Below are 115343 nucleotides of genomic sequence, written 5' to 3'. Positions count from 1 at the left end.
AACATCCAGCGGATAGCCTACACGGACAAAATCCTCCGCCGCTTTGATAGCCGGCCTGTCCATCATCTCCATTCCACCGGGAATGATGCCTGCACCGATAATATCAGCCACACACTGACCAGCCTGCTCGCTGGATGGAAAGCCAACCATGACAGCGCGCGCCGTTTCCGGCTTTTGCAGGATACGGACCGTAATTTCTGTCACGACGCCGAGCAGCCCTTCCGATCCGGTCATCAGACCGAGAAGATCATAACCCTCACTATCGAGATGCTTGCCGCCAAGCCGGAGCACCTCACCGGTAATCAGCACCATTTCAATGCCGAGTACATTATTCGCTGTCAGACCGTATTTGAGGCAGTGCACACCGCCTGCGTTTTCTGCGACATTACCGCCAATGGAGCAGGCGATCTGCGACGACGGATCGGGTGCGTAATAAAAGCCCTCATGTTCAACAGCCTTGGTGATGCCAAGATTGGTAACGCCCGGCTGCACCACCGCGACACGATTTGGATAATCGATTTCGAGAATGCGATTGAAGCGCGACATGCCAAGCAGAACTGCATCCTGCAATGGCATTGAGCCACCGGACAACGATGTACCCGCGCCGCGCGGCACCACGCGAATATTATTATCGTGACAATAGCGCAGAACCTGCGAAACCTGTTCTACCGTTTCTGGCAGCACAACGACCAGCGGCAACGAACGGTGCGCGGTCAGGCCATCGCTCTCAAACACGCGCATTGCATTGATAGCATCGACAACGCCCTCGCCCGGCACGATTCCGCGCAGATCGGCGACAATCTGCTCGCGTCGCTGCATGACGGACGCGTCTGGTTCCGGCATGATAAGTCCGCTCATATTCTCCTCCACCACGTATGTGGTCAAAGTGCACTCCGTACCATTTTCGTCAAGTGGTAAATCATTTTTACCACTTTAGTCAGCAGCTAAACAGTTTCCACGCTGCGGCATAATTGCTTGCCTAGTTTCCTAGCGCTCGGCTAGATGCTTTAAACCCAACGCTTGAGCAAAAGCACGGCAGGGAGTGGGATAACAGAACATGATGAGCAGTCTGGCGGATATGGAAATTTTTGCCCGCGTCGTGGCAACGGGCAGCATGTCAGCAGCCGCACGCGATCTGAGTCTCTCACCAGCAGTCGTATCGAAGCGCCTGGGACGGTTGGAAGAACGTCTCGGAACCCGGCTGCTTCAACGCACAACCCGCCAGATCGCGCTGACTGAGGCGGGTCAAGGCTATCATGAACGGGTTCTCGCCATTCTCTCTAACATCGAGGAAGCGGAAGCCTTTGTTGCTCGCCGTTCGGCCGATGCGCGCGGAACACTGAAAATTTCGGCACCGACGACTTTCGGTCGCATGCACATTGCGCCTTATCTCGTACCATTCATGCGCGCTAATGCCGATCTTACCGTCAATATGCAGCTTACCGATGAGATGGTCGACATCGTGGGCGATGGATATGATCTGGCCATTCGGATCGCGGAGCTTTCCGATTCAACCCTCGTCGCGCGCCGTCTTGCCCCAGTGCGTCGTATTCTCGTCGCCTCACCCGGTTATATTGCGGAACGCGGTACACCACAGACGATTGAGGACCTGCAGGAGCATATCTGCCTGGCACCCCACAACAACGACCCCTGGCGACTGGAAGGGCCGAAGGGTCCAATTGTCATACGCCCGGTGGGTCCACTGCAAACCAATTCCAGCGAAATGGTACGCGAGGCAGTCCTGGCAGGCCTTGGCATAGCGCAACGCTCAACCTGGGATATCGGCCCGGAACTTGCAGCGGGCAAGTTGGTGCAAGTGCTGCCCGACTATGCTGCTTCTCGCAACGTTGCAATTCATGCCGTCTATCCGTCGAAACAGTTCCTCCCGGCTAAGGTCAGACTGTTCATCGACTATCTGACAGATCTTTATGGCCCTGTCCCTTACTGGGAGAGCGGCGCATCTCCGCACGAAGTAGCAAAGAAATAGACTGGCTTTCATTCGTCGGTTAATAAGTCGCGCGCGCTATATTAGCGTGCCAGCATATACAGCTGACTAAGCTTTTGATTCTAAAAGGCTTAGATATCCCGTAATCCGTTATTCAAGCGAATCGGATGATTTCCTCCCGTTGTCCTGATTTTCTGGGAAAAATGATGAACACACCTGTACGTTTTATTCTAGCAATCATCGTCGCCGTTATCGTCGGCTGTGGTTTCATGTTCTATGACAAATCGCGCGGCGCTGAATGGGTCGTTTCACCACAGCAGATCGAACAAGCCAAAGCTGACGGCAAATCCGGCGTCGAAAGCCGCCCCGGTACAGTAACTGTACTTCCCATCCGTAGCGAAACAGCCGACGCACTTCCGTTCAAATGGGCCATGTATGGCCTTGTCGCAGGACTTTTCGTACTCGTCGCGACACGCAAGCGCAAAAAAGCCTGATCATTTTTCGACCATAACTCCTGAGAGCCCGATTCCATTATCGACCGGGCTCTCATTTTCAATATATTCCGTTGCCGGACATCAGCCTAAAGGCTACTTTGCCGCCGTTATGGAGAGGGCTTCAGACGGCATGGCCGAAACGATTTTTTCACGCATACAGGCAAGCCGCACGGCAGACGACGTCGTGCACCAGATTGAAACGCTTATTCTCGAAGGCGTTCTGCGTGGTGGCGATCGGCTTCCCGGCGAGCGTGAGCTGGCGCGCCAGTTCGACATTTCCCGCCCGATACTTCGCGACGCGCTCAAGAGACTTGAGACCGCCGAACTCCTGATCTCCCGCCATGGCGGAGGCACATTCGTTGCAGACGTGATCGGACAAGTGTTCAGCGCCCCTGTGGTCAAACTTTTTGCCGATCACCGCAAGGCAACTGCAGACTACCTTGAATATCGGCGAGAGATTGAAAGCATCGCGGCAGAATACGCGGCACTTCGAGCCACACCAGCCGACAAGGCACTTCTGACTGAAATCATGGAAGCCATGGAAAAAGCTCATGGCGTCAGTGACTTTGACACGGAAGCACGCCTCGACGTGGAATTGCACAATGCTATTGGCGAAGCAGCACACAACATCGTTCTGCTGCATACCCTTCGGTCTTGCTATCAACTGCTGAAGGATGGTGTTTTTTACAATCGCAGCCTTATTTACAGCTATCCTGGCGTCGCTGACATGTTCCTGTCGCAACATCGCGCCATTTACGATGCCGTCATGGCCGGCAATCCGCAGGCGGCTCGCGAAGCGGTTCAAAAGCACATTCGCTTCGTGGAACAGGCAACCCATGATCGCGAACTGCACGAAGAACGTGAACGCGTCTCACGTCTGCGCTACCGACAGCGGGCGGGCGTGAAGGCGAGCAAAGACATTAAGGAAGATGACGGTCAATGAGCGTGGTTTTCAAGGATGCGAAAGGGCCGGACGGTATCCGCCTCTATGCCATTGGGGACGTGCATGGCCGTCTCGACTTGTTACAGGACATGCACGGGCTCATCCGTGCCGACCTTGACCAACGTCCTGCTCACGACTGGCGTATCATTCACCTTGGCGATTACATAGATCGCGGCCCGAGCTCAAAGGAAGTGCTGGATTTTCTGATTGAACTGTCGCGTCGGGATAAGCGCATCATTTCGCTACTAGGCAATCACGACGACGGCTTCCTTACCTATCTGGCAACGGGAGACGTCGCAGGGATATTTGCATTGCACGGCGGCGTCGATACCGCCCGCTCCTACGGTGTGGAAGTTGACTTTACTGATACAGATTCAGCCCGACGAGGTCATGCAGCGCTCGTTAAAGCTGTTCCACAAGATCATATCGACTTCATCCGCGCTATGCCGCGCTCAGTCGCTTTTGGCGAATGCTTCTTCTGTCATGCGGGTATAAACCCCGTTGTTCCGTTAGATGCACAAGATCCGGAAGAATTGATCTGGATTCGCACGGCTTTCCTCAAATGGACTGCCCCCTTCGAAAAGCTCATCATCCACGGGCATACACCGCAAAGTGCTATCGATATTCAGCCCAACAGGGTCAATCTCGATACATATGCCTGGAAAAGCGGACAGCTTTCAACCATCGTAATAGATGGTTCGGAAAAGCGTTTTATCGAAGCGAAATAGTGCGCCTAGTGCGCGCTGGAAATGCCGTAGCCGTCGGTGGACATCGCATTGTTGCCGGCATCGACGGTGAATATGCCGACCGCCATGAATACAATCGCGGAAACCATCAGTACGGTGAGAAGAGCGGCATGTTTGGCGGTCATATTCGGAAACTCTTTCGACTGGGGCCGGACGAAATTCGTTAGACGAGCCGCCACTTGGGAGCCTGGCAATCAGCCCTGCTCGTTCGGTTGCTGCCCGGGGAGACGGTGTCCAGTTACACTCGAAAAAAGTTACCTGCAACTGAACGGTTCCAGCCAAACCATCGCTTTTCTCTTGAAAAACCGAATTGGTTGAACGCTGTGGCAAAGCCGCAACGCGATACTTCGACTTAAGGTTAAGGCGCAGTTACGAAGCCTCTAGATTTGGTTTACCCACGCCTTGGCTAATGCAGCACCTGCAGCATCCGCCTGTATTCCGAACTTATTTGCCAGCACTGGGTGCTGTACTGCCCAATCCGGTGCGAAACCCGCAATCATCTCACTTAGCTGATCGTTCCATTCAGCGACAAGCTGTGTGTTCGCCTCGAAATGAAACTGCGTGCCATAAACTGCGCGCCCGATGCGATAAGCCTGATGAGGCGTCATATCACTCGTCGCCATATGCAATGCGTCCTTCGGAAGTGAAAACGTATCGCGGTGCCAGTGAAAGATTGGGAAGGCGTCTCCTGCGGCAGACAATACCGGGTCGCCTTTGCCTTCCTCGGTAAGCCGAACTTCTTGCCAGCCGAACTCAATGGGCCGGTCCAGAATATTTGCGCCGCCATAAGCACGCGCGATGAGCTGACTGCCCAGACAAATGCCAAGAACGGCCTTATCGCTGTCACCAAACTGACGAATGAGCTCAAGCAAATGCGGGAAATACGGACATTTAGCGTCGGCCAGCGCATTCTGCTCGCCCCCAAGCACAATCAAGGCTTGATATCCATCGTCGTCACCGGGCAATGCATCCCCGCTGTATGGATGACGCAGATCAATCGAATAGCCAGCATCTGCCAGAACGGGTTCAATTTGTCCCAATCCAGAGCCTTCATAGTTCTGAACGACCAGTACACCCATGAGAAATCCCCGACCTCTTTTTATCTTTGCTAACATGGAAAAGGCCCGGACGACAGCCGGGCCTTTATATCAGTTCACCACCGAAACGCTGACCGTTCGACCGGCAACGAGGTGGACACTGTCGGGCACATCTTCAAGTTTCACACGCACCGGCACACGTTGCGCTAGGCGCACCCAGTTGAAGGTCGGTGAAACATTTGCCAGCAGGCTAGAAGAATCGCTACGCTCACGATCTTCAATCCCTCCTGCAATACCCTCGACCTTTCCTTTGAGTTGCACTTTGCTGCCCATGATATCGACCACCACCGGATCACCAATCTGGATACGCTCGAGCTTGTTCTCTTCAAAGTAGCCGGAAACGTAGAACGAGTCAGTATCAACGAGAGCCGTCACTGCCGATCCGGCAGAAACATAATCACCCGGTTGAAGTGAGAAGTTTGTAATCACTCCGTTGACGGGCGCCTTTACTGAAGATCGGTCCAGATTGAGAGTCGCCAGATCGCGATCCAGTTGCGCCTGACGGTAGGAAGCTTCTGCTTGCTGGGCCGTCGTTTCGATCTGCTCCAGTTTCTGACGTGTCACGGTCGTGTCGTTGAGTTGGCGATAGCGGACCAGATCGCGGTTTGCCATATCAAGCGCTGCTTTGCTGCTATCAACCTTTGCTTCCGCTGTCTGCAGGGCGAGTTTGTAGCGTGCCTGATCGATACGGAAGATAACGTCACCCTGATGAACGCTTTCATTATCGTGGACGAGCACTTCTCCGACCAGACCTGAGACATCAGGCGCAACGCGCACGACATCGGCACGAATTTTGCCGTCGCGGGTCCACGGCGCATTCATGTAATAGTCCCACAAATGCCAGCCAAGAAGCCCCGCCATAGTGACCATAACCACGGTTACAAAGACACGGCCTGAATGTGCAAAGAGCTTTTTCATAGCGGTATTCCATTGAGAAAGACGGCCGTAGCGCCGAGAATACAAAAATACATCGCGGCATCGAACAAAGGCCGGTGCCATACGAAACGATAGAAGCGTGCGCGCGCCAGAAGGCGCTGCATGACCGTGTTTGCGAAATAGGCACCGAGCGCCAGCACGCCGAGGGTCGGAATATAAATTCCGTAGATGTCGAGTTCAGGTTGCATCACAAGTCACATTGTTTTTCTAGGCTGCTTGGGGAAGTTCCATCAGCGGACGTGGCGGCAACACGAATGGTGGGGCCTTCGGAAAAAGATTGAAGCGAAGAGCGACCAGCGCCATTCGGGTACGTTTGGCTATCGCAGGCGATCCGCTCTCGATAATGGTGGTGATTGCTGTATCGATGGAGGTGAGCAGATTTCGGTCGATTTCACTTGCCTCCTTTGGCTTGTTGGCCAAGGCTCGATAATGCGCACCAACGCCATCCAGCACTTCATCGACAGCTGGCCGACAGTTTTCAGGCAGTTTGGAGCGATATTGCTGGAGATCGATCGTGTTCATGCCGTTTCGCAGATCGCGCAACAGATCGACCTTCGCCACGTCTGCTGCCGGAACCAGCGCCAGACGTGGGGTCATCATGCCGATACGGTCGATCATCCGGAGCAGAAGGCGGTTCATACGCTGGCGGCGATGACGTCCGGGACGCCGTTCGGCAGCAAGCGCAATATCGTTCCAGCCCGCCTTGATCAGGCGACGCACGCTCCATTCAGCACCGACAGACCGGACAATTGAAGTCACTACGGCGGCGATTACGATCCCCACAACGGTGGCCAGATTCGCATTGGCAAAACTGACAAAATCGTGGGTCAGGTGGCCCTGCAGCATGAGCATGTTCGGCAAGTTCACGCAGAGCACCATGCCGAGCAAAAATTGCGAAGGAATAGCAAGCAGCAAACCTGCTGGAATGAGGAACAGTCCCAGCACAAGAACCAGCGGAAAGAACCCGTCCACCAGCGGCAGCAACGCAAACTCAAAAATAAAGGCGGCAACAATGACAATCAAAAGCAGCCAGTTGAACTTGCGCATGACCGGCACCGGGTCATCCATGGTTGCAAAGATGCAGCAGAAAATACCAGCCATCATGGCTGCGGCACTCCCTTGAGACCAGCCGCTCGCAATCCAGAAAGCGGTTGCCACACAAGTTGCCAGAAAGGCAGAAAAGCCAGACAGAAAGGCCATGCCATAATCACGATGCATGGGGCGGGCTTTCAGATGTGCGTCGTAGCGACGCCACCGCAACGAATGCCGGGAACCGGAAACAATGTCCTGGCGCAGCGTGATGCAGTCGCTCCATATCTGAACGAGATCGCGAACACGTGCAGCTACGTTGAAAGGTAGCAACTCGCTCCAGCTTGTCGCGTTCTTCCCATGCCGGTCAATTTCCTCGATCAACTGCAACAGGACGGCACGGCGTTCCTCCGTTAGATTTTCGCCACTCTCGATCCAGTCGCAGGCCTCGTCCAATAGTTTCTGCACCGCCGGATGCCAGGACTTTTCGTTATCGCCAGGCTTCATCGCCAGCACATCGTGCAGACTTGATATGATCGGAAGAACAGCCACCATGCGTTGCTGCAGGACGTGAAGCTGCGTTCCGACATTTCTGATCGATGAGGTGTCATAGGCAACATGCGTCGTCAGATTGCGCAGTTCAAGTGCATCGGCTGCGAGACGCTGCCGATCCCGAAGGAATTCGGGCGTAGCGCCTTCACCTCGCATGCTTGCCAACGCAAGCTTTGAACCGTCACGCAGCCAATTGTCGATACGACTGACGAGCACCGGGCCGCTGTGACGTGGAAAAACAAGTCGATTGACGACAGCGGCGCAAATAATGCCGATTGCGATCTCTTCCACACGGCCCACGGCATAGTCGAACGTCGTTTCCGGCACGGAAACAACAGCAAAACTCGCGATTGCCACCGTGTAGCCAGCCAGCATGAACAAATAGCTGCGCGGCGTACCGTCGAGCAGGCTGATCGCAAGACAGAGGCCCATCCAAAGACCGATCGCCAGCGTCAGTAATTCAGGTGAATTGACCAGATGTGGCACGAAAAGAATGGTCATTGCCCCGCCGATGATCGTACCGACCAAACGGTAAAAACCCTTTGACGTGGTCGCACCTGACAACGGATGCGCGACAATATAGACAGCAGCAATGGACCAGTATGGATTGGGCAAGTTGGCCATCAGGCCGATCCACAGCGCAAGCATGGCCGCAGCGAAAGTCTTCAGCGAAAAGACTACGTCCCAAAACTTCGGAGTTGTTTCGGCTGATTTCATCATGGCTTGCGGGGGCACCGGTTGAACACATTGCGTCTTTCCGGTCAGACGGCTGATCAGAAAGACTATGTTTGAAATTTCTCATTCAACTTGCGCAATATCTCCATGGCTACATCGACCGCATCGGAATCGAAATCGCCTAGGAAAAGAGCGCGAAGGCGGGCGGCCGACTTTTCCACCTTGGCGGCAAGAGCGCGACCGTCCTCTGTCAGTTGGATAAGCTTGACGCGACGATCGGCATCGTCGGCAACACGCTGGATCAGACCGTCCTTTTCCAGCTCATCGACAACCCGGACAATCGTCGCTCCCTCAATACCGACCCGTTCGGCCAGTACCCCTTGAGGAACACGATCTCCGTGCCGCAATAGGGTCATCAGCGGTATGGCTTTCGCGTCGGAAAGACCATGTTCCGCCATCGCTGCATCGAAAGCTTTCCGCCATCCTCTGGCGGTGCTAGCAAGAAGCGGTGCGAATTCGACCCACGCTTGTTTCATCACATCAATTCCATTCAAATAGATAGCTTCATACCTATATGGATACAATCTAATTAAATGCAACTGACATGATATTTCCCATCAATTGTTTGTGTAGGAATGCTAATTAATTCTCTCTTGATGCATTACCAAAGCGCTTGACCGCCGCCCCTGCCCTCTGCCATCGATGCTGACATGCGCGCAAACTACAAAATGCAGAGATTATACGTTGAAAACGGCCTCGAAAGCGGCGACCAGATAGAGGTCGCCCTGCAGGCCGCACATTATCTCACCCATGTCTTGCGATTGAAGGACGGCGATGAAATTCTTGCCTTCAATGGACGCGACGGCGAATGGAAATCGCGGTTGAAGCCGGAGGGTAAAAAGCGGCTGTTCCTCGTACCTTTCGAACAAACGCGTCAGCAACCTTTACCGAGCGATCTGGTCTATTGCTTCGCCCCACTGAAGCAGGGACGGCTGGACTATATGGTGCAGAAGGCTGTGGAGATGGGCGCAGGCGTTTTGCAGCCGGTTATCACACAGCACACTCAGGTATCAAAGCTCGGAACTGATCGCATTAACGCCAATGCGATAGAAGCTGCCGAACAATGCGGTGTGCTTTCCATACCTGAATGTCGCGGGGCCATCCGCTTTGACCACTTTATCGAACAATGGGACGAAGCCCGACATCTGATTTTCTGCGATGAAGGGCACGAATCGGACGATCCATTGACCATCTTGCGGAAAATGACGCCAGGCCCGACCGCTCTATTGATCGGCCCTGAAGGAGGTTTCTCAGAGGATGAACGTCAAACGCTCCGAAAACTACCATTCGTAACATCTATTCCGCTCGGCCCTCGAATCCTCCGTGCCGATACAGCTGCCGTCGCTGCGATGGCTTTGGTACAATCTGTGCTCGGGGACTGGAGAAATGAAGGATGACGTTCTCGAAATCTGATGTTCAATGGAATTGACTTGCGTGATTTGACAAATTTGTCCAATCACGCTGAAAAGCGAAAAATCGACTAGGGATAGACTGTATGGCGCGCGATACGACTGACGAAACGGCACTGACGGGCGTTGAACAACTGGCAGGCTATCTGGCTGGCGGATGCAAGCCCAAAGATGCCTGGCGCATCGGCACCGAGCACGAAAAATTTCCATTCTACACGGTCGATAACAGTCCCGTTCCCTATGAGGGACCACGCGGCATCAAAGCCATCCTTGAAGGTATGCAGGCAACGCTTGGCTGGGAACCTATTATCGATGAAGGCAATATCATCGGTCTGGTGGAGCCAACCGGACAGGGTGCTATTTCGCTGGAGCCCGGCGGCCAGTTTGAGCTTTCCGGGGCACCGCTTTCAACCATTCATCAGACATGTCGCGAAGTGAACGCTCACCTGTCTCAAGTCCGCGAAATAGCGGAACCTTTGGGTATTCGCTTTCTAGGTGTTGGCGGCAGCCCGAAATGGACCTTGGCCGAAACACCCGTCATGCCGAAGTCACGCTATAAGATCATGACGAACTACATGCCAAAAGTCGGGCGTGAAGGTTTGGACATGATGTATCGCACTTCGACCATTCAGGTGAATCTGGACTTCAGCTCGGAACAAGACATGCGCCGCAAAATGCAGGTTTCGATGAAGCTGCAATCCGTAGCAACAGCACTTTTCGCCAGTTCGCCGTTCACCGAAGGCAAACCGAACCGCCTTTTGTCATGGCGTTCGAATATCTGGCGCGACACCGATAACCAGCGTTCGGGCGTACTGCCTTTCGTTTTCTCGGAAAACTTCGGGTTTGCGGATTATGTCGAATGGGCGCTTGATATACCTATGTATTTCATTCTGCGCGACGGTCATTATCACGACTGTACGCATGTCACCTTCCGCCAGTTCATGAATGGGGCGCTGAAAGGTGAAGTGAGCGACCCGGTCCCCAATATGGGTGACTGGACCAATCACCTTTCGACACTGTTCCCTGAAGTGCGCCTCAAGCGTTTCCTGGAAATGCGAGGAGCTGATGGAGGTCCGTGGCGCCGTATCTGTGCACTTCCAGCCTACTGGGTCGGACTGCTCTATGACGAAGAAGCTCTGACCGCTGCCGAACTTCTCACCAAAGATTGGACCTACGAAGAGGTGCTTGCACTTCGCAACGAAGTTCCTGCCAAGGCGTTGAACACGACCTTCCGGGGCAAACCGCTGGAACAGATCGCTCGCGAGACTTTGAAAATCTCCCGGCTCGGCCTCTTAAACCGCAACAAGCTCAACAGTGAAGGTCATGACGAAACGCATTTCCTCGCACCGCTTGAGGAAATCGTTGCGGCTGGTGTTACGGATGCCGAGCGCATGCTGAAGGCCTATAACAGCGTATGGGCAGGGTCAGTTGATCCAATCTTTCTGGAATATGCCTATTAAGCATTGAGTTGCAAAACACATCCAACAAAAAGGGCGCGTTATCCGCGCCCTTTTTATCTTAGTCAGCTTGTGACCTGCTGGCCCTTCGTCGGATCGGGGATCACGACAATTGTGCTACCATCGCGCACATTGTTGTAGAGATCGATCACATCTTGATTGAGCATGCGGATACATCCCGACGACACGGCCTTGCCGATACTCCAAGCCTCCGGGGATCCGTGAATGCGATAGAGCGTATCGCGCCCGTCCTTATGAATGTACATCGCTCGCGCGCCAAGTGGGTTCTTGATACCCGGGGGCATCCCGCCATTGGCGATGCTGTAAGGCTCCAGCGCGGGTTGACGTGCGACCATCTCATCGGGTGGCGTCCAGCGGGGCCATTGGCGCTTATAAGCAATCTTCGCGCGTCCCGCCCAAGCAAAACCGTCACGTCCGACACCGATGCCATAGCGCATGGCCCGGCCATTGCCGAGTACATGATAGAGATACTTGTTCGGCGTATCGACGATAACAGTACCTCTGACTTCGTCAGTCGGATAATCGACCTCCTGTCGCCAGAACTTTGGATCAATCTTGCTCGTATCGACGGCAGGAATCGGGAATTGTTCGTCTGGCAAGGCCTGATACATCAACGGCACGGGCCGTGACGATGCAGGTTCAGGCATTTTTTTCACCGGCTGAGGTGGCTGTTCCGCCGTCGAAACACAGCCAGACAACGCAACCGCGCTTACACCTATGAGAAAGCCGCGGCGGCTGAAAGCAGCCCTCGCAAAGCCATTTGTGAGGTCGTCCTGGGATTTGTTACGCGACATCCTGAATCTCTAACAATGACAGATGCACGAGAAAAAGACGGCCAAGCTTAAGCCAGCCTTAAGGCCAGGCAATCTCAGCAGAAAGCGAACAACACCGAGACGGACTGTTGCTAAAATAACGATCCCTGATTGCCGGGGCCGGGAGACCGAACCTTTTTTGTTTGTACAAGCTTTGCGGACTCACTCCCGTCTTCCTCACTCGCAACGACTGCAACGTCTCCATCGCGAAACCGAATGGACAATGCATCGCCAGCCGATACGGATGCAGCCTGCTTCACCGGCTTCCCTTCTGCATCGAAGACAACCGCAAAGCCACGCTCGAGAACGCTTTCATAGGAAAGCGTGCGCATGAGACGCTCCAGTTCCTGCCCGCGCCGTTTGGCTCTTTCAATGAGAAGCCGCACAGCTTGGTCGCGACGACGATCCAGCTGTTCTGTTGCAACATTTGTAAGCTTTGTTCGCCGCAGTATCGGCTCCGCCGAAAGTCGACTTGCTCGATGAATGAAAGCCGTTCGACGTTCGCGCAGGAATGCCTCAAGCGCGCGAGGCAATCTCTGCCCAAGAACGGAAACCCCGCGTTCCAGTTCCGTAAACCGGCGCCGAAGGAGGCGCGGCGATAATTGTCGCGCATGACCTTCAAAGTGAACTCGTTTCTTTTGCGTATTGACGAACAGCGCCCGCGTGAGGCGCGAAGCCGCTTCGTCGAAACGGCGTCGAGGCAAAGCCAGCAACTGGTCAGCCGACGGAAGAGCACGCGCTGCCGAACGATATGCTTGTTGTTTCAGATCGATAAAGCGGGACATGGCTGATGACAGCCGAGCGGACTGACCCGCCAGCGCTGCCTGCAGGTCCGCCTTTACAGGCACCGCCATTTCCGCCGCGCCCGTCGGCGTCGGAGCACGAATGTCGGCTGCAAGATCGATCAAGGTCCAATCTGTTTCGTGACCGACCGCAGAAATTACCGGAATATGCGACGCAGCAACGGCACGAACAACGATCTCGTCGTTGAAACCCCACAGGTCTTCCAGACTGCCACCGCCGCGCGCCACGATCACCACATCCGGCCTCGGAATAGGTCCATCTTCGAGCAAAGCATTGAAGCCATCAACTGCGGCGGCCACCTCAGGTCCGCTCGTCTCGCCCTGTACACGCACAGGCCAGACAATAACATGCAGCGGATAGCGGTCTGCTATCCGGTGAATGATGTCCCGGATAACCGCCCCGGTCGGAGAGGTCACCACCCCGATCACACGAGGCATAAAGGGTAGAAGCTGCTTTACCGCAGGATCAAACAACCCTTCAGTAGCAAGCCGTCGCTTGCGTTCTTCCAAAAGCGCCATCAAGGCACCAGCCCCGGCAGGCTCCATCTGTTCGATAACAATCTGATATTTCGATGAGCCCGGATAGGTCGTGAGCTTGCCGGTAGCAATCACTTCCATCCCCTCTTCAGGACGGAAACGCAGACGGCTCATCGAGCCTCGCCAGATCACAGCCTCGAGACGAGCACGATCATCTTTCAACGCGAAATAGGCGTGCCCCGACGAATGTGGACCTCGATAGCCGGAAATTTCGCCGCGCACGCGCACATGTCCGAACGTGTCCTCGACCGTGCGCTTCAAAGCGCCGGAAATCTCGGAAACGCTATACTCGGCAACATTGGACGATGTGCCGGTAAAACTCGAATCGGAACCCATGCTCATCCCATCATAGGCAACCAGGTGGCATGGCTGGTCAAGAAGCCATGCGGCGATTTACTGTCTCATCACCAGCCTGGCAGCAATTCGTTGGCTCGCACCCTCCTCGTGCGAACCGCCGGAAACGGCGAAATTTCCGCCGAAGCCATCGCGCCGGGCTGCGGTGATGATATATTGTCTAGACTTTCGATAATGTGCTGCGCAAGTGCATCGACGATGGCATTCTGTTTTGTATGGCCGCGCATGATGCCAATGCCGAATTCCGGCAGCGTTCCAAACCCATCAACTTCACCAAGGACCCGCATACCGGGACGGAGTGCGCATTCTGGAAGAACAGAGACCGCAAGGCCGGAGAGAACTGCCGCCGCAAGAACAGTCGCTGACCAGCTGGTGATGATGATACGGTAATCGCGTCTGGCCGCTTCCAGCACATCAATAGCTGCATGACGCCAGATACAGGTCGGGCGCCCGACTGCAAGCGGCAGAACAGCCTCTTCATGCACCGCATGATTGGCAGAAGTCACCCACAGCAATGGCTCGGTTCGAACAACTTCCGAGCGACGTTTGTCATCGCACTGGGTGACCAGAGCGATATCCAGTGTTCCGCGGCGGATCATCTCGTCCAGATTGACTGTCGGTTCGCAGACGACCGACAATTCAACGCGCGGGTTTGATCGCGCAAAACGTGCCATGATTTCCGGCAGAAACCGATCGGCATAATCGTCCGGTGTGCCGATGCGTACGTGACCTTCCAGTTGCGTGTCATCAAACGCAGCGATAGTCTCACCATTGAGCTGCATCATGCGACGTGCATATAGCAAAAGCCGCTCGCCCTCTTCGGTAAGACGATTGGTCCGTCCATCACGTTCAAATAACGGCTTGCCAATACGCTCTTCAAGACGGCGCATCTGCATGGAAACGGCCGATTGCGTCTTGAAAACAGCGTCCGCTGCCCGCGTGAAACTGCCCATATCCGCTATGGCGATGAAAGTCTGTAACTGATCGAGATCCAGAGGCGTGCTCATCGGCGTCATCCATCATTATTATTGAAGAATGACATTAAAAACATTCGTTGGAACAATCAATTCGATTGTTAGATAAAGCAGCCATCGTAAAGGAAAAGGAGCCGCGAAAGCGAATGACCCTGACGATAAGGATCACTTAGCCCCGCTAAATCAAAGGAGAGCGGACATGACAGCGACAAGCAAGATAACGACACCGCACTTACCAGCAACGAGCGTACAGACCTCCACGCCCGTGCAAATGGTGAAGGCCGTATTTACGTCGATCATGCGTCGCTGGACGTTTTCCAATGGTCGACGGCAAGTGCTAAACCTGAGCAGCTTTGACGACCACATGCTGCGCGATATCGGACTTCGCCGTGAGGATATTTACACAGCAGCTCATTATCGCGGCGCAGCCGACCCCACACAGGTTCTGGGTGAACTGGCAGACGCTCGGCTACGGATCAAGGCTACAGGCCTGATCTGCTGAACCAACATCGCTTCGGGACTCGGTAAGGCACTGCCTTTTTCGAACCCGCAGACTCATAATCTGGCAGGCGCCACCTTCACATACCGGGTCCCCTCCCGGTCAGCCTGCCCCTTGCCCGGCCGCTCCTCCGCTGGCCGGGCTTTTTTATGCACCTGCTTCTGGAAAGCATTCCTCTACACATCAATTTGCAGCGCCTCACCGCATGAAATCAGCAATTGCTGGATAACTTAAATCGCTTTGAATTTTTTCGAAGAAAAGTGTTGCGTTCGGTGTTTGAGTTCGCTAGATGGAGGCCGTCGCGAACGAACTAACGCTTCCATCGCGCTTGCAGGCCTCCAGATCGAAGGCATTTGCAAATTCCTGCTGGGGAATAGTTTAAGGGTAGAACAGCGGACTCTGACTCCGCTAGTCTTGGTTCGAATCCAGGTTCCCCAGCCAAATTTTCTTCAAGAAAATCAATGTTATAGATAGTCAGCCGGGGCACTTCTCGGCTTTTCTCAGGTCGCGTTTAGCGGCAACCAGCTTCCAGTACCCAGCTTAGATATCGTAACCTGCATTAAGAGTTTTCAAAACGGGACACGTACCGGATCGAACATTACAAAAAATTCAGGTTCTACTCTTGAACTTGGCAGAACCATACACATTTGAAGAAATGCAGCGCCGGGCCCCTCTGGTCATGGCTACCGCTATGGCGATGTCGGGGCTGCTCCACTTGTTCAAATGGAGATGGTCCGGCGATGGATTCGCTTATTGTAGCCCTTTCGGGCGATTTTCTCGGCACACCTGTATATTTCTGGGCGGCATTTATCATTGTCGTCGTCGGCTTGCTTGTTTTCGACCTCGGTATTTTGCATCGCGACGAGCACGAGATTGAAGCCAAGGAAAGCCTCCTGCTTTATGGCTTTTATGTCCTGATCGCGCTGGCCTTTGGTGGCTGGGTGTGGTGGCAGCGCGGTGCAGAGTCCGGTCTGGAGTTTTATACCGGTTATCTCATTGAGCAGAGCCTGGCGATGGACAACATGTTTGTTATCGCAACGATCTTCGGCTTTCTTGGCATTCCTCGTCTTTACCAGCATCGTGTTTTGTTCTGGGGTATTCTCGGCGTTATCGCCTTCCGGGCAATCCTGATCGGACTTGGTGCAGCCCTTGTGCACGAGTTCAACTGGATCCTGTTCCTCTTTGGCGCGTTTCTCGTTTTCACCGGCTTCAAGATGTTCGGCCATCAGGATGAGACACCCGATATCGAGCAGAACGCTGTCTTCAAGTTCCTTCGCCGCCGGTTCAATATCACCCGCGAATTGCATGGTCGCAACTTCACGGTCAAACAGCCACATCCCAAAACCGACAAGATGGTCACCTGGCTGACCCCTCTGGCGGTTGCGCTCATCATGGTGGAAACTGTCGATCTGATCTTTGCAGTCGACTCTGTCCCCGCCGTCTTCGCAGTCACTCAGGACACGTTTATCGTCTACACTTCGAACATCTTTGCCGTTCTGGGCTTGCGCGCGCTCTATTTTGCGCTGGCTGCGGCGATGAACCGGTTCCGCTATCTACAGGTTTCGCTTGCTATCATTCTCGTGCTGATCGGCATCAAGATTTTCCTTGTACCGCTGGGCGTTCACATCAACACGCTGCTGTCACTTGTCGTAACGCTGGCTATCCTCGCAAGCGGTGTACTTTACTCGCTGTATAAAACCCGGAATGAACCGGACATGAGCGTCGAGGATCTCGCCAAGCAGCAACATACAGAGAGTTGATTGAAAGCAGTTTCAACGCCAGAAAGGTCGGCCATATTGTGCCGACCTTTTTTCTGTGATGGCAGTGTAATTCATTGCATACATACCGGGTCGCGCCGAGCCTAAGCCATCCTTTTGGTGAAGCTGCATCTCAACTCACAGATGATATACTGAGTTTCAAAAGGCAATCATTCGGAAACAATTCGCGGAAGGCGAAGTTGAACTCCTTATTGCTTGGCGCATTGGTATTCTTCATCCTGATATTGGCGACCATGCTTGGCATGTTCGCTCGAACGCGTTTGCCCGAGCATCATCTAAACTCTGAGTCCAAGGATGTCATCCGCCTTGCCACCGCTGTTGTCGGAACACTTTCCGCTCTTGCTCTGGGGCTTCTGATTGCTTCGGCAAAATCCGATTATGACGATGCACAAGCCGAGATGAAAACATCGGCGGCTCGCATTGTCTTGCTGGATCGGATCATGGCGCGCTACGGCCCTGAAACGGAGCATCCACGTGCCGTACTCAAGCAAATCATCCAGAAACGTCTTGATCAAGCGTGGAATGCCAAGCGAGCCGACGAGCTTTCCGACGGAGCTTTGCCGGAGTTCAAGGATATCGAGGATATTCAGGCCAGTCTGCGTGCTTTGAATCCGACGGACGCCGCGCAGAGCTCCCTCCAAGCACGCGCGCTGGAAGTCAGCGGAATGATTGCCGAAGGTCACTGGCAATTGGTGGAAACAACAGATGAGGGGCTGCCTGTTCCATTTCTCATCGTATTGATTTCATGGTTGGCGCTTTTATTCGCAACTTTTGGGCTACAGGCCCCGTTAAACAACACTGTCATATTGATAATAATCGTATGCTCATTGTCCGTCGCTGGCGCGATTTTCGTGATTTCGGATATGGCGAGTCCCTATGCCGGACTAATCCACATTTCTGAAGCTCCACTTCGCACTGCACTGGATCGTCTTGGTGCTCCATGACGAATTGCGTGCGCTACAACGCCACGAAATGCTGAGGCGATACCTCGCGATATTCGCGTAAAGGCACCACGAAATCCGCCGGACGGATGGGACTCTTGAGTTCCCCCGTTTCGCTTGAAAGCTTAGCCCTGCGTCGATCAGGGTCAGGAACCGGCACAGCCGCCATCAGCTTGCGTGTATAGTCGTGCTGAGGGTTCTCAAACACCGACGACCTCGGCCCGATTTCTACGATCTCGCCCAGATACATCACCGCTACCCGATGGCTTACACGCTCAACGACGGCCATATCGTGCGAGATGAACAGGAACGCCAGATCGAGGCTCTGCTGGAGATCCAGCATGAGGTTGATGACCTGTGCCTTGATCGAGACATCGAGCGCCGACACACTTTCATCTGCCACGATGACTTTAGGTTTCAAGGCCAGCGCCCGGGCTATACAGATACGCTGCCTTTGCCCGCCGGAGAATTCATGCGGGTAGCGCTTTGCCATATCCGGCGTCAGGCCAACCTTTTCCAGCATGTCTGCAACAACATCCTTCGCGTCCCGTGCGTTTCCCAGCCGGTGTTCAATGTAAGGCTCCGCAATAGCGGCTCCCACCGTCATGCGCGGGTTCAACGATGCATAGGGATCCTGAAAGATCATCTGAACCGTTCTCCGCATCTCGCGCATGGCCTGCTTGTCGAGGGCCAGAATATTTTGGCCCTCAACCAAAACCTCACCGGAATCCGGTTCGGTCAGTCGCATGATGGCGCGTCCAGTCGTCGATTTCCCGCACCCGCTCTCGCCAACCAGCGAAAGGGTTTCACCCTTGCGGAGATCGAAGGACACATTTTCCACGGCATGGACACGCCCGCTCAGGCGAGACATGAAACCTGAGTAAATCTCGAAGCGCTTGGTAAGGCCTTTCACTTCCAACACGGGTACATCGACCTTGTCGACCGTATCCGCCACCTCGACCGGCTTTTCCGAAAGGCCGGTCGCATTGTCTACTATCGGAAACCGCAGAGGGCGTTGATAGCCCTGCATTGAACCCAGTACAGGAACTGCCGACAAAAGTGCACGCGTGTAAGGATGTTTGCTCTGCCGGAAGATATCGACTGTCTGCCCTGTCTCAACCTGCTTTCCACGAAACATGACAACTGTACGATCCGATATTTCGGCCACCACGCCCATGTCATGCGTGATGAAAAGAACGGACGTGCCCTCCTCTTCCTGCAACGTCTTGATAAGATCGAGTATCTGGCCCTGAATGGTTACATCCAAAGCCGTCGTCGGTTCGTCGGCGATCAGCAGTTTGGGTCTGGATGCCAGAGCCATCGCGATCATGACACGCTGGCGCATACCGCCTGAAAAGCGATGCGGATATTCATCGAAGCGGGATACTGCGGACGGGATGCGGACCTTTTCAAGCAAGCGGATCGTTTCAGCACGCGCATCTGCCTTTGACATTTGCGAATGGCAGAGCAATGCTTCCGAAATCTGGTCCCCTATTGTGAAGAGCGGATTGAGACTCGTCATCGGCTCCTGAAAGATCATAGCGATTTCGTTGCCGCGTATCCGGCGCATTTTCTCTTCTGGAAGCGTCAGAAGCTCCCTATCTCCCAACCTGATACTGCCTTCGATGCGGCTCGTATCCTTCTGCAAAAGACGCATGATCGACAGTGAGGTGACACTCTTGCCTGAGCCGGATTCCCCGACGATTGCGACGGTTTCTCCGGGATGGACATCGAAGGAAACGTCATCCACAACCGGTTTCCAGGCACCATCGACCAGAAAAGAGGTGCTCAGCCCTTGAACGGATAGAACAGGTTCGTGTTTTCCAACCGTCGCAATTTTCTCAGACGTCATGATGTTCCTCCGCTTTACTCAGGCTCCGCCAATCAATCCGGCCAACGCAGCAAGCTGTCGAAGCGATGCCTGCTTCGATCCTCAAAGGGAGTCGCGATAATCTCGTTCGATGCCCGGGCTTTGTCGAGTTCTTCGCCCAGACGTTGAGCAACAATGGTCTCCTGCCCTGGATGGAGATTGCAGGGATCGAGATAGAAATAATTGTGTTCCACCTCGTGATCTCGGGTGATGATCGGTGGGTTCCCTCGGGCAAGAGCGGTCACCAGATCCCAGGCCGTGATGTGGGCGTCAGTGGCCGATACGATCACTCGCAGGCGGTCGAGCGGGTTGTTGGTCGGATCTGGTTCGATCAGAGCCGTGATGCCGGGACGGCCATCCAGCGTCTTCTTCCACAGTTCCAGATATGTAGTCTCCCTCTCGCGAATTCCGGCATGGTCGCGCTTTTCCCACGCTTCCAGCGCCGCCATAACGCCATAAATGCTCTCTTTACCAACTTTCATGCCGCGCCCGATGCCGAGATTTTGCAGGAACGCATTGCGGACAAGCTCCTTCTTACCTGCAACGATGCCGGAGGTCGGACCGCCCAGAAACTTGTGTCCCGAATAGATTGCGACGTCTGCGCCCTTTTCCAGAAATAGCTTCAAGTCGTATTCAGATGCGGCATCCACGATCACTGGCACGCCCTTGGCATGCGCGATCTCGACAAACTCACTGAGATGCAAAAGGCCATAGTCGACGACGTGGTGCGATACGACATAAACCGCCGCAGCCGTCTTTTCGGTAATCGCATTTTCCATGTGATAGCGATGCGTCGATGTTGCCTGTCCGATCAGAACGACCTTGCCACCCGCAAGCCTGATTGCCTGATCGACCGGTGCGCCGTAGCTGACCACGTGACCGGTCTGCACCAGAACTTCGTTCTTTTCCGGTGTAGTGTCCGGTAGCTTTTCAATTGCGAGAAGGTTGTTGCCTGTCATAGCTCCGGCAACAGCAAGCGTAATGCCTGCCGAGCAGGACGCAGCGACGAAACCAGCTTCGCCGCCTGTCAATCGCGCAATCACTTCACTTGCCTTACGCTGGAGATCATTGACCTCGACGAATTGCGGCAGGATGACCGCCATCGCCTCTACCGCCTCGGGCACAACGATGGATGCACCAAGCGATGTCATCGTACCGGAAACATTGATGACCGGTCGAAGCCCGATCTTGCGGCGGATATCATCGGTCATTTCAATTCTCCCATTTCTTTCGCTGCCTCAGGCATAGACGGATATGCCATAATAATGTAATAACTTCTCGAATTCACATGGAGCACATGAGTGAGCGCATCATCATCCGCCGTCCCCGCTGAAACGGCTCCTGCAGACGACACCGAAGTCAAGTCGACACGTCGCTCTCGTGTGAGCGGCATAGATCGTGCGTTGCAGGTGATTGATTATCTTTATGAAACCGGTGCTCCGGCTGGTCCCTATGCGATTGCAAAGGCGATCAAGGCACCTTTGTCGACGGTCTATGTAACCATCGATGATCTCGTTGAAAAGAATATGCTCGCCCGCAACGCGGATGGCGCAATCTGGCTCGGTGCGCGGCTCTATCACTACGGTCTTGCTTATGCGCGCTCGCTTGATTTCATGAGCGTCGCCACGCACGAGATGCATGATCTTTGCCGCGAAGCGAACGAAGCGGTGCAGCTGTGTGGACGGGACGGAGATCATATGCTCGTTCTGGCCATGGCGGATGGACCAAGCCCGTTCCAGGTTGCCTCGCGTGTCGGCACAAGAGTGCCCTTGAACTGGACCGCGTCCGGACGTCTGCTGGTCGGTCATTTGGCTGCAAATGAACGGATCGAGCTTTTCAAGCGCTGCGCCCGAACTTCTCCAACCGGTCGAGCCGAAATCGACGCCGCAAGTCTTTCGGAGGCTGCGGCGAAAGCCTTCGATGAACGGCTCTCGATCCAGATTGCGGAATCCGATTATGCGGTTGCCTGTATTGCTTCCCCGATCTGCGACCGCGATGGACAATGCGTTGCGACGATCTCCATCGTGCTCCCGGAGCAGAAAGTGCTTTCCGACGAAGGTCGCTACACCAGTCAGGTACGCGCTTCGGCAGCGAAGATCGAAAAGCTGATGGGTTGGCGCAATCATTAACGCTGTCCTAGTCGTTCAGGGCTACGATCGCTTCGATTTCAACCGTGATATTGCCCGGCAAGGAACCGAAGCCGACGGCTGAACGTGCATGTTGTCCGGCAGCACCAAATACTTCGATGAAAAGATCGGAGCAGCCATTGATGACATTGGGATGCAGTTCAAAATCCGGCACGGCATTGACCATCCCCAATAGTTTCACGACACGTTTCACACGGGAAAGATCGCCAAGAGCCTCGTGCATGACGGCCAGCAGATTGATACCCGTCAGGCGGGCATCCTGATAGGCTTGATCCACGCCAATATCGCCACCGACTTTACCCGCGCGCAAATATCCGCTCTCCTCCCGGGGGCCCTGCCCGGAAAGATAGAGGATATTGCCTTCCCGAACATGCGTGACAAAGTTCGCGATAGGTGGGGGTGGGGGCGGTAAAGTTATGCCAAGCGAAGCCAAGCGATCATAAGGGGAATGCTGTATTTCGGTCGTTTGGGGAGAATGAGACACGAATTTTCCTCATCATTTCGTCACGGGGCGTTCCCGCAAATTCAATGCTGCGCCAATTGTTTCAGCGCCACGAATAACCGTGGCTATGACGAACGAGTTTGCGCGCACGCGGTATATAGCGGCTGGCCGTAATGGCCTCGGCGCCGATGACTGCGTAGCGAGGTTCAAAAAGCCTGTTCAGGCGAGACACATCGCCATTGGAATCCGTCGCTTCCAGGTCGGCGTCGAGCAGATCAAAGATCGTGAAATCTGCGCGCTGTCCTACCGAAAGCCGGTTTTCCATCGAGAGCTTGATCACCGACGCCGGATTGTGCGTGACAGCTTCGATGACATTTTCGAACGGCATGTTGACCGACAGCAGCTTGGACATGGTTGTCGCCAGATCCCAGACAGGGAAATTCATCGAGTGGCCATGCAGGTCCGTCGAGATTGAGAATGGAAGGAGACCACGTTCAATTGCCGCTTCAGCAACCTTGAACGAAAAGGACGCTCCGCCATGGCCGATATCAAGCCGGATACCTTCGCCAGCGCAGCGTCCCGCGAGGTTGAACAGGTCTTCGTCTTCCATAATGCTGGAACCGGATTTGCCGTTGAAGCAATGCGTGACCACATCGCCAGGGCCAAGAATTTCAAGAACCTCGTCATAGAGCGCGGGCGGCTCGCCTACATGCACCATCATAGGCACTTTGAGTATCTTGGCGATCTTCTTACCAAGCTTGACCGGCGTAACGCCCCATGACCCGGTTATGACATGGCTGGCCCGGACCTTGATCCCTACAATATGCTCACTGTTGGCTGCATAGCATTCGAGAATACGATCAAGATCGATGTCCTTGATGTCTCGTAGTTCCGGAACCCGGTTGCAAGCGACAAGGCCGATTGAACCGAGATTGAGGAAGGCTTTGATCCGTTCCTTGGACGGTTCGATGATATATTCTCGGAAACCATGAAAATTGGCTTCTCCCGCCGAACCGGCATCAACGAGCGTTGTCACCCCTCGCTCAGCACCGCACTCCGAAGGGCGTATCGAAATATCCGTGCCGCCGTGCCAGATATGGACATGCAGATCGACCCAACCCGGCGAAATCCAGGCTCCCTTGCCATCGACACGCTCCACCTCTGCCGGTGCGTTCAACGACTTGCCGATGGCGCTGATATTGCCGTCTTTCCCGACCAGAATATCGGTCGTCATATCGAAATGTTCTGCACCGAAAGCTACCGGTTTGACATTGGTGATTAGAAGCGGCTTCGATTGTTCACCGGAAATCATATTACAAATCCCTTCGCAGTCTTGGATCGAGCATGTCGCGTAGTCCGTCGCCAACCATCTGGAGCGAGAGGACAGAAAGAATGATGGCGAAGCCGGGGAAGTAGGTCATCCAGTCGGCTTGTCCGATATATTGGCGTCCTGCGGCAATCATGGTTCCCCAGGTTGGAATCTCGGGGCTTACGCCGAGACCAAGGAAGGAGAGCCCCGCTTCGGCGAGCATTGCGCTCGCAAAGAGGAAAGTGCACTGCACGATGATGGGCGAGATCAGATTTCTCAGCACGTGCCGCGTCATGATGTGGAATGTCGAAATTCCAAGCGATTGAGCCGCTTCGACATAAGGCAATTCACGGATCACCAGCGTTGAGGCGCGCACGATGCGCGCCAGCCTCGGTGCGTAGACGACAGACAACGCAACGATGACCGTCGCCAGCGATGGGCCAAGCGCAGCGACCAGGGCAATGGCCAACAGAATATCGGGGAACGCCATCATCGCGTCGATCAGGCGAGCGATGGGCGTATCCAGACGCTGGAAGAAGCCTGCGAGCAATCCGAGTGTCACCCCTATGATCGCCGACAGGACGACAACAGCCGCGCCCACCATAAGTGACAGCCGTCCAGCATAGATCGTACGAGAAAAGACGTCACGCCCGAACTCATCCGTACCGAACCAAAACATCTCGCTCGGCGGCTTTAGACGGTTGACGATGGATAGCTTCGACGGTGAATAAGGTGCGATCCAGGGCGCCAGCAGCGCGAGGATAGCAAAGACTGCAAGCACAATAATGCCGGCCGCTACCGTCTTGCGTTTGAACAGCCGACGGATGAACAAAGCCCGTTCCGAAAGGGCTTTTTGCGTGGTCGTAACAAGATCGGCCATCAGTAGCGAACCCTCGGATCTACGAACAGATAGAGCATATCGATGATGAAATTAATCAAGACATAGAGCCCTGCTATGACGAGCAGCGCGCCCTGAATTACCGGATAATCCCGTCGCAGGACTGCAGACACGACAAGATTGCCAACCCCCGGCAGGCCGAACACCGTTTCCGTTACCACGGCTCCGGAGATCAGGACGGCTGCAGTAAGACCGACAACCGTCAGGATCGGGATCAGCGCGTTCTTCAATGCGTGCTTCATGATTACACGCCGCTCAATCAAACCCTTTGCACGCGCCGTGCGGATGTAGTCGTCACCAAGAACATCAAGCATTGAGGCACGGGTGAAACGCAGGATCAGAGCAGAGGAAACCAACCCCAGCGCAAAGGCTGGCAGGATCAGATGATACATTCGATCCATAAAGCTCGAACCCGGACCGCCATAGCCGGACACAGGAAACAGGTTCAGCCGGACCGCAAAAAACTGCATGAGGATAAGGCCGAGCCAGAAGCTCGGTATGCTCGCTGCAAGCATGGCAACCGTCGTTGCAGCCTGATCGACAAAGGAACCACGCCGATAAGCTGCATAAACTCCAACCGGCAGAGCAATGATGCAGGCAATCAGAAGCGAAAGAACGGTCAGGAAGAATGTTGGTTCGGCCCGGTCAAGCAATGCCGCACCGACCGGCATGTTGAGAAAGATCGACTGACCGAGATCGCCCTTCAGTAGCTGACCGATGTAGTAAAAGTATTGAATGACCAGCGACTGATCGAGGCCAAGTCGGGCGCGCAGATCGGCAATGTCCTGCGCCGATGCATCCGGTCCAAGCATGACAGCGGCAGGATCACCTGGCGTCACCCGGACAATCACGAATACGATCGTCACGACCAGAAACATGACGACAGCCATGCCGACAAACCGCTGAAGGATGTAGCGCACCATGCGATCAGATTCTCCAGATTGAACACTTCAGCAAATGCCGACCGGACGGACGGCATTTGCATTGCCCGGAAGTTACTTCTTCAGCGAAGCATTCCAGAAGTAAGGCCACGGCGCGGGCTCAACGCCCTCCAGCTTGGTGGACATTGCCGCGACAGCATTGAAGTCGCCGATCTTGATCAGGGGCAGTTCGTCATAAATGGTCTTCTGAACGTCTGCCCACAGCGCAATGCGCTTTTCCGGATTGGATTCAGACGTGAATGCATCGACTACGGTTTTACGCGCCGGCGTGTCCCACCAACCCGGCGAGCTGGTCGACAGAGAACCCATCAAAGCAGGCTCGGGCAGGAAAGGGCTGTGCGTTATGTAGATATCCCAGAGCTTGGGATCAGCGCGGCGCTGCGTCAGTGTCGCCCAATCGACAACCTGCAAATCCACGTTGAAACCGGCAAGCTTCAGATATTCTGCAGCCACCTGCGCCATCTTGTAGTGGAACTCATACTGGCGGCTTGTCAAAATGCGTAACGGCTCGCCATTATAGCCAGCAGCCTTCAATTCTTCGGCTGCAGCTTCCGGCTGGGCCACATTATAATTGCCTTCAACGCCAGCGTCAGTATTCCAGACGAAATTGGACGGATAGAAGGCACCGTCCAATGCGTAGAATTCCGTACTGCCAAACGCAGCCGCAAGCATGTCTTCCATGCTCAATGCGTGGGTTACGGCCTTGCGCACAGGCAGTTTCGACGCCACGCCTTCCTTGGTGTTGAAAACAAAGACAGGGTAGCCGAAGGGCTTGAGAAGCAATGGCTGGGAAGCTGTCGAAGACTTGATCTTGTCAAATGACTCAACCGGAATGGAATCGACATAATCATACTGTCCGGAAACCGCTGCCTCGACGCGAGTGTTGGCGTCCGGGACCGATACGAAGCGGATTTCGTCGAGATATTGATGACGCGCACCGCCATAACCGTCGCTCTCGCCGTCGCGCGACTCGTAACCGTCGAAACGTACGAGCTGAATATACTGATCTGCCTTTCGCTCCTTGAGCATATAGGGACCGGTGCCGATAAACTCATTCATCGGCTCTGCCTGCTTTTCTGACGGTATGATGATCGCCGCAGAGTTGTTGAAGGCAAGCAGAGAGGTCAATGGCGCATAGGGCTGCTTGAGCGTTATCGTCACTGTGGCCGGATCAGTCGCCGCGATATTATCGATAAAGGCCGACGCCTGCTTTCCGCGCGAAGCGAGCTTCGTCCAGCGCTCCAGCGACGCAACCACGTCTTCCGACGTCATGTCGCTACCGTCATGGAACTTGATATCGGAACGCAGCTTGATCGTATAGGTTTTTCCATCCGCGCTGATTTCAGGCAGGCTTTCTGCCAGCAATGGCGTCGGCTTCCATTCCTTGTCGAACGTATAGAGCGTTTCGAAGATATGCTGCGTGACGATACCCACAAGATCGGCGGTGGACACCATCGGATCGAGCGTCGGCGGCTCGCCAATGGTCGCGACATTGATGACACCACCCTTGTCCTGAGCCAGCGAAACGCCGGGACTGAAGATCATGGCAGAAGCCAGAAGGAGTGCTAGTTTGATCCGCAAGGCAGAACCCCCATTTTTGAATTGTTCCACAATTATGTTATATAAGCTTTTATAAAAGAATAACTAAGATCATGAGGGTGTCAATCCATCAAAGCACATCGACTGGAAATCTTCCGCCGATAACGATGGAATGCTCATACAATGTGGGCATTTCAGATTTTATGGGTGGCAGCACCAATGCTGTGTCGATAAGAGTGCGCCATGACACGCAAAGGCCAGGGCTATCTCTTCACACTTCTCGCGGTTACCATTTTTGCAACGCAGGATGGTATCTCAAAGTATCTTGGCACCCATTATTCGCCGATCCTCATAACGATGATTCGCTATTGGGTCTTTGCAGCCTTCGTTCTCCTGCTTGCAATCCGCTCCGGAGGCATTGCCAAGGCCGCAGCAACGAAACGTCCTTTCTTGCAGGTTTTTCGCGGCATCCTGCTTGCTGCTGAAATCGTTACATTCATATTCGCTCTCAGTCGCGCGGGCATGGCAACGGCACAATCGATCTTTCAGGGCGCGCCGCTATTAGTGACCATGCTCTCCGTGCCCTTCCTTGGCGAAAAGGTTGGCTGGAGACGTTGGACTGCAATTATTGTCGGGTTGATCGGTGTTTTGCTGATTATCAATCCAGTGAACGCGACATTCGACGCAAGCCTGCTTCTGCCCGTGGCGGCGATGGTCATGTTCGCCGTTTATGCGGTTGCGACACGCGCCGTCAGCAAGAGCGACGATGCCATGACGAGTTTCTTCTACACTGGCATAGCAGGTGCCGTTGCCCTCACATTTGTCGGCAGTTTCTATCTCATGCCTATTGCCAGAAGCGACTGGTTCTGGATGGCAGCCCTTTGTGCCTGCGGTATCGCAAGCCATTATTTCCTTATCCGTGCCTACAACATTCTGGAGGCAGGAGAAGTACAGCCGCTTACTTATCTGCAGCTCGTTATCGGCACATGTATCGCAGTCACGGTGTTCCACGAGCAATTGACATGGAACATCATCGCCGGCGCAGTCATCGTCGTCGGCGCCGGGCTGTTCTCGGTCTTCCGCGAACGGCAACTTGGCAAAAGAACGCCGCCCGCGCTCGGATAGATTTCAATTCTCAATGCAGGATAAACTGGCAAGTCAAGCTCAACGGCATTGCTCGCTGGCGTGGCTCGGTCGCTTGACAAATTAAACTTGATAATTTAATTCATGTTTTGACCTCTACTGGTCGCGTAGACTTCCAGCCGGCGCTTGACCTACTGAGAGCGCCGGTCTTTTTATGTCTTGTGTGCAAAACAAGCGCGGTCGAGTGGAACAGTCATGACGCAGCCAGCCCCATCGGATATCAGCCATATCGAAACTGATTGCGTGATCGCAGGTGGTGGGCCAGCAGGGCTGATGCTGGGGCTTCTGCTGGCGCGCTCAGGTATCAACGTGACCGTTCTCGAAAAGCACCCGGATTTTCTGCGCGATTTTCGCGGCGACACAATTCACCCGTCCACCCTTCAGGTCATGTATGAACTCGACTTGCTGGATGGCCTTCTTGCCCTCCCCCATACCAAAGCGCATCGGCTACATGCAGAAATCGGCGGCAAGGACATCACAATAGCCGATTTTTCGAGAATTCCCGCTCAGTGTCGTTTCATCGCTTTCATGCCGCAATGGGAATTTTTGGATTATATTGCACGCGAAGCTGCGAAGTATTCGAACTTCAGACTCATTATGTCTGCGAGCGTGGTCGATCTCATCGAACGGAATGGGAAGGTCACCGGCCTCCTTGCAACAACATCCGATGAATCGATCAGGATTGATGCCAAACTCGTCGTAGGGGCAGACGGGCGAAACTCCACGGTTCGCACAAAGGCCGGTCTGGAGGTCGAAAGCTTTGGCTCGCCAAGCGAAATTCTCTGGATGAAGCTGTCACACGCTCCCAATGACCCACCCTATACGATGGGCCACGGCGGTCCTCGACAGGGTTTCGTCATGATCGATCGCGGCGATTACTGGCAATGCGGTTATGTGCTCCGCAAACAGACCTTTGCTGACGTCAAACAAGGAGGACTCGATGCACTCCGCAAAGCAGTTGCGGAAGTCTCCCCTTTGCCTGCCGACCGAATGGATGAAATACGCACCTGGGATGACGTTTATCTCCTGAGCGTCCGCATTGACCGACTTAAGACATGGTGGAAGCCGGGGCTTCTGTGTATCGGCGATGCCGCTCATGCCATGTCGCCAATCGGCGGCTTTGGGGTCAATCTCGCCATTCAGGACGCCGTTGCAGCTGCAAATATTCTGACCGCACCGCTTCAGGAAAACCAAACTTTAGAACCGCATCTCGCTGCAGTCGAAGCACGGCGTCGTTTTCCGACAAAGGCAACACAGAAGCTTCAATTGATGATGCGCAGCGATCGACGCAAGCGCGAAACAAATGACACTAGGCGCGATGGGCCACCCGCTTTTATGCGCCACATCGCACGCTGGCCCATTCTTGCACATCTGGCGGGCAGGTTAATAGGGGTCGGCTTCCGCCCGGAACACGTCCGAAACAACTAAGCGGAGAGCTTCAGTCCATATCGTCAAGTTCGTCGTGAATACCGGCGACGATCTCCAACCGCTGTTGCGCCGATTTGCCTGCATGCGAAGCATAGGTCAAAGCGAGAAGCCGAATGGCGCTGCTGACGGCGGTATATGATGCTCCCAATGCGAAGCTGTCTACATGACACGGCAGCACGACGCGCGCATAACGCTGGGCCTCCGAAACCGATCCCCGGTCCGTAATGGTCACAATATTCAACCGGCTCGTAGCCGCATAACCCAGAATTTGTTTCAACAATGCCCGATGTGGCGGCAGCGTGATCAACAACAACACATCTTTCGGACCAGTCATGGCAAGGTCTTCAGCCCACGAGCCCTGATTGATACCAAGGATCATCACGCTGTGACGCAACCTTGAGAACAAGAGCCGCGCATAACGCGCGAACCCTTCCTCGTCGCCTATCCCGACCACCCAGACACGCGGCGCTTCTGCGATAAGTTCGGCAGCTTCACGCATCTTGTCGGACCGAAGCGCCTCGAATGTTCGGGTTATATTGGCGATCTCCAGATTAAGATGCGCACTGATGGTACGCACCAGCGGCACTTCTTCGTCAACCGTGCTCGAATATTCAAAAGGTTCGGTGCGATTGCGCTCCTCACGCGCCTGAAGTTTGACTTCATTGAAATCCGCATAGCCCAGATGCTGAAAGAAACGAGCTGTGGTTGCCTTGGATACGCCAGCCATCTCCGCGATTTCAGTAGCGGAATGAATCAGGATGTCGTCCTCGCGCTCGAGAACGAGCTGCGCGATTTTCTGCTCGCCTGCGGTGAGCTTTGCGTAGCGCTCCTGTATGCGCAGTACCAGACGTGAAGCCATGTGCGTTTATTCCGAATCTCTCTGTGCACTAAAAAAGCTTATCATCGCCTCTTGCAATACTGAAACATTTGTTTCATTGATAATGAAACATTGAAATTCATGGAATCTCCATGGCGTATTCCCGCAGTATACGGCAGCGCATATGGGATCGGCTGAAAGACGTCGCCCGCCCTGATGCACGCTTCCACTTCAAGTTCTCGGAATTCATACCGGATTTTGAAGGTGTAGAGGCAGCGACGGATCGCTTGCTGGTGGTTGAAGGGATTGCGAAAGCCAAACTGGTTTTTGTGACGCCAGATAATTCCATGATCGAATTGCGCCGTCGCCTGATCATGTCGGGTACACCATTCATCATGCCGACCTACGGCATGCAGCGCGGCTTTCTCCTGCTGGAACCGGGATCCGTTCCCCCGGGGCTGGAGAAAGCCGCAGCCTGGCTTGACGGTATGGAACATTTCGGTCGATCGGTCAGTCTCGAAGACCTGACTCATATCGGCCGTTTTGATGTCATTGCGACTGGCGCATCCGCTGTTTCCATCGATGGAGTCCGCTTTGGCAAAGGCCATGCGTTCTTCGATCTGGAATGGGGCATGTTCACCGATCTGGGTCTTGCTGACGAGCAGTCTCTGATTGCAGCAGCCGTGCATGACGTACAAATCGTGGAAGAGCGCCTCAACGTATCGGAGAACGATATTGCTCTCGATTTCATTGCCACGCCCAGCCGCCTGATTGAGATAACACGTAACCGTCGCAGGCCGCGCGGTATTCGCTGGAACGACGTTTCAGCCGAAGAAATCCAGTCCATCCCGCCGCTGCGTGAGCTTGCGCGCATGCGCGGCATTGCCTGACAGTTCAGCACCAAAAGGAAAATTCAATGAATATTGCCCTGGATCGCCGCCGTTTTCTCGGACTTTTGGGCGCCGCAGCCACTCTGCCAGCTATGAGCCGTTTTGCCTCAGCGGATGCACCGTTCAACTTTCAGGCCTCCTGGATCAATGACGCAGAATTCAGCGGCTATTTCATTGCAGTCGACAAGGGCTTCTATCGCGAAGAAGGCCTCGACCTGAACTATATTTCCGGTGGGCCCGACGTCATCCCGGAAAGCACTATCATCGCGGGCAAGGCCGACCTGACCCTCACCACTCCCGACACGACGATCAAGGCAATCGTCGAACAGGGAGCGCCATTCAAGATTATCGGCGCCCAGTATCAGAAGAACCCTATCGGCATTATTTCGCTCGCCAAAAACCCGATCAGGGAGCCAAAGGACCTGATTGGCAAGACGCTGGCTGTGCCGCCGGTCAATGTCATCTCGGTCGAAGCCATGCTGAAGATTTCGGGCATCGAACCTTCTCAGGTCAACATCGTTCCTTATGCCTATGATCCAACGCCGCTCATCAAGGGTGAAATCGACGCTTCGCTCGACTTTACGACCAATGTTCCTTTCACCATCAAGCAGGCAGGCGAAGAGGCCGTGTCGTTCCTGCTCTATGATTTCGGCTTTACGATCTTCAACGATACGGTTGTCGTGACGGAAGAAACACTCAAAGCAAAGCGCAAGGATCTCGTTGCTTTCCTTCGCGCAAGCCGCAAGGGCTGGAATGAAAACCTCAAGGACCCGGCAGCCTACCCACCAAAATTTGCCGACAGCTGGTTCAAGGGTACGGGCAGGTCGATTGAAAATGAAATCTATTTCAACACCGCCCAGAAGCCGCTGATCGAGTCGCCGAACGGTGTATTCTCCATGAGCGAAGAAGCCATCGAGAACACGATCAAGGCGCTCGGTACGATTGGCATCGCCGCCAAGCGCGATCATTTCGACACTACGCTTCTTGAAGAGATTTGATGCCTGAGATGTCCGGGATCAAGCTTGAAAATGTGACGCGCTCTTTTTCGGGGCGCGGCACGGATGTAATTGCATTATCCGATGTCTCGCTCGCATGCCCGACCGGCTCGTTCACTGCACTTATCGGGCCGTCCGGCTGTGGCAAGTCGACTATGTTGCGGCTGGCACTCGGCCTCGACCAACCCGACGGCGGCTCGATTTCGGTCATGGGCAAAAGCCCTGCAGAAGCAGCAAAGGCCGGACTGACCGGTGTGGCTTTTCAGGATGCGGCGCTCATGCCCTGGCGCAGTGTCGAAGACAATATTGCATTGCCGCTGGATGTACTTGGCCAGTCTCGCTCCGCAAAGGCTGAGCGGATTGCCGAATTGATCGCCCTTGTTGGCCTCAAAGGCTTCGAGAAGGCACTTCCAGGTGAGCTTTCAGGTGGCATGCGCCAGCGTGTGGCAATTGCCCGCTCCCTGGTCACCGATCCGCGCGTTCTGTTTCTCGACGAGCCTTTCGGCGCGCTTGACCAGATATTGCGCCGCCAGATGAACATCGAGCTTCAACGCATTTGGCTTGAAAGCAAGGCGACCACCCTGCTCGTTACCCATGGCATAGACGAGGCGGTATTCCTCGCCGACCGGATTGTGGTGATGCACAGTCGCCCCGGACGCATCGCGCAGATCATCGATATTCCGCTGGAACGCCCACGCAGCCCCGAAATATTCAGCACATCGCAGTTCCATGCGCTGGAGGACGCTGTCGCGGAGGCTCTGCATGGCTGACATGAAGCCATCGAACCATTTCTCTACCTTGCGCAACTGGGTCATCCTCATTGCAGCCTGGGAGATATGCGGCCGCTTTTCCCTGATCGCAGGTGGCGCCTTGCCGGCACCTTCGGCAATTCTGGCCCGCCTGTGGATCGACCGAGCCGATTATCCAGCCCACATACTGGCCACGCTTCAGGGCGCAGGTTCTGGCTTTGTCATCGGCAACCTTGTTGCCGTTGCTGCAGGCATTCTGTTCGCTCTCTTTCCGGCTGCCGCGAAACTGGGACGTGGCGTCAACATCGCGATTTTTGCACTGCCTCCAATTGCCATTTCGCCCATTCTGGTGCTGACTTTCTCAGGAATGACGCCGCGTATCACACTGGCGGCACTCGGTTGTTATTTCATCACCATGGCTGCTACCGTGACCGGCATCAGCCAGACAGACCGCCGCATGGTGGATATTGTTCGTGCCTATGGCGGCAGCCGATGGAAAGTGCTGCGTCTGGCGCAATTGCGATCCGCCCTGCCGTCAATCCTTGCCGGTCTGCGAATTGCGGCTCCGAATGCAGTTCTGGGCTCCATTCTGGCCGAGTTTGGTGGCGGCGGACGCTTTGGTCTCGGCGCTTATCTGATCGGCTCTCTCGGGAGAGCTGAACCGACCCGGCTCTGGGGTATCGGTTTGTGTGCTACCTTGCTTGCAGGATTGGCCTATGCGCTCTTTTCCATCCTTGCAAAAATGTTGACCGGCAGCACCAAGGCCATCACCGTCCCAGCCAACGCTCCGAACGCTACCCCGCGCAGCTCGCGTGGTTTGAATTTTATTCTCGTCATTTGTTCGATCGCGCTTCCATTCGTCTTGTGGTGGCTACTGCTTGTGGCCATGGGAACACCGGCCATGATTGCCAAAACGCCGACCGGACTGTTCGACTATCTGTTCCTCGCTCCGTCGGCAGCTCCCGCGCAGGCAAAATTGCTGACGGCGCTTTCGCAGACTTTGCCGCTTACCTTTCTGGGCATGGCAGCAGGCATCCTCTTCGCCTTTGCACTCGCTATCGCCTCCGTCGCCAAACCTGCCATCGTGCGCGGCTTCATGCCTGTCGCTCTTGTCACGCAGACGATGCCGCTCGTCGCCCTGACGCCCCTGCTCGTTTTGTTGTTGGGACGCGGACCGTCTGTCATCCTCTGGATCACGGTGTCGGTCACATTCTTCCCTGCCTTCGTGACCATGGCGCAGGGTATGGCACTGGTTCCTCGTGCGGCGCTGGACGTGCCCCGCGCCTATGGTGCGAGCATCTGGACACAAATCCGTCTAGTATCCGTACCCGCCTCCCTGCCCTATCTCTTCGCTGCCATTCGCCTTGCCGTACCCCGCGCTTTGCTTGGAGTCATGATTGCCGAATGGCTGGCCACGGGTACGGGGCTCGGAAACCTTCTCAACCAGTCACGCGGATATCTCGACTACGGCATGATCTGGGCCGTTGCGGTTGTGTCCGTCATGCTATCCGTCTTTTTCTATCAAATCGTAGCCCTCTGCGAGCGCCAGGTACTCGCACGCCGCGGCATGAGCCCGGCAGACTAAAATGCAAGGAGTTCCCATGGAAATCACCGATCACAAAGCTTCCGTTCGCGAACGTGTGTGGAGCGAGTTGCGCAAGGTCGCTGTCCCGGATAGCCGTTTCCATTTCGACTTTGGCGAGTTCATCGCGGATTTCGAAGGTGGAGAGGATGCCGTAGCCCGTCTGACAAGCCATCGCTATTATCAGAACGCAGACTTCATCTTCATCACGCCAGATAATTGTCTCGACCGCCTGCGTCTTCAAGCTTTGAAAGACGGTAAGACCGTTCTGATAACCACATATTCGATCAAGCGCGGCTTCTGGGTTCTCGATCCGAAGTTGATTTCGCCGGACTATTATCTTTATGCCTCGACGCTCGACGGCATGGAGCGTGTAGGACAGCCGGTAACGCTGAAAGATATCTCGGCCATGCCGGTCGTCGACTACATGGTTACCGGCACCGGCGCGATCAATCTCGAAGGGGTCCGTTTTGGTAAAGGACATGGTTTCTTCGATGCCGAATGGGGCATGCTTTACCGTCTGGGCCGCATCACCGCCGCAACGCCAGCAGCGGCGGTCGTGCATGATTGTCAGGTACTGAGTGAAAAGCTGACGCCGGATGTCTACGATACAGTTGCGGACGTGATTTTCACCCCCACCCGCACAATCGAGGTGAAGGACCCGCACAAGCCAACCTGCGGCATCATCTGGGATCGTCTCGACCCTGTCATGTACGAAACGATCCCTCCGCTTCAGGAACTGAAGGCCATGGGGCTATAGACAACGTCCCTCCGAAACCTCAAAAAGCCGGATGCATTTATCGCGTCCGGCTTTTTCCTTACATGCCAATCACGAGCTTCAGCGCAATTGACCACATCGTTACGGCAATGATGCCTTCCAGAATACGCCACGAAGATGGGCGGGCAAAAATCGGGCGCAGCCAGCGGGCACCAAAGCCAAGCGAAAAGAAGAACACGAAAGACGCCGTGATCGCACCTGCGGCAAACGATGTTTCCAAACCCGGAAACTGCGTGGAGATCGTTCCGAGAAGGACGACAGTATCCAGATAGACATGCGGATTGAGCCATGTCAGCGCCAGACAGGTTGCAAGTGTCTTGGTGAGACTCACAGACGCCCCGTTCGCAGTGGCCAGAACAGCCGACGAGGTAAAAGCGGAATAGAGGCTGCGCGCACCATACCAGATCAGAAAAGCCGCACCGCCATATCGCATAATGGGATCAAGCGCAGGCATGATAGCAGCGATCTTCTGGAAGCTTGTGACACCGATCAGGATCAGGATGGCATCCGATACGGCACAAGCAAGGCTTACGGCAAACACATGCTCATCGCGCAGCCCTTGCCGCAGGACAAAGGCGTTCTGTGCACCGATGGCAACAATGAGAGTGAGGCCCATGGTAAGGCCGGTTACATAGACTGAAGGATTCATAAATGGTCGCCATCTGGGGTCAGTTGGCACTTGGATACTGGAAGTTAGAGAGTTAGAATAGTTAAACTTTATAACTTCAATTTAGGAATTCTAATGATCGACTATTCTGCCTTGAGAGCAGTGGCGATGGTAGTTCAGACAGGCAGTTTTGAGAAAGCCGCACGGGCATTGAACGTGACCCCGTCAGCTATCTCACAACGTGTCAAACATCTCGAGGAGCGGCTTGGTGCCGTGCTCATCGAGCGAGGTTCTCCTTGCATGGCCACAGAGAAAGGCGACTGGCTATGCCGGCATATCGAGCAGGTGGGCATGCTTGAACGCGAACTTCTGGCGGAATTGCCTGGATTGTCCGGCAGCGAGAATACGGCACAGCGCGTAACGCTTCATATAGCGACCAATGCCGATAGTCTCGGCACGTGGTTTCTGAAAGCGATTTCGCATTTCAGCACATCATCGGAGTATCTCGTCAACATTGCGGTAGACGATCAGGATCATACTGCCGAATGGCTGCGGCGCGGACGCGTCGTTGCTGCCGTAACCTCCCTGTCCAAACCGGTTCAGGGCTGCCGTCTGACGCCGCTTGGTATTCTCCAATATCGCGCCACGGCATCACCAGATTTCGTCGCTCGCCACTTTCCCGGTGGAATAACCCGCGATGCTATCGCCAGGGCCCCGGCTCTGACATTCAACCAGAAGGACAGATTGCAGGATCAGTGGGTGCGCGCTGCCCTCAGAGCCGACATAGCATGCCCGACACATTGGCTTCCCTCGACACAGGCTTTTGTCGATGCAAGCCTATCAGGCATGGGGTGGGGGATGAACCCGATGCAGTTGGTGGGTGACCATTTGCAATCAGGCAGGCTCATCGAATTGATCCCGGACACACCGTTGGATATTCCTTTATTCTGGCAGGTCAACCGCCTTGCGGCTGACAGGCTTGCAAGCCTGACACAGGCAGTTTTGACGACGGCACGGCAGGAGCTTGCACCCATCTCAAACAAATGAGGCAAGCCATCACTTCCAAAAATCACATTGGAACAATGGGATAGAGAAGGATTTTCTTCACTGATCCCGTCAATCACCATCTGTTTTCTTGAACGTGAACAGCGATTGAGCGATGCATGATGAATGAAGCTCCTGTTCCTCATCGCGGCGCTGGTCGCCCTTGTCTTCCTCGGCTGCTACTTGCAGATGTTTTTTGCCGTGCCATAAAAGCGGCACCCCTGATCTGCCTGCCTAAGCCGAGGAGCTCGGAGCACTCGATAAAGCTGAGCCTTACAAGAAAAAAGGCAGGATCAATGATCCTGCCCTGTTTGTGCAACGCCTGCTGCCTCTTCACAGACCCTGACATGCTCTGCCAGTGCCTCGAGTTGCAAGAAAGCGCTTATGGTACAGATATCCCGCTTCTGAAACTTTGGAAGTTCCTGAAGCTCCTTCAATCTGGTGAGAAGTGCACCGCGGTTCATGGTTTTTCCCTCCATCTTTTTCGGCTATCCGCAAATTTGGTACTAATCAGGCTGCCCGCACCTTCGCTTTCGTCTTCAACGGAAGTTCGATATCGACTTCGAGCGTCGACATCTGATCGCCCCGATCCATTTTCACGCTAACCTTGTCGCGATCAATCTGGATATGTTTGGCGATAACGGCGAGAATTTCCTCTCGCAATACCGCAACAAGATCAGAATGTTCGTGTGACGCCCTTTCATGGGCAAGCAGAACCTGCAACCGTTCGCGCGCTTGCGGCGCGGAAGCAGGCTTGCTGAAGAAACGAAACAGGCTCATGCCGCTCTCCTTCCGAAAAGTTTACCCAGAAGGCCGCGCTTTTCGGATGGAACAGTCATCGGCACTTCTTCACCGGCGAGGCGGCGGGCTGCGTCGAGATAAGCCAATGCAGGCGCACTGCGCTGATCGGCAAGCGTTACGGGCGAACCAATATTGGATGCCCGCAGAACATCCTGGCTTTCCGGAATAATACCCAGAAGCGGGATGGACAGAATTTCGAGAACGTCATCGACCTTCAGCATGTCACCGCGCTCGGCGCGCACCGGGTCATAGCGGGTCAGCAGGAGATGCTTTTCCACGCGTTCGCCACGCTCGGCCTTGAGTGTCTTGGCATCCAGCAAACCGATGATACGGTCGGAATCGCGCACGGACGACACTTCAGGATTCGTGACGACCACAGCCATATCCGCATGACGCATGGCGAGCGTGGCACCGCGTTCGATCCCGGCAGGGCTGTCGCAAATGATCCAGTCGAACTCTTTCTTGAGATCTTCCATGACGCGGTCGACGCCATCGGTGGTCAGGTTATCCTTATCGCGTGTCTGGGAGGCAGGCAGCAGATACAGTGTCTCAAGGCGCTTGTCGCGGATCAAAGCCTGTGGAAGCTTCGCATCACCCTGAATGACATTGACCAGATCGAACACGACGCGGCGTTCTGCGCCCATGACGAGGTCGAGGTTACGCAGACCGACATCGAAATCGATAACGACAGTCTTCTCGCCGCGTTGTGCCAGCGCAGCACCGATTGCAGCGGTTGATGTCGTTTTGCCAACGCCACCCTTACCGGAAGTTACAACAATCACTTTTGCCATATTTGTCTCCTGTATCTCCCGCGCGCCTCCAGAGCATTCGTTACCCGGGCTATGAAGTGCTCTGCTTTTCTTTTACGACACTCAAAAGTGCCTTAAATCCTATTGAAATCTGCTTCTCTCAAAGCTTCTCAGCTCTGAGGGCAATGCTAACTCAGCGTTTCTGCCATCATATAATCGCCGTCGAGCCAGAGCTGGACCGCCTGTCCACGCAACCGGCTCTCCATGTCTTCGGCCGTCTTGTAGAGGCCGTCGATGGCAACGAGTTCTGCTTCCATCTTGCGGCAGAAAATGCGCGCATCGGCATTTCCGGCTGTTCCAGCCATTGCACGGCCGCGCAACGCGCCATAGACGTGGATCGAACCACCTGCCACCACTTCAGCACCGGACGCTACAGAGCCAACAATCGTTACATCACCGTCCGGAAAATAGACCGATTGGCCAGACCGAACCGGCTCGGTGACGACCATCGACGGAACAGCCTTGACAAGTTGCACCGACGCGGAGGCAACCGGTGCACGCTCCTGCGGTTTCGGCTCTGTGATCTCCGGGTCGAAATCTGCTGCAGGCTGCCCACCACGCATTGCAGGCGGCATACCTGGGCCCAACAGAGAGGGCCGCGCATTTTCAAACCCCGTAATCCAGACGCCACGTTTAACCAGATCCTCAAGCAACTGAACCAATTGGGGACGCTCAATCGAAACATTCTCCAGATCGAGAACGATCGGGCGATTCAGAAAGAACCCCACTGAACGGGCTGCAAGATCGTCCAGCTTGTCGAGCCAGCCATCGAGCGGCAGTTCAGGCGAGAGTACCAGCGCAAGAAAGGACCTCCCTTTCAAGCGGATTGGACGAGACTGTGTTAGCACTTGATTCATCTTGGTTAAAAAACGGTTTATCCGGTCTATATGCGCAATGGTTAACAGATGGTTAATTTCTGAAGCCCAAATAGTTCCAACTGCGGGAGCAGCCGGTCCCTTTTTGACGATCAGAACATAACTATCAGCGGACATTAAAGTGCTGCGCGTCCTTATGGGCGCACGCAGGACACTCCAAGCTATTGAAACTACACATCACGCTTTCCGAAAAGCGATTCCGAGTTTCGGACTGATGCGGTAGCCATCGGACACGGAACGCAACATTGTGCCCGATTGAACAGCCAAAGGCACTTCCAGCTCGAAAGCGACTCAGCCTATTCTTAATTATAAACGGACAATCGGATTGATTATTGCGGTTTCTTAGCCCATCCACAGAAGACGTTGCAAAAATATAAAATTAAATTCCGATCAAATGTGACGCTGCGTAATGTATTATATTTTTATAATATATTTTTATTTAGCCCTAAATCGAGAATATCTTACACTGAGCGGAACTCGATAAAAATCTATCCGATTCTTTTTAAATCATATTTCTTCTAATTAGTAGACATTTGGAGATCAGCTGGATCATTTTCTGATATTGTCAGCGCTTCATCAAGAATTTCATGAACAATATGCGCCATGAAAAACCTTCAGGCGGCCCATCAGCCGACCCGGTCGATGCAACGAGTGAGTATAACTCAGCGAAGCAACAGCGATCTTTCTGATCGTTGTCTTTTCTCTACGAATGCCGTCCTCGTCAGTAGGAATGATCCCTGACTGACGCACGGAATATAGATTGTTTGGAAGGTTCCGCTCAAAGGAACCGCCTCGCGTTTGGGCGGGGGGCTTAGGGGCGCGAGGCGGGCGAGCTCTCAGGAGTGCACGCACAGGGAAAATGGAACGTTAGCTCCGATTCTGGAATTAACAATACGTTCCAACCTGAAAAATTACGTGAGCAGAGTATAGAAAAGCCCACAACGCCTGGGAGGAGAAGAGCGTTGTGGGCTTAATCTGTAAGCGCGATTGGGAGGAGGAGTATCGCGCTTGAGGTCCGGTTCTTGGGAGGAGGAGTGAACCGGACGCATTTTTAATAGCCTGCCCAGCAGGCCCGCTCAATCAACAAGCTTGCATTGCTGATATGCACTTTCAACAGACCCAAAATGAAAACCGCCTCGCAGCGAATGAACGCGCTGAGGCGGCATATCTCCCTCGAAAGCCCCCAATCGAAGAAGATGGAGGAACTTACTCATAGCTTTGACAAAAATAAATAGACAATCTGCACGCGCACTTGAAAATCTGGTGAACAATATCAGCCAATGGTTGAAGATTCTTGCTTCAACAAACTTTTCCGCGCCTCCAGCCGCTCGATTAAACACTGTTCAAGATCGGATATAGTTCAGTCGTGCAGTGTGATCAAAATGCTCTTAAACCGGTTAGAATCTGAATGAGTATCAATCAAATATCTTACACAAATTTCAGTATTTTCTGAAAATCCTAGAGTTCTATTAGGGGGTTGCTTTCTCCACGAGCGCGGTTATTGTTCCTCTCACTTGGAGGAGGGAGTACCGCCCCAGCGCGCTAGACCGCTGCGGGGCGGTTTCTTTTTTAGCTACCCAAAAATGCATATCTGCATTGCAGCGTTGCCCCTTGTATGCAGCGGCCCTTATTCCTATTTTGGGTTTGTTCGGTTTTACTCCTCCTCCCAAAAACCGAACCCAAAGCGCGATACTCCTCCTCCCAATCGCGCTTTATAGATCCGCCCACTGCACACTCCTCCTCCCAGTGCAGTGGGCGTTCTCTTTTCTGAAACTCGTCACACATATAAAAAATTGAACCCAATCGGACGACCCTGTGGCTATTTCAGTAGTTTTAAGGGTTTGCAGATAATTTCTGCACTGGATGCACCAGGGAGCGGGGTTCCATGTTCTTCAGCACGACCTTCAAATCGGCCAGACCATCGCTGCTATGCGTGCCTTTGATCTGGCTGGGTTTTGTTCTGGTTCTGCTGATCGCGCTTTTGTCATTCAGGCTCCGTGCCCCTATTGGGCCGATGTATTGGGACAGCTATATCTATTTCGATGCGGCCCAGCGCATAAGAATGGGCCAGATTCCAGGCGTTGATTTTTCCACACCTGTCGGGCCACTTGGCTATTATCTTTTTGCATGGGGGCACGCCCTGTTCCCGCAGGCGCAACCGCTTTTGCTCGTTCAGTGGTCAATATTAGCCGTTGCAGCCCCTCTGATGGCGTGGGTACTGGCAGAGATTCGCCCCTACAATCGAACAACCGGGTTTCTGATCCTTGTTCCATTTCTGGTTTTCGCAATCTTTCCAGCCAATACACAGAGCTTTTACCCCTATCCCGGGCTGGATGGGTTTGGCATTTATAACCGCCATACATCGCTTCTGCTCTACGTGCTGATGTGCGGACTGCTATTTATGCGCAACGGCACAAAGCTCGCGCTCTTTTGCGCGGCAGCGATGCTCACCCTGCTTTTGATGAAGGTGACTGGTTTCCTTGCAGGTGGGCTGTTCGGACTCACAGCACTTCTCGCTGGGCGAATCTCAACCCGCAACGTTCTGCTGGCCGCTGCCGCTACCGCAGCATTTCTGCTTGCCCTTGAACTGCACAATGGGATTATCAGCGGATATATTCGCGATATTGCTACATTGGTCACACTGAACGAAGAAGCCCTGCTCCCGCGTTTCCTGACCGTCATATCCTTGAAGCTGGACGTTATTCTACCGACAGTAATCCTTGTTCTGGCCCTTTTCTGGAATGAACAGCGCCAGTCCAGTGAACAAAATCGCTTCTTCGACCGGAGCTCTGTCTGGCTCGCCATTGGGCTTCTGGGCGGCATCATCCTTGAAACGCAGAACACCGGAAGTCAGGAATTCATATTCCTTTGGCCTATCCTGCTTCTGATCTTTCAGCGGATGAAAGCCGTCCCCGAGAAGCTCAAAATCGCCTTCGTCTTGCTCGCTGCCTTCTGTGTCATTCCGACGTTCACCAAGGTTGTGCACCGTACCCTGCGCGCCGTTGCCGTAGCCCCAACTTATGTAGAGCCGTCTTTGCCGGAACTGAAAAATCTCGGGCAGGTCCTAACCCGGCCCGATTTCCTGCAGCGGGCAGAGCTTTTCGAAACCCATTACCCGGAAAACAATACAGCCTATGACGCGCTGGCAGCACAAGGCCAGCTACCTAGCTGGCAGCTTTATTCGGAAATCGATTTCCAGGTGTACTGGCTCGTTTCTGCAAACCAGGTGGTAAAGGATCTGAAATCCTTCGAGACCCAGAAGAATCTTCACCTGCAAAGCATCATGTCGCTCGACTTCGTCAATCCATTTGCGTGGATATTGGATCGCGATGCGACACGGCATATCCAGATCGGCGCCGATCCCTTCCGCACAGTCCGGGCGTTATCCAAGGAAACGAAAGCTGCCGTAGAAGCAACCGACGGCATATTGCGCGCGAAATGTCCAACGACGACCAATCGCCTTGCCTTGCAGAAAATATATGCCGAAGCGCTACAGGATCGTACCGTCGTCGCTTTGAACCCCTGTTGGGATTTGTTGCTTCGCCCCGGTCTCATTCCTTAATTAGAAACGGCTCATTTGATCTGAGCCCTGACGAAATCCCGCACAATCCGGACAATGCCGCGTGAAAGTACCTCATCCAATGCTTGGATGAATGCGTCCACATGCTCGCGCCCGCAGATCAGCGGCGGCTCCAGACGGATGACGTTTCGATTATATTCGGTAAAGGCGACCAGAACTCCATGATCGCGCAGCAGATGGCTGCCGATAAAGCCAGGAAGCGAACCTTTCAGCTTTTCATCAAGCATCGCCAAGACAGGTCGCAGCACGACCGGCATGGTCTGTGAGAAATCATGGAACTCCAGCCCCACCATCATCCCCTTCCCGCGCACGTCTTTGACAAGCGCAGGATAGCGGCTCTGCAACTCATCCAGACGATCCAGAAGATATTCTCCAACATCGGCTGCGTTATCGATCAGATGCTCGTCATAGAGCACGTTCAATGCTTCAATCGACGTGATGCAGGCTTCACCAATCCCGCCAAAGGTCGCCATGGCATGTATCATTGCTGTCTTGGGCGTGCCGTAGGCCTTCATATAGATATCGCTGCGGGCAATCATTGCAGCCATGGCCGTCTTTCCACCACCCAGCGACTTCGCCAAGGCAGTGACGTCCGGTATCACGCCATAATGCTCGAAAGCATAGAATTTCCCGGTTCGTCCCAGCCCACACTGCACTTCATCGGCAACCCAGATCACACCATACTGGTCGCAAAGGCTCCGCAGCTTCTGCCAGAACTCAGCATCGGCCTGAATGATGCCGCCACCGCCTTGCACCGTCTCCAGCACAATTACCCCGATTTCGGGGTCGGAGCGAAATGCGTTCTCAATAGCCGCGATATCACCGAAGGGCACACGCAGGGTGTTATCGACAAGCTTGAATTCACCACGATAAAGCCCGCCATCCGTGATAGACAGGACGCCCTTGGTCTTGCCGTGGAACGAATTTTCCGCATAGACGATCTTGGGCTTTTTCGGACCCGCAGCGCGCTCTGCCACCTTGATTGCGGCCTCCATTGCCTCGGAACCGGAAGACCCCAGAAACACCATGTCGAGATCGCCCGGCGAGCAGGCCGCAATATCATAAGCGAGTGCGGTCGCATACTGCGACATGAAGGCGATTGCGATCTCGTGACGCATTTCTTCCTGGAATTGGCGCCGTGCTTCCAGAATACGCGGATGATTGTGACCGAAAGCCAGCGATCCAAAACCGCCGAAGAAGTCGAGAATTGAGCGCCCGTTCTGGTCGTAATAATACATGCCTTCGGCACGTTCGATCTTCACCTTGTGAAAACCGAGCAACTTCATGAAGTGAAGCTGACCCGGATTGAGGTGAGCGGTGAACAGCTCCGTCATCCGTGGCAGGTCGAGCGCTTTCGCCTCGCTGACGGTGAGCAGTTTCGGCTTTGGCGTTGTGTTGATCTTGTTCATTTCTGCCTCTACGCCGCTTCCGAAGCCCGCGCATCCAGCGATGCGGCTCCAATCTTCCTGCGATACTCGCTATAGGCCGCGATCAGCATGTCCTCGTCCCTGTATTGGGGAACCCAACCAAGCTCGCGCTCGCCTTTCGAAACATCGAGTACACACATTTCATCAGCTATAAGATATTGCTCCGGGTCCATGATGGGCTTGTTCATCCAGTCCAGCAGGTCCAGCGTGCGCTTCACCGCCCAGGCGGGCGTCGGCAACAGGACGGATTTTGATCCGGCATGCTTGATCAGATCACCGAGCAGTTTTCGAACCGGGGGCGGTTTGAGCGAACCGAGGTTGTAGACCTCGTTGGGGACACCGGCGCTGAAAGCGGCACGCGCCGCCGACGCACAATCGAACACCGAAATGAACTGGTAGGGATTTCTGCCCGAGCCGATCATTGGCACCGGTAGATTGTGATCAACCAGCTTGAACAGCTTTTCCAGAATGCCGAGACGGCCCGGTCCAATGATAAGACGCGGGCGAAACAGCGAAATATTCATGCCCCGCTCGCGCCATTCAATGGCGAGTTCTTCGGTTTTCAGTTTGGATAGCCCGTATTCCCCGAGTGGCTTGCACGGATGGTCCTCTTTCTGCGGCCAGACGTGAGTGTGCCCGTACACCATATCGGTGGTGAAATGGACGAGCTTGCTGGCACCAGCCGCATCCATCGCCTTGATGATGTTCTCCGTTCCGTGAAAATTGACAGGAAAGAAGAAATCGTGCCGCTTCGCCCGGACCTGAATTGGGGAAAGCATCTTGGCGGACAGGTTATAGACCATGTCGTCTGCGCTGATGCCAAGTCTGCGAATTGCGTCAGGATTGGTTACATCAGCCACAATGAAGGCGGCGTCAGCATAGTGCGGCAGATCGCTTCTTACGATATCTGCAACAATGACCTCATGACCATCGGCAAGGAGTTTTGGAGCGAGATAGCGTCCGACAAAACCGTCGCCACCGAAGATTATATGTCTCATTGCGTCCCCCGTTTAACGATGTGTCTGCTGGTTCATGTTCGTATCCGCCTGCGGCTCGGAGGGCTTGCCGCTTTGCGCGATCAGCACAGTTCCAATGCAGATGAACGCGATGCCTGCAATTTTGTATGCACCCAGCTCCTCCTTGAACAAAAGCCATGCGAACAGAGCGACTGCTACATAGGCGAGACTGAGGAACGGATAGGCAAACGAAAGATCCACTTTCGACAACACGTAAAGATGTGACGCCATGGAGATCACGAAGGTCAGCAAGCCGGCAAAAATCCAGGGATTGAAGACAATCTGGAACATGCGCTGGATCAATGTTTCGGCTGAAAAGCTGATCGGTCCGAGCGTTAGCATGCCATATTTCAGCATCAACTGCGCGGCAGCGTTGGTCATGACCGTAAACAGGATGAAGGGAATATATTTCATCGCATTTTCCTAACCTGCCGAACCGAGCGTCAACGCCGTTCGGCGCCAGAAATTCGAATTGAAAGCCTTATCGCGAAAAGGTTCAAAATCGCGCCAGTGCGGGTAGCTAGCGGCAAATATTTCCGCGCTCATCCGCTGATCCTTATATGGATTGACCCGGCCACCGGCCTCCACCGTCATCCGATCCAGATGGTCCAGCAATTTCAACGTCTCACGGCCACGATTGGGAAAATCCATGGTCAGCGTATACCCAGGCAGCGGGAATGACATGAGGCCAGGAGATGTCATTTTTCCGAAACGTTTGAGCACCGTCAGGAACGAAACCTGCCCGGAGTTTCGGCTCGCCTCAAGCATCGCCGGAATGACCGCTCTGGCTGCATCGAACGGCATGACACTTTGATGCTGGTAAAGCCCTGACGGGCCGTAAAGCCTGTTCCAGTTTCTGACGCCATCAAGTGGATAAAAGAACTTTTGATACGGCACTCTATGTGCTGCCGTCAGTAGTTTTTTGCGCTGAAAATAAGCTGCATTAAACAGTGACAGGCTTGCCTTGTTCAATACGGAGAACGGCAATTCAAAGGGCACGCCAAACCGCGCAACCGCCGACATATGAGAATTATGGGCCGTCGCAATATGATTGCCGACAATCAGCAGACCTCGGCCATCGGAGAGCTGGTCGACCCAGGCAACGGCATATTCATTCTCAAGATCTTCGGCCTGGGCCATATCGAAATATTCATCGAGATTGGCGAATGGCAGAACCTTCTCCTCCACATCGAGACCATCCACCCGCATAAGCCGGATGGTCGCGCGAAGGATCAAGCCCGTCAGGCCTAATCCGCCGATTGTGGCGCGGAACAGATCAATGTTCTCCTTATCGGAGCATTTGTAATGAACACCATCCGAACGAAGCAGATCCAGCCCTTCGACGTGACACCCGAAAGTCCCCTGCCGGTGGTGGTTTTTACCATGCACATCGTTGGCAATGGCGCCGCCGAGAGTCACGAACTGCGTGCCTGGTGTGACGGGAAGGAAATAACCATGCGGCGCGACATGGGCGATAACTTCATTCAAAAGCATACCGCTTTCAGCCGTCAGCAACCCCGTATCGGGATTGAAGTGCGCTATCCTCATTCGCGCCTGCATAGGCACAAGAAAGCCCGCATCGTTATGACAGCTATCCCCATAAGAACGACCATTTCCAAATGGCAACAAGCTAGCGCCTTTGGGCAGGAACTGCGCGAAATCAGCCTCCAGCCCATCCAGCGGACTGTACTGCCGCTTTCGCCGGTCAATGCGGCCAAAACTGTCGAAGGATCGTTCCATCAGTGCATACCAGCCACAAGAAGCAGCACTGCACCAAGCGCGATGACAACCTGGCTGCGCCAATCTCTGGCAATAAAGAGTACCGGGTCATCATCCATGTCGCCCCGATGCGCCAATATCCACACACGCACATTGATATAGAGTACGATCGGACCAAGCGGCCATATCAGCCAGGGATAGGTGTAGAGCGTCTTGACGGCATCGCTATTGATATAAAGCGCCAGAACCAGTGCAGCGGTAAATGCAGCCGCAACCCCACACTGCCCAACAATATCGCGATCTTCCGGACGGTAGCCTCGCCCCAAAATCCGGTCCTTTTCTGTCACTGTAGCGCCTTGCAACTCGACATAACGTTTCACCAGCGCCAGTGACAGAAAGAAGAACATGGCAAATGCCATCAGCCAGAACGACGGTGGAATATAGGAAGCCGCCGACCCTCCCAACAGCCGCAAACTGTAAAGCCCTGCGAGGCAAATTACATCTCCCAACAACATGCGTTTCAAGGCGAAGGTATAAGCGGTCGTGAAAACCAGATAGGTGACAATTGCGAGCGTAAAGACGGATGGGAGGAAGAAGCAGACAAAAGCCGTCAGAATCAACAACAGCGCCGCAACGCCTAGACCAAAAGGAATGGATATCTGTCCGCGTGCAAAAGGTCTCTGATTTTTTCGCGCGTGTCTTCGATCCACCGGAAGATCAACAATGTCATTGACGATATAGATCGCAGACGCCGTAGCAGAGAAGGCGATGAATGCCAGACAAGACGCAATCAGCACATCGGGTTTCAATATGTCATGCGCCAGAATGGCCGGCACAAAAACAAGCAGATTCTTCAGCCACTGATGAACACGCAGCATACGAACATAGGTTCTATTAGTCGGTTTCTCACCACTGAAAAGTTTGCAGCCAGTCCGTTGCTGGAAATGTGCCGCCGCGTGATCGGGCGCGACAACGATCGCCTGTCGGGCTGCATCGAAAACCGGCAGGTCATCATGATCGTTTCCGGCATAGTCGAACCCCTGTCGTCCATAGTGCTCGACAAGCAGATTGGCCTTGTGTTTCGCCGAAAGATTGGTCGTGCCGGACGTTGAATAGACAGCGCTGAAAATCTCAAGCTCGGACGCAACGGCCTTGGCCATCGATTCTGCCGCGGCTGTTGCCAGCACTAAAGTCCGCCCCGATGCATGTTCGCTGCGCAGAAATTCCAGAAATTCTGTTCGATAGGGAAGCCTCGACGCATCCAGCGCTACACGTTCTGCGACCTGTCGCTTGAGATATGCTTTGCCTGAGAATAACCAAACCGGCAGCATGAAGACGAACAGGATGTTCTTCTTCAGAAGAAGAAAAATACCTTCCCACAGCAGATCGGTCGAAACCAGAGTTCCGTCCAGATCGACTGCCAGCGGCACATCCTTGTTGTTCTGCCCCCGCGTGTCCATTTTCAGCCCTTTTCCGCTCAGGCAGGAATGCGGTTCGATCAACCTGTTCCGCCCAAGCCCCCTCTCGTAAAGGGATAGAGGCAGAAACCAAATGAAAAATGAATATTCCTGTTACAATCGATGATTGATTTGTTGAATACGATTTCTGCTTAAAATTTTCCCAACAACTAAAATACAGCATATTGATCGCAGCTTGCATAGTTTCATGTTCGCCGAAAAGAATATCCGGCGAACATTTCGTAATTTAGATTTATCTAACTTATACTATCTTGAACCTGGGAACAGCAAATCGACAAATCTGGCGGCAGTCGGTTGCGGCTCATGATTGGCAAGACCCGGACGCTCGTTGGCTTCAACGAAGATATAGTCCGGCTTCTCGGGCTGGTTGACCATAAAGTCAATGCCCACGACCGGTATACCAATTGCTTGGGCAGCCTTGCAGGCAGCATTGACCAGGTCTGCATGAACAGTGGCGGTCACGTCATGGATCGTGCCGCCCGCATGAAGATTGGCCGCCTTGCGCACTGTTATTTCGCGACCGTCCTCCAGAACAGAGTCGAGTGACAGAGCTTGTTCCTCAAGGCATCTTTTCGTTTCCGTATCGACCGGAATACGGCTTTCTCCGCCGGTCGCCGCAGCGCGTCTGCGCGATTGTGTCTCGATAAGTTTGCGGATCGTTGACTTCCCATCTCCGATCACGCGCGGCGGACGACGAACTGCAGCCGCGACAAGCTGGTAATCGATGATAACCAGCCGGAGGTCTTCGCCTTCAAAACATGCCTCCAGCAGCACGCGGTCGCACACGGATCGCGCCTGTTTGATCGCAGCACGCAGATCCTTGATGGTCGAAATACCGACGGAAATTCCTCGTCCCTGTTCGCCCCGAGCCGGTTTCACAACCAGCTTGCCGTGGCGTTTCAGAAAAGCCTCCAGCGCGTCGTCACTCGCTTCGGCAGCGATCTGCTCCGGCACAGTTAGCCCAGCGGTCTCAACGACACGGCGCGTCACGGCCTTGTCGTCACAGATCGACATCGCCACGCCCGATGTCATTTCAGACAGACTTTCGCGACAATGAACTGAACGCCCGCCATAGGAGAGGCGGAAAAATCCGCCTTCGGCATCGGTCACATCAACCTGAATACCACGGCGCACCGCTTCATCGATGATGATGCGGGCATATGGATTCAGTGCATCGAAGGATTCCAGATGTGAGGCGAAAAACTTCTCGTTGATTGCATTCTTGCGTTTAATCGCAAAAAGCGGGACACGGCGAAATTTCAATTTTTCATAGAGCCGTATGGCGTTCTCATTGTCATGCAGAACCGAAAGATCGATATGGCTTAGCCCGCGAGCCTGAAAATGTTCGGCAAGTTTTCGCACCAGTTTTTCGCCGATTCCCGGCTGCCGTGCTTGCGGATGAACGGCGAGGCACCAGAGCGAAGCACCGCAATCAGGATCATCGAAAAGACGCTGATGGTCTATACCCGTCACCGTGCCGACGATTTCACCTGTGGCATCGTCCTGTGCCACGAAATAGGTAACGGCCCGGTTGTCTCGCTCAGACGAGAAAAAGTCCGGTCGCAGTTGAACCATACCGCAAGCCGCATAGACGGCATTGATGCCTTCTGCGTCTACTTCCGATACCGCGCGACGAATGGTGACACCACGCGTCCGTCGGCCGCCCGGACGATAGGTTGCAAGCTCGATGCGGTAGGTATGCGACGGGTCGAGAAATATTTCATGTGGCGCAAGCGACAGCAGTACATGAGGATCACTTACATAGAAGACAATATCGCGGCTTGCAGGCGCTTCCGCGCGCAATGCCTCCACAATGGCTTCATTGGTTTCGAAGGTCTGCGCAAAGAGCAATCGTCCCCAGCCGCAGTCAACGACCACATCCTGCTTGCGGCCTTCCATTCCCGCCCGGTCATGGCCATACATATGTTCCTGATAAAAGCCTGCACTTTCAGGCGTGCGCAAGCGCGTCAGACGATGCGAAAAGGCCTTGCGACCTCTCGCTTTCTGCCGGGTCATATCCACCTCACCGGGTTTTCGCATGTCATGCCTCCTGCGCCTGCAGCCACATTTCGAGAAGGCCAGCCTGCCATAGCTCCGAACCACGTAATGGCGTTATGTGCTCGGACGGCTTTGCGAACAGACTTTCCAGGTAATCGCGTTGAAAAAGCCCGCGCTCCCTCGCCTTTTGCGACGAAAGAGCATCACGCAACATGTCGAGATAGGGACCTGCAATATATTTAAGCTGTGGCACCGGAAAGTATCCCTTCTTGCGATCGATGACTTCGCTTGGAACGACCTTCCTCGCCACATCCTTGAGGATACCTTTGCCGCCATCGCGCAGCTTCTCTTCCGGCGGAATGCGAGCCGCGAGCTCTACCAGTTCATGGTCCAGAAACGGCACCCGCGCTTCAAGTCCCCAAGCCATCGTCATGTTGTCCACGCGTTTGACCGGATCGTCCACCAGCATTACATTTGTGTCGAGCCGCAATGCACGGTCGACTGGTGTATCCGCACCGTCCTGCAACAGGTACTCTTCCAGAAACTCCTGACTGTAATCGCGTTCCGGCATCCATTCCGGCGATAATTGCGTGGCAAGCACGTTGTGCGAGCGGTCACGAAATCCCTTGGCATAATCGCTGACAACATCGTTGGAATCGACCAGTGGCGGATACCAGTGATAGCCGCCAAAGACTTCATCAGCCCCCTGCCCCGACTGGACAACCTTGATATGTTTCGAAACTTCCTTGGAAAGAAGATAGAAGCCGACATTATCGTAGGACACCATCGGTTCCGACATTGCGGCGATTGTTCCCGGCAGGGCATCCATGAGGTCTGCCGAGGGCACAAAAATCTTATGATGCTCGGTACCGAAATGTTTAGCGATCAGGTCGGAATAGACAAACTCGTCGCCTTTTTCCCCGTTAGCTTCCTCGAAACCGACTGAAAAGCTCATCAGGCCCGATTGACCAGCCTCGGCAAGCAATCCAACGATCAGGCTCGAATCCACACCGCCGGACAAAAGCACACCGACCGGCACGTCAGAAATCATCCTGCGCTTGACGGCTACGCGAAGCATATCGAGCAATTGCTCCTGCCATTCCTCCCTGCTCAAGGCGCCATCACCGCGCAGACGGCGATAAGGTGCCTGCCAGTAGATACGGTCGCTGAAACCGCCATTCGGTTCGTAAACCCGCATCGTCGCGGGAGGAAGCTTTCGAACACCGTTGTAAATCGTGCGCGGCGGCGGCACGACAGCATGAAAGCTCATATAATTGTGCAAGGCTGCATGGTCGATCGACGTGTCGATACCTCCCGCCTTGACCAGAGCAGGCAAAGACGAGGCAAAACGCAACGCACCGTCCACCTCGGCCAGATAGAGCGGCTTGATACCGAACCGGTCACGCGCGAGAATAATCCTGCCCGTATCGCGTTCGTGAATAGCGAAGGCGAACATGCCCAGGAAGCGCGATACGCAGCTTTCGCCCCATGCGTGCCATGCCTTGAGTATGACTTCTGTGTCACCATCGGAGAAGAACTTGTAGCCCTTCTGTTCCAACTCAGTGCGCAATTCTCGGAAATTGTAGATGCAGCCGTTGAACACCAGCGTCAAACCGAGGTCCGCATCAATCATCGGCTGCTGCGATTTTTCGGAGAGATCGAGAATTCTTAGTCTTCGATGCCCGAAGCCGACATTGCCCCGGATCACAATCCCGGACGCATCCGGTCCGCGAGGACTGAGTACATCCGCCATTTTCGAGACTGCCGAAACTGACGGCGAACCGCCGTCGAACCTGACTTCTCCGCAAATACCACACATAAAAAGGGTCGAAACCTCCATTGTCATTCATAAACAAATGAGGCCGTCGCGTCTGTTATGGCGGCGGCCTGCATAGTTGCAAATGCGGGAGCGCCGGGATGGTTCCCAACTTTTTAGCTCTCTTTATGCGGTTTTCCCGACTGTACTCGCCTTGGAAAGCATATAGTTTTCGGCTGAAACCATATGCTCATACGTAATACGGCGGGCATCTTCACGACGATTTTCAACAAGCGCCGTAAGCAATCGGTGCTGGAAAATAAGTCCTTCTTCGCGCGAAGCCGGTGTCGGATCGGCATAGATCGCCCGCGCTATCGGCAGGCTTCGCAATAGATTATGGGTCAACCCGCAGATGAAGCCCAGCAACCGATCGGGACAGAGTTGCGCCAGCGAGGAATGGAAATCCAGTTCCGCGACGCGCTGGTGGTATTGATCATCAAGATCGACCGGCGGACGGTCATAGACCCGCATTGTGTTTTCCAACTGCGCAATATCGTCGCCGGTCAGTCTTCCGCACAGCAAGGTAGCGACTTCCGGTTCGAGAAGCTTGCGAATGGCATAGACTTCGGCAAGGCTCGGCTGGTCGAAAAAGAAATAGCTTCCAAGCATTTCCATTGCATGCTGAGCGGAAGGCTCGGCCACAAAGGCGCCGCCGCCAGGGCCGCTGCGCGTAAAAATCAGCCCCTGCGTTTCCAGCGCCTTCATCGCTTCGCGCACGGTGCCCTTGGCTGCCTTGAACTGATCGATCAATTCCTTTTCCTGCGGCAGGCGGTCTCCCGGTTTCAATGCATCGGAACGGATGACATCCTTGATACGATCGGCAATCTCCTCCGGCCGCCGCCGGGCTTTTACCGCCCTCGCGCGCGGTTGCGGTTCGTGATCGGAATTCCGGCCCGGTCTGACCATAGTCTGTTACTCTCTCCTGATGCGCGGAGCGCTTTCCACGAGTTGTCGTGTATAGGCATGTTCCGGTCTGGCAAAAAGATCGCTTGCGGTCGCTTCCTCGACTATTTCCCCGAAATACATCACGGCGACCCTGTCAGAGATGGCCTCCACCACAGCAAGATCGTGGCTGATGAAGAGGTAGGAGAGACCAAACTCCTTCTTCAGTTGATCGAGAAGCAATAGAACCTGCGCCTGAACGGACACATCGAGTGCGCTGACCGGCTCATCGAGAACGATAATTTCCGCTTCCGCAGCCAGCGTGCGGGCAATGGCGATGCGTTGCGCCTGTCCGCCGGAAAACTCGTGCGGATATCGTTCCAACGTATCATTGGGCATCTGAACGGCGTCGAGCAATTGGATCATGCGCTGCCGGCGTTGTGCAGAATCCAGCCCGCCCAGAAGCTTGAGCGGTGTTTCCAGTATCTGGCGGATCGTCTTTCTGGGATTGAGTGAAGCAACAGGGTCCTGAAACACATATTGTATGACCTTGCCGAATGCCTGTGCGCCCGAATTCCGCAGTTCGCTTGAATCTCGACCCGCAATCGTCATCGTGCCGTCAGTCGGCTCGGTCAACCCGACAAGCATTCTGGCGAGCGTGCTTTTGCCCGACCCGCTTTCGCCGACAATGGCCAATGTCTCGCCGCTTCTGAGATCAAGCGAAACACGTTTAACGGCCTCGACTTTGTGGCGCTCCTTCCCCAGAAAGCTTCGCCCGCCACCAAAGGTTTTGCTGAGATCGCGCACGCTGATCGCATTGTCGCTCATCCTGTCGCCTTCCCGTTCTCGTATCTGAAGAGATCAGCCACACGGTCCAGAAAGCCGGCTCCCTGCCCAAGTTCGGGAACACAGGCAATCAAGCGCTTCGTATAGCTATGCTGCGGATTGGAAAGAACTTCCGCAGTCGTACCTGTCTCGACTATTTCACCGTCTTTCATCACTGCCACGCGGTCGCAAATCTCCGAAACCACTCCAAAATCATGGGTGATAAACAGGAGAGCCATGCCGCGCTCGCGCTGGAGATCGCGTAGCAGCTTGAGAATGTGCGCCTGCACCGTGACATCGAGCGCCGTGGTAGGCTCGTCCGCAATGATGATGTCTGGATCATTGGCCAGAGCCATGGCAATGCCGACACGCTGACGCTGGCCACCTGAAAGCTGGTGCGGATAGTGATTGGCCCGTTCCGCTGCATCTGGAATGCCAACCTTGCCAAGAAGCACAATCGCCTGTTCCCACCGCTCACTGGCTCCAATCCGCCGATGCGCTGCAATTGCTTCCTCGACCTGCCGACCGACCGGATACATAGGATGCAACGTCGTCAGTGGGTCCTGAAACACATAAGCAACTCTTGCGCCCCGTGCCGCCGTCAACTCGGTTTCAGACATTGAAAGAACGTCCCGGTCGCCCAGATAGATCGCGCCGTTGCGGATAAGTCCGGGCGGGGACGCCACGAGGCCCATTACTGACAGGGCGGTCACGCTTTTGCCCGATCCGCTCTCCCCGATCAGGCCGAGACATTCGCCGCGTTCAAGTTCCAGTGAAACATTGCGGACAGCGGGGGTGAAATGCCCACCATTGACAAAGCCCGTTTCGAGACCGGCAATAGAAAGAGCTTTTTCGCTATCCTTGATCATGGGCGATGACCGGTCCTTGGCAATATCGGTTACAGCATCTGGCCGCCCCAGCGCACCTGACCGCAATCGCGGATCGAGAACATCGCGCACCCCATCTCCCAATACGTTGAGACTGATGACCAGCAGGAAGATCATCAATCCCGGCACGATGGAGACATGCGGGGCATTGAACAGTTGCGCGCGGCCCTCGCCGAGCATGGAGCCGAGATCGGCCTGCGGCGGCTGCGCGCCAAGACCGAGGAAGCTCAGGCCCGCCGTTTCGAGGATCATCCAGCCCGCCGTGGTCGACATGGTAATGACGATAACCGGCAGCACATTGGGCAGCACTTCGCTTAACAGGATCGAAACCGGACTTTTCCCGGAGAGCCGGGCAGCATCAATAAACTCACGATGCGCGAGACCAAGCGTAACCCCGCGAACATTACGCGCGAAGAACGGAATATTGACCACGGCGATCGCGTAGAGCGCATTCATCAGGCCAGGCCCGAGTACGGCCACGATAGCCAGCGCCAGCAGGATATAAGGGAATGCCATCAGCATATCGATGCCGCGCATCATCAAATTGTCGGTTCGTCCACCCGCATAGCCGGCCACGAGACCGATCGCCGAGCCAACGATCGCTGCGATCAGCGTCGCTGCAAATCCTACTGCGACAGACACCCGCGTGCCCCATATGACACGACTCAATATATCGCGCCCAAGCTGATCCGTTCCAAGAAGATGTCCTTCGCTGAACACGGGTTTCAACCGCATTGCGGGAGAAGTCGCGTCAGGATTGGGAAGCGGGAGAACCGGGGCCAGCAGAATGACGAGGCAGATCAGGACCAGCATAAAAAAACCGAAAGCCGCCAGTCGATTGCTCATCAGGAGCTGCCATGATGACATGCGGACCGCCGTTGGCGCGGCAGAAATTTCTGGAAGCGCGCTCATGAGCGTATCCTTGGATCGAGCATGGTCTGGATGACATCAGCGAGCAGATTGAAAAGGACATAACTCGCGGCAACCACAAGCACGCCACCCTGCACCAGCAAGATATCGCGGGTGGAAATGGCTTTCACCAGCATGGCGCCAATACCGGGCCACTGGAACACGGTTTCGATGTAGACGGCGCCGCCCAGCACAAATCCCGCCTGAATACCGATCACAGGAATGACGCTGACAAGTGCGGCGCGAAACGCATGACCATATATCACACGAAGTTCGTTGAGACCTTTGGCCCGGGCTGTCCGGATATAGTCCTGACGAAGCACTTCCAGCATCGCGCCGCGGGTCAGACGTGCGATCACGCCTGCCGCCACCACGGCCAGTGTCGTGGCAGGCAGGATCAGATGCCAGAGCAGATCCTTCAGGTCACCGCCGCCATAAACAGCATACATGCCGGACGCTGGCAGAATGCGCCAATGAACCGCGAAGAGATAAATCAGAAGCAGCCCCAACCAGAATGAAGGAATGGAAATTCCGGCAAGCACGATGAAAGTGATCGTCCTGTCTGCCCAGCCGAACTGGCGTACCGCCGAAACGATGCCCGAGAGCAGGCCGAAGACTGAACACAGTACCAGCGCTACGCCCGCAAGCACGAGTGTCGCCTGAAAGCGCTCCATAACCTCATCCAGCACCGGACGATTGAGTACGAAGGAACGCCCGAAATCCCCATGCAGGAGATTGCCCATCCAGATGAAGTATTGTTGCAGCAACGGCTTGTCGAGACCGAGATCGCGATTGATCCGCTCGACATTTTCCGGTGTTGCGTATGATCCGAGCAACGCAGTCGCCGTATCACCGGGGATCATCGCCATGACGAGAAAAACAATGATCGAGAGCCCGAGCAACACAGGAACAACGGCCAAAAGTCGCTTGAGGATATAGGCTGGCATGAATGCCCTCCCTGCTTATTCCTTGGTTACGTCTTTCAAATGCAGCAGGAAGGACGGCTGCAACTTGAACCCCTTGACGGCAGCGGTCGTGACTGCATTTTGCTTCCAGTTCGCCACGAACAGCCATGGTGCATCGTCACGGACAATGCTCTGCACTTCGCCATAAAGCTTGCCGCGCTCGGTTTGATCGGTCGATGACCGCGCCTTTTCCAGAAGCTCATCCACTTTGGGGTTGGAATAGTAACCGGAATTGAAACCGCCCTTGTCCGGCAGTGCGTCGCTGCGAAGCGTCAGATAAGGCACCGTGTCCGGATCATTGGTCATCCATGCCATCTCGGCCATATCGGCCTTGCCTTCCAGCCCCGGATTGACCCTGCCAAGGAACGTGTTCCACTCATAGGTTTCAATCTTGACCTTGAAGCCCACAGCCTGAAGATCGGCCTGGATTGCGGCACCCATCGTGATTGGATCAAGCATGCCAGAACCGCCTTCGGTCACATAGAACGTGACTTCGGGATTGCTTGCACCAGCTTCGGCAAGGAGCGCCTTGGCCTTTTCCGGATCATAGGGATAGGGTTCGGTTTTGTTCTCGACCCAGTTGAAGGCGGGTGGGATCGGCCCCGCAGCAACAGTTGCGGAACCCTGCAAAACATTATCGACAAGCCCCTGCTTGTTGACCGCATAATTCGCCGCCTGACGCACTTTCTTATCCGCGAATGGACCGCTCTTCGCATTCAGGATAGTGAACCACACATGGGGCCCAGCCTGTTCGGCGACCACGAAATTCGCGTCCTGCTTGAATGTGGCAAGATTGTCCGGCGGTACTTCCACCATGACATCCAGCCCGCCCGCCATCATCTCCGCAACGCGGGTATTGGCATCCGTGATCGGGCGGAACACGATTGCTTCCAGTGCCGGTGCCTTATCCCAATAATCGGGATTGCGTTCCACCACCACACGCTGGCCGGATTGCCATTCTGCGAATTTGAAAGGGCCGGTTCCCGATGGATGACGGCCAAATTCCTTACCGTATTTTTTGACCGCTTCGGGAGAAACGATCAGGCCGGTTGGATAGGCCAGATTGGAGAGGAACGGGGCGAAAGATTCCTTCAACTTGAATTCGACCGTATGATCGTCGAGTGTATTGACCGCATCGATAGACGAGAAGTTGAACGAAAGCGGAAATGGGCCGGTGTTATAGAACGGATGGTCTTCCTTCAGCATTCTGTCGAAGTTGAATTTGACCGCCTCAGCATTGAAATCCGATCCGTCATGAAATTTCACGCCCTGGCGCAGCTTGAACGTATAGGTCTTGCCGTCATCCGAGATCGTCCAGCTTTCGGCCAAAGCTGGCTCCACTTCCAGCGTCCCGTCTTTGTAACGCACCAAGCCATCGTAAATGTTGACCAGAATGCGGAAATCATTGGTGGCCGTAACTGTATGCGGATCCAGTGATTGCGGCTCCGCAATCTGTCCGACAATCAGCACATTGGGCGGCGTTTGCGCCAGCGCGACTGTGCCCGCCCCGGCGACCGAAAGCGCCATAGCAGTCAGAACGGCACGGAATAACCTTCTCATGGGGTTCCCCTTCATTTGTCAAATCCGTCGGAATCTAATTTATAGGCATAAATCAATGATCATCAATGAATTATCATAATTAATTTTAACGAGACAAAAAAAGCGGGCCTCAGCCCGCTTGTGATTTCGGAAAGTTCCAAGTTTATTCTGCAGGTGTATCTTCAGGCTTGAGATCCTGCTCGGCCTTGGTCGATTTCTGATGCGTGAAACCCTTGAGGCCCTTGGCGGTTTCCTCGGCATCGCGTTTGATCTCGACTTCGCTCATTGCATAATGAACTGCAAGTTTTGCAATGGAAGTCAGAGCGCTTAGATGAATGCGCTCATAACCATGCGAGGCATCGACACCGAAGGTCAGCAAAGCCGTGCGCACATCATGCCCGGCCTCAACCGCAGACGCGGCATCAGAACGATAATAACGGAACACGTCCTTCTGGACCTGAATGTCATGCTCTCCGCAAAGCTCGTAGAGTTTCTTCGTCAGATGGTAATCGAACGGTCCGGTCTGGTCCGCCATGGCAAGCGTGACACCGAACTCCGATGAATTCTGGCCTGGTGCAGTCGTTCCATTATCGATGGCGACCAGCGAGGCAATATCCGGCACAACGACCGCAGAGGCACCCACTCCAACTTCCTCGCCGATGGTGAACAGCCAATAGCTGTCGACCGGCGTTTCCACATTGGCTCTCTGCATCGCTTCGAGGGCCGCAAGCATGATTGCAACGCCTGCCTTGTCATCAAGGTGACGCGAGACGATAAAGCCATTATCGATGAATTCGGGCGCGGGATCGACAGCAACTATGTCACCGACATCGATACCGAGCTGCAGCAGATCATCACGATTTCGGGCGAGCGCATCGACGCGGAGTTCGACATAAGGCCAGCCGACCGGCTGCGTATCGACTTCGTCATTGAATGTATGGCCGGAAGCTTTCAACGGCAGGATCGAACCGCGATAAATTCCTTTGGACGAAAAGATGGAAACGCGGGCACCTTCAGCGAAACGCGCTGACCAGTTACCGATGGAAACCAGTTCCAGCCGTCCGTTTTCCTTCAGATATTTTACCTGCGCGCCGAGTGTATCGACATGCGATACGATCCCACGCGCCGGTCTCTCCGTCAGGCCCACCCTGCGCGCGCGAATAGCCCCCCGGCGCGTCAGCATAACCTCAAGTCCCAAATGCTCCAGCTCGCGCGCAACATAACGCACGGCTTCGTCGGTAAACCCGGTCGGGCTCGGTATGGCGAGAAGCGCCTTGAGCCGTGTTACGAGATAGTCCTGATCGATTGTGATGGCGGTCTGCATCATTCATGTGTCGCAAAACAAGACCGCAACGTCAACGTCATCTCCAGAACAGAAAACTTCGGCACCGGTGTTACGCGGCGCCGAGATGCCATCAGAAACTCCAGTCTTCATCCTCAGTCGCGACCGCCTTGCCGATGACGTAAGAAGAGCCAGAACCGGAGAAAAAGTCGTGGTTTTCGTCTGCATTCGGTGAAAGAGCGGACAGGATCGCCGGGTTGACCTTGCACGCTTCAGCCGGGAAGAGTGCCTCATAGCCGAGGTTCATGAGGGCCTTGTTGGCGTTGTAATGCAGGAATTTCTTGACGTCTTCAGTTAGGCCAACACCATCATATAGCGCTTCCGTGTAGCGAACCTCATTGTCGTAAAGTTCCAGAAGAAGTTCGAAGGCAAAATCCTTGATTGCCTGCTTCTGCTCTTCGTTCAAGCGTTCCAGTCCGCGCTGGAATTTGTAACCGATATAATAGCCATGCACAGCCTCATCACGGATGATGAGCCGGATAAGATCGGCTGTATTGGTCAGCTTTGCCCGGCTCGACCAGTACATGGGCAGATAGAAGCCGGAATAGAACAGAAAGCTCTCCAGAAAGACGCTGGCGATTTTCCTTTTCAGCGGATCATCCGCGCGATACTGGTCCAGGATCAGAACGGACTTGCGCTGCAGGAATTCGTTTTCCTCGGACCAACGATAGGCATCGTCAACATCCGGCGTCAGGCACAAAGTGGAGAATATCGACGAATAGGATCGTGCATGAACCGCTTCCATGAAGGAGATGTTGGACAGCACCGCTTCTTCATGCGGCGTCGCTGCATCATCTATCAGCTTCACGGCACCGACTGCGTTCTGGATCGTATCGAGAAGTGTCAGCCCGGTGAAAACGCGGATCGTCAGTTGCTTTTCCTGCGGTTTCAGCGTTTCCCACGACTGAATATCGTTCGAAAGCGGCACCTTTTCTGGCAGCCAGAAATTGCCGGTCAGACGGTTCCAGACCTCAAGGTCTTTCTCATCTTCGATCCGGTTCCAGTTGATCGCACGCACTGCGGCGGGTTTCGGGTTCTTGGTTTTCGCTTGAATATTCATTGGTCATCACCAGTGGTCAGAGGGCGCAGGAAACGCAGCCCTGCACTTCCGTGCCGGAGAGCGCCATCTGGCGCAGGCGAATGTAGTAGATGGTCTTGATGCCCTTCTTCCACGCGTAGATCTGTGCGCGGTTGATATCGCGTGTCGTTGCGGTATCGCGGAAGAACAATGTCAAAGATAGGCCCTGATCGACGTGCTGCGTCGCCGCCGCGTAAGTGTCGATGATCTTTTCCGGCCCGATCTCATAGGCGTCCTGATAGTAATCGAGATTGTCATCGGTCATGAACGCTGCCGGATAGTAGACGCGACCGATCTTGCCCTCCTTGCGGATCTCAATCTTCGACACGATCGGATGAATCGATGACGTCGAATGATTGATGTAGGAAATCGAGCCTGTCGGCGGCACGGCCTGAAGGTTCTGGTTATAAAGCCCGCCCTCCATCACCGCATTTTTCAGATCGCGCCAGTCATTCTGCATCGGAATCGCAATGCCAGCCTTTTCGAAAATTTTTCGAACCTTTTCCGTCGCCGGTTCCCAAAGCTGCTCGGTATATTTGTCGAAATATTCACCTGTTGCATATTTAGATTTCTCGAAACCTTTAAAGGACTTGCCCGTTTCCACTGCAATCAGGTTCGATGCGCGGATCGCGTGATAGGTAACCGTATAGAAATAGATATTCGTGAAATCGACGCCCTCCTCCGAGCCGTAATAAATCCGCTCGCGGGCGAGATAACCATGCAGATTCATCTGGCCGAGACCGATAGCATGGCTTTCATCATTGCCTCGGACGACCGACGGCACGGAGCCGATTTGGCTCATATCGGAAACTGCTGTCAGAGCGCGGATGGAGGTTTCGATGGTCTTGCCGAAATCGGACGAGTCCATTGCCGATGCAATGTTGAGCGAACCCAGATTGCACGAAATATCCTTGCCGAGATGATCATAGGAAAGGTCTTCGCCGAAGATGCTCGCCTCACTCACCTGGAGGATTTCCGAACAGAGATTGCTCATGGTGATGCGCCCGTCAATCGGATTGGCGCGGTTCACCGTGTCCTCGAACATGATATAGGGATAACCGGACTCGAACTGGATTTCCGCCAACACCTGAAAAAACTCGCGTGCATTGATCTTCTTCTTGGCAATACGCGCATCGTCGACCATTTCCCGATATTTTTCGGTAACCGAAATCTCGGTCAATGGCACGCCGTAAACCCGCTCCACATCATAGGGCGAGAATAGGTACATATCCTCGTTGTTCTTTGCGAGTTCGAAGGTAATGTCTGGAATGACCACACCAAGCGACAAGGTTTTAATACGGATTTTCTCGTCGGCGTTTTCGCGCTTCGTATCCAGAAAGCGCATGATATCCGGGTGATGGGCGTGCAAGTAAACAGCACCCGCTCCTTGTCGCGCACCCAACTGATTGGCGTAGGAAAAGGAATCCTCAAGAAGCTTCATCACCGGAATGATACCGGATGATTGGTTCTGAATCTGCTTGATAGGTGCGCCCGCCTCGCGAATATTGGTAAGGCTCAAGGCCACCCCGCCGCCCCGCTTCGACAATTGCAACGCCGAATTGATCGAGCGCCCGATGGACTCCATATTGTCTTCGACCCGCAGCAGAAAACAGGAAACGAGCTCGCCGCGCTGCTTCTTGCCTGCATTGAGGAAAGTCGGCGTCGCAGGCTGGTAGCGGCCTGCAATGATCTCCTCCATCAGATTGCGTGCCAGCTGTTCATTGCCGCGCGCCAGCGTCAGCGCTACCATGCAGACACGGTCTTCATAGCGCTCCAGATAGCGCTTTCCATCGAAGGTTTTCAGCGTATAGCTGGTATAATATTTGAATGCGCCTAGAAATGTCGGAAAACGAAATTTTCTCGCATAGGCTTCGTCGAAAAGGTCACGCACGAAATTGAAGGAATACTGATCCAGCACCTCCTGCTCGTAGTATCCCTCCGTCACCAGATAATCGAGCTTTTCCCGCAGATTATGAAAAAAGACAGTGTTCTGGTTCACGTGCTGAAGGAAATACTGGCGTGCAGCCTGCCGGTCGCGATCAAGCTGGATTTTTCCCTCGTCATCGTAAAGGTTCAGCATCGCGTTGAGCGCGTGATAATCCAGCCCGTCCGAGGATTTTGCCGGTTTGTTGCTGTTGGAAGTCGCCGCTTGAGGCGCATCCTGCGCCACTGGCCGTGCCTCGCGCTCTCGGATCAAGGTCGTGTCTGCCGTGTCCAAAATCGTTCCATCCCGTTTTTGACATTGCCAATGTCCTCATCGGTTCCCAGAAGCTCGAAGCGGTAGAGATAGGGAACCTGACATTTGGCGGAGATAATGTTGCCGGCGATACAGAAAGCCTCGCCGAAATTGCTATTTCCCGCGGCAATCACGCCGCGGATGAAAGAGCGGTTGGTCTCATCGTTGAGGAAGCGGATCACAGGTTTGGGGACAGCGCCCTTGGAGCCGCCGCCACCATATGTGGGCGACACGAGCACGAATGGCTCGCGCACCTGCAATCCGCCTGAACCGTCCATCGGGATACGGTTCGACCGCATTCCAAGCCGCTCGACAAACCGGTGCGTATTTTCCGACCGGCTGGAGAAATAGACGATCAGGCTCATGTGACCGCAGCCCTCAGGCGAGCGCGCTGATCATGTCCGGCCGGAAGCCCGCCCAATGGGATTCACCTGCCACAACCACCGGCACCTGGCGATAACCCATGCCCTGAACGAGATGGAAAGCATCGGCATCGGCAGAGATATCGATGACCTCATATTCGATGCCCTGGCGGTCGAGGGCGCGTGTGGTGGCGGTGCACTGAACGCAGGCGGGCTTGCTGTAAACGGTGACGTTCATTTTTTCCTCACTGGAGCATGTCTCCCAAAAATGGGAACCGGTTTTGGGGTCAAGACATGCATAAAAACAAAGAGATAGAGCATTTCCAACGGTTCGGTTTAAACTGGAATACTCTCGATAGGAGACGCAAAAAGCCGTTCGCGCATCGCAAGATGCGCGTCAAAAAGCACAAGATAGGAAACGGTCAGCCGCCACGATGAGCAGTCTGACCACAACAGACTATGCCTCGAAGGGAGGACCGGAAACGAAACTGAACAGACTGGACATGGACTTCACCCCGAAGCTATGAGCGGGAAGTTCGGGGCAGCAATCGGCAAGGCAATAGTTTGCCACACAAGATTGCGCGCCAACCGGACACCCCGCCCGTGGACGTACTCGTTCAAGGCAGGTCTCCTGGCTCACGGATCAACATCCTGCCCGCCTTCCCAGCCTGAGCCAGTGACGTGATGGACAGAACTCTCCGCTTACAGTTGCGGGGGCAGCTCCGGCATTGCCGCATCCGTCATGGATGAAACGCACCGGATTCCCGTCTTAGCTTTCGACTCAACGAATCGAAAGAACCTAGAACACTATATATAGTAGTCGAAGTTAAAAACCCGTCAACGGATAGTTGGTAGCAAAACATAAAATTAGCGGACCATTATGTGAGGCCTGTGAATAGCAGGGATTATCGCTGTTTATTTTGCGTGTTTGATCGGTTTCGGTTTGAATTCCGGCTTGATGGCCTTGAGGGCCATGCGATCCACCAGCGCGGGAGCGACAAGTTTCAACCAGCGCCCGAATCGCATCTGGCGCGTCATCAACACTTCACGCTTGCGTGCCCGCACACCTTCCAGCATCAGTCGTACGGCTTCTTCGACCGGCATCATGTCATCTTCACGCACACCGCTCTTTCCCAGCGCGCTGCCGTCCGCACTATAGCCCACCTTGCGAATGTCGGTTTTGACGACACCCGGATAGACGATTGTCACGGAAATGCCGCTGGGGTCCAGTTCCGCGCGAAGCGCCTCGCAGAAGCCTGACAGGGCGAATTTCGTTCCGCTATAGGCCGTGCGCCCCGGCACGCCGATCAATCCGGCCACGGATGAGACAGCGACAATCCGCCCCCTGCTGGCAGCGAGATATGGAAGTGCGGCATGGATAGGCCAGACACTGCCCCAATAGTTCAACTCCATCAGGTCATGCATCCAATCGAGATCGTCCGGCTTGATCTCGGCAAAATTGGCATGGGCCGACATGCCCGCATTCACGATCAGCGTATCGATGCGACCATAGGCGGAAACCGCCTTGCCGATCAGAGCTATGCAAGCAGCGTGATCCTTTACGTCGGTGGGTATCACAAGGGCCGAGCTGCCCATTTGCCGCAATTCAGCGGCAAGCCTCTCCAGTTTGTCCGCATTGCGCGCAGCAAGCACCAGCGCAGCATTGGCGCGGTCGCACCGGGCGATTTGCCGCGCGGTTTCAGCGCCGATACCATCCGATGCTCCCGTTATGATCGTCACGTCCATGCCCCGCCCTCCCCTGCCTATCGATCCGACGACAGGCAAGGTACAGGCAGGGCAATCAATGCGTCCAGTGGTTTAGACCTTGCGCGATAGAATAGCAGCAAGAGCGAGACCACCGATCAGCGATATGTGCTCCAGCGCCACCGTCATATCCCGGAAAGCTTCTTCTCCTTCCTTTGCCCAGAACGGGTGGGCAACTGGAATGGTCAGGATCGTAAAGACGGCAAGAGCACCACAAGCCAGCCAGATTCCGCGATTGAAGATGATCATCAGCGATCCGACAATCTGCAAAAGCAGGGTTGCGCTGTTGAACAGCCAGCCCGGATGAAGACCAAAGCTTTCCATTTCCGCAGCATTGGCGCCGAAGTCGAAGAGCTTGGCCAGCCCACTCGACCAGAAAATGAAGGTAAGGACCACCTGCGCCAACAAAAGGCTGGCACGGGAATCGAGGATGTTGGCGATGAAACGCGGCATTGGTCAACCCTTTACGCCGGTGATACGGATAACCTTGAATGCGACCGCCACGGCAACTGCTGGCGCGAGTGCGAATATCACCGACAGCCAGAGCGAGGCATTTGCCGCGCCCTCTACACCTCCCGGCACGGCAATGCCGGCAAAATTGGCAATCATCCCCGCGCAAGCCGTCCCGAAGGCTATGGCGAAGAGTTGTACGGTCGTCATTCCACCCGCTGCGAGATCCTGCTCGGTGGACGGAGCGCTCTGATAGACGCGGGTAACGAGGCTTGGCCAGGCAAGACCGATCCCCAAACCGATCAGGATGAGCCCAAGGCAGACGGGCGCGAGCAGCAACCAGTTGCCGTTTCCATGGATCGGGAGAAATATGGCGAGCAGGACAAGACCGGCGAGCGCCAGAACAGGGCCGGCAACGACAAGCTTGTCGCCCCCCTTCTCCTGCCATCTGGAACTGAGGAAGGATGCCACCGTCCAGCCGATTGCCATAAGTGCCGCCAGATATCCTGCCCAGAGCGGAGACTGGCCATGCAAGTGCTGCAGCAGATAAGGCACGTATATTTCGGGCTGCATGCTGAGCATCAAAAGCGCGATCGTAAGGTAAAGAGGCCCGAGCGGCGTCGACAGGCTGAACGAGCGGCGCGGCAGGAGACGTGCCTTGGCGTCGCGGTCCACGACTGTGATGATGGCGATCATGAATATCGCCGCACCCAAACCGACGACCTTCCATAGCGTTTCCTGTGACAGGCTCCCCGCTGAAACCGCAAGGACAGCGCCGGTCAAGAGGATGAGTTGAAGAATCGGAATGGAAACACGCTCGTTTTTATCCCAGCTCGAGCGTGGCAAAGTCGCGAATGCCACCACAGCGAAAAGACCCGATACCGGCAGCAATGACCAGAAAGCGGCGCGCCATGCGCCATATTCGGCAAAGATGCCGCCAATTGCCGGCCCGATCAGCGTGGCCACGCCGAACATAGCGGAAATAAGACCGATGGCCCGGCCCCACAGGCGCTCTGGCAAAACGACACGGGTGAGACCATAGGCGAGCGCGTAAAGAAATCCGCCACCGAGGCCTTGCACGCTCCGCCCCGCCAGCATGACCGGCATGTTGATGGCCAGAGACGAGATCAGTGTGCCTGCTGCGAACAGCAGGGTCGCCACGACATAAGCGCCTCTTGGACCGGCACTTTTCAGAAGCCGCGCAGTGAGTGCGGCACCCAGAATGGAGGCCACGACGAACAAGGTCGTGGCCCAGGCATAGAAATCCATGCCGCCAATATCCTGCACCACGCTCGGCATGACTGTGGTCGCGATGTACATATTGACCGCGTGGAGCGTGACTCCACCAGCCAAAGCCAGGGCATAGAGGCCATTTTTACCGCTTAGAAGCTCACCCCAGCCAGCGGGCTTATAGCCCGCATCCCCCGCCGGAATTGTTTCTTCGATCGAACTTTGCACTGTCGGCCTCCGTGAACTGAATTGTTGCCGACGGGTTTATAGAACCTCAACCTTCGTTGAGGTCAATAGGCTATTTCGACTGAAAACATCAGGATTTAATCGGCCAAATCCAAAACAAAACCGCCACTGCGAACGAGCACAATGGCGGTGGGGAAAACTCGGCTCGGACGCTCGAAAGTCAGGTGAGATTGCCGGTCTTGGCCATCAATCTTCTGGGGCCAGCGCCCTGTTGTCCGAGGATGTCGTCCGGATTTCGCAACGGGCATTCGGAAAGCGAGAGACAACCGCAGCCGATGCAGCTCGTTATCTGGTCACGAAGCTGCATCAGACAGTCGATACGTTCCTGAAGCATGCCTTTCCAGGCTTCCGAAAAACGTCTCCAGTCTTCCGCTGTCGGCACGTGGTCATGCGGAAGGTCTTCCAGCGCCTCGCGAATGATCGCGAGGGGGATACCCGCGCGTTGCGCGATTTTGATAATGGCAATGCGACGCAGCACGGCGCGGTGATAACGTCGCTGGTTGCCCTCTGTGCGCCAGCCCTCGATAAGCCCCTTGGTTTCATAGAAATGAACGGTAGAGACCGCCACGCCAGCGCGCCGGGAAACGTCACCAACTGTCAGGCTTTTCTTGAGACCTGAATGTTCCATATCGTCAAACTCGATCATGCCGAATGTGTAGGCCTTTGAGCACATCCCGAAAAGTGTGAAACGGCTTTTGGTTCAGATGCGCGGAAGAAAAGCGCTCCAGCCGCGCGCCATTGCAAGCGTCTCATAAATCCGCGTCATGTCTCAACGCGCGATAATTGCGGCGCGCCCATAGCAACGGGCGAGAATGCAGCGGCAAATCGGTATTCGTTACCAGCCCGGCAAAAAGCGTGTGATCCGCCATTGGAACACTGCCCGCCAGTTCGCAATCTATCGCAGCTGACGCCCCGAAAAGATGCGGCCTGCCCGACGGCCATTCGCCCCACACCCCAATGAGAAATCTTTGCCCATGCGGTATTTTGCCTGCAAAGGCGTCGCCGATCATCTCCTGCCCTTCCACGAGCATGGCGAGTGAGAAGCCGCCATCGGAAATGATCGCCGTTGCCAGTGCGCTGTCGCTTTTGACCGAAACCAAGACCATCGGCGGTTCGGCGGAAAGCGACAACACCGCTGTCACCGTGCGACCGTGGGCTTCGCCAGCATCGCGCGCTGTCACCACGGACACGGTCGCGGCCATACGCGACATCACATCCGCGAACTCTCGTTTCGAAACAGCGCCAATTGCGTCGCGGTCTATATGCAGCACGTTCGTGTTCATCATGTCAGGCAACCTTCGGCTTCTGTCCCCGCTTAGAGCGGCCCCAGTTTTGACGGCATCGTTGGAACCGCTCTATCTATTTGTTTTTCCACATTTCCGAACGCAAAACCGTTTCACACTTTTGCTGGAAATGTTCTGGCGCCGGTCGGAATCGCCCCGCAGCGTTTCCGACCGGCCATGGCCTTACGTCGGGATGTCCGTTCGGCCATATCGGCTCCAAACAGCTATTCGGAATGCTGTTTGAGATAGGCGATCATGTTTTCGAGGTCTTTTTCCTTGGTCAGCCCGGCGAAAGCCATCCATGTGCCTTTCACCATGGCCTGCGGTTTCTTGAGAAAGCTCTTCAGCTCATCCTCGTTCCAGACCAGCCCTTCGGACGCCGCCTTGCGCATTGCATCCGAATAGGGATAGCCCGGATAGGAGGCGGCCTTGCGGCCCACCACGCCCTTCAATGACGGGCCGCGCTTGCTCTCATCGGCATCCGCCGTGTGGCAGACGGAGCATCGCTTGAAGAGTTTTTCCCCCGCGGCAGCATCCGCCCCTTCACCAGAGGCGGCTGTCGAAACAATGAGAGCAGTGGAAAAGGCAAGGGGAACAAGAAGGAGCGACAAGCGCATGGACGATACTCCAGATAATCGGCCATGCTTCTCTAGTTCCTCAACCTTGGTTGAGGTCAAGAGTAAATCTTGCCTGCCTCCTCACTTTTTAGCCACCGCTCGCAGAAAAATTCGCGGCAGCGCTTAACACAGCCCGTATTGACGCGGTTGCGATATCGTCATCGATCCCGACGCCGAAAACTTTCCGCCCATCCTGCGTCCGACATTCGATATAGGCCGCAGCCTGTGCGTAGGTACCTTTTTTGAGCGAATGCTCGTGATAATCGACGATTTCCAGATCGATATCGCAACCGGCCTGCAATGCCGAAACCGCACTTGAGATCAATCCGTTACCGCGCCCTGTTATGACGACTTCCTTGCCGCGATGCCGGATTCGTCCGGCAAAAACACGCGGCTCCCCGCTCCGCGCCGGTCTGCTTTCCGTGTAGTTCAGAAGCTCGAATTCGGCGTTTGCGTTCAAATGATACAGGTCGCTGAATAGCGTCCAGATCATTTCAGAGGTCGTTTCCTTGCCGGTATCGTCGGCAAATGCCTGTACGCGACGGCTGAAATCGATTTGCAGCGGACGCGGCAGTCTCAGCCCCCGGTCCTGTTCCAGCACCCACGCCACGCCGCCCTTGCCCGACTGGCTGTTCACGCGAATGACGGCTTCATAGCTCTCGCCGATATCCTTCGGGTCAATGGGCAGGTAAGGCATTTCCCATATTCCGTCATTACGCGTTTCATGCGCGGCAAAGCCCTTGCGGATAGCGTCCTGATGCGAGCCGGAAAAAGCTGTATGGACCAGTTCGCCTGCATAGGGATGGCGCGGATGAACTGGCAAGTCATTGCAATGTTCCACCGTTCTCACGACGGAACGCATCTCTGGAAAATACAGTTTTGGGTCGATGCCCTGCGTATAGAAATTCAGTGCCAGCGTAACGAGATCGACGTTGCCGGTGCGCTCGCCATTACCGAACAGGCAGCCCTCGACACGATCAGCGCCTGCGAGCAGGGCCTGTTCCGTTGCAGCCACCGCTGTGCCCCGGTCGTTATGCGGATGGACGCTTATGATCACGCTGTCGCGGCGGGAAAGATTGCGGCAGAACCATTCGATCTGGTCCGCATAGACATTCGGCATTGCCACTTCAACGGTAGCAGGCAGATTCAGGATCGCCTTGTTTTCCGGCGTTGGCTGCCAGACATCCAGAACACGTTCACAGATTTCCAGCGCAAAGTCCGGCTCGGTGAAGCAGAAGGTTTCCGGTGAATATTCAAACGTCCAACGCGTCTCGGGTTGCTTCCGGCTTTCCTGCAGCATGGCCGTTACGCCACAGACGGCCAGGTCGATTATCTCGTTCTTTTCCATCTTGAATACAACGCGACGGAAGAGCGGCGCTGTCGCATTATAAAGATGGACGATGGCCTGACGCGCTCCGCGCAGGGATTCAAAAGTGCGTGCAATCAGGTCGGCTCGCGATTGGGTGAGCACCTGAATGGTCACATCGTCAGGTATCAGTTCCTCTTCGATCAGGCGGCGGACAAAATTGAATTCCGTCTGCGAAGCTGAAGGAAATGCAACCTCGATTTCCTTGAAACCGATTTCTAGGAGCATGCGATAAAAGCGCATTTTCTTGTCGCCATCCATCGGGTCGGCAAGCGCCTGATTGCCGTCGCGCAGGTCTGTCGATACCCAGCGCGGCGCCTGCGTCAAGCGCCGGTTCGGCCACTGGCGATCCGGCAGTTCGATTGGAGATATGAAAGGACGGTATTTGCTGTCCGGGTTCTGCAACATGATAATAGTTCCTTCGGCTGCGCGGAGCAGCGACTGCGACAATGGGAAAGGGATTGACGGCAGGTTACGACCGCCGGGATGCCATCAGGCCCAACGGTCGCCGGTAAGTCGAAGGAGAAGAAGCGAAAAAGCCAAGCGTGCGCCGCCAGCCGGAGTGTTCAACTCCGTCGAAACAACTATGTTGTGGCAGGCGCAAGCGGACACGTTCAGGCTTTCTGGAAAACTGGCTTCTCCACCCGATAATAGACGTGCCGATATTGGCATTCTTGCGCATCAGGGTCATAATAGAGCGCAAAAGGGTCAACCCATGTCGCTGAACTACCCTGCGCCGCTTGCGCTCGCCCTATCGGCCCTGGCGCAAGATGACACGTCTTTTGCCGGGCCGCCGCACCGCCATCAGGATGCGCAACTGATCTATGCGCGATCCGGCGTGGTATCCGTCACAACGGAGAGCGGAACCTGGGTCGTGCCGCCAAATCGTGCGGTGTGGGTACCGCCGATGGTGGAACATGCAACGCGCAGCCATGGACCGGTCCAGTTTCGTACGATCTTTGTCCGTTCGGATGCGGCCCGCTCCCTTCCCTTGTCCTGTGGCGTGGTGGAAGTTTCGCCATTATTGCGGGAATTGATCCTGCGTCTGGTTGAATTGCAGGACCAGCCTGTTACATCCTTTGTACAGCGTATCAGCGAACTTTTGCTGGAAGAACTGACCTTTCTCCCCGCGGAACCGCTCAATCTTCCAATGCCTCTGGATCAACGGTTCCGCAACCTTTGTGAAGCCCTGCAAGCAGAGCCCGATACAGAGCCGTCCCTTGACGATGCCGCCGATCGAACGGGCATGAGCAGGCGCAGTTTCATGCGACACTTCGAGCGCGAGACCGGCATGACCTATGGCCGCTGGCGGCAACAGGCACGATTGCTCGCCGCCCTGCCCGCCTTGGCCGCGGGAATGCCCGTCGTCACCGTTGCGCTGGACTGCGGATACCAAAGCGCAAGCGCCTTCGCCGCAACGTTCAAACGCAGCCTCGGGCGAAGCCCGGCAAGTTATTTTTCCTGAAATATTCACAAAGTTGTGTGATGGCAACCGAAGTGAAAGCGAACATTTTCAATCGCTTATATTCCGGGGCATTTCGACCGCGAACTTTCAAGCCTTGATTTGGCCCTCCTGATCGAAGGGAGAAATTGACAGTCCGGCTTCTTATCCTGTATCGGTCGTTTAGTTTTGAACATTGTTCAATATACTGAACAAACGAAAAGTTTCTCCCAGGCTTTTCTTCAAAACCGCCGATGCATCGGCTGTATCGGAAAATGACGGAGGCGCTTCCTTCCCAAGACAGAAGCTTTTCCGGGATAAGCCCAGCGTTGTGTGCCGGTGAGGAAGTGAGAGACCTCGGCGCTGGTGAAAGTGATAAGGGTGGAATGATGACAACAGAGATCAAGCCATTTTCGTTCGATACCGTCGGCTCGATGCTCGTCGAATGGAGCGCTGCCAAGCGCCTCGGCGAAATCCTCGGCGAGCGGTTTTCCGAACGCAAGATTCTGATCGTGACGGACAAGGGCCTGCACAAGGCCGGCGTCCTCAACCATGCGCTGGCCTCGCTTGAAAAGGCTGGATTCGGTATCAGCGTGTTCGATGACGTGGTAGCCGATCCGCCGGAATCCGTATTGTTTGCCTGTGTTGAGCAAGCAAAGGCCGCCGGTTGCGATATCGTACTTGGTCTGGGCGGCGGCTCTTCCATGGATATCGCCAAGCTCGCGGCCGTGCTGCTCGTTTCCGAACAGGAACTTTCCGAGCTGTATGGCATCGGCAAGGTCCAGGGCAGCCGCCTGCCGCTGATCCAGATCCCGACTACGGCGGGAACAGGATCGGAAGTCACCAACATCACCATTCTGACCACCGGTGAGACGACGAAGATGGGTGTGGTTGCCCGTCAGCTTTACGCCGACTTCGTGATCCTCGATGCGGAACTGACTTGCGGCCTGCCTGCGCTTCATACGGCCGCGACCGGCATCGACGCCATGGTTCATGCGATTGAAGCCTATACGAGCCGGATCAAGAAGAACCCGCTCTCCGACGCGTTTGCCCGCGAAGCTCTGAAGCTTCTTTCGGCCAATCTGATCGCGGCTTGCGAAAACGGCAATGATCGCCATGCCCGCGAGGCCATGCTACTTGGTGCCAACTATGCCGGTCAGGCTTTTTCCAACTCGCCAGTCGGCGCTGTTCATGCACTGGCTTACCCGCTTGGCGGCCACTACCATGTGCCGCATGGTCTTTCCAATGCGCTGATGCTTGGTCCGGTGCTGCGCTACAATATGGCGGGTGCAGCCAAGCTATATGCAGAGCTTGCCGATCTGCTGCTGGAGAAATCCGAAGGCACGACGGAAGAGCGTTCAGCGGCCTTTGTCACCTATATGGAAGCACTGATGAACAAGTCCGGCGCACCGCGCCGCCTGCGTGATGTCGGCGTGACCGAAGACAGTCTTGAAATGCTGGCGCGCGACGCGATGCTGCAAACGCGGCTTCTGGGCAACAATCCGGTCGATGTGACTGAGGCCGACGCTCTGGCGCTTTATCGCGAAGCTTTCTGATCAAACATAACGAACTGACGGACCAAGCGCCGGAGAAGTGAGCTGACTGCCACTTCTCCGCAGCTTGGCTCTATATCTGCGGAGAATAAATTGAGCACTGAACGTATCGACGGTCAGGAGCAGCCTTTTTGGTCTGCCGGACCGTTCAAAATTCGCCTGCCTTTCGTTCACTATAAATTCGAATGGCCTGATTATTTTCAAGGCCTGCTGATGTGTGCGGTGGACCTGTCCGCCATCCCGCTTATGACTGAACTCCTTGGCATGCCTTTCGAAGTGGCCCTCGCCGTGGTCGTCCTGAACGGGTTGTTCTATCTGACGCACCATTTGCTCGGCGATCCCGTCGTTCCGGGTTGGATCACACCTGCCATTCCGCTTCTGATGGCCTATTGCACCACGTTCCCCGAAGGGCCAGAGCGCGTTCATGCACTTGTTGCCTTCCAGATGATGCTGGGCATATTCTCGATCTTTATAGGAGCGTCAGGGCTTGCACATCGCGTCGTGCAACTGATCCCATCAGCGATCAAGGCTGGCATCATTGCTGGTGCGGGCTTTGCCGCCGTCATATCGGTGTTTCAGATTGGCGGTCGTTTCGACAGCTCCCCGTTCACAATCACCATTGCCGTTGGCCTCGGTTTCTACGTGATATTCTCGCGCCAGTTCGCACGTATTAAAAATAGCAATCCGGTACTGGCCCTCATTGGAAAACTGGGTGTTTTCCCGATTATCCTGCTCGCAGTAATCATAGCCCCGCTCTTCGGCGAAGCACCCTGGCCAAAGCTTGAATGGTCGCTGACCAGCCCCGACTTCTCGACGCTTTGGCGTGAATATACCGTATTCGGACTTGGCTTGCCGCCGCTGTCGATGTTCATTACGGCTATTCCGACCATGTTCGCCGCCTATATCGTTCTTTTCGGCGATGTTTTGCAAAGCCGGGCAATCCTGAAGGAAGCCGACGAAGCCCGCCCCGACGAAAAGATAGACTACAGCCCTGATCGTGCTCATCTCATTTTTGGCGGACGCAACGCGGCCATGAGTGTCCTTGGACCGGACGTATGTATGTGCGGCCCGCTCTGGTCCGCCATGCACGTCGTCATTACCGAGCGTTTCTCGCAGGGCAAGAAGGCCATGCATTCGCTTTTCGGTGGCGCGGGGTCTTTCCGGTGGGGAACCAACACCGGCTTGTTTCTGATGCCAATCGTAACGCTAGTGCAGCCGATCCTCGGCGTCGCACTCGCACTTACCTTGCTCATTCAGGGATATGTTTCGGTTCGCGTCGGTATTCTTGAGGCACGGTCCCAGCGAGATCTCGGCATCGCCGGCGTGGTCGGTGCGGTTCTTGCGACGCGCGGCGCCGCGTGGGCTTTTGCAACCGGAGTCGTCCTGTGCTTCCTGATATATGGCCGCGATTTCTTCCGTGGCGAGGTCGACAACACCTTTACCAAGGACAGCTAATCGACAGCCCTCCCGGCCAGACCGGGAGGGCTTTTGACACTTTTATCCGCTCACGACTTCGGGCAACGGCTGATCGACGGTCATAGCATGATCAAGCACCCGCTGCAGATTGGCGGCATGACGGAAACTCGGCTCCAATTCCGCACCATCGGCGACAGCGCGTGCGAAACGCTGGTAATTCGTCTCCACCGTACCGGCATCGATATCGCGCCAGACCGGCGTTTCAATATCTTCGCCAATAGAGCCGCGCAGGCTTGAACCGGTAGGCGTATGAAGAATTTCCAGTGCACCCTTGTCGCCATGGATGCGCAGCCGCAGCTCGTTCAGATGGCCTGTGGCCCAGCGGCTTGCATGGATGACGCCCAGCGCGCCATTGGCATATTCCGCCATCATGACGAAGCTGTCATTGGCATCCAGCACATATTCGCCGATATGGTTGTTCTCCGCCTTCTCGAAAGTCTTGAGACGCGCCGAAGCACGCGCCACATCGCTGCCGATGGCATAGCTGGCGAAGTCGAGAATATGGATGCCCACATCGCCAAGGACGCCGTTGGACCCGTGCCGGGTGGAAAGTCGCCAGAGCCATTTGCTCTCCGTCTTCCAGTCGCCCCAGCTTTTCGAGACCAGCCAGCTTTGCAGATAGGACGCCTCGAAATGGCGCACCTGGCCGATCTCGCCCGCCATCACCATCTCGCGCGCCTTCTGCAAGGGCGCGACATTGCGATAGGTGAGGTTGACCATATTGACCACGCCCGCCTGTTCGGCGGCGTCGGCCATTTCGGCGGCTTTCTCGTAGCTTTCCGCAAGCGGTTTTTCGCAGAAGACATGCTTGCCCGCGCCAACCAGCGCCAGCGTGGTGGGGTGGTGGATAGCGTCCGGCGTCACATTGGCGACCGCATCGAAGCGGTTCCACTCCAGCGCATCCTCAAGCCGCGTGAAGCGGTTGTGAATGTCGTGGTTTTCCGAAAACGCATCGACCCGCACCGCCGAAACATCGCACGCCGCCACAACCTCCACGCCCTCGATGGCCTTGAAGGCTTCGGCATGGTTTTTCGCCATGCCGCCTGTTCCAAGAATAAGAAGACGCATGATGCACCTCAGCGATAACCGGCTTCACCGGCCTTGTGCAATTTCGGCCCGCGCTCCACGATCGGCTCCAGCGCCTTTTCGACGGGAACATTGGGCGCGGTGTGAATGCCGGTCCAGGCTGGCTGCAGATTATAGGCCCATTTGACCGCATTGCGCAGAACGGTCTGCACATTCGCGTCGTGATAGGTCGGATAGGTCTCATGGCCGGGCCGGAAATAGAACACATTGCCCGCGCCGCGCCGCCAGGTCATGCCGGAGCGGAACACCTCCCCGCCTGCGAACCACGAGATGAAAACCGTTTCGAGCGGCTCGGGCACCGAAAACTGCTCGCCATACATTTCCTCGTTTTCGAGCACGAAATTCTCATCCAGCCCCTGCGCGATCGGGTGGCCGCGATTGACGACCCAGACGCGCTCGCGCTCGCCCGCCTCGCGCCATTTGAGCGCGCAGGGCGTGCCCATCAGGCGCTTGAAGATTTTGGAAAAATGGCCGGAATGGAGCACGATCAGCCCCATTCCCTCGAAGACGCGCTTTGCCACACGTTCCACCACCGCATCGGCAACCGCGCCGTGATCCTTGTGGCCCCACCAAACGAGCACATCGGTCTTGGCGAGACGGTCTTCGGTCAAGCCATGCTCCGGTTCCTGCAAAGTGGCGGTCGTCGCCTTGATTGCGCTATCCTCGTTCAGTGCCCTGGCGATAGTGTTGTGCATGCCGTCCGGATAAACCGAACGTACGGTTTCATTGATCTGCTCGTGAATGTTTTCACCCCAGACGACAGTACGAATAGGCACGAGTATTCTCCTTGCTGCGGGCAATCACGGCCCATTTGTCTTATGTATCATCAAGCTTGGGAGGTCAGCGTCAGACGGCGCGGCCCTTTTCATCGAAACGATGAACATTTTCCCCCATCGGGGAAACCGAGAGTGTCTCGCCTGACCTGCGCGCTGCCACGCCGCTTTCGCGGACCACCAGCGGCTCCTCCAGGCCGAGATCGATATAGACATAGGTATCGGAACCGAGAATTTCGGTGTGGATCACCTGACCGGTCCAGTGAGCATTGTCGGATACGATGACGAGGTGTTCGGGACGCAGGCCCACTGTATGCGCACCGAAAGGCTCACTATATCTGCCGGTCAGGAAATTCATCTTCGGTGATCCGATGAACCCGGCGACGAAAAGCGAATTTGGCTTTTCGTAAAGCTCAAGCGGCGTTCCGATCTGCTCCACCCGTCCGTCACGCAGCACACAGATGCGGTCGGCCAGCGTCATCGCCTCCACCTGATCGTGCGTCACGTAGATCATGGTGGTGTCTTCCATGCTCTGGTGGAGCTTGGCGATCTCAAGCCTTGTAGCCACACGTAGCGCCGCATCGAGGTTGGACAAGGGCTCGTCGAAAAGGAATACTTTCGGATCGCGCACGATGGCACGGCCAATCGCGACGCGCTGCCGCTGGCCGCCGGAAAGCTGGCGCGGCAGGCGCTCAAGATAGGGCGTCAGCTGCAGCATTTCTGCGGCTTTTTGAATGCGGCTCTTGCATTCATCCTTGCTCTTGCCCGCGAGCTGCATACCGAAGGCCATGTTCTCATAGACTGTCATATGCGGATAAAGCGCATAGGACTGGAAGACCATTGCGATGCCGCGCTTCGACGGTGCGAAACTGTTGACCACCTTGCCATCGATAGAGAGGCTGCCTGACGAAATTTCCTCCAAGCCTGCAATGAGGCGCAGCAGCGTAGACTTTCCGCAACCGGAAGGGCCGACGAAGACCATGAACTCGCCGGGCCGGATATCCATATCCACGCCCTTGATGACCTCGAAGTTACCGAAAGATTTGCGCACATCGCGCAACTGAAGTTCTGCCATGGTTGTACCTAACCCTTTACGCCGCCTGCCGTCAGACCGGATACGATCCGCCGCTGGAAGATGAGCACGAGGATGACGAGGGGAACCGTCACAATGACGGAAGCCGCCATGATGTTGCCCCAGGGGATTTCAAACTGGCTGCTGCCGGACAGAAGTGCGATGGCAACAGGCACCGTGCGCTGGCTGCCGGACGAAGTGAAGGTGAGCGCGAACAGGAACTCGTTCCATGCGGAGATGAAAGCAAGTAATCCGGTCGTCACTAGCGCCGGCCACATCAGTGGCATGAAAACACGCGTGATAATCACCCACGGCGATGCGCCATCCACGATGGCCGCTTCCTCAATCTCGATTGGCAGGTCACGCATGAAGGTGGTGAGGACCCAGACCGTGAAAGGCAGCGTGAAGATCATATAGGAGAAGATCAGCGCCAGCGGCGTATTGAAGATGCCGAGGAAGCGTATCAGCTCGAACAAACCTGCCAGAACGGCGATCTGCGGAAACATGGACACCGAAAGAATGGTGAGAAGCAACAAGCCCCGTCCGCGAAAACTCACACGCGCCAGCGCATAGGCAGCTGTCACCGCCAGCAAGAGAGAGATTGCCACTACAACGGTCGCCACCAGCAGTGAATTACCAAGACTGCGTAGGAAGCTGCCCTGCGTGAGAACACCGGTATAATTGTCGAGCGAGAAACTGCTTGGCCAGTAATCGACCTGAAACAGCGCCGTCCCGGATTTGAGACTGGTGATGATCGCATAATAGAATGGGAACACCGCGATCAAAATGATGAGTGCCACCAGCAGATAGAAGCTGAGGGTTTTCACATAGTGCATCATGCTATTCCCCCTTGCTGCCGACATTGACGCGTCCGAAGAACATGTAGAGCACGGTGATGGCCGCAATGATGAGGAACAGCATCGTCGATGCCGCCGCACCATAGGCGAATTTGTCGAAATCGAAGAGATTTTCGCGCGCGAAAACCGACATGGTCTTGGTCTGCGCGTTATTCGGCGTCAGCACATAGATCAGGTCGAAGATGCGCAAGGCATCCAGCATACGGAAGATGATCGCCACCATCAGCGCTGGACGGATTAACGGTAGCGTCACCCGCCAGAATACCTTGACCGGATGCACGCCATCGATCTTCGCCGCCTCGTAAATGTCGGATGGCACCATTTGCAGACCGGCCAGAATAAGCAGCGCCATGAAGGGCGTCGTTTTCCAAACATCGACGATCAAGATCGCAATCATCGCTGTGTCGGGATTGGCCGTCCAGGCGATCTTCTGGCTGACGAGGCCGAGATTGAGCAGGATATGATTGAGGATGCCGAACTGGTCATTGAGCATCCAGCCCCACATCTTGGCCGAAACAATCGTCGGGATTGCCCACGGGATCAGGATTGCGGCGCGCACGAGCCCACGCCCCTGGAAATTCGCGTTCAGCACCAAAGCGACGATCAATCCGAAGATCGTTTCGAGGCTGACCGACAGAACAGTGAACCTGATCGTATTCCAGACCGCACCCCACCAGGCGGGATCGGCCAGAAGACCGCGATAGACGGTGCGCCCGCTCTTGAGCGTCACCCAGGACAGATAATTGTTGAAGCCGACGAATTCCGCAGTACCCAGGCTCGTCAGCGATGCATTGGTGAAACTGAAATAGATGGTCCGCAGCAGCGGCCAGCCAGCCACCAGCGCCAGCACGATCAGCGTGGGTGCGAGAAATACCCATGCCGACCGGATACGCTGCGCGCGAAGATCAGAGTGAAGCCGTGTCCGCAGGCTCCTCGGCGCATCAAGGGAAGTCTCCGTCATGATCCTGCTCCGGGTCATCGGATGAGAAAGGCGTTCGGGTTGCCCGATGGGGGCTTGGGAGGACAACCCGAACGCGGCTTGATCGGTCCCTACCAGCCGGCGCCTTCCAGCTCAGTCAGCTCGACCTCAAGCATTTCGAGATTCTCCGCAGCCGTACCGTTGCCCGAGAGCGTCTTGTGCACGGCAGTCCAGAACTTCGACGAGACTTCGTTATATTTCACCTTCGTCGCAGCCGATGGGCGCGGCACGGCATTCTGGAAGATAGGTTTCCAATTGGCCATGAAAGGCTGCGCTGCAATGACATCCTTGTCATCATAAAGCGTTTGAATGGTTGGCAGACGCGAAATCTCGACGGCCTGCACCTTTTGCACTTCCGGCGATGCGAGATATTTGACCAGCGCGATGGCCGCATCCTGCTTGGTGGAATATTTTGAGACGGCAAGGTTCCAGCCGCCGAGCGTCGAGGATGGCGCATCCCCCTCTGCACCGGCAGGCAGTGGTGCGACGTCGAACTTGCCTTTCACGCCGCTATCGGCACTGTTGCCAAGCGCATAAGCATAGGGCCAGTTACGCATGAAGACGGCATTGCCAGTCTGCCAGACGCCGCGCGATTCCTCTTCCTGATAAGCAAGCGCGCCCTGTGGCGAAATCGAACCGATCCAGCCCTTGGCGCGATCGATCGCCGCTGCTGCCTTTTCATTGTTGATGGAGATCGTACCGTCGGCTTCAACGATCTGGCCGCCTCCGGACGACTTCACCCATTCAAGCGCATTGCAGGTCAGGCCCTCATAGGCATTGCCCTGAAACACAAAGCCCCAGAGATCGGACTTTCCCTCCGCCCGCTCCTTGTCCATGATCTCCTTGGCAGTCGCCGTCATCTCATCCCAAGTCTTGGGAACCTGTTTGTTGTATTTTTCGAGGAGATCCTTGCGATAGAAAAGTGCCGGAGCGTCGGTATAGAAGGGCAGCGCAACCAGCTTTCCGTTCACGGTCTGTGACGCGATAATGGATGGGAAATGCGCGCCCGTGACATCCTTGGTCGCTTCCGTCAAATCGACGAACTGATCGGATAGCTGCGGCGCCCAGACCACGTCCGTCTGGTAGACGTCGATATCGGCGTTACCTGCCGCGAGCCATAGACGATACTGGCTGAATTGCTCGCTGCTCGATGGCGGCATCGAGACAATATTGACCTTGTTGCCGGTGTCCTTCTCGAACTTGACGATCTGCTCCTGCAGAAACTTGATGTTATTGCCCGTTGAATTGGCCGCAATGGAAATCTCCACTGCATGGGCGCTTACCGTCGCCAGGCCAAATGCCGCGCAAGCCGCGAGTATACCTTGGAATGCCTTCATAGTTCCCTCCTCCCATCCATTCTGTAAGCGGTTTGATAAAATCGAAAACGGTTTGGATGACGAAAAGGTTGCAGAGGACCGCATTTCTGTCAAGCAGCAGATTTTTCACTCTATTTCATTTCACATCTCATCACTCAATATATATTGCAAATTCAATATATTATCATTCATAATCTGTATTTCTTAGCGCTTAAGGGGCATGCTTTCTCAAACGTGCCAAAATGAAAATTGAAACAAACTTGAAATCGGTTTGGATTTCGTGCACCCTATATGTTGCAGCAGTTTAAAGAACTCAACCGACCAATTGTTAATCGCAAGGAAGCGGCTATAATCCGCTGCCTTGCCTGCCTGAATAATTCGAAAGCCAAATGAAGCTCCGTGAATTCGCCAAACATCTCGGCCTCTCAGCCACGACCGTCAGCCGGGCGTTGAGCGGCTATCCCGAAGTGGCGGAAAGCACGCGGAAGCGGGTCATGGACGAGGCTGTACGTCTCGGCTACCAGCCCAATGTCAACGCGGTCAGACTGGTTACCGGGCGTGCTGGTGCAATCGGCGTCGTGATGGGCCGTAACAGCGAGTTTCACTTCGCCGAGTTCATGCGCGGCATGGCAGAACGGCTCAGTCAGGATGAAGTCGATATTCTCGTCAGCCCGATTGCAAACAACGGCACCGACGACGAAGTGCAACTCTGTCGGCGCCTCGCCACCAGCCACCGTGTCGATGCTATCATCGTGACGTCTCCAAAACCCAATGACGAGCGCATCCGCATGCTGCATGAACTGGGAATGCCATTCCTCGTGCACGGACGCTCTGAAACCGACATTCCTCATGCATGGCTCGACATCGATAATGAAGGCGCGGTTTATCGCTCAACAGCCCATCTGCTTGACCTCGGCCACCGTCGTATCGCGATGATAAATGGTCGCTACGGCTTCACCTTCTCACTTCACCGCGACGAAGGCTACCGGAAGGCGCTCGAAAGCAAAGGCATTGCCTTCGATCAGGAACTTGTCGAGCACGGCGATTTCACGGATGAGATCGGTTATCGTCTTGCGCGCAAGCTTCTGGAGCGTAATCCGTGCCCGACAGCGTTTGTTGCCGGCTCCATGATGACTGCGCTTGGCATATACCGGGCCGCGCGCTCTTTCGGCCTGACCATCGGCAAGGATATCTCCGTCATCGCCCATGATGATGTGATCTCGTTCCTGAGCGCTGACAATATGGTGCCATCCCTGACTGCAACCCGCTCGTCGATGCGAGCAGCGGGAAAACGCTGCGCCGATCTTCTGATGGATATACTCGACGGACGCGCGGCCACCGACATCCATGAATTATGGCCCGTCGAACTGATCCTGCGGGAGTCCGCGACCCGCGTGCCCGAATGGGCTTAGGAATGTTCAGAATTTAACGCGATTTGTCAGATTCACGCCACTGGTGTAGATTTGTCATGCAACGCGGAATTGGTTCAACACGCAGAAATGCGCCCCCGAAACCAAACCGCGTTGCATGCGGTTTATATCGGAGTAAAAATTGCGCAGTGAACAATCTATTCTTCAAATTTCCATAGCGGTTACTATTCTGGTTGCTGGCTTCGGCGTCGTTTTCGGCCTGTTATCCGGCTCATTTTCTATCGTATTCGATGGCGTTTACATGCTGGCTGATGCTGCGATGAGTGGGCTTGCCCTCCTTGTCTCGCGTCTCATCGCCCTTTCTGCCTTGCCGGAACAGCCACGCGGAAAATTGCGCGATCGCTTCACAATGGGCTTCTGGCATCTCGAACCGATGGTACTTGGCCTCAACGGTATGATGCTTACCGGCGTTGCGATCTACGCGCTCATCAACGCAATCGGCAGCCTGATGGATGGCGGACGCGATCTCGAATTCAGCTATGCGATTTTCTATGCCGTCGTCGCCCTGATCGCTTGTCTCGGCATGGCGCTGTTGGAAATGCGCGCAAATAGGATATTGAAATCAGACTTCGTCGCACTCGATGCCAAAGCCTGGATCATGTCCGGCGGCATAACTGCGGCACTTCTGATCGCCTTTTCGGTCGGCTATGCCATTGAAGGAACAGAACTCGGCTGGCTGACGCCTTATATCGATCCCGCAGTTCTGGCAGTCGTTTGTCTTGTCATCATTCCCATGCCCATCGGCACGATCAAACAGGCTCTGGCCGATATATTCCTGGTTACACCCATTGATCTCAAGCAGCATGTCGATGCGGTTGCTGGAGAGTTCGTCAAGCGCAACAGCTTTCTGTCCTACCGCGCTTATGTCGCCAAGGTCGGTCGCGGCAAACAGATCGAACTCTATTTCATCGTTCCGCCCGACCTTCCGCCACGAAAGCTCGAGGAATGGGATGCGTTGCGCGACGAAATCGGTGATGCACTCGGCGGCGAAGGACCGGATCGGTGGCTGACCATCGCCTTTACCACGGATGTGGAGTGGGCCGTCTGACCTGAAGGGCTTTGTTACTCGTTCGTCAGCGACAACTGTCGGCGCAGCCGCATCGTGCGGCTGTCGCCTGGCTGACGGGGCAGCCGATTGAAAGCATTCAGGTAATTGGTCTTGGTGCGCATGATGTGCGCCTCCAGTATTTCCCGCAATTCCTTCGGCTTGTCGGCATCGGCCAGCTCAATGATGGCGGCATGGTCGGCGAAGGAGCGTGCAGGCTCGCCCTCCGCACCGATGGCAAGATGCGTTCGCAAGGCTGCGACACGTCCTAGAATACTGTCATAGGCGCGCGCCAGATAACGATTGCCGCAAACACGGAAGAAGGCCAGATGAAATTCTGTATCGCAACGCCCGTAAGCGCGCAGGTCATCCTCATCTATTGCCGCACGCATGAGGTCGAACTGCTTTTTCAGTTGCGAGACAAGTTTCTTGCGGTTGTTGCCAAGCGCAAGCCGCATGGCCTGATCTTCCAGGCCCACCCGAAAATCGCAAAGCTCTGCAATGTCTTCCTGCGTCGGCGTAAAAACATAGGTGCCGGACTTTGGAACGATATGAACCAATTCCTGCATCTGCAGGATGTTGAGCGCCTCGCGTACCGGCGTGCGACTGACATCGAAGGCCGCAGCGAGCATGTCCTCGGAGAGGTTCTCCCCGAATTGAAACTCAGCATCGACAATCGCACCGCGAATACGTTCGGCGATGCTACTTGCCAGCGACTTCTTGCTCTTGCCTCGAATCTCTCTCATGTCCGAATCTTACAGACGCCTCATTGCGACGTATAGAGCGGTTGAAACCGCATTCAAATTGCACCGGTGAATGGTAGCGGACCCGGATGAAGTCCGGGCCCGTCATTTTGATCAGTCCCGCTTGGCTTTCAGGCTCATGCAGAGAAAGAAGCCAAGAATCGGAAACACGGACAGGGCCAACAACGACAGCGAGAAACTGTCTGTCGTGGATTTAACCCAGCCCACGAGATAGGGCCCGGTAAAACCGCCAAGCTGCGCGAAGCCGTTGATGGCCGCAAGTCCGCCAGCGGCAGCAGCGCCGGACAGGAACTGTGTCGGCAGCGTCCAGAACACGCCGAGATAGGACCACAGGAAAAACGCGCAGACCGACAGGAGCACGAGGCTCAGGATCGGCGACGGTGCCAGCGCACTGGCAGCAAGGAAGATACCGCCGAACAGGCCGGCATTCGCCGTGTGAATCTTGCGCTCACCGGTACGGTCCGAACTGCGTGAAATCACGACAAGTCCGATCGCGGCAAACACGAACGGAATGGCAGAGATGAGTCCGGTCTGCGCCGCAGTATAGTCGCCAAGGCTCTTCACGATCTGCGGCAGCCACATGATGACGCCGTAAACAGCAATACCGTTGAACATATAGACCAGCGTCAGAAGCCAGACGCGGTAATCGCTGAACACTTCTTTCAGCGAATGACGAGTATCGGCCTGCTTGCCTGCATTTTCCTTGGCTAGTTCGGCCATCAGCCATGCGCGTTCGTCGGCGGTCAGCCAGCGCTTGTCCTTTTCTGGACTGTCAACCAGATAGAAGAAGGTCACGACGCCGAGGAGCACCGCGGGAATTCCTTCGAGAATGAACATCGCCTGCCAGCCGTGCAGACCAAACAGTCCCTCGCCTGCATCCATCAGCCAGCCAGAGAACGGTGCGCCCACAACGATGGAAAGCACGGTTGCCGTCATGAACAGGGCCGTTGCGCGGCCACGTTCCTTGGCCGGGAACCAATAGGTGAGATAAAGCAGAACGCCCGGTGCAAAACCGGCTTCTGCAACACCCAGCAGAAAGCGCAGGATGTAGAACGAAACCGGGCCCTGCACGAAAGCCATGGCGCACGACACAAGCCCCCACGTGACCATGATGCGCGCAATCCAGACGCGCGAGCCGAGCTTGTGCAGCATCATGTTGCTCGGCACTTCGAACAGCATGTAGCCAATGAAGAAGATGCCCGCACCAACGCCGAACATGTAAGGCGTGAGACCGATATCATTGTTCATGTGAAGCGCGGCATAGCCGATATTCACACGGTCGAGATAGTTAACGATGAAGCAGATAAAGCAGAACAGAACGATCCGCAGATTGAGTTTGCGAATGGTGCTGTCGCGCAGGTCGGGCGTTGCGCCGACCGCACTCAGAGTGGAATTGACCACGATGTCCTCCCAGGTCTCCGCTCACATTCCAGCATGAGCGGCATGCAATAATCGTTGCGGGAGCTGACACGTGATGATGCGCTCTCCCGTTCAGAGCTTTATCTGCAGAAACGGAGCCGGGACCATTCCGGCATGTTTCCAGCAGACAGGCAATCCCGATCACGGACAGGCCATTGGCACAGATCCGACCGTTATCGTCTCACTCCCATTGCAATGATTAGCGTGCAAACAGCAACTTTACAAGTAGCATACAAAATCTTGTACCCTAGATTGACAGGAGAGCCGGTCCATGGCTTTTAAAGCCACCGTTGCCGAAAGGTTGAGTCTGCGGATTCTCTTCGGCGACCCGTGGGCGCAAAGCGACGCCTTTCTTCGAGGAGGAAGATTTCATGACGACGAATCCAACAGCCTTTCCGGCTGATTTTTTTGCGGATCGGGTGGTGCTCATTACCGGCGGCGCATCAGGCATTGGCAAGGCCGTTGCCGAAAAGCTCATCGCGCTCAAGGCCAGGGTCGTGCTTTGGGATGTGAACGGCGCTCGTCTGCAGGAAATGGCGGACAAACATGGCGAGCAGGTTCTGACGGCCATTGTGGATGTCTCCGACAAGGCCGCGGTTGATCGCGCGGCGCACGATATCACCACGAAATGGGGGGGCATCGACCACCTGGTCAACAATGCGGGCATTATCGGCCAGCGCATGACCGTGAAGGAATTCGATGCTGATGAGCTGGACCGCGTGCTGGCCGTCAATCTGAAAAGCGTGTTCTACGTTTCCAGCGCTTTCCTCAACAATCAGGGCAAGAAGCCGAATAAATCGGTTGTCGGCCTGTCCTCCATCGCCGGTCGTACTGGCGGCATGGTCGGTAATATCGCCTATGCGACGACCAAGGGAGCAATCGCTTCCTACACCTACGCGTTTGCCAAGGAGCTCGCGCCGGAAATCCGCGTCAATGCACTGGCGCCCGGCGTGATTGACACGGAAATCCAGAAGGATGTTTTTGCCGATCCTGCCAATATCGCCAAAATGGCTGACCTCATTCCATTGAAGCGGCTTGGAACTGCCGATGAAGTTGCAGACGCGGCCATCTGGCTGCTGTCGCCGGGAGCGGCCTATATTACAGGCGTCGTGCTTGACGTTTCGGGCGGGCGATAAGGAGACGACGATGACGCAGGCAAAGGCCCTGAAAAACCTCATCGAAACCGGTCGCATCATTCAGGCGCCGGGTGCGCCCGATCCGCTAACCGCCCGCCTTGTGCAGCAGGCAGGGTTTCCGGCCATCTACATGACCGGGTTCGGTGCGACGGCAAGCCGCCTCGGCACGCCCGATCTGGGTCTCCTCACGCAGACCGAAATGACAACCCATGCGCGGGATATGACCCGCGTGGTGGATATTCCGGTCATCGCCGATGCCGATACGGGTTACGGCGGCCCGGCCAATATCGTGCGCACGGTGGAGGAATATATCCAGTCCGGCGTCGCTGCCATTCATCTGGAAGACCAGATGGCGCCGAAACGCTGCGGCCAGCTTGCCGGTATCCGGCTGATTCCGTCGGAAGAAAATGTGCGTCGCCTCAAATGCGCGATTGCGGCGCGCGCCGACAAGGACTTGCTCCTGATCGCCCGCACCGACGCCATGCCTGCGGCTGGAGCGGAAGAGGCGATCCGTCGCGCGAAAATGTATCAGGATACGGGTGTCGATCTTGTCTTTGTCGATGGCATCAAGACTATTGCGGAAGTCGAAGCCGTCGCCCGCAACGTCGAAGGACCGAAGGTCGTCAGCATTGTCGACGGCAACGAAACCGTGGCTTTGACGGCCACCGACCTCGAACAGATGGGCTTCAACGTCGTGTTCTATGCGCTTTCAACGCTGTTCTCGGCGGTCAAGGCAGTGAGCGATACGCTGTCAGTTCTCAAGCGTGACGGTACGCCGAAAGCCCGCGCCAGCAATATGATTACGTATCAGCAATATTGCGACATCGTGGACCTGAAAAAGTTTCAGGATCTCGATGAGGAATATGGCTGGTCATAATCGGACTAGCCGAGGCAGGCGGCGACGCCTGCCTTTTCAGGCACTAAGCTTCTTCGCCTGAATGCGCGGCGATGCTCTTTCGACCGTGATTTCATAATGGTCGCCTTGCGTTACCTCAGCGATACGGCTTGGACGAAACGCAACTGTATTGATGCCGCCTTCGTGGCGCAGGCTGTCGAACAGAATTCCGAACTCGCCGCCCTTGCGCATTTCTTCGCCGAACTTCTGTGAAGCGGCGTAATCTGTCGGATCATAGACGGCAGGTAATGTTGCCTGCTCGCCGCATATATCGACGAAATCCTCTTCCAGCTTCGCCGCATAGACCCGAAATGTACGGGCCAGACCGTCCTGCTGCGTCGCAACGGTTTCGCGACGCATGTGGTGCGCAACCTCGACGACGGACGTGGTCAACCGCGCCGCCGCATACCAGGCGCCAAGCTCAGGACCGTTGAAGCGCATGCCGCCCGGCGCCACATGCAGAAACGTCGCCATGACGATGCTGGAATTGGGCCTGCCGAACACCCATTCCTCGCGTGGAAGGCGCTGCAATCGTTCACTCAGAAGACGATCGTTCGTCCAGCCTGCCAGTTCCATCACCGCTTCCAGATCGGCAGCGGTAGCAACGGTATCAAAAAGACCAATCGGCGGAAAACGCGACGGGATCAGACGATAGCTTGGTTGTGGAGCAGGATTGCGCCTCACGAGAACACCACGTCTTCATCCCGATAAGGCCGGAACGCGCGATCCAGTTCGTTCGGCTCCATGTAAAGGCCGCCACGCGCCGCATCCAGAAACCGGCGAACCGTCAGCAAGCCATCCTGCAAACCGCTCGTTATCAGGTTCAACGGCGGATGACCGCCGAAGACGCCGGACTGATTGGGCGTATGCAGCCAGCGGATACCAGCTTTCTCATCTGGATAAAGCACGCCCAGCGCCTGATGAATGCCCAGCACAGCGGACAAGCGCATCAACACGTCCACATCCAGCGTGATTTCGCGATGCTCGCGCACCGCCTTCACCCAATTGTAATAGGTTGATCTTGAAGGCAGTCCCAGCACCATAAGCCGCTGCTGCTCGTCCAGCCCCCAGAGATCGGCAATAGCAAGAAAGGTGCGCAGGCCCGGTCCGCTCAACCGCTTGCGCGAATGCGGAGAAAAGCGGGCCGCATCGAGAATATCCGGTCCCTTGCCTATCATTGACTTCAACACCGCATTGCTTCTGGCCATGATTGCCTCCGATCGTCCAGATCAGAATATAGTCCAAATTTGGACTTTTGCAACCTGACGGTGTTTCAGCCGGTAAGACACGCTTTATTCGGCGGCGATAAGAGGCGTTTCGGCAGCCACGTCCGGCATTGTATCGAAATGGACCGGACACAGCGAGACATAGCCGTTGCGAATGTCCAGCACATGCGAATAGACATTCTGGCCGTTTTCAAGCCGCGGCAGCTTGTCCTCATGCATGATGCTGATGACGATGGCTTGCGGGCAGCGGGTCTTCAGCGCCTCATGGAACCGCATCTTGGAAGCCGGATCGAGGGCACCGGTTGCTTCGTCGAGGAAGATAATCGACGGCTTGTGCAAGAGAATGCGCGCCAGCACCATCTTCTGCTTCTGGCCTCCAGAAAGAACCATGTCCCAAGGCGTGCCATCGGCATCGGCGTCATTCATGCGCTCGATGAATTCGCCCAACCCCGCCTCGTGCAGCACAGCAGCAACAGCCAAGTCACTGAACAGGTTCTCATCGGCGGGCAGGCTGACAAGCTGCTTCAAGGAGACGGAGGGGAACTTGGCCTCCTGGGTCGCATAAAACGAGGTGGCATTCTGCGGATAGATGATATCGCCGGTGCCATATGGCCACAGGCCATTCAGCGCCTTTACGAAGGAAGTTTTGCCCGAACCGGATTCACCGCGCATATAGACCCAGTCGCCTGAACGAATATTGATCACGCCAGAGCGCAGGAACGGTGCTTCGCTGTCCGGTCCCTGCATGAGGGTGAGATTGCGTACCGACAGGCCGAAACGCGGATGCTGTTCGGCAAAAGCGAAGCGATTGATACCGGAGCGGCTGTAAAATTCCGTCGGATCCTGAACATTCTCGATGGCCTGCGCGAGGCCGATCACGCGGCCCGCATTGGCGCGCAGATTGGCAATTGCCGGCATGACCTGAATAAACCACGAGCAGTCATTGATCATCGCAGCGACGAGTTCCGCGCCCGTCACATAGTTACGGAAACTGACGGAGCCGCTCATATAAGGCAGAAGGCCCGGAATATAGGCAACGATACGGTTCGACAGAAAACCATAGGCTTGCGAGAAGGCGAGATAGGCAGCGTCGAAACGGTTAAGCCGGTTCCAAGTGCCATCGACATCCTTGTAGAGACGATCATTGACCGACCGCTGGACGGCTTCACCGCCGGATGCAGAAATCTGGAAACTGCGCCGCAGCAGCGTCGTCCACTCGCCACGATAGGAACCTTCGGCCTTCTGGATGCCGAGATTGAGGCGCTCCAGGCGTTTGCCGATCTTGATCGCGACCAGCGTTCCGAGCGGGACATAGATCACGATTGCAGCAAAGGCCAGAACGGCGCTGCCATAGCTTCCGAGGAAATCCAGTCCCTCTACGTGGGTGGACATTTCAATCAGCTTCTGGCCAATGAAGAAAGCAGACAGGAACACACCAACAATGCCCATGACGAGGCCGATGGCGCCGCCGGTCATGCCCTTGATCGATTCCTGCAGGCGCTGATCGATATTGTCCGGCTGATCCTTGCCCCTGCCCTGTTGCAGATGGAAATGCGTATGCTTGCCGTTCAAAAGCGCAGTGGAGAACTGGTCGTTCAGCCATTTGCGCCATTTACGGTGCAGCGTGGTGGACAGGAAATGGCGGGAACCGACCAGCATTACGTCCTTTGCCAGCATCAGCAGAACAAGAACGCCTGCATTGGCGGCAATGGTTATGAGAGGATGCTGAACAGGCGCAGTGTTGACGTTAACAATAGAATTCATCAGCAGGCCCGAAGCCTCGGCCACCCATACCGTGGTCTTGCTCACGAAGGCCGTCATCAGGAAGATTGCGATGGTGAGAGCCCAGGCTTCCTTCCAGCGGTCGGAAACCCAATAGGCGCGCATCAGCCCCCAGAACGACGTCATGTCAGCCACGGCAGACCTCCCCCTTGCCTGCAAGGATTGCTGTCTGGCCTGCCGGTTTTTGCTCAATCCACACCTCATTCAACATCAAGAAATGTAACGCTATGTTACATATTGCAACAAACTGTGGTTAACGAAATGTTAATAGTCAACACAAAAGCGGAGCACTAACCCGTGATCATAGGGGGCGCATATCAGCAACGAGCTGAAATCGTTAGGCTATCGGAAACCTAATTATTTTGGATGAAGCACGTGTTTTGCATCGGAAATTCGACATTTCCGGGAATCATCGCCGATGATTCGAGCAAATCAGCCCTACTAGGTTGCAAGATAGGTCTGCAGACGCGGCACCACAAAATCAAGAAAAACACGAACCCGTTGCGGCAGTCGCGCACCGCCAAGAAACACGGCGTGTACTTCCTCTATGTCGTTCTCCACCGCCTCGGCCAGAACCTCCACCAATGCGCCAGAGGCGAGGTCGTTCCGCGCATGATAATCGCCGATCCGGGCGAGCCCCAGCCCCGCGACTGCCATGCGCCGGACCGTCTCCCCATTATTGGCCAGCAGCGAACCGTAGACCGCGCGATCCACGATGCGACCGCTTTCCTTCAGCGGCCAGACGGGTGCAGCGCGGCGAAAATTGAAACCGATGCAATTGTGATCGGCAAGATCGTCTATAGTCAACGGCGTCCCGCAACGTTCCAGATAGGCGGGGGCCGCCACGATCTTGCGACGGGCCGTACCAAGCTTGCGCGCCATCATGCTGGAATTGGGCAAGGTGCCGATGCGGAAAGCCACGTCGGTGCGGTCAAGATAAAGGTCAACCAGCTCATCCGACAGGGACAGGTCAATCACGATATTCGGATAGGCCGACAGAAATTCCGGCAACAAAGGCTCCAGCGCCAGCGTGCCCAATGCCACAGAAGCGTTGACGCGCACAGTGCCACCAGTGCTTGCCGAACCTTGTGAAAGCTCGCGTTCGACTTCCTCGAAATCGCGCAGCAGTCCCTGACTGCGCTCATAATAAATCTGCCCCTCGGTTGTCAGCGACAAGCGCCGCGACGAGCGCTCCAGAAGCCGGACGCCGAGCCTTGCTTCGATACGGGATATGAGCTTGCTGATGGTCGAAGGGTTCATGCGCAAGAGGCGGGCAGCTTCGGAAAAGCTGCCCGCTTCCACAACCCGCAGAAAGACCTGCATTTCGCCAACGCGATTGTCCATCGCCCGCTCCACCTGTGAAACTGTTTCACAGATAATGTGGATTCCCAGCGGATTTTCAAGCCCGCGCGACTGTCCTATTTCTGCATCACGAGATCGAACCTGACCGAAGATTATCCGGAACAGGATCAGAATCCATAAATTGACGGCCCGAAGCATGAGCCTCCCAAGCTCGCGCAACTGACGCGAAAACGCCGAGGGCCAATCGACAGGAGATGATATGAAAATCGTAAACGCACACGGTGCGTCTATACCCGCGCTCGGCTTCGGTGTTTTCCGCATGACGGATGCGGAAGTGGAAAGCGTCATCCCGGCTGCGCTGGAAGCGGGTTTCCGCCATTTTGATACGGCCCAGATCTATCAAAATGAGGCTGCCCTCGGTCGTGCTCTTGAGAAGGCAGGCGCGCAACGCAAAGACCTGTTTCTCACCACAAAAGTCTGGGTCGATAATTACAGCCCGGAAAAGTTCAGTGCATCCGTGGATGAAAGCCTCGACAAACTGAAAGTAGATCAGGTTGACCTCCTGCTCCTGCATTGGCCTGCCGACAAGGTGGCGATTGCTGATCAGATCGACATGCTCAACGCAGTGCAAACGGCAGGCAAGACGCGCTTCATTGGCGTGAGCAATCAGAATGTCGCGCAGATGAAAGAGTCTATTCTTCGCAGTGCAGCACCCATCGTCACCAACCAAATCGAAGTCCATCCTTATCTCTACCAGAATGCCGTAGCAGAGGCCGCAAAGGCATTAGGCATTGCCATCACCGCCTATTACGGCATGGCTGATGGCGCAGTGCCGCGCGACCCCATCTTGCAGGCCATTGGCGCCCGATACGGCAAGACTGCCGCTCAGGTGGGTCTACGCTGGCTGATTGAACGCGGCTTCATCGCACTTTCCAAGACAGCCAAGCCCGAGCGTGTCGCTGAAAACTTCGACATATTCGACTTTGAGCTCAGCGTAGAAGACATGACGGCAATCTCCAAACTCGCTGGCCCCAATGGACGACTGGTCAGCCCCGAAGGTCTGACCCCGGTCTGGGACAAATAACGGAGGCTATGATGAGCACGATGACGTCTCACGACAGCGCAACGAAGACGGCCGGTTTCAACTGGCCGCTTCTGGCGCTTGCAATCGGTGCGTTTGGTATTGGCACTACGGAATTTGCACCTATGGGTCTGCTGCCGGTCATTGCCGACGGCATTGACGTTTCCATTCCGACGGCCGGTCTTCTGGTCAGCGCCTATGCCATCGGCGTCATGGTCGGCGCACCGATCATGACACTTGCCTTCGGACGGTTCGGCAAACGCACGGCACTGATGCTGCTGATGAGCATTTTCACACTCGGCAACATCCTGTCGGCTCTCGCACCGGATTACTGGACGCTGCTTGCAGCGCGTCTGGTAACGAGCCTCAATCACGGTGCGTTTTTCGGGCTTGGCTCCATTGTTGCAGCCAGCGTCGTGCCTCCTGAAAAGCGGGCAAGCGCCGTTGCCACCATGTTCATGGGTCTGACGATTGCGAATATTGGCGGCGTCCCGGCTGCGACCTGGATTGGCCAGCAGATCGGCTGGCGCATGTCGTTCGCCGGTACTGCTGTTCTGGGTCTGCTCGCCATCGCGGCGCTCTGGCTTTCGCTGCCGCGTGGCGAGGCAGGCAAGATGCCCGACATCCGTCGTGAGCTCGGCGTCCTGATGCGCCCGACCGTGCTGATGTCGCTCGCAACGACCGTCATGGGCGCTGGTGCCATGTTCACGCTCTACACCTATGTAGCGCCTGTACTGGCCGACCTTACAAGCGCTTCGGAAGGTTTCGTGACGCTGGCGCTCATTCTTATCGGCGTGGGCTTCACTATCGGCAACGCGCTCGGCGGACGCCTCGCAGACTGGTCGCTCAATGGTGCTACGCGGATATTTCTTGCAGCGCTTGCCATCATCAGTCTGGCACTGCCGTTCCTGCTGGGAAGCCATATCGGTGCGGCAATCGGCCTGCTCGCCTGGGGTGCGGCAGCTTTCGCCATCGTTCCTCCGGTTCAGACCCGCGTGATGCAGGCTGCATCGGAAGCACCGGGGCTGGCATCGTCGATCAATATCGGCGCGTTCAACCTCGGCAATGCGGTGGGCGCGGCCCTTGGCGGCGGCGTCATCAGCGCAGGCTATGGCTATGCAGCCATTCCCGTCGCAGGCGGCCTTCTGGCAGCGGCAGGATTGTTGTTCACACTGTCTCGCCGCCCGAAAACAGCGCTGGCTCCATCAGCCTGCTAATCCAACGTTCTCCTGAAGCGCAGAAGCGCCAGCGACGCAAACAGGAACACGAAGAATATGAGGGCGTTCACTTCTCCGGCAATGTCGGAGAGGTGGGCGCCCTTAAGCATGACAGCACGGACGATCCGCAGAAAATGCGTCAGCGGAAAAATCTCGCCCAGCGCCTGCGCCCAATCGGGCATACCCCGAAACGGGAACATGAAACCGGACAACATCAGCGATGGCAGGAAGAAGAAGAAGGTAAGCTGCATGGCCTGCATCTGCGTGCGCGACGCCGTCGAGATCGTATAGCCGAGCAGGACCAGCGACAAGACGAAGATCAGCACGCAGGTCAAAAGCAGCGCCAGCGAACCGACAAAGGGCACCCCGAACAAAAGCTTGGCCGCGACCAGCACGACCACGACCTGCACGCCACCGACGACAAGAAATGGCAGAACCTTCCCCAACATGATTTCGGCGGGCGTTGCGGGCATCGCAAGCAGGTTTTCCATCGTGCCCCGTTCTGTCTCGCGGGTCAGCGCCATAGCCGTCATCATCACCATGGTCATCTGCAGGATTACACCCAGAAGACCAGGGACGATGTTGTATTGCGATACGCCTTCCGGGTTGTAACGGCGATGCACGATGACCTGGAGCTGGCTTCGCGCAGCATCTGAAGCTTCAGCCTGCTTGCCCTGTTCACGCAGGAGCGCCTGACTTGCGACCGTTCCAAGCGTGGAAATCGCACCGCTTGCCACCGACGGGTCCGTCGCATCGGCCTCGATCAGGATCTGCGGCTGTTCGCCTGCATCGACACGTCTTGCAAAATCCGACGGTATCGTCACCACGAAGGAAACGGTGCCGTTGGCAATCAAGGCCTCGGCTTCTGCGGCACTTTGCACGACGTGGTCGAAACGATAATAGCCTGTGGTTTCCAGCGCGGAAATCATGGCACGCGTATAATGATCCTGACTGGTCACGACCAGTGCGCTCGGCAGGCTTTTTGGATCATTATTGATGGCAAAGCCGAAGAGCAGCAGCTGCATCAATGGAACGACCAACATCATGGCGAAGGTGATGCGATCGCGCCGCATCTGGATAAATTCCTTCACCAGCATCGCGCCAAGACGTTCGAACGAGAACCAGCCGCTCATGGTTTGCCGCTCCCGGAGTTCCTGTCCTTGGACATATTATCCTGCGCATTGGCCATGAACTGGATAAACACGTCCTCAAGACTGGTTTCGCCCACCTCGACTGTGGTCCCCTCGCGATGCCTGATCTTCTCCAGAGCCGCCTCAAGCTTCGCCCTGTTGGACCCCACGACATGCAGCGTCGCACCAAAAGGCGCAACCTGCTCGACACCCGGTTCACCTTCCAGTTCATGTGCTACTTCGCCAAGTCGCGGGCCATTGACGATGAAGGTCGTCAGCCCCGCCTTCTCGATGACATCCCGGACGGTCCCGGTGGCCAGAAGCTTGCCATAGGAAATATAGCTGATGCGGTGGCAGCGCTCGGCTTCGTCCATGTAATGGGTCGAGACGAGTACGGTCAGTCCACCATCGGCCAGACGATGTATCTCGTCCCAGAAGTCGCGCCGTGCCTTCGGATCGACCCCAGCGGTCGGTTCATCCAGCAGCAGGAGCCTGGGCTTGTGCATGATACAGGCTGCCAGTGCCAGCCGTTGTTTCCAGCCACCGGAAAGCGTGCCCGCCAACTGATCCCCACGCGAGGTCAGTCCCAGCTCCTCAAGTGTCCGTGCCACGTGCTCCTTCACCGGCTTCAACCGGTAGAGACGCGCAACAAATTCAAGGTTTTCGGCAATGGTCAGGTCTTCATAGAATGAAAAACGCTGCGTCATGTAACCGACTTCGCGCTTGATCTTCAGTCCTTCGGTACGAAGATCGAAACCCAGCACCTTCCCTTCGCCCTCGTCGGGCGTCAGCAGCCCGCACATCATGCGGATCGTGGTCGTCTTGCCCGAACCATTCGGCCCCAGAAAGCCGACAATCTCGCCCTCGGCCACCGACATGCTTACATGATCGACGACCGTAGCGTCACCGAAGCGCTTGACGAGACCTTTGACATCGATAGCGTTCGACATTGCCACCTCCGCCTATCGGGCAGCCAGATCGACATCCACGATCTGACCGGGCTGCAGAGGCGATGCGGGATCGACCGGATGCGCCTCGACGAGATAGACAAGCTTCTGGCGCGTTTCAAGCGAGTAGATGACGGGCGGTGTGAACTCGGGATCGGGCGAAACATAGCTCACACGCGCTTGCAGGCCAGGCGCGCAACCATCGCAGCGCACGGACAGAATATCGCCCACCCGCACCGCCGAAAACTTGTCTTCCGGAATATAGACCTTCAGCTTGACCGCACCGTCCGGCAACATGGTCAGCACCGGTGCGGACGGACCCGCAATATCGCCCGGATTACGGATGACATCGGTGATCCGGCCCGGTGCGGGTGCTTCAATCGTTCGCTTGGTCAGATGCCAGCGTGCGGAATCTAGCTGCGCTTCGGCGCTCTTGACGGCATTTTCCGCCGCCTTGATCTCTTCCGGGCGCGCGGGCAAGCGACCAACCGCCAGATTGGCTGTGGCCTGATTGATCGAGGCCTGAGCCACTTCCACCTTGGTGGCCGCGTCGTCAAGCTGTGCCTGCGTCATCACCCCGCGTTTCGTCAGGTCCTGCGTACGCAAAAGAGTTCTCTGGGCATCGTCTGCCTGTGCCTTTGCTGTCCTGACGGCCGCATCCAGAACTGCAATTTCATCGGGACGCTTGCCAACCTGCAAATCCGCCAGTTGCGCGCGGGCCTGCGCCAGCGCCGCGTCGGCCTGCGCAACGGCGATCTTTGCATCCGCATCTTCCGTCTTTGCTATCGGCTTGCCCGGTTCGACGCGATCACCACGCCTGACGGCAACGGACTGAACCTGCGCCACTTCCAGCGGTGCAAGCTGCACGAATTCACCCTCAACATAACCAACAGCAAGAGGCTGCGCGCTGCATGCGGCGAAAAGGTAGGACGCAAAAGGAACCATACAGAGAATGCTCATGCCAACACCTCGCCGTTTTTGGCGGCGTCCTTCGCTGCAAGAATAGCCATGAGATTCTGGCGTGCGATTGCCGCAACAGCCGCCGCCTCTTCCGAACCCATTGTGGACCAGCCCATGCGCCGTTTCACCGCCTCCCGGCCAATGCGGAAATAAACAACCTGCCCAAGCAGGGTGAAGACGAGAAGCCGCGTAGCCTCGCTCTCGGCAGGTTCGCCCGTCGCGACTTCCCAGATGGCGCACAGCCTTTTGTGCATTGGCTCGAAAACACCGGAATAGATACGATCGAGCGCCGCCGTCGGATGCGCCAGCTCACGCAAAAGGAACTGGACGATCTCGCCGGATTGCGGTTGTGCGACAATGAAATACGTCATCCGCTCCAGCGCCAGACCAAGCTGCTGACGGGCCGTTTCCTTCGTTTCGGCAGGTGCACTGATCACACCGTGGTGCCCGAGCGCCTGCCCCGCAATGCCCTGTATCGTTTCGACAATATAGTCTGCCGCCGCCAGCCGCAGCCCTTCCTTGCCGCCGAAATGGTAGGCAATGGAACCGATATTCGCCTTGGCCATCCCGGCAATCTCGCGGGTCGATGTGGCGTCAAAGCCCTTCGAACCAAACAGTTGCAAGGCCGCATGGATCAGCGCCATCCGCGTCTGATCGACCGAAGGTGACGGAGGCTCTTGTCCTGCATGTTTCGTTTTGCTCATATCATGATTTAATCAATCGATTGATTAAATGTCAAGCATAACAGAACCCAAAGCGCCGATCTTGGATCAGCACCTTGGATCCTACTGAAAATTATAGACGTCGTTCAGCCTCGTCTTCCAACATGCCGACCGACAGCAATCGGTGTCGGCATCTCGCGGTGTGTGTGAGAAAGCCCCTCCAATACGGCCAGAATTTCGGTCTTCGCAGCGACCGCCTTGCCCGCCTTGCTGTCGACATGAAGCAACATCTGCTCGGCGCTGGCAATCTCCGTATCGCCACGCCGGAGGCTGTGAAAGACATGTGCGCGCTTCTCGTCGAAGGAGAGCAACTGCGTTTCGACATGCAGCGCATCGCCTGCCTTGGCCTCGCCGCGATGCATGATATGGGTTTCGACCGTGTAGTAGCTGTGACCGGATTTCAGATAGGCTTCGTCCACACCGATATGCGCCAGAAACCTGTCCGTCGTCTGGCCAAATACATCAAGATAACGATGCTCGGTCATATGTCCGTTATAGTCGATCCATTCCGGGATGACGCGCGCATCCAGTAGGCGCAATGGACCGGAACCTGCCTTGGAAGAACCCGCAGCCGCATCGAGCCGTGCTGTATAGGCGTTGAGAAGCGCGCCTGCGCCCCAACCCTTGCCATTTTGCTGATGCGCCAGAGCGCGAATGATCGCGACCAGATTTTCGTCACGAATCCGCTCCAGATCGCGAATTGAAAGCCCTTCATTTTGCGCGTCCGACTGGTCCGCGATGCGGTTGATGAGGCTGTCATCGAGATCGGGCACATCTGTCAGCTTCGTCCATGGCCATTGCAACGCAGGCCCGAACTGGGCCAGGAAGTGCCGCATGCCTGCCGGACCACCGGCAATGCGATAGGTCTGGAACAGCCCCATCTGCGCCCAGCGAAGCCCGAACGAATAGCGGATGATATTGTCGATCTGCTCGACCGTGGCGATACCGTCACGCACGAGCCACAATGCCTCGCGCCACAGCGCTTCCAGCAGGCGGTCCCCCACGAAAGCATCGATCTCCTTTTCGAGCACGACCGGCTCCATTCCGGTCTGGCGGTAGAGCGCGGACGCACTTTCGATTGTCGATACGGAAGTCTTGCCTCCCGGCACCAGTTCAACCAGCGGCAACAGGTAAACGGGATTGTAGGGATGCGCGATCAAGAGGCGCTCCGGATGCCGTAACCCAGCCTGCAACTTGCTTGGAAGAAAACCGGAGGTGGACGAGGCGATCAGTGCATCGTCTGCACAAGCGGCTTCAATCTCCGCCAGAACGGCAAGTTTCAGGTCGAGACGCTCGGGCACGCTTTCCTGAACAAGCACCGCGCCTGCCACCGCCTCCGCCAGCGAAGAGGAAAACGACAATTGCCCCTCCTGCGGAAGACGCACAGTGGTCAGCGCTGCCAGCGCCTTGCGCGCATTATCGAGAATGTGTTCGGTCGTCGCCTTTGCATCGGGCGACGGATCGTAAACAGCAACGTCGAAACCGTTCAGCAGAAAGCGTGCGGCCCAGCCGCTGCCGATGACACCGCTGCCAATGCAGGCAATCTTGGGAGAATGGCTATTCATGGATTTCACCAACGCTTTGTAAGCTTGAGTTTTTCGCGGACTTCAGCAGGCGTCAGAACCTTCGTTCCCATATTGACGGCGATGGCTTTGGCCCGTTCGACCAGATCGCCATTCGACGCCAGAACGCCCTTGTCGAGCCAGATATTGTCTTCGAGACCCACACGGATATTGCCACCCGCCAGCACGGCAAGGGCCGCATAAGGCAACTGATTACGGCCAATGGAGAACGCCGAGAAAATCCAGTTATCCGGCAGGTTGTGGAGGATGGATACCAGCGTCGCCAGATCGTCCGGCGCGCCCCATGGAATACCCATGCACAGCTGCACCAGAACCGGGTCATCAAGCAGGCCCTGCTGTTGCAACCATTGGGCGAGCGGCAGATGGCCGGTGTCGAAAATCTCGATCTCCGGGCGCACGCCAAGCCGCTGTATCTGCCCGGCCATTTCCCTGAGCATGGCGGGCGTGTTGGTCATCACATAATCGCCTTCACCGAAATTCATCGTGCCGCAATCCAGCGTGCAGATTTCCGGCAAGAGTTCAGCGACATGGGCAAGCCGTTCCGTTGCGCCCGCCATATCGGTCTTGGCGGCATCGGGCGGCAGCGGCGCTTCTGCCGACCCAAAGACCAGATCGCCGCCGACACCTGCCGTCAGATTCAGCACGATATCGACACCGGACGCCCGGATGTGGTCCACAACCTCGCGGAAAAGCTCCAGCTTGCGCGATGGTTCACCCGTTTCCGGATCGCGCACATGAATATGCGCGACAGCGGCACCCGCTTCGGCACTCTCAATGGCCGCATCCGCGATCTGGCGCGGCGTGATCGGCACCTTGTTCGAGCGGTGCGTGGTGGCTCCGGCACCGGTGACGGCGGCGGTGATGAATATTTCGCGGGCGGGCTTTAAAGGCATGATCGTTTCCCTCAATTTTCGCCGAGCTTGACAGGTCACGAAATGCCGGGATTATCATTTTACGAAATCTATTTGGCGAAGAGCGAAACGTATGATCTTTGAGCCCTCCGACGAAGAACTGAGCGTTACCTTGCTGGTCCTGCCGGATTGTTCGCTTATGTCATTGGCTGCAACGCTGGACCCCATGCGCGGCGCCAACCGCGTGACGGGCCGCTCGCTTTATCGCTGGCGGGTGGTGTCGCCGGATGGCAGCGATCCCGTCACATCCAGCGGCCTCAAAGTTGCGGCCAATGGCCGTTTCGAGGCTGGCGCGCAGGATATTCTTATTATCGTCAGCGCTTTTCACGCGCTGGAACATGCGACGCCGAAGCTTCTCGCCATGCTGCGCCAGGCGGCCAAGCAATCGAAACTCGTCGTGGGTGTGGAAGCCGGGTCATGGGTGCTGGCAAAGGCAGGATTGCTGAACGGACGTAAGACAACAACGCACTGGGAAGACATGGAAGCATTCTCGCAGCGCTTCCCGGAAGTCGAAATGCAATCGGATCGTTGGGTGCGGGATGGAGCTTTTCTGACAACCGGAGGCGCGGCACCGGCGCTTGACATGATGCTGGCGCTCATTCGCGCCCGCCACGGCTATTCCATCGCGCTGGATGTGGCGAGCCTCTACATCTACGACGAGGTGAAACAGGCTTCCGATGCGCAGCCGCTGGTATCCCTTGGCCGTTTGCTTAACCGCGAACCACGACTGGCAGATGCCATAAAAATCATGGAAACCCATATCGACCGCCCGATCCCCGTGTCGAGCATAGCCCGAAGACTTGGGCTTTCAACGCGCAGCCTTGAATTGCTGTTCGCCAATGTGATCGGGCAGTCACCGGGCAATTACTACCTGTCGCTTCGGCTGAAAGCGGCCCGGCGGCTGATCCTCGATACGCATCTCTCCATGGCGGATACAGCGGAACAGACCGGCTTTTCGTCGATCAGTTCGCTGTCGCGCGCCTTCAAGCGACATTTCGGTCAATCGCCGAGCAAGCTGCGGCAATAGCGGACGGGTTTCTTACAGATCAAGCCCCGACTTCACCTCTGCGAGCGCGGGCTTGCCGTCGAAAGTGGTCACGCCGTCAAGCCACGCATCAAGCTGCGCCGGGTTGTCCTTGATCCATTTCGTCACGGCGTCCTTGGCTTCTATGCTGTCGTTCAGGATCATGTTCATCATCGTGCTTTCCATCTCCGTGCTGAACTTCAGGTTCGACAGAAAGCGCGAGACATTGGGGCAATCCGCTGCATAGCCCTTGCGGGTCAATGTTTCGACGGTCGCGGCACCGTCATCCGGTCCGAACAGGTTTTCGCCATTTTCCAGATAGGTGAGCTTATAGCGAATATTCATCGGATGCGGCGTCCACGCGAAAAACACAACGGGCTCATCCTTGCGCACCGCGTTTTGAACCTGCGAAAGCATGGCCTGCTCGCTCGATTCCGCGAGCTGGAAATCCTTCAGGCCAAACTTGTCCTTCTCGACCATCGACTGGATCGTGGCGTTGGCGCTGCTGCCAGCCTCAATACCGTAGATCTTGCCGCCAAGCTGATCCTTGAACTTCGCGATATCAGCGTAGTTCTTGATGCCGAGATCCTTGCCTGTTGCTGCAAGACCAATCTTGGCGCCTTCGAGATTGACGCCAGCCTGCTCGACCTTCTTTCCTTCGATATAGGGTTTGCGCGCTTCTTCCTGAAGCGGCATCCAGTTGCCGAGGAAAATATCGATCTGTCCATTTTCCAGAGACTGGAAGGTGACCGGCACGGAAAGAATGGTTGTCTGCGGCTCATACCCGGCTTTCTCAAGCAGCAAAGAAGCGAGTGCTGTCGTCGCAGTAATGTCGGTCCAGCCGACATCGGAGAATTTGGGTGCCTTGCAGTTTGCGCCTTCAGCGGCATGCGCCTGCACGCTGGCAAGGCTGGCGACGCTTGCTGCAAGCAAAAGAACGATGCGTTTCATTATCTTCTCCCCTTTGTTTTTATTGAGAGCAACATGATAGGGGAAACAGGAAACGCCTGTTCGCAATATACGCAATCATCTTTGCGTTTTGCGCAACCTTTGACCATTGATCAGTCGGGTCGATTTCTGAAAGCTGCGCAAAACCGGGGCGAAATTTATTTGCCACCGCCATATTGCACGTCGCTGACATGCTCCATCCAGTCGACGACTTTGCCGTCGAGCTGTTCCTGAATGGCTATATGGGTCATGGCATTGCTCGCGGATGCGCCGTGCCAGTGCTTCTCGCCCGGTTCGAACCAGACCACATCGCCGGGCCGGATTTCCTCAATCGGTCCGCCTTCGCGCTGCACAAGGCCAAGCCCGGCGGTCACGATCAAGGTCTGGCCAAGCGGATGCGTGTGCCATGCAGTGCGTGCGCCGGGCTCAAACGTCACGGTCGCAGCCGCAGCCCGCCGGACATTATTGGGAGAAAACAGCGGATCGATACGGACAGTGCCGGTAAACCAGTCGGCAGGGCCTTTCCCCGAAGGATCAGTTCCGTTGCGCTTGATATCCATGAGGCGTTTCCTTTCCTGTTCACAACGCAACATAGATCAACTTCACGGACTGTTCAGCGCCTTTTGGCGGGGTCCCGCTGCAAAATCACGTTATGCCGTTTCTCAAGCTCTGTGTTGACCGCTTCGATTTCCTGCGCCTTGCGCGCATCGTCCCAGCCAAGCTCCCGCGCCAGAATATCGGCGATTGCAGCAAGATTGCCGGTCGTCAGCGCCCCGTCGATTGCAAGTGTGGTGCGCCGCAAAACGACGTCCGCCAGATGCACGACAAGCTCGTTGCGTGCGATCCATGCGATTTCCGTCGCGCTGACCGTGTCGGTTTCAGGCAGCATCGCGACCGTTACTTCTGCTTCCTCTCGGAGGATCGGCAGGGCCGTGCTGCCATAGCGCTTCAACAATGTCTCAACCCGTGCGGCGGACAACTTTGTTTCGGTGGCATATTTCGTCACCCAAGCCTTGCGGGCGCGATCATCGGACGGATAGTCCCTGCCGCCGCCTATAGGGAGGTTGCGCGTTGAAACCTGCCGCGTCTTGTCGAACCGGCCCAGAACCTTGTCGGCCACTTCCTCGGCAAAGCCGCGGAATGTGGTCCACTTGCCGCCAACAAGCGAAATGATCGCGAATGGCCGTTCGTTATCCGGCTCGATGACGGGCGCGGAATGATCGCGACTGATCAAACCCGGTTCGGAAGCATTGGAAGCCGGAAGCGGACGAATGCCGCTATAAGTGTAGACGATTTGGCTGCGGTCGAATTTGAGCTTCGGCAGCAGCGAACGCAGGCTGTCGATGAAATAGTCGGTTTCAGGATCGTCGCAGCGCACATTGTCGGGATCGTCCGATGGAATATCGGTGGAACCCACCAGCGCCAGACCGTGATAGTCGTAGACAAGGCAGATGCGTCCGTCATCCGCCTCGAAATAGATCATTCGTCCGTTCAGGCTCTTCACCAGTTCGGGGTGATCGACAAGAATATGCGAGCCCTTGGTGCCGCCGATCATCTTGGTCGGCTTGCCAAGCGCAGCATTGACCCGGTCGATCCATGGCCCAGCCGCGTTGATGACCAGCTTCGGCCTGACCGCGAATTTCACACCACCCGGCCCTTCAAAGCCGATAAGGCCGTTCTCGGCGGAAACCAGCGTCGTGAAATTGGCGGCAGCGCTTTTCGAATTGGCGTGCAGTCCGTCGCTGACAAGTTCATAGACCAGACGTTCCGGCTGGCTGACCTTCGCATCATGATAGATGCCGCCCGCCACGATTGCGGGCGTGATATAGGGCATTTCCTTCGTCGCCGCCTCCTTCAGCAGAAAACGGTGACGCGGCATAACGCGCTCGCGCGCACCAAAATAATCGTAAAGCGCCAGACCGATCTTGATCAGCGCGGCGCCACGGCTGCGCGGCGCGGTCGTCGAGCCAAATAGGGTACGCAACGCCGCCGTAATACCCTTGGTCCATGAGAAGACAGGAATGAAAGTCGGCAGCGGCTCGACATTGTGCGGCGCATTTTTCAAAAGCAGATTACGTTCCAGTGTGGACTGGGCCACAAGCCCGAACTCACCGGTTTCCAGATATTTGAGGCCGCCATGGATAAGCCGCGACGGCGCAGCACTTGTGCCTGAACCGAAATCCGCCTTGTCGACGATGAGACAGCTCACGCCCTGCTCGCAAAGATCGCGATAGAGGCCCGCTCCGTTGACACCAGCGCCAAGGATGAGCACATCCACGCCCTCGGCTTCCAGTTGTCCGATGCGGCTTTTCATTCCGGCCTTGCCTGCGAAGTCATTCATCTTACTGTCTTTATGTCTGTGGCGCATCGCGCCTTGTCCTTCAATCCGCAAGAGCTTCGATCTTTGGCCAGACCGGCCCAAGCGCAGATGCGATCTCCTTGAAAAGCTGATAGCGCTTTTCATAAAGCGCGCTTCGCGCTGCATCCGGTTCATAGGTGCGGCCTATGGCGTCGAGATCGCGCGGGTCGCTGTAGACATTGGCAAAGACACCTGCGCCCTTGCCAGCGCAAAGGGCAGCCCCCCAGGCGGCGGCCTCGTCCGTATCCGTAACGGTAACGGGCATGCCGAGCACATTGGCAAACATCTGCGCGAAAGCCGGGCTACGCGACACGCCGCCGGTGAGGCGCGCAGCGGAGATTGCAAACCCGTCCTTCAGGTGATCAACATGGATGCGATGATTGAAGGCAATGCCTTCCCAGATTGCGCGCAGCATATCGCCCCGATCCTGCCAGCCGCGCAGACCGAAAAACGCACCGCTCGCCATCGCCCCATAGGGCGAGCCGAAGAGATAGGGATGGAACATCGCCGTCGAAGGCTTCGCCAATGCCGTATCGATTTCCGGGCGCAGCATGTCGTGGATGGAACGCCCTGTTTCCTCTGCCTCGCGCCGTTCTGCCGGGCAGAGCTTGTCGAGGAACCAGTCGTAATTGGCCGTCGACGCCGGCGAGATCGACATATTGTTCCATTCGCCCGGCGCAATACCATTGCGGCAGAACCAGCTTTTGTCGACACGCGGTTCGGAAGATAATGTTTCGTTGATGGAATAGGTCCCGGCCACCACGGCAACGGTCCCGATGCCAAGCCCGCCGACGCCAAGCGCTGAAGCGGTGACATCGTGCAAGCCACCGACAACCGGTGTTCCGGCAACGAGGCCTGTACGTTGTGCGCATTCGACAGAAACGCTACCCACGATTTCATCGGAACGCGACATGGGTGGTAATGCGTCCCAAAGCGCATCCAGCCCGAAAAGAGCGAGCGCTTCTTTCGAATATTCCTGCGTGTTGACATCGGTGAAGGAGGTCGAGGCTTCGGTGCGATCCGTGCCGACATCGCCGGTCAGGCAAAAGCGCAGCCAGTCCTTGCAGGCGATCACATGCACGATGCGGCCAAAGCGTTCCGGTTCGTTTTCCTTCACCCATGCCAGAATGGCGGATGGTGCCGATGCATGGGGAAGCTGGCCGGTGATGGTTATGGCCTGCTCTGCAACGGGGCTATTGACCCAACGCTCCGCAACATCAACGGCGCGGCTGTCGAGAGACAATATGCCTGCGCCAAGCGGACGGCGATCCTTGTCGAGCATATAGATGCCATCACCATGCGCTGTGGTGGCAATGGCCAGAATGTCGGACGCAGGTCGCCCGCCTTTAGCGATGGCTTCGGCAATAGCATCCGCCGTTGCAGTCCAGAATTCATCCATGTCGCGTTCGACATGGCGGGCGCGCGGAAAGGATTGCGCCACGCGGCGGCGGGCAATGGCAAGGGTGGTTCCGTCAATATCGAACAGTACGGCTTTGGTGACGGTCAGTCCGCTGTCGATTCCGAGCAGAGAGGGCATGTATCGTATTCCTGATAAATATGCGCGAGCTATTCTTGCTTGCCGCCTGTCCCGGCATTGGCGCGGGCAACCACCACGTTGATGCCTTGCGCCTCCATGCGCTCGATATGCGCGAAAGGCGTAGCCTCATCCACGATGACGACATCGAAGTCGCTGAGCGCCCCGAAATTGTGTAAAGCGCGGCGCTCGAATTTTGTGTGATCGGCAAGAAGAATGCGCTTGGCGGCGCAGTCCAGCATGGCACGCTTGGTTTCCACCATTTCCGGTGATTGATGAAACAGGAGGTCGTCGGTGATCGCTGCAATCGAAATGAAGGCCACATCGGCGCGAAGACGACGAATTTCGTGGATCGTCATGCCGCCGACGAATGCGTTGCACCAGTTATAGAGCTGACCGCCAAGACCGAGCAGCGTCACATCCTTGATGTCGCGTACTTCGTTCATCAGAATCAGCGAGTTTGTAATGACGGTGAGCGGCCCCTTGCCCGGAAGATGCGGCACCATTTGCAGAACAGTGGTGGAATCATCGAAGAAAATGGCCTGTCCCGGCTCAACGAACTGCATTGCAGCTTCGGCGATCAGTTTCTTTTCTTCCGACTGGCGGGTAACGCGATAAAGATCGCTTGCCTCGATCAGGCTTGTGGGCGCAGCCGACACGATGCCGCGCGACTTGCGAAACAGGCCGCGGCTGACCAGTTCATCGACGTCGCGATGCGCTGTCATCAGGCTGATGCCGAACCGTTCGGTGAGGTCCTCGATACGCATCGAGCCTTCAGCCATTACAGTTTCCGCAATCTGCTGGCGCCGGACGAGCTGACGCGCATGCCGGCTGTCGTTCGGCACTTGCTCCGTCATAAGCTTGTCAATGCTTGCTTTGTTGCTCACTGCCATGCCTGTCACTTGTCCCCTTGCTTGCGCGTTCCAAAAGCTTCGGAATCGCCTGATAGGCTTTATATTGCGCGGTCTTCAGCCCCAAAATCCAGCGAGTGATTGCATGGGACTTTCTTGAGGAGAGGGACTTCTGGAAATGCGCATCCCGAAAGCGTTCTGCTGCCGGGATGCGCCTTTTCAAACCTTACTGTTCGAGAACGAACGGCGAGGTGTACTTGTCGACATTGTCCTTGGTGATCAGGATGCAGTCGAAGAGCTGCTTTTCATGATCCACACCGGTCTTGCCGGTCTTGATGAAGTTGTCGGCCTGCTTGACGGCAGCTTCCGAGAACACGGCAACCGGCTGCAGAACGGTGTACTGCAGTTCACCCGCCTTGATGGCTGCAACCGCATCCGGCGAACCGTCGAAACCACCGACCTTCACCTGATCCAGCTTGCCAGCCTTCTTCAGAGCAGCAATTGCGCCCAGAGCCATTTCGTCATTACCGGAGATAACGCCGATGATGTCCGGATTGGCCTGAAGCAGAGCCTGCATCTTGTCGTGACCCTGCGTACGGTCCCAGTTGGCGACGTCCTGACCGGCCTTCACCAGATCGGGATACTGCGACAGAACGGTTTCATAGCCGTTCGAGCGCGTTGCGGCGTTGTTGTCCGATGGCGAACCGAACAGCTCGACATACTTGCCCTTGTCGCCAACGCTTTCGACCCACTGGGTCGCACCGATAGCGGCGCCCTGTGCGTTGTTGGAAACGAGCTGTGCCTTGGCCAGGCCTTCCTGGTTGATTTCCGCATTGACGAGGAAAACCGGGATGTTGGCGGCGATTGCACGCTTGACCGCGCCGACCGAACCGTCCGCATTGGCCGGGTCGAGAATGATGGCAACCGACTTGTTGGTGATAGCCGTGTCGATCAGGTTGCTTTCGGTGTTGGTGTCGCCCTTGTGGCCACCGACAACAGCCTTGTAGCCGAGACCTTCAGCGGTCTTCTTGGCAATTTCACCTTCGGTGTACCAGTACGGATTGGACGGATCGTTGACGATGATCGTCATCAGTCCTTCGGCCCAGGCCGTGCTGGCGATGAGAGGCAACGCTGCCGCAGCGGCGAACAGAACGCGCATTCCCTTCTTGAACATGGTCTCACTCCCTTAACATTTTTCGTTTGCGTTATGCCGGTTCCCCGGCGGTACTCATTTCCATCAGGCCGTTTTCGAGATCTTGTGCCCTTTTGGAACTCTTTCGATACGCCCGGCTGTTTTCGCGGCTCCATCCGGAACGGTGGACAGAGCCGCTATCGATCATCGCCGGGAGTATTGAATGCTGTTGAGCAGAACCGCGAGCACGATCACCGCGCCGGTAAAGACGGTCTGCCAGTAGGAGGACACGCCGATAATCACGAGGCCGTCGGAAAGGAAACCGATCACGAAAGCGCCGAGAAGTGTGCCCTGTATAGTACCGCGCCCCCCAGTGAGCGCAGCGCCACCGATAACCACGGCAGCGATTGCCGTCAGTTCGTAAGTGGTGCCTGCTGTCGGACCAGCCGACGTAAGCTGCGAAGAAAGAACCAGACCTGCGATGGCAGCGCAAATGCCGGAAATGACATAGACCGACACCTTGACGCGCTTGACCGGAACGCCGGACAGTTCAGCCGCACGTTCGTTGCCGCCCGATGCATAGAGCCAGCGGCCAAATGCTGTGCGGTTGAGAACGATCGCGCAGATGATGGCGAGAACCGCCAGAACCAGAACGCCGATCGGCACGCCGAACAATTTGTTGAATCCAAGCCATTCAAAGCCCGTATTGCCAAGTTCCGGACGTCCGCCGAGATTGTTGTAGGTCAGGCCATTGGTCATCAGAAGCGCCACGCCGCGCGCGCAATAGAGAACGCCGAGCGTCGCAACGAAGGCCGGAACGCGCAGATATGCGATGAGCACACCGTTGACCGCGCCGACGAACGCGCCGAGCGCACAGGTGATGAGAACCACGGCCCAGACCGGGAAATAGAGAATGATGCCGAATTCCTGCAGCGTCACGCCCTGCATCAGAAAACCGGCGACCACACCGGCCAGCCCCAATGTGGAGCCAACGGAAAGATCGATGCCGCCATTGAGGATGACGAGCAGCATGCCGATGGCAAGCAGGCCGAAAATGGCCACGTGCGACGACATGATGAGGAAGTTGTCGACCGTGAAATAATAAGGCGAAAGGAACGAGAAAACTGCGATGATCGCGATCAGTGCAAAAAATGCACGACCTTCGAGCAGCAGATGCACGATGCCGGGTTTCCGCTTCGCGCCGTTCGGAGCCGCTGTTTCTTTGTTGGTGCTCGTGACTGACATTCTATCAGTGCTCCATAACTATTTTAGTGACCGACCATGGCTTCGCCCGAGGCGGCCATGATCTTCTCCTTGGACACGTCCGATCCGAATTCGGCAGAGATGCGTCCACGGTGCATGACGATGATACGATGAGCGATGCTAAGGCACTCGCCGACTTCCGAAGTCGTGTAGACGACAGCCAGACCCTGCTTCGCCTTTTCAGCTAGAAGCTTGAACACTTCCGCCTTCGCCCCGATGTCGATGCCGCGGCTTGGCTCATCAAGCAGAATGACTTCCGGCTCGGTTGCCAGCATCTTGCCGATCACGACCTTCTGCTGGTTACCACCGGAAAGCGAACCGATTGTCGCTTCGCCGCCATCCGTCTTGATGTGCACATTCTTGATCGACTGATCGACAATCTGCTTTTCACGCTTGCGCGATGTGAAAAGGCCCTTCGTCATTTCGGCGATGCTGGCGAGCGACAGGTTCTTGCCGACCGTCATCGTCTGGACGAGACCGTCGCGCTGGCGATCTTCCGGCACCAGCACAAGGCCCTTCTCGATACGCTGCGCGATGGTGAGGCCGGAAACATCCTGCCCTTTCAGGAGAACACGTCCACCGCTTGCCTTGAGACGACCGGCAACAGTTTCCAGAAGCTCCGTACGACCGGCACCCATGAGGCCATAAATGCAGACGATTTCACCAGCCCGGACCTGAAGCGACATGCGGTCGACCAGCGCGAAGCCCGCACCACCCGGATCGGGAACCGTCAGGTTCTCCACGGAGAGCGCAACATCGCCCCAGTCATAGCCGGTCGGCGGCGAGCCGAGATCGAAATTTTCGCCGACCATGTTGCGGACGATCCATTCCAGATCGATTTCCTCGCGCGGTGCATAGGCCGTCATGGTGCCGTCGCGCAGCACCACCGCATGATTGGTGATCTGCAGCGCTTCTTCCAGATGGTGCGAAATATAGACGATGGCGACACCACGCGCCGTCAGGTCGCGGATCACCTTGAACAGAACCTCGACTTCCGAGGCGCTGAGCGCCGATGTCGGCTCATCCATAATGAGAATACGTGAATTGACCGAAAGAGCACGGGCAATTTCAACGACCTGCTGCTGGCCAAGGCGAAGTTCCTCGACCGGCGTCAGTGGATCGATGTCTTCTTCCAATTCCTTCAGAAGATCACGCGTCAGGCGTTCTTCCTCGGCGAAATCGACGCCGGTCGCAGTACGGATTTCGCGTCCCATGAAGATGTTGTCGCGCACGTTCATGTTGGGCGCGAGGCTCAATTCCTGATGGATGATCGAGATGCCGAGATCGCGCGCTTCAGTAGACGAATTGAACGTCACCGGTTCGCCATCGAGAATGATCGTGCCGGAGGTCGGCTGGATGACGCCGGAAAGCACTTTCATCAGCGTCGATTTTCCGGCACCGTTTTCGCCGAAAAGCGTCGTGACCTGACCACGGCGAATTTCGAAATTCACGCCCTTCAAGGCATGAATGCGACCATAGGCTTTGGCGACGTTGTGCGCGGCAAGAACGACATCGCCGTTTTTGCCTTCGATTTTTGGAGCGGCGCTCATTTCACTTCCAGCCCCACAGGCGTGACGAGCCAGTTCTTCGGATTGACGACCTTGAAGACGCCAACCACCGTCACGGTCTTGCCGACGAGATTCTCGACATCGACGCCCGAAAGCACCTGCTTCTTCATCTCATTGTTCAAAGCCGAGCCGGCGTTCTGATATTCGATCTGGTTCTTGAACTGGCCGAACTGGATTTCGCCGGTCGCATCGCGCAGATCGGTGCCGTTGACGGCAGGGCCGGTCTGGACACGGATGGCGACGCCGTCCGGCAGGCCATCGACCTTCACGACGTTGTAGTTGGACTTGCGCTCTTCGACGACGCCCGTGAACTTGACCGGGATGACCGGATTAACATCGCCCACGCCATATTTCTTTCCGGCTGCGGCCTTGTCGGCGGCGAGAGCCGTTCCAACTTCCACAGCATCCACGGCGCGCTGCTCGACGCTGGCCTTCACCTTGGGGAATTCGGAAGCGCCATAGGCATCGGGAGAGAAAGCCTGCTGGCGCACATCGGAATCAGACCCGATCTTCACGACTTTCGTGTCGAAGGCAATCGCACCGACAACCACCACCACAGCGATCACGCTCCAGACGACGGCGCGGCTCAGCTTTGCGGGTTTTTGTGAAATTTGACTGGTTTGTGCACTCATTATCAAACGCCTTCAGCAATTCTGCCGTATTGTCGTTATGGAAACGGATGATGCGGCTGGATTTAAGCCGCCTGTAGACTATTCTCGATCATTGCCATCGGGCCTGCCGGATAGGCAGGAGCCTCCGCCAAAGCGGCGCAAGATGCGATGGACAAGATCATGATGGCCTCCACATGAATTCCAGGGCCCCGCTCCTCCGTGCAACCTGGAAACAGATGCACCGCAATCAGAGCCTATGATAGCGGTGTGTTATTAACTCCAATAATGATGTTATAAAGCTTGAAAGCTGTCAATCGGATGTTTTCGAAACACCGGTTAATTAGCACCATTCCATGCTGAATCCACATCACAATCCAGAGAAATCCACTACATATTCCGTTACAACGCGAATTATTCACACAGCAACTTTTCACGATAAAAGCATATGGAAACGTAAGAGGTATCCAAAAATATTATTATTTATTTCAGATAGTTAGCAATTTTCTGATAGAAAAATCTTTGCCAGAAAGAAAAGAAACGGGTCAAAATCCGCACATTGAATCACAGCGATTTCCCCTGCAATCACTGTTTGGTGAAAAAAAATTCTCACCATCGAAAATTTTACAGACAACGTGGTAGCGTTATGTTATCTCCAGCATACGCCATTGCCCGACTTCATTATAAACGGGGCTGGGAGCGACGTATTTTCAGTCGCGGGAGGAATCCAAATGTCAATGAAAGCACATATCCGCCATGCGTGAGAAAGGTGACATCATCATCGGGATCGACGCGGGTACTTCCGTGCTCAAGGCAGTCGCTTTCGATCTCAGCGGACGTCAGATCGAGTCTGCAGCCGTTCGCAACAAATACGATACCGGCGACCATGGCGCCGTCACACAATCGCTTTCCCAGACATGGCATGACTGCGCGCGCGCATTGCGCGACCTCGGCGCGAAGGTGCCGGGCCTAGCCGAACGCACTGCGGCAATCGCCGTTACCGGCCAGGGCGACGGAACCTGGCTTGTCGGTCGCGACAACCAGCCGGTTGGCGATGCCTGGCTATGGCTCGATGCCCGTGCGGCAACGACGGTCACGCGGCTTGCCGCTGGCCCCATGAACCGCGCGCGCTTTGAAGCGACCGGCACCGGGCTGAACACCTGCCAGCAGGGCTCCCAGATGGCGCATATGGATGCTATCGCGCCCGAGCTTCTGGATAATGCCGAAGTTGCGCTCCACTGTAAGGACTGGCTCTATCTCAATCTCACCGGCATTCGCGCCACCGACCCCTCGGAAGCAAGCTTCACCTTCGGCAATTTCCGCAATCGCCAGTATGACGATGTCGTCATCGACGCGCTCGGCCTGACGAAACGACGTGGATTGCTGCCGGAAATCATCGACGGCACCGAAGTGCAGCATCCGCTTTCCCCCGAAGCGGCAGCAGCAACGGGCTTGCGGGCAGGAACGCCGGTGAGCCTCGCCTATGTCGATATGGCGATGACCGCACTCGGCGCAGGCGTTCGCGGTGGAACGGCAGGAGCCGGATGCTCGACCATCGGTTCCACAGGCGTGCACATGCGTGCCAAGCCGATTGCCGACATCCACCTGAACAAGGAAGGCACCGGCTACGTCATCGCCCTGCCCATTCCCGGTATCGTCACGCAGGTGCAGACCAATATGGGCGCGACGATCAATATTGACTGGATATTGCAGGTCGCTGCCGATCTCATGTCGACGCCGGACAAGCCTATTTCGCTCGGTGACCTTATTCCCCGCCTTGATGATTGGTTCAATGCCAGCCGTCCGGGGGCGATCCTCTATCATCCGTATATTTCGGAAGCGGGCGAACGCGGCCCCTTCGTCAATGCCTATGCCCGGGCCGGTTTCGTCGGCCTTTCCAGCCGCGACCGTTTCCCCGAAATGGTGCGGTCTGTCGTTGAAGGCCTCGGCATGGCAACGCGCGACTGCTACGCAGCCATGGGTGAAATGCCTGCCGAATTGCGCATCACCGGCGGCGCGGCGCGCTCGAAGGCTCTGCGCAGCACCCTTGCCGCAGCCGTGAATGCGCCAGTGCGTGTTTCCTCGCGCGAAGAGGCGGGAGCCGCAGGTGCTGCCATGATGGCTGCGGTGGCCATCGGCGCCTATCCCAGCATGGATGCATGTATTGCGGAATGGGTCGAGCCGCTGCTTGGCCCGTGCGAGGCCCCGGACGGTCCGCGCGCAAAGCACTATGAGGAACTATTCGTTGCCTATCAGGAAGCTCGGCTGGCACTGACGCCGGTATGGGGCAAGTTGGCACGCATATAGACTATGGGATGCAATTGCATCCGAAGGAGCATGAAATGGCTGAACCGGAAACCTGCGATCTGTTTGTCATCGGCGGTGGTATCAACGGCGCGGGCGTAGCCCGTGACGCCGCCGGGCGCGGCCTCAAGGTTGTGCTGGCGGAAAAGGACGATCTGGCGCAGGGAACATCATCGCGCTCCGGCAAGCTGGTGCATGGTGGCCTGCGTTATCTCGAATATTATGAGTTCCGCCTCGTGCGCGAAGCGCTGATCGAGCGCGAAGTGCTTTTGAACGCCGCTCCCCATATCATCTGGCCGATGCGTTTCGTTCTGCCGCACAGCCCGCAGGACCGTCCAGCCTGGCTGGTGCGGCTCGGCCTGTTTCTCTATGACCACCTCGGCGGTCGCAAGAAGCTTCCCGGCACACGCACGCTCGACCTGCGGCGCGATCCGGAAGGTACGCCGATCGTCGACCAATATACCAAAGGCTTCGAATATTCCGACTGCTGGGTCGATGATGCCCGTCTCGTTGCACTAAATGCGGTTGGCGCTGCTGAAAAAGGCGCGACCATTCTTACCCGCACGCCTGTCGTCTCCGCACGCCGCGAAAAAGGCGGCTGGATTGTGGAAACAAAAAACCGCGACACCGGCGAAACCCGCACATTCCGCGCGCGCTGCATCGTCAACTGCGCCGGACCATGGGTTACGGATGTCATCCACAATGTCGCTGGCTCCAACTCGTCGCGCAATGTGCGTCTCGTCAAGGGCAGCCACATCATCGTTCCGAAATTCTGGTCGGGCGCAAATGCCTATCTCGTCCAGAACCACGACAAGCGCGTTATCTTCATCAATCCTTATGAGGGCGACAAGGCGCTGATTGGCACCACCGACATCGCCTATGAAGGCCGTGCCGAAGACGTTGCAGCG

At 55.8% G+C, this 115343-nt stretch carries 107 protein-coding genes, 1 tRNA gene, 1 pseudogene and 1 riboswitch (2 of these 110 cut by a window edge); of the genes and pseudogenes, 34 read left to right on the top strand and 75 right to left on the bottom strand.

The window, feature by feature from the left end:
- On the bottom strand, nt 1-858 hold the 5' portion of the coding sequence (locus HWX93_RS07725) for an FAD-linked oxidase C-terminal domain-containing protein (RefSeq protein ID WP_176037030.1). 639 nt of this gene lie to the left of the window's left edge; only the first 858 of its 1497 coding nucleotides appear in the window; it begins with the start codon at nt 856-858; the stop codon falls past the left edge of the window.
- Nucleotides 859-1057: 199 nt separating this feature from the next.
- Between HWX93_RS07725 and HWX93_RS07720 the strand changes: the two genes are divergently transcribed.
- The 4 genes from HWX93_RS07720 to HWX93_RS07705 all read left to right on the top strand — a co-directional run bounded on the left by HWX93_RS07720 (nt 1058) and on the right by HWX93_RS07705 (nt 4110).
- Nucleotides 1058-1987: a LysR family transcriptional regulator gene (locus tag HWX93_RS07720; RefSeq protein WP_109986816.1), complete on the top strand. Its 930-nt coding sequence runs from the start codon at nt 1058-1060 to the stop codon at nt 1985-1987.
- A gap of 164 nt (nt 1988-2151) precedes the next feature.
- Nucleotides 2152-2439: a hypothetical protein gene (locus HWX93_RS07715; RefSeq protein ID WP_071630503.1), complete on the top strand. Its 288-nt coding sequence runs from the start codon at nt 2152-2154 to the stop codon at nt 2437-2439.
- 130 nt (nt 2440-2569) lie between these two features.
- Nucleotides 2570-3382: an FCD domain-containing protein gene (locus HWX93_RS07710; protein WP_176037029.1), complete on the top strand. Its 813-nt coding sequence runs from the start codon at nt 2570-2572 to the stop codon at nt 3380-3382.
- Complete coding sequence (locus HWX93_RS07705) at nt 3379-4110, top strand: metallophosphoesterase (protein ID WP_109986813.1); 732 nt, start codon at nt 3379-3381, stop codon at nt 4108-4110. Before HWX93_RS07710 ends, HWX93_RS07705 begins: the two co-directional genes overlap by 4 nt.
- Before the next feature lie 5 nt (nt 4111-4115).
- Here HWX93_RS07705 and HWX93_RS07700 read toward each other — a convergent pair whose 3' ends face one another.
- From HWX93_RS07700 to HWX93_RS07675, 6 genes are all read right to left on the bottom strand, one after another.
- Entirely contained in the window at nt 4116-4253 is a 138-nt protein-coding gene (locus tag HWX93_RS07700; RefSeq protein WP_010660970.1) for a hypothetical protein, read from the bottom strand.
- A 255-nt stretch (nt 4254-4508) separates the two neighbouring features.
- Nucleotides 4509-5207, bottom strand: coding sequence for a type 1 glutamine amidotransferase (locus HWX93_RS07695; RefSeq protein ID WP_176037028.1), 699 nt, complete (start codon nt 5205-5207; stop codon nt 4509-4511).
- Nucleotides 5208-5276: 69 nt separating this feature from the next.
- Entirely contained in the window at nt 5277-6143 is an 867-nt protein-coding gene (locus HWX93_RS07690; protein ID WP_176037027.1) for an HlyD family secretion protein, read from the bottom strand.
- A complete protein-coding gene (locus HWX93_RS07685; protein ID WP_109986810.1) occupies nt 6140-6349 on the bottom strand; it encodes a DUF1656 domain-containing protein in 210 nt (69 codons plus the stop codon). Before HWX93_RS07685 ends, HWX93_RS07690 begins: the two co-directional genes overlap by 4 nt.
- A gap of 19 nt (nt 6350-6368) precedes the next feature.
- On the bottom strand, nt 6369-8462 hold the full coding sequence (locus tag HWX93_RS07680; RefSeq protein ID WP_176037026.1) for an FUSC family protein: 2094 nt from the start codon (nt 8460-8462) through the stop codon (nt 6369-6371).
- 62 nt (nt 8463-8524) lie between these two features.
- Nucleotides 8525-8953 (bottom strand): MarR family winged helix-turn-helix transcriptional regulator, encoded by a 429-nt coding sequence (locus tag HWX93_RS07675; RefSeq protein WP_109986808.1) that lies wholly within the window; start codon nt 8951-8953, stop codon nt 8525-8527.
- A gap of 174 nt (nt 8954-9127) precedes the next feature.
- Here HWX93_RS07675 and HWX93_RS07670 point away from each other — a divergent pair, with 174 nt between their 5' ends.
- Together HWX93_RS07670 and HWX93_RS07665 are read left to right on the top strand one after the other, a co-directional pair.
- The gene (locus tag HWX93_RS07670) at nt 9128-9874 is read left to right on the top strand and encodes a 16S rRNA (uracil(1498)-N(3))-methyltransferase (protein WP_176037025.1); all 747 of its coding nucleotides are present in this window, start codon (nt 9128-9130) and stop codon (nt 9872-9874) included.
- A 98-nt stretch (nt 9875-9972) separates the two neighbouring features.
- Complete coding sequence (locus HWX93_RS07665) at nt 9973-11346, top strand: glutamate--cysteine ligase (RefSeq protein ID WP_176037024.1); 1374 nt, start codon at nt 9973-9975, stop codon at nt 11344-11346.
- 62 nt (nt 11347-11408) lie between these two features.
- Here HWX93_RS07665 and HWX93_RS07660 read toward each other — a convergent pair whose 3' ends face one another.
- The 3 genes from HWX93_RS07660 to HWX93_RS07650 all read right to left on the bottom strand — a co-directional run bounded on the left by HWX93_RS07660 (nt 11409) and on the right by HWX93_RS07650 (nt 14877).
- The gene (locus HWX93_RS07660) at nt 11409-12158 is read right to left on the bottom strand and encodes a L,D-transpeptidase (protein WP_176037023.1); all 750 of its coding nucleotides are present in this window, start codon (nt 12156-12158) and stop codon (nt 11409-11411) included.
- Nucleotides 12159-12268: 110 nt separating this feature from the next.
- A complete protein-coding gene (gene xseA, locus HWX93_RS07655; RefSeq protein ID WP_176037022.1) occupies nt 12269-13852 on the bottom strand; it encodes an exodeoxyribonuclease VII large subunit in 1584 nt (527 codons plus the stop codon).
- Between the two features lie 68 nt (nt 13853-13920).
- A complete protein-coding gene (locus HWX93_RS07650; protein WP_176037021.1) occupies nt 13921-14877 on the bottom strand; it encodes a LysR substrate-binding domain-containing protein in 957 nt (318 codons plus the stop codon).
- Nucleotides 14878-15043: 166 nt separating this feature from the next.
- Here HWX93_RS07650 and HWX93_RS07645 point away from each other — a divergent pair, with 166 nt between their 5' ends.
- The 4 genes from HWX93_RS07645 (at nt 15044) to HWX93_RS07630 (ending at nt 18065) form a co-directional block, all read left to right on the top strand.
- The gene (locus tag HWX93_RS07645; protein ID WP_176037020.1) at nt 15044-15346 is read left to right on the top strand and encodes a DUF1127 domain-containing protein; all 303 of its coding nucleotides are present in this window, start codon (nt 15044-15046) and stop codon (nt 15344-15346) included.
- A gap of 364 nt (nt 15347-15710) precedes the next feature.
- Nucleotides 15711-15784, top strand: a tRNA-Gln gene (locus HWX93_RS07640).
- 299 nt (nt 15785-16083) lie between these two features.
- The gene (locus HWX93_RS07635; RefSeq protein ID WP_176037019.1) at nt 16084-17103 is read left to right on the top strand and encodes a TerC family protein; all 1020 of its coding nucleotides are present in this window, start codon (nt 16084-16086) and stop codon (nt 17101-17103) included.
- Between the two features lie 197 nt (nt 17104-17300).
- The gene (locus HWX93_RS07630; protein WP_176037124.1) at nt 17301-18065 is read left to right on the top strand and encodes a DUF4239 domain-containing protein; all 765 of its coding nucleotides are present in this window, start codon (nt 17301-17303) and stop codon (nt 18063-18065) included.
- A gap of 13 nt (nt 18066-18078) precedes the next feature.
- Here HWX93_RS07630 and HWX93_RS07625 read toward each other — a convergent pair whose 3' ends face one another.
- Nucleotides 18079-19914, bottom strand: coding sequence for an ABC transporter ATP-binding protein (locus HWX93_RS07625; RefSeq protein WP_176037018.1), 1836 nt, complete (start codon nt 19912-19914; stop codon nt 18079-18081).
- A gap of 32 nt (nt 19915-19946) precedes the next feature.
- Nucleotides 19947-21143: an aminotransferase class V-fold PLP-dependent enzyme gene (locus tag HWX93_RS07620; RefSeq protein ID WP_176037017.1), complete on the bottom strand. Its 1197-nt coding sequence runs from the start codon at nt 21141-21143 to the stop codon at nt 19947-19949.
- A gap of 90 nt (nt 21144-21233) precedes the next feature.
- Between HWX93_RS07620 and HWX93_RS07615 the strand changes: the two genes are divergently transcribed.
- A complete protein-coding gene (locus HWX93_RS07615) occupies nt 21234-22061 on the top strand; it encodes an IclR family transcriptional regulator (protein WP_109986797.1) in 828 nt (275 codons plus the stop codon).
- Nucleotides 22062-22068: 7 nt separating this feature from the next.
- Here HWX93_RS07615 and HWX93_RS07610 read toward each other — a convergent pair whose 3' ends face one another.
- The 5 genes from HWX93_RS07610 to HWX93_RS07590 form a co-directional block, all read right to left on the bottom strand.
- Nucleotides 22069-22563, bottom strand: coding sequence for a RidA family protein (locus tag HWX93_RS07610; RefSeq protein ID WP_109986796.1), 495 nt, complete (start codon nt 22561-22563; stop codon nt 22069-22071).
- Nucleotides 22564-22624: 61 nt separating this feature from the next.
- The gene (locus tag HWX93_RS07605) at nt 22625-23833 is read right to left on the bottom strand and encodes an amidohydrolase/deacetylase family metallohydrolase (RefSeq protein ID WP_176037016.1); all 1209 of its coding nucleotides are present in this window, start codon (nt 23831-23833) and stop codon (nt 22625-22627) included.
- Nucleotide 23834: 1 nt separating this feature from the next.
- Nucleotides 23835-24710, bottom strand: a complete 876-nt coding sequence (locus HWX93_RS07600) for an ABC transporter permease (RefSeq protein ID WP_176037015.1) — start codon at nt 24708-24710, stop codon at nt 23835-23837.
- Nucleotides 24710-25651, bottom strand: coding sequence for an ABC transporter permease (locus tag HWX93_RS07595; protein WP_176037014.1), 942 nt, complete (start codon nt 25649-25651; stop codon nt 24710-24712). The genes HWX93_RS07600 and HWX93_RS07595 overlap by 1 nt, the downstream gene beginning before the upstream one ends.
- A gap of 72 nt (nt 25652-25723) precedes the next feature.
- Nucleotides 25724-27214, bottom strand: a complete 1491-nt coding sequence (locus tag HWX93_RS07590; RefSeq protein ID WP_419190780.1) for an ABC transporter substrate-binding protein — start codon at nt 27212-27214, stop codon at nt 25724-25726.
- A 237-nt stretch (nt 27215-27451) separates the two neighbouring features.
- Here HWX93_RS07590 and HWX93_RS07585 point away from each other — a divergent pair, with 237 nt between their 5' ends.
- Together HWX93_RS07585 and HWX93_RS07580 are read left to right on the top strand one after the other, a co-directional pair.
- Nucleotides 27452-28333, top strand: coding sequence for a DMT family transporter (locus tag HWX93_RS07585; RefSeq protein WP_176037012.1), 882 nt, complete (start codon nt 27452-27454; stop codon nt 28331-28333).
- A gap of 213 nt (nt 28334-28546) precedes the next feature.
- On the top strand, nt 28547-29779 hold the full coding sequence (locus HWX93_RS07580; protein WP_176037011.1) for an FAD-dependent oxidoreductase: 1233 nt from the start codon (nt 28547-28549) through the stop codon (nt 29777-29779).
- 10 nt (nt 29780-29789) lie between these two features.
- On the opposite strand, the gene HWX93_RS07575 is transcribed toward HWX93_RS07580, so the two are convergent.
- Nucleotides 29790-30638, bottom strand: coding sequence for a MurR/RpiR family transcriptional regulator (locus tag HWX93_RS07575; RefSeq protein ID WP_109986790.1), 849 nt, complete (start codon nt 30636-30638; stop codon nt 29790-29792).
- A 110-nt stretch (nt 30639-30748) separates the two neighbouring features.
- Between HWX93_RS07575 and HWX93_RS07570 the strand changes: the two genes are divergently transcribed.
- From HWX93_RS07570 to HWX93_RS07550, 5 genes are read left to right on the top strand one after another with little or no spacing between them, the layout of a single operon-like run.
- Nucleotides 30749-31486: a 5-formyltetrahydrofolate cyclo-ligase gene (locus HWX93_RS07570; RefSeq protein WP_109986789.1), complete on the top strand. Its 738-nt coding sequence runs from the start codon at nt 30749-30751 to the stop codon at nt 31484-31486.
- A gap of 26 nt (nt 31487-31512) precedes the next feature.
- Nucleotides 31513-32484, top strand: a complete 972-nt coding sequence (locus HWX93_RS07565) for an ABC transporter substrate-binding protein (RefSeq protein WP_109986788.1) — start codon at nt 31513-31515, stop codon at nt 32482-32484.
- Complete coding sequence (locus HWX93_RS07560; protein WP_109986787.1) at nt 32484-33251, top strand: ABC transporter ATP-binding protein; 768 nt, start codon at nt 32484-32486, stop codon at nt 33249-33251. Before HWX93_RS07565 ends, HWX93_RS07560 begins: the two co-directional genes overlap by 1 nt.
- A complete protein-coding gene (locus HWX93_RS07555; RefSeq protein ID WP_061346656.1) occupies nt 33244-34815 on the top strand; it encodes an ABC transporter permease in 1572 nt (523 codons plus the stop codon). The genes HWX93_RS07560 and HWX93_RS07555 overlap by 8 nt, the downstream gene beginning before the upstream one ends.
- A gap of 16 nt (nt 34816-34831) precedes the next feature.
- Nucleotides 34832-35572, top strand: coding sequence for a 5-formyltetrahydrofolate cyclo-ligase (locus tag HWX93_RS07550; protein WP_061346657.1), 741 nt, complete (start codon nt 34832-34834; stop codon nt 35570-35572).
- 58 nt (nt 35573-35630) lie between these two features.
- On the opposite strand, the gene HWX93_RS07545 is transcribed toward HWX93_RS07550, so the two are convergent.
- Entirely contained in the window at nt 35631-36239 is a 609-nt protein-coding gene (locus tag HWX93_RS07545; protein ID WP_109986786.1) for a LysE/ArgO family amino acid transporter, read from the bottom strand.
- 93 nt (nt 36240-36332) lie between these two features.
- Between HWX93_RS07545 and HWX93_RS07540 the strand changes: the two genes are divergently transcribed.
- Entirely contained in the window at nt 36333-37244 is a 912-nt protein-coding gene (locus HWX93_RS07540; protein WP_176037010.1) for a LysR family transcriptional regulator ArgP, read from the top strand.
- A 69-nt stretch (nt 37245-37313) separates the two neighbouring features.
- Here HWX93_RS07540 and HWX93_RS07535 read toward each other — a convergent pair whose 3' ends face one another.
- The 5 genes from HWX93_RS07535 to minC form a co-directional block, all read right to left on the bottom strand.
- Entirely contained in the window at nt 37314-37460 is a 147-nt protein-coding gene (locus HWX93_RS07535) for a hypothetical protein (protein ID WP_176037009.1), read from the bottom strand.
- 74 nt (nt 37461-37534) lie between these two features.
- Nucleotides 37535-37705: a hypothetical protein gene (locus HWX93_RS07530; RefSeq protein WP_010660937.1), complete on the bottom strand. Its 171-nt coding sequence runs from the start codon at nt 37703-37705 to the stop codon at nt 37535-37537.
- Nucleotides 37706-37751: 46 nt separating this feature from the next.
- Nucleotides 37752-38021: a cell division topological specificity factor MinE gene (minE, locus tag HWX93_RS07525; protein WP_006468449.1), complete on the bottom strand. Its 270-nt coding sequence runs from the start codon at nt 38019-38021 to the stop codon at nt 37752-37754.
- Nucleotides 38018-38833 (bottom strand): septum site-determining protein MinD, encoded by an 816-nt coding sequence (minD, locus tag HWX93_RS07520; protein ID WP_010660936.1) that lies wholly within the window; start codon nt 38831-38833, stop codon nt 38018-38020. The genes minE and minD overlap by 4 nt, the downstream gene beginning before the upstream one ends.
- Before the next feature lie 146 nt (nt 38834-38979).
- Nucleotides 38980-39708, bottom strand: coding sequence for a septum site-determining protein MinC (minC, locus tag HWX93_RS07515; protein ID WP_061346660.1), 729 nt, complete (start codon nt 39706-39708; stop codon nt 38980-38982).
- A 1903-nt stretch (nt 39709-41611) separates the two neighbouring features.
- Between minC and HWX93_RS07510 the strand changes: the two genes are divergently transcribed.
- Nucleotides 41612-43288 carry a hypothetical protein gene (locus HWX93_RS07510; protein WP_176037008.1) on the top strand — a complete coding sequence of 559 codons (1677 nt, stop codon included), beginning with the start codon at nt 41612-41614 and terminating at the stop codon, nt 43286-43288.
- An 11-nt stretch (nt 43289-43299) separates the two neighbouring features.
- Here the strand turns inward: HWX93_RS07510 and HWX93_RS07505 are convergent, their stop codons facing one another.
- From HWX93_RS07505 to leuA, 24 genes are all read right to left on the bottom strand, one after another.
- Nucleotides 43300-44715 carry an aspartate aminotransferase family protein gene (locus HWX93_RS07505; protein ID WP_109986783.1) on the bottom strand — a complete coding sequence of 472 codons (1416 nt, stop codon included), beginning with the start codon at nt 44713-44715 and terminating at the stop codon, nt 43300-43302.
- 8 nt (nt 44716-44723) lie between these two features.
- Complete coding sequence (locus HWX93_RS07500) at nt 44724-45731, bottom strand: NAD-dependent epimerase/dehydratase family protein (RefSeq protein ID WP_109986782.1); 1008 nt, start codon at nt 45729-45731, stop codon at nt 44724-44726.
- Nucleotides 45732-45743: 12 nt separating this feature from the next.
- Nucleotides 45744-46163, bottom strand: coding sequence for an EamA family transporter (locus HWX93_RS07495; protein WP_109986781.1), 420 nt, complete (start codon nt 46161-46163; stop codon nt 45744-45746).
- A 9-nt stretch (nt 46164-46172) separates the two neighbouring features.
- A complete protein-coding gene (locus HWX93_RS07490; protein ID WP_176037007.1) occupies nt 46173-47489 on the bottom strand; it encodes an FAD-binding oxidoreductase in 1317 nt (438 codons plus the stop codon).
- Complete coding sequence (locus HWX93_RS07485; protein ID WP_176037006.1) at nt 47489-48928, bottom strand: UbiA family prenyltransferase; 1440 nt, start codon at nt 48926-48928, stop codon at nt 47489-47491. The genes HWX93_RS07490 and HWX93_RS07485 overlap by 1 nt, the downstream gene beginning before the upstream one ends.
- A 264-nt stretch (nt 48929-49192) precedes the next feature.
- Entirely contained in the window at nt 49193-50986 is a 1794-nt protein-coding gene (ngg, locus tag HWX93_RS07480; RefSeq protein WP_176037005.1) for an N-acetylglutaminylglutamine synthetase, read from the bottom strand.
- 1 nt (nt 50987) lies between these two features.
- The gene (locus HWX93_RS07475) at nt 50988-52763 is read right to left on the bottom strand and encodes an N-acetylglutaminylglutamine amidotransferase (protein ID WP_176037123.1); all 1776 of its coding nucleotides are present in this window, start codon (nt 52761-52763) and stop codon (nt 50988-50990) included.
- A 123-nt stretch (nt 52764-52886) separates the two neighbouring features.
- Nucleotides 52887-53666, bottom strand: a complete 780-nt coding sequence (locus HWX93_RS07470; protein WP_109986777.1) for a FadR/GntR family transcriptional regulator — start codon at nt 53664-53666, stop codon at nt 52887-52889.
- Nucleotides 53667-53672: 6 nt separating this feature from the next.
- On the bottom strand, nt 53673-54470 hold the full coding sequence (locus tag HWX93_RS07465; RefSeq protein ID WP_109986776.1) for an ATP-binding cassette domain-containing protein: 798 nt from the start codon (nt 54468-54470) through the stop codon (nt 53673-53675).
- The gene (locus HWX93_RS07460; protein ID WP_176037004.1) at nt 54467-56266 is read right to left on the bottom strand and encodes a dipeptide/oligopeptide/nickel ABC transporter permease/ATP-binding protein; all 1800 of its coding nucleotides are present in this window, start codon (nt 56264-56266) and stop codon (nt 54467-54469) included. Before HWX93_RS07460 ends, HWX93_RS07465 begins: the two co-directional genes overlap by 4 nt.
- Complete coding sequence (locus HWX93_RS07455) at nt 56263-57210, bottom strand: ABC transporter permease (protein ID WP_176037003.1); 948 nt, start codon at nt 57208-57210, stop codon at nt 56263-56265. Before HWX93_RS07455 ends, HWX93_RS07460 begins: the two co-directional genes overlap by 4 nt.
- A 15-nt stretch (nt 57211-57225) precedes the next feature.
- The gene (locus tag HWX93_RS07450) at nt 57226-58788 is read right to left on the bottom strand and encodes an ABC transporter substrate-binding protein (RefSeq protein ID WP_176037002.1); all 1563 of its coding nucleotides are present in this window, start codon (nt 58786-58788) and stop codon (nt 57226-57228) included.
- Nucleotides 58789-58930: 142 nt separating this feature from the next.
- A complete protein-coding gene (locus tag HWX93_RS07445; protein ID WP_151663537.1) occupies nt 58931-60091 on the bottom strand; it encodes an osmoprotectant NAGGN system M42 family peptidase in 1161 nt (386 codons plus the stop codon).
- Nucleotides 60092-60182: 91 nt separating this feature from the next.
- Nucleotides 60183-61169, bottom strand: a complete 987-nt coding sequence (gene nrdF / locus HWX93_RS07440; RefSeq protein ID WP_109986772.1) for a class 1b ribonucleoside-diphosphate reductase subunit beta — start codon at nt 61167-61169, stop codon at nt 60183-60185.
- Nucleotides 61170-61185: 16 nt separating this feature from the next.
- Nucleotides 61186-63405 carry a class 1b ribonucleoside-diphosphate reductase subunit alpha gene (gene nrdE / locus HWX93_RS07435; protein WP_176037001.1) on the bottom strand — a complete coding sequence of 740 codons (2220 nt, stop codon included), beginning with the start codon at nt 63403-63405 and terminating at the stop codon, nt 61186-61188.
- The gene (nrdI, locus tag HWX93_RS07430) at nt 63381-63788 is read right to left on the bottom strand and encodes a class Ib ribonucleoside-diphosphate reductase assembly flavoprotein NrdI (RefSeq protein ID WP_109986770.1); all 408 of its coding nucleotides are present in this window, start codon (nt 63786-63788) and stop codon (nt 63381-63383) included. The genes nrdE and nrdI overlap by 25 nt, the downstream gene beginning before the upstream one ends.
- Nucleotides 63789-63801: 13 nt before the next feature.
- Nucleotides 63802-64023, bottom strand: coding sequence for a glutaredoxin-like protein NrdH (gene nrdH / locus HWX93_RS07425; protein WP_061346668.1), 222 nt, complete (start codon nt 64021-64023; stop codon nt 63802-63804).
- A 365-nt stretch (nt 64024-64388) separates the two neighbouring features.
- Nucleotides 64389-64603: riboswitch (cobalamin riboswitch) on the bottom strand.
- Between the two features lie 97 nt (nt 64604-64700).
- Nucleotides 64701-65531 (bottom strand): SDR family oxidoreductase, encoded by an 831-nt coding sequence (locus tag HWX93_RS07420; protein WP_109986769.1) that lies wholly within the window; start codon nt 65529-65531, stop codon nt 64701-64703.
- Nucleotides 65532-65603: 72 nt separating this feature from the next.
- Nucleotides 65604-66002: a DoxX family protein gene (locus HWX93_RS07415; RefSeq protein ID WP_109986768.1), complete on the bottom strand. Its 399-nt coding sequence runs from the start codon at nt 66000-66002 to the stop codon at nt 65604-65606.
- Between the two features lie 3 nt (nt 66003-66005).
- Nucleotides 66006-67457: an MFS transporter gene (locus HWX93_RS07410; RefSeq protein ID WP_109986767.1), complete on the bottom strand. Its 1452-nt coding sequence runs from the start codon at nt 67455-67457 to the stop codon at nt 66006-66008.
- 178 nt (nt 67458-67635) lie between these two features.
- The gene (soxR, locus tag HWX93_RS07405; protein WP_176037122.1) at nt 67636-68103 is read right to left on the bottom strand and encodes a redox-sensitive transcriptional activator SoxR; all 468 of its coding nucleotides are present in this window, start codon (nt 68101-68103) and stop codon (nt 67636-67638) included.
- A 121-nt stretch (nt 68104-68224) separates the two neighbouring features.
- Nucleotides 68225-68761 (bottom strand): flavin reductase family protein, encoded by a 537-nt coding sequence (locus HWX93_RS07400; RefSeq protein ID WP_176037000.1) that lies wholly within the window; start codon nt 68759-68761, stop codon nt 68225-68227.
- A 221-nt stretch (nt 68762-68982) separates the two neighbouring features.
- Entirely contained in the window at nt 68983-69375 is a 393-nt protein-coding gene (locus HWX93_RS07395) for a c-type cytochrome (RefSeq protein ID WP_109986765.1), read from the bottom strand.
- Nucleotides 69376-69463: 88 nt separating this feature from the next.
- Entirely contained in the window at nt 69464-71149 is a 1686-nt protein-coding gene (gene leuA / locus HWX93_RS07390) for a 2-isopropylmalate synthase (RefSeq protein WP_109986764.1), read from the bottom strand.
- 307 nt (nt 71150-71456) lie between these two features.
- On the opposite strand from leuA, the gene HWX93_RS07385 reads away from it, so the two are divergent.
- From HWX93_RS07385 to HWX93_RS07375, 3 genes are all read left to right on the top strand, one after another.
- The gene (locus tag HWX93_RS07385) at nt 71457-72206 is read left to right on the top strand and encodes an AraC family transcriptional regulator (RefSeq protein ID WP_176036999.1); all 750 of its coding nucleotides are present in this window, start codon (nt 71457-71459) and stop codon (nt 72204-72206) included.
- 362 nt (nt 72207-72568) lie between these two features.
- A complete protein-coding gene (locus HWX93_RS07380; RefSeq protein WP_109986762.1) occupies nt 72569-73738 on the top strand; it encodes an iron-containing alcohol dehydrogenase in 1170 nt (389 codons plus the stop codon).
- A 90-nt stretch (nt 73739-73828) separates the two neighbouring features.
- A complete protein-coding gene (locus tag HWX93_RS07375; RefSeq protein WP_176036998.1) occupies nt 73829-75190 on the top strand; it encodes a hypothetical protein in 1362 nt (453 codons plus the stop codon).
- A gap of 42 nt (nt 75191-75232) precedes the next feature.
- On the opposite strand, the gene HWX93_RS07370 is transcribed toward HWX93_RS07375, so the two are convergent.
- From HWX93_RS07370 to HWX93_RS07345, 6 genes are all read right to left on the bottom strand, one after another.
- Nucleotides 75233-76279 (bottom strand): Gfo/Idh/MocA family protein, encoded by a 1047-nt coding sequence (locus tag HWX93_RS07370; RefSeq protein WP_176036997.1) that lies wholly within the window; start codon nt 76277-76279, stop codon nt 75233-75235.
- An 8-nt stretch (nt 76280-76287) separates the two neighbouring features.
- The gene (locus HWX93_RS07365) at nt 76288-77073 is read right to left on the bottom strand and encodes a ThuA domain-containing protein (protein WP_176036996.1); all 786 of its coding nucleotides are present in this window, start codon (nt 77071-77073) and stop codon (nt 76288-76290) included.
- A gap of 70 nt (nt 77074-77143) precedes the next feature.
- Nucleotides 77144-78145 (bottom strand): ABC transporter ATP-binding protein, encoded by a 1002-nt coding sequence (locus HWX93_RS07360; protein ID WP_176036995.1) that lies wholly within the window; start codon nt 78143-78145, stop codon nt 77144-77146.
- A gap of 8 nt (nt 78146-78153) precedes the next feature.
- Nucleotides 78154-78981, bottom strand: coding sequence for a carbohydrate ABC transporter permease (locus HWX93_RS07355; protein WP_176036994.1), 828 nt, complete (start codon nt 78979-78981; stop codon nt 78154-78156).
- A gap of 1 nt (nt 78982) precedes the next feature.
- A complete protein-coding gene (locus HWX93_RS07350) occupies nt 78983-79960 on the bottom strand; it encodes a carbohydrate ABC transporter permease (protein WP_176036993.1) in 978 nt (325 codons plus the stop codon).
- An 89-nt stretch (nt 79961-80049) separates the two neighbouring features.
- Nucleotides 80050-81315, bottom strand: coding sequence for an ABC transporter substrate-binding protein (locus HWX93_RS07345; RefSeq protein ID WP_176036992.1), 1266 nt, complete (start codon nt 81313-81315; stop codon nt 80050-80052).
- 368 nt (nt 81316-81683) lie between these two features.
- Here HWX93_RS07345 and HWX93_RS07340 point away from each other — a divergent pair, with 368 nt between their 5' ends.
- Together HWX93_RS07340 and HWX93_RS07335 are read left to right on the top strand one after the other, a co-directional pair.
- A complete protein-coding gene (locus HWX93_RS07340) occupies nt 81684-82706 on the top strand; it encodes a substrate-binding domain-containing protein (protein ID WP_109986754.1) in 1023 nt (340 codons plus the stop codon).
- 139 nt (nt 82707-82845) lie between these two features.
- Nucleotides 82846-83772: a cation diffusion facilitator family transporter gene (locus HWX93_RS07335; protein WP_176036991.1), complete on the top strand. Its 927-nt coding sequence runs from the start codon at nt 82846-82848 to the stop codon at nt 83770-83772.
- 14 nt (nt 83773-83786) lie between these two features.
- Here HWX93_RS07335 and HWX93_RS07330 read toward each other — a convergent pair whose 3' ends face one another.
- Nucleotides 83787-84515 carry a GntR family transcriptional regulator gene (locus tag HWX93_RS07330; protein WP_109986752.1) on the bottom strand — a complete coding sequence of 243 codons (729 nt, stop codon included), beginning with the start codon at nt 84513-84515 and terminating at the stop codon, nt 83787-83789.
- Between the two features lie 111 nt (nt 84516-84626).
- Nucleotides 84627-85934 (bottom strand): MFS transporter, encoded by a 1308-nt coding sequence (locus tag HWX93_RS07325; RefSeq protein WP_176036990.1) that lies wholly within the window; start codon nt 85932-85934, stop codon nt 84627-84629.
- Nucleotides 85935-86223: 289 nt separating this feature from the next.
- Between HWX93_RS07325 and HWX93_RS23150 the strand changes: the two genes are divergently transcribed.
- From HWX93_RS23150 to HWX93_RS07315, 3 genes are read left to right on the top strand one after another with little or no spacing between them, the layout of a single operon-like run.
- A complete protein-coding gene (locus tag HWX93_RS23150) occupies nt 86224-86355 on the top strand; it encodes a hypothetical protein (RefSeq protein WP_268904577.1) in 132 nt (43 codons plus the stop codon).
- Complete coding sequence (locus HWX93_RS07320) at nt 86324-87088, top strand: SDR family NAD(P)-dependent oxidoreductase (RefSeq protein WP_176036989.1); 765 nt, start codon at nt 86324-86326, stop codon at nt 87086-87088. The genes HWX93_RS23150 and HWX93_RS07320 overlap by 32 nt, the downstream gene beginning before the upstream one ends.
- Before the next feature lie 10 nt (nt 87089-87098).
- Complete coding sequence (locus tag HWX93_RS07315) at nt 87099-87965, top strand: isocitrate lyase/PEP mutase family protein (protein WP_176036988.1); 867 nt, start codon at nt 87099-87101, stop codon at nt 87963-87965.
- 36 nt (nt 87966-88001) lie between these two features.
- Here HWX93_RS07315 and HWX93_RS07310 read toward each other — a convergent pair whose 3' ends face one another.
- The 4 genes from HWX93_RS07310 to HWX93_RS07295 all read right to left on the bottom strand — a co-directional run bounded on the left by HWX93_RS07310 (nt 88002) and on the right by HWX93_RS07295 (nt 92335).
- Nucleotides 88002-88667: an RES family NAD+ phosphorylase gene (locus HWX93_RS07310; protein WP_109986748.1), complete on the bottom strand. Its 666-nt coding sequence runs from the start codon at nt 88665-88667 to the stop codon at nt 88002-88004.
- Nucleotides 88664-89191, bottom strand: a complete 528-nt coding sequence (locus tag HWX93_RS07305; protein ID WP_176036987.1) for an MbcA/ParS/Xre antitoxin family protein — start codon at nt 89189-89191, stop codon at nt 88664-88666. Before HWX93_RS07305 ends, HWX93_RS07310 begins: the two co-directional genes overlap by 4 nt.
- A gap of 84 nt (nt 89192-89275) precedes the next feature.
- Entirely contained in the window at nt 89276-91126 is a 1851-nt protein-coding gene (locus HWX93_RS07300; RefSeq protein ID WP_176036986.1) for an ABC transporter ATP-binding protein/permease, read from the bottom strand.
- 306 nt (nt 91127-91432) lie between these two features.
- Complete coding sequence (locus HWX93_RS07295) at nt 91433-92335, bottom strand: LysR family transcriptional regulator (RefSeq protein ID WP_176036985.1); 903 nt, start codon at nt 92333-92335, stop codon at nt 91433-91435.
- Nucleotides 92336-92552: 217 nt separating this feature from the next.
- Between HWX93_RS07295 and HWX93_RS07290 the strand changes: the two genes are divergently transcribed.
- Both HWX93_RS07290 and HWX93_RS07285 read left to right on the top strand, forming a co-directional pair.
- Nucleotides 92553-93377 (top strand): aldo/keto reductase, encoded by an 825-nt coding sequence (locus tag HWX93_RS07290; RefSeq protein WP_176036984.1) that lies wholly within the window; start codon nt 92553-92555, stop codon nt 93375-93377.
- A gap of 11 nt (nt 93378-93388) precedes the next feature.
- The gene (locus HWX93_RS07285) at nt 93389-94591 is read left to right on the top strand and encodes an MFS transporter (protein WP_109986744.1); all 1203 of its coding nucleotides are present in this window, start codon (nt 93389-93391) and stop codon (nt 94589-94591) included.
- On the opposite strand, the gene HWX93_RS07280 is transcribed toward HWX93_RS07285, so the two are convergent.
- The 6 genes from HWX93_RS07280 to HWX93_RS07255 form a co-directional block, all read right to left on the bottom strand.
- A complete protein-coding gene (locus HWX93_RS07280) occupies nt 94588-95724 on the bottom strand; it encodes an ABC transporter permease (RefSeq protein ID WP_176036983.1) in 1137 nt (378 codons plus the stop codon). The two genes, HWX93_RS07285 and HWX93_RS07280, sit on opposite strands and share 4 nt — an antisense overlap.
- Entirely contained in the window at nt 95721-96671 is a 951-nt protein-coding gene (locus HWX93_RS07275; protein WP_109986742.1) for an ABC transporter ATP-binding protein, read from the bottom strand. Before HWX93_RS07275 ends, HWX93_RS07280 begins: the two co-directional genes overlap by 4 nt.
- A gap of 12 nt (nt 96672-96683) precedes the next feature.
- Nucleotides 96684-97628: an HlyD family secretion protein gene (locus HWX93_RS07270; RefSeq protein ID WP_176036982.1), complete on the bottom strand. Its 945-nt coding sequence runs from the start codon at nt 97626-97628 to the stop codon at nt 96684-96686.
- On the bottom strand, nt 97625-98332 hold the full coding sequence (locus HWX93_RS07265) for a DUF1956 domain-containing protein (RefSeq protein ID WP_176036981.1): 708 nt from the start codon (nt 98330-98332) through the stop codon (nt 97625-97627). The genes HWX93_RS07270 and HWX93_RS07265 overlap by 4 nt, the downstream gene beginning before the upstream one ends.
- 104 nt (nt 98333-98436) lie before the next feature.
- The gene (locus HWX93_RS07260) at nt 98437-99915 is read right to left on the bottom strand and encodes a carnitine 3-dehydrogenase (RefSeq protein WP_109986739.1); all 1479 of its coding nucleotides are present in this window, start codon (nt 99913-99915) and stop codon (nt 98437-98439) included.
- A gap of 5 nt (nt 99916-99920) precedes the next feature.
- Nucleotides 99921-100826 carry a 3-keto-5-aminohexanoate cleavage protein gene (locus tag HWX93_RS07255; protein WP_104755611.1) on the bottom strand — a complete coding sequence of 302 codons (906 nt, stop codon included), beginning with the start codon at nt 100824-100826 and terminating at the stop codon, nt 99921-99923.
- A gap of 91 nt (nt 100827-100917) precedes the next feature.
- Here HWX93_RS07255 and HWX93_RS07250 point away from each other — a divergent pair, with 91 nt between their 5' ends.
- Entirely contained in the window at nt 100918-101871 is a 954-nt protein-coding gene (locus tag HWX93_RS07250; RefSeq protein ID WP_109986738.1) for a GlxA family transcriptional regulator, read from the top strand.
- 12 nt (nt 101872-101883) lie between these two features.
- On the opposite strand, the gene choX is transcribed toward HWX93_RS07250, so the two are convergent.
- From choX to HWX93_RS07205, 9 genes are all read right to left on the bottom strand, one after another.
- Entirely contained in the window at nt 101884-102819 is a 936-nt protein-coding gene (gene choX / locus HWX93_RS07245; RefSeq protein ID WP_176036980.1) for a choline ABC transporter substrate-binding protein, read from the bottom strand.
- A 155-nt stretch (nt 102820-102974) separates the two neighbouring features.
- A complete protein-coding gene (locus HWX93_RS07240) occupies nt 102975-103376 on the bottom strand; it encodes a cupin domain-containing protein (protein WP_109986736.1) in 402 nt (133 codons plus the stop codon).
- 53 nt (nt 103377-103429) lie between these two features.
- Complete coding sequence (locus HWX93_RS07235; protein ID WP_176036979.1) at nt 103430-105157, bottom strand: glycerol-3-phosphate dehydrogenase/oxidase; 1728 nt, start codon at nt 105155-105157, stop codon at nt 103430-103432.
- Nucleotides 105158-105197: 40 nt separating this feature from the next.
- Nucleotides 105198-106712 carry an FGGY-family carbohydrate kinase gene (locus HWX93_RS07230; RefSeq protein WP_176036978.1) on the bottom strand — a complete coding sequence of 505 codons (1515 nt, stop codon included), beginning with the start codon at nt 106710-106712 and terminating at the stop codon, nt 105198-105200.
- 29 nt (nt 106713-106741) lie between these two features.
- Nucleotides 106742-107602 (bottom strand): DeoR/GlpR family DNA-binding transcription regulator, encoded by an 861-nt coding sequence (locus HWX93_RS07225; RefSeq protein WP_109986733.1) that lies wholly within the window; start codon nt 107600-107602, stop codon nt 106742-106744.
- 184 nt (nt 107603-107786) lie between these two features.
- A complete protein-coding gene (locus HWX93_RS07220; RefSeq protein ID WP_061346699.1) occupies nt 107787-108734 on the bottom strand; it encodes a D-ribose ABC transporter substrate-binding protein in 948 nt (315 codons plus the stop codon).
- A gap of 162 nt (nt 108735-108896) precedes the next feature.
- Nucleotides 108897-109937: an ABC transporter permease gene (locus HWX93_RS07215; protein ID WP_061346700.1), complete on the bottom strand. Its 1041-nt coding sequence runs from the start codon at nt 109935-109937 to the stop codon at nt 108897-108899.
- 23 nt (nt 109938-109960) lie between these two features.
- Nucleotides 109961-111505, bottom strand: coding sequence for a sugar ABC transporter ATP-binding protein (locus tag HWX93_RS07210; RefSeq protein ID WP_109986732.1), 1545 nt, complete (start codon nt 111503-111505; stop codon nt 109961-109963).
- The gene (locus HWX93_RS07205) at nt 111502-112155 is read right to left on the bottom strand and encodes a DUF2291 family protein (RefSeq protein WP_176036977.1); all 654 of its coding nucleotides are present in this window, start codon (nt 112153-112155) and stop codon (nt 111502-111504) included. Before HWX93_RS07205 ends, HWX93_RS07210 begins: the two co-directional genes overlap by 4 nt.
- On the opposite strand from HWX93_RS07205, the pseudogene HWX93_RS07200 reads away from it, so the two are divergent.
- The 3 genes and pseudogenes from HWX93_RS07200 to HWX93_RS07190 all read left to right on the top strand — a co-directional run.
- A pseudogene (locus HWX93_RS07200) lies at nt 112135-112228 on the top strand (ATP-binding protein); the annotation flags it as partial. The gene HWX93_RS07205 and the pseudogene HWX93_RS07200 overlap by 21 nt on opposite strands.
- A gap of 659 nt (nt 112229-112887) precedes the next feature.
- Nucleotides 112888-114438 (top strand): FGGY-family carbohydrate kinase, encoded by a 1551-nt coding sequence (locus tag HWX93_RS07195; protein WP_176036976.1) that lies wholly within the window; start codon nt 112888-112890, stop codon nt 114436-114438.
- Nucleotides 114439-114473: 35 nt separating this feature from the next.
- On the top strand, nt 114474-115343 hold the 5' portion of the coding sequence (locus tag HWX93_RS07190; protein WP_109986729.1) for a glycerol-3-phosphate dehydrogenase. Its footprint extends 639 nt past the window's final position; the window shows 870 of its 1509 coding nt (coding positions 1-870); its start codon is at nt 114474-114476; the stop codon falls past the right edge of the window.

It is taken from the genome of Brucella tritici (assembly GCF_902825325.1).
GTDB lineage: Bacteria > Pseudomonadota > Alphaproteobacteria > Rhizobiales > Rhizobiaceae > Brucella.
Note: the sequence above shows the minus strand (reverse complement) of the source record. Positions and strands in the feature narration are given on the sequence as shown.

What these genes read in the sequence shown, in the direction of transcription:
- HWX93_RS07720 (WP_109986816.1), top strand. Translation starts at nt 1,058, where the DNA reads ATGATGAGCAGTCTGGCGGATATGGAAATTTTTGCCCGCGTCGTGGCA.
- HWX93_RS07715 (WP_071630503.1), top strand. Translation starts at nt 2,152, where the DNA reads ATGAACACACCTGTACGTTTTATTCTAGCAATCATCGTCGCCGTTATC.
- HWX93_RS07710 (WP_176037029.1), top strand. Translation starts at nt 2,570, where the DNA reads ATGGCCGAAACGATTTTTTCACGCATACAGGCAAGCCGCACGGCAGAC.
- HWX93_RS07705 (WP_109986813.1), top strand. Translation starts at nt 3,379, where the DNA reads ATGAGCGTGGTTTTCAAGGATGCGAAAGGGCCGGACGGTATCCGCCTC.
- HWX93_RS07700 (WP_010660970.1), bottom strand. Translation starts at nt 4,253, where the DNA reads ATGACCGCCAAACATGCCGCTCTTCTCACCGTACTGATGGTTTCCGCG.
- HWX93_RS07695 (WP_176037028.1), bottom strand. Translation starts at nt 5,207, where the DNA reads ATGGGTGTACTGGTCGTTCAGAACTATGAAGGCTCTGGATTGGGACAA.
- HWX93_RS07690 (WP_176037027.1), bottom strand. Translation starts at nt 6,143, where the DNA reads ATGAAAAAGCTCTTTGCACATTCAGGCCGTGTCTTTGTAACCGTGGTT.
- HWX93_RS07685 (WP_109986810.1), bottom strand. Translation starts at nt 6,349, where the DNA reads ATGCAACCTGAACTCGACATCTACGGAATTTATATTCCGACCCTCGGC.
- HWX93_RS07680 (WP_176037026.1), bottom strand. Translation starts at nt 8,462, where the DNA reads ATGATGAAATCAGCCGAAACAACTCCGAAGTTTTGGGACGTAGTCTTT.
- HWX93_RS07675 (WP_109986808.1), bottom strand. Translation starts at nt 8,953, where the DNA reads ATGAAACAAGCGTGGGTCGAATTCGCACCGCTTCTTGCTAGCACCGCC.
- HWX93_RS07670 (WP_176037025.1), top strand. Translation starts at nt 9,128, where the DNA reads ATGCGCGCAAACTACAAAATGCAGAGATTATACGTTGAAAACGGCCTC.
- HWX93_RS07665 (WP_176037024.1), top strand. Translation starts at nt 9,973, where the DNA reads ATGGCGCGCGATACGACTGACGAAACGGCACTGACGGGCGTTGAACAA.
- HWX93_RS07660 (WP_176037023.1), bottom strand. Translation starts at nt 12,158, where the DNA reads ATGTCGCGTAACAAATCCCAGGACGACCTCACAAATGGCTTTGCGAGG.
- xseA (WP_176037022.1), bottom strand. Translation starts at nt 13,852, where the DNA reads ATGGGTTCCGATTCGAGTTTTACCGGCACATCGTCCAATGTTGCCGAG.
- HWX93_RS07650 (WP_176037021.1), bottom strand. Translation starts at nt 14,877, where the DNA reads ATGAGCACGCCTCTGGATCTCGATCAGTTACAGACTTTCATCGCCATA.
- HWX93_RS07645 (WP_176037020.1), top strand. Translation starts at nt 15,044, where the DNA reads ATGACAGCGACAAGCAAGATAACGACACCGCACTTACCAGCAACGAGC.
- HWX93_RS07635 (WP_176037019.1), top strand. Translation starts at nt 16,084, where the DNA reads ATGGATTCGCTTATTGTAGCCCTTTCGGGCGATTTTCTCGGCACACCT.
- HWX93_RS07625 (WP_176037018.1), bottom strand. Translation starts at nt 19,914, where the DNA reads ATGACGTCTGAGAAAATTGCGACGGTTGGAAAACACGAACCTGTTCTA.
- HWX93_RS07620 (WP_176037017.1), bottom strand. Translation starts at nt 21,143, where the DNA reads ATGACCGATGATATCCGCCGCAAGATCGGGCTTCGACCGGTCATCAAT.
- HWX93_RS07605 (WP_176037016.1), bottom strand. Translation starts at nt 23,833, where the DNA reads ATGATTTCCGGTGAACAATCGAAGCCGCTTCTAATCACCAATGTCAAA.
- HWX93_RS07600 (WP_176037015.1), bottom strand. Translation starts at nt 24,710, where the DNA reads ATGGCCGATCTTGTTACGACCACGCAAAAAGCCCTTTCGGAACGGGCT.
- HWX93_RS07595 (WP_176037014.1), bottom strand. Translation starts at nt 25,651, where the DNA reads ATGGTGCGCTACATCCTTCAGCGGTTTGTCGGCATGGCTGTCGTCATG.
- HWX93_RS07590 (WP_419190780.1), bottom strand. Translation starts at nt 27,214, where the DNA reads ATGATCTTCAGTCCCGGCGTTTCGCTGGCTCAGGACAAGGGTGGTGTC.
- HWX93_RS07585 (WP_176037012.1), top strand. Translation starts at nt 27,452, where the DNA reads ATGACACGCAAAGGCCAGGGCTATCTCTTCACACTTCTCGCGGTTACC.
- HWX93_RS07580 (WP_176037011.1), top strand. Translation starts at nt 28,547, where the DNA reads ATGACGCAGCCAGCCCCATCGGATATCAGCCATATCGAAACTGATTGC.
- HWX93_RS07575 (WP_109986790.1), bottom strand. Translation starts at nt 30,638, where the DNA reads ATGGCTTCACGTCTGGTACTGCGCATACAGGAGCGCTACGCAAAGCTC.
- HWX93_RS07570 (WP_109986789.1), top strand. Translation starts at nt 30,749, where the DNA reads ATGGCGTATTCCCGCAGTATACGGCAGCGCATATGGGATCGGCTGAAA.
- HWX93_RS07565 (WP_109986788.1), top strand. Translation starts at nt 31,513, where the DNA reads ATGAATATTGCCCTGGATCGCCGCCGTTTTCTCGGACTTTTGGGCGCC.
- HWX93_RS07560 (WP_109986787.1), top strand. Translation starts at nt 32,484, where the DNA reads ATGCCTGAGATGTCCGGGATCAAGCTTGAAAATGTGACGCGCTCTTTT.
- HWX93_RS07555 (WP_061346656.1), top strand. Translation starts at nt 33,244, where the DNA reads ATGGCTGACATGAAGCCATCGAACCATTTCTCTACCTTGCGCAACTGG.
- HWX93_RS07550 (WP_061346657.1), top strand. Translation starts at nt 34,832, where the DNA reads ATGGAAATCACCGATCACAAAGCTTCCGTTCGCGAACGTGTGTGGAGC.
- HWX93_RS07545 (WP_109986786.1), bottom strand. Translation starts at nt 36,239, where the DNA reads ATGAATCCTTCAGTCTATGTAACCGGCCTTACCATGGGCCTCACTCTC.
- HWX93_RS07540 (WP_176037010.1), top strand. Translation starts at nt 36,333, where the DNA reads ATGATCGACTATTCTGCCTTGAGAGCAGTGGCGATGGTAGTTCAGACA.
- HWX93_RS07530 (WP_010660937.1), bottom strand. Translation starts at nt 37,705, where the DNA reads ATGAACCGCGGTGCACTTCTCACCAGATTGAAGGAGCTTCAGGAACTT.
- minE (WP_006468449.1), bottom strand. Translation starts at nt 38,021, where the DNA reads ATGAGCCTGTTTCGTTTCTTCAGCAAGCCTGCTTCCGCGCCGCAAGCG.
- minD (WP_010660936.1), bottom strand. Translation starts at nt 38,833, where the DNA reads ATGGCAAAAGTGATTGTTGTAACTTCCGGTAAGGGTGGCGTTGGCAAA.
- minC (WP_061346660.1), bottom strand. Translation starts at nt 39,708, where the DNA reads ATGAATCAAGTGCTAACACAGTCTCGTCCAATCCGCTTGAAAGGGAGG.
- HWX93_RS07510 (WP_176037008.1), top strand. Translation starts at nt 41,612, where the DNA reads ATGTTCTTCAGCACGACCTTCAAATCGGCCAGACCATCGCTGCTATGC.
- HWX93_RS07505 (WP_109986783.1), bottom strand. Translation starts at nt 44,715, where the DNA reads ATGAACAAGATCAACACAACGCCAAAGCCGAAACTGCTCACCGTCAGC.
- HWX93_RS07500 (WP_109986782.1), bottom strand. Translation starts at nt 45,731, where the DNA reads ATGAGACATATAATCTTCGGTGGCGACGGTTTTGTCGGACGCTATCTC.
- HWX93_RS07495 (WP_109986781.1), bottom strand. Translation starts at nt 46,163, where the DNA reads ATGAAATATATTCCCTTCATCCTGTTTACGGTCATGACCAACGCTGCC.
- HWX93_RS07490 (WP_176037007.1), bottom strand. Translation starts at nt 47,489, where the DNA reads ATGGAACGATCCTTCGACAGTTTTGGCCGCATTGACCGGCGAAAGCGG.
- HWX93_RS07485 (WP_176037006.1), bottom strand. Translation starts at nt 48,928, where the DNA reads ATGGACACGCGGGGGCAGAACAACAAGGATGTGCCGCTGGCAGTCGAT.
- ngg (WP_176037005.1), bottom strand. Translation starts at nt 50,986, where the DNA reads ATGCGAAAACCCGGTGAGGTGGATATGACCCGGCAGAAAGCGAGAGGT.
- HWX93_RS07475 (WP_176037123.1), bottom strand. Translation starts at nt 52,763, where the DNA reads ATGTGTGGTATTTGCGGAGAAGTCAGGTTCGACGGCGGTTCGCCGTCA.
- HWX93_RS07470 (WP_109986777.1), bottom strand. Translation starts at nt 53,666, where the DNA reads ATGGTCAGACCGGGCCGGAATTCCGATCACGAACCGCAACCGCGCGCG.
- HWX93_RS07465 (WP_109986776.1), bottom strand. Translation starts at nt 54,470, where the DNA reads ATGAGCGACAATGCGATCAGCGTGCGCGATCTCAGCAAAACCTTTGGT.
- HWX93_RS07460 (WP_176037004.1), bottom strand. Translation starts at nt 56,266, where the DNA reads ATGAGCGCGCTTCCAGAAATTTCTGCCGCGCCAACGGCGGTCCGCATG.
- HWX93_RS07455 (WP_176037003.1), bottom strand. Translation starts at nt 57,210, where the DNA reads ATGCCAGCCTATATCCTCAAGCGACTTTTGGCCGTTGTTCCTGTGTTG.
- HWX93_RS07450 (WP_176037002.1), bottom strand. Translation starts at nt 58,788, where the DNA reads ATGAGAAGGTTATTCCGTGCCGTTCTGACTGCTATGGCGCTTTCGGTC.
- HWX93_RS07445 (WP_151663537.1), bottom strand. Translation starts at nt 60,091, where the DNA reads ATGCAGACCGCCATCACAATCGATCAGGACTATCTCGTAACACGGCTC.
- nrdF (WP_109986772.1), bottom strand. Translation starts at nt 61,169, where the DNA reads ATGAATATTCAAGCGAAAACCAAGAACCCGAAACCCGCCGCAGTGCGT.
- nrdI (WP_109986770.1), bottom strand. Translation starts at nt 63,788, where the DNA reads ATGAGCCTGATCGTCTATTTCTCCAGCCGGTCGGAAAATACGCACCGG.
- nrdH (WP_061346668.1), bottom strand. Translation starts at nt 64,023, where the DNA reads ATGAACGTCACCGTTTACAGCAAGCCCGCCTGCGTTCAGTGCACCGCC.
- HWX93_RS07420 (WP_109986769.1), bottom strand. Translation starts at nt 65,531, where the DNA reads ATGGACGTGACGATCATAACGGGAGCATCGGATGGTATCGGCGCTGAA.
- HWX93_RS07415 (WP_109986768.1), bottom strand. Translation starts at nt 66,002, where the DNA reads ATGCCGCGTTTCATCGCCAACATCCTCGATTCCCGTGCCAGCCTTTTG.
- soxR (WP_176037122.1), bottom strand. Translation starts at nt 68,103, where the DNA reads ATGGAACATTCAGGTCTCAAGAAAAGCCTGACAGTTGGTGACGTTTCC.
- HWX93_RS07400 (WP_176037000.1), bottom strand. Translation starts at nt 68,761, where the DNA reads ATGATGAACACGAACGTGCTGCATATAGACCGCGACGCAATTGGCGCT.
- HWX93_RS07395 (WP_109986765.1), bottom strand. Translation starts at nt 69,375, where the DNA reads ATGCGCTTGTCGCTCCTTCTTGTTCCCCTTGCCTTTTCCACTGCTCTC.
- leuA (WP_109986764.1), bottom strand. Translation starts at nt 71,149, where the DNA reads ATGTTGCAGAACCCGGACAGCAAATACCGTCCTTTCATATCTCCAATC.
- HWX93_RS07385 (WP_176036999.1), top strand. Translation starts at nt 71,457, where the DNA reads ATGTCGCTGAACTACCCTGCGCCGCTTGCGCTCGCCCTATCGGCCCTG.
- HWX93_RS07380 (WP_109986762.1), top strand. Translation starts at nt 72,569, where the DNA reads ATGATGACAACAGAGATCAAGCCATTTTCGTTCGATACCGTCGGCTCG.
- HWX93_RS07370 (WP_176036997.1), bottom strand. Translation starts at nt 76,279, where the DNA reads ATGCGTCTTCTTATTCTTGGAACAGGCGGCATGGCGAAAAACCATGCC.
- HWX93_RS07360 (WP_176036995.1), bottom strand. Translation starts at nt 78,145, where the DNA reads ATGGCAGAACTTCAGTTGCGCGATGTGCGCAAATCTTTCGGTAACTTC.
- HWX93_RS07355 (WP_176036994.1), bottom strand. Translation starts at nt 78,981, where the DNA reads ATGATGCACTATGTGAAAACCCTCAGCTTCTATCTGCTGGTGGCACTC.
- HWX93_RS07350 (WP_176036993.1), bottom strand. Translation starts at nt 79,960, where the DNA reads ATGACGGAGACTTCCCTTGATGCGCCGAGGAGCCTGCGGACACGGCTT.
- HWX93_RS07345 (WP_176036992.1), bottom strand. Translation starts at nt 81,315, where the DNA reads ATGAAGGCATTCCAAGGTATACTCGCGGCTTGCGCGGCATTTGGCCTG.
- HWX93_RS07340 (WP_109986754.1), top strand. Translation starts at nt 81,684, where the DNA reads ATGAAGCTCCGTGAATTCGCCAAACATCTCGGCCTCTCAGCCACGACC.
- HWX93_RS07330 (WP_109986752.1), bottom strand. Translation starts at nt 84,515, where the DNA reads ATGAGAGAGATTCGAGGCAAGAGCAAGAAGTCGCTGGCAAGTAGCATC.
- HWX93_RS23150 (WP_268904577.1), top strand. Translation starts at nt 86,224, where the DNA reads ATGGCTTTTAAAGCCACCGTTGCCGAAAGGTTGAGTCTGCGGATTCTC.
- HWX93_RS07320 (WP_176036989.1), top strand. Translation starts at nt 86,324, where the DNA reads ATGACGACGAATCCAACAGCCTTTCCGGCTGATTTTTTTGCGGATCGG.
- HWX93_RS07315 (WP_176036988.1), top strand. Translation starts at nt 87,099, where the DNA reads ATGACGCAGGCAAAGGCCCTGAAAAACCTCATCGAAACCGGTCGCATC.
- HWX93_RS07305 (WP_176036987.1), bottom strand. Translation starts at nt 89,191, where the DNA reads ATGGCCAGAAGCAATGCGGTGTTGAAGTCAATGATAGGCAAGGGACCG.
- HWX93_RS07295 (WP_176036985.1), bottom strand. Translation starts at nt 92,335, where the DNA reads ATGGACAATCGCGTTGGCGAAATGCAGGTCTTTCTGCGGGTTGTGGAA.
- HWX93_RS07290 (WP_176036984.1), top strand. Translation starts at nt 92,553, where the DNA reads ATGAAAATCGTAAACGCACACGGTGCGTCTATACCCGCGCTCGGCTTC.
- HWX93_RS07285 (WP_109986744.1), top strand. Translation starts at nt 93,389, where the DNA reads ATGAGCACGATGACGTCTCACGACAGCGCAACGAAGACGGCCGGTTTC.
- HWX93_RS07280 (WP_176036983.1), bottom strand. Translation starts at nt 95,724, where the DNA reads ATGAGCGGCTGGTTCTCGTTCGAACGTCTTGGCGCGATGCTGGTGAAG.
- HWX93_RS07275 (WP_109986742.1), bottom strand. Translation starts at nt 96,671, where the DNA reads ATGTCGAACGCTATCGATGTCAAAGGTCTCGTCAAGCGCTTCGGTGAC.
- HWX93_RS07270 (WP_176036982.1), bottom strand. Translation starts at nt 97,628, where the DNA reads ATGAGCATTCTCTGTATGGTTCCTTTTGCGTCCTACCTTTTCGCCGCA.
- HWX93_RS07265 (WP_176036981.1), bottom strand. Translation starts at nt 98,332, where the DNA reads ATGAGCAAAACGAAACATGCAGGACAAGAGCCTCCGTCACCTTCGGTC.
- HWX93_RS07260 (WP_109986739.1), bottom strand. Translation starts at nt 99,915, where the DNA reads ATGAATAGCCATTCTCCCAAGATTGCCTGCATTGGCAGCGGTGTCATC.
- HWX93_RS07255 (WP_104755611.1), bottom strand. Translation starts at nt 100,826, where the DNA reads ATGCCTTTAAAGCCCGCCCGCGAAATATTCATCACCGCCGCCGTCACC.
- HWX93_RS07250 (WP_109986738.1), top strand. Translation starts at nt 100,918, where the DNA reads ATGATCTTTGAGCCCTCCGACGAAGAACTGAGCGTTACCTTGCTGGTC.
- choX (WP_176036980.1), bottom strand. Translation starts at nt 102,819, where the DNA reads ATGAAACGCATCGTTCTTTTGCTTGCAGCAAGCGTCGCCAGCCTTGCC.
- HWX93_RS07240 (WP_109986736.1), bottom strand. Translation starts at nt 103,376, where the DNA reads ATGGATATCAAGCGCAACGGAACTGATCCTTCGGGGAAAGGCCCTGCC.
- HWX93_RS07235 (WP_176036979.1), bottom strand. Translation starts at nt 105,157, where the DNA reads ATGAATGACTTCGCAGGCAAGGCCGGAATGAAAAGCCGCATCGGACAA.
- HWX93_RS07230 (WP_176036978.1), bottom strand. Translation starts at nt 106,712, where the DNA reads ATGCCCTCTCTGCTCGGAATCGACAGCGGACTGACCGTCACCAAAGCC.
- HWX93_RS07225 (WP_109986733.1), bottom strand. Translation starts at nt 107,602, where the DNA reads ATGGCAGTGAGCAACAAAGCAAGCATTGACAAGCTTATGACGGAGCAA.
- HWX93_RS07220 (WP_061346699.1), bottom strand. Translation starts at nt 108,734, where the DNA reads ATGTTCAAGAAGGGAATGCGCGTTCTGTTCGCCGCTGCGGCAGCGTTG.
- HWX93_RS07215 (WP_061346700.1), bottom strand. Translation starts at nt 109,937, where the DNA reads ATGTCAGTCACGAGCACCAACAAAGAAACAGCGGCTCCGAACGGCGCG.
- HWX93_RS07210 (WP_109986732.1), bottom strand. Translation starts at nt 111,505, where the DNA reads ATGAGCGCCGCTCCAAAAATCGAAGGCAAAAACGGCGATGTCGTTCTT.
- HWX93_RS07205 (WP_176036977.1), bottom strand. Translation starts at nt 112,155, where the DNA reads ATGAGTGCACAAACCAGTCAAATTTCACAAAAACCCGCAAAGCTGAGC.
- HWX93_RS07195 (WP_176036976.1), top strand. Translation starts at nt 112,888, where the DNA reads ATGCGTGAGAAAGGTGACATCATCATCGGGATCGACGCGGGTACTTCC.